A 101,153-nucleotide genomic window follows, 5' to 3' on the forward strand; every position below is an offset into this window, starting at 1 on the left:
GCCGAGCTCCCCGATCCTGTCGGCAGAACGCTCGAATCGTTCGAGCGGCCGAATGGCCTGCGCGTTGAGAAAGTGTCGGTACCGCTAGGCGTCATCGGCATGATCTATGAAGCGCGCCCGAACGTCACTGTCGATGCAGCTGGTCTATGCCTCAAGACTGGCAATGCGGTCGTTCTTCGCGGCGGCTCGGCGGCGCTCGAATCGAATCGCCGGATCGTCGAAGTGATGCGCGAAGCGCTCGCAGCCACTTCCCTCCCGCCTGACGCGCTGCAGCTTGTGGAAGACCCGTCCCGTGCTTCGGTAGACGAGATGCTGAAGCTGAACGGTCTGCTCGACGTTGTTATCCCGCGCGGCGGGGCGTCATTAATTCGCAATGTTGTTGAAAATGCGACCGTCCCTGTCATTGAAACCGGGGCAGGCATTTGTCATACTTATGTCGATGAAAGCGCGCAGCCAGCCATGGCAGCCGACATCGCCTTCAACGCCAAGGTGCAGCGCCCTTCCGTTTGCAACTCTATGGAGACGTTGCTCGTTCATGAAGCTTGGGCGGAACGCCATCTCCGTGAGCTTGCGGAGCGCTTCCTCTCCGCGAATGTTGAGCTCCGCGGGTGCGAACGGACACTAAGCCTGATCCCCGAAGCGAAATCGGCAACAGAAGCCGACTATGCGACAGAATACAACGACTACATCATGAACATTCGAGTTGTCGCTAATGCAGACGAAGCGCTTGCGCATATCCGCACATTCGGCACGATGCACTCGGAATGTATTGTGACGGACAATACGGAGAATGCGGATGCCTTCTTGCAGCAGGTCGATGCAGCAGCGGTATATCACAATGCTTCGACAAGATTTACAGACGGCTTCGAGTTTGGCTACGGCGCGGAAATCGGCATCAGTACACAGAAGCTGCATGCACGCGGACCGATGGGTCTGCCTGCGCTCACATCGGCGAAGTTTCGTGTTTACGGCAACGGACAAATTCGCGGATAAGGACAGGAGGAGCTAGAGCAATGACAACACTTTCGAACACAGATACGACTGCATTACAGCAAATCGGTTCGCTCAAAATGTGTTTTTACGGCGCAGGCTCCATGGCGGAAGCCATGGTTCGAGGCCTTCTGGACCGCGGGTTGACGGAGCCGGAGCAGGTAAGTATGATGAATCGGCAAAATGTCGACCGGCTAGCTGAACTATCTACACGTTATGGCGTTCACACGTCTGCGGAAGACGAAGCAAAGGCAGCAATGCTGCGCGAAGCCGATATTATCTTCCTCGCGATGAAGCCGAAGGACGCAGCAGATGCAATCTCGCAAGTGCGCGAGCTGTTTCACCCTGGACAGCTCATTATCTCGATCATCGCAGGGATGACAATCAAGACGCTCGAGACGCTCATCGGCAAACCGATGCCAATCGTGCGCACAATGCCGAACACTTCCAGCACAATCGGGCTCGGCGCAACGGGCGTCAGCTTCTCTTCATCGGTGTCGGCAGACCAGCGCGCACTTGCAGAGCTGATGTTCCAATCGGTCGGCTTAACGGCCGTCGTCGAAGAACCGAAGCTTGATGTGGTTACTGGACTCTCGGGAAGCGGCCCAGCCTATGTCTATTATCTGATGGAAGCGATGATTGCAGCTGGCGCTGAGCTTGGCTTAACGCAGGAAGCAGCGCGCGAGCTGACGATTCAAACCGTACTAGGAGCTGCCCATATGGTAAAAGCTACTGGTGAGAATCCGGCAGAATTGCGCCGCAAGGTCACCTCTCCGAACGGAACGACCCAAGCGGCGATTGAAAAATTGGATGCGAACAATTTCTCCGGCAGCGTAATTAGCGCGATTGCTCGCGCGACAGAACGTGCTGCTGAGATGGGCGCAGAAATCGAAAGGAAAGCGACATCATGAGTAATGGTGCAGTATGTATAGCAACCTATCGCCTGCATGACGATAAGGCGGATTTTCAGAAAAAAGCGCTCGGCATCGCCGTCGGGCTTACAGTAGGCAGCTGGACAGATCTGCCGGAAGCGCGCAAAGCAGAGATGGAGAAGCATCTTGGCCGCGTCGTTTCGGTAGAAGCGCACGAGCCGGAAAACGCTGCGCCAGGGGAGCGTTATGCGGATATCCGCATCGCCTATCCTGACGTCAACTTCAGCCGTGACCTCCCTGCCCTGCTCGTGACGGTATTCGGCAAGCTGTCGATGGATGGCAAGATCAAGCTGCTTGATCTCGACTTCTCCTCCGACTTCGTGTCGGCATTCCCGGGACCGAAGTTCGGTATTTCGGGCGTTCGCGACTTGCTTGGCGTGTATAATCGCCCGCTGTTAATGAGTATTTTCAAATCGGTCATCGGTCATGACCTGACGAACCTGCGCGACCAGTTCCACAAGCAAGCGCTTGGCGGCGTCGATCTGATTAAGGATGATGAGATTCTATTCGAGAACCCGCTCACACCGCTCGAGAAACGTGTTGAAGCTTGTATGGAAGCGGCTCGTCAAGCAGAAGCAGAAACGGGTCAAAAGCTGCTCTATGCCGTGAACTTGACCGGTCCGACTTCGAAGCTGGCTTCCAATGCGAAGCGCGCGATTGCAACAGGCGCGAATGCGCTTCTCTTCAACGTCCTAGCTTACGGTTACGATGTTCTGCATGAGCTCAGCAGTGATCCGGAAATTTCAGTGCCTATTGCCGCTCATCCCGCGATGGCCGGAGCTCTCTATCCATCGCCGCATTACGGCATTTCTGCACCGCTTCTGCTCGGCAAGCTAATGCGGCTCGCTGGCGCGGATCTCGCCCTCTTCCCTTCACCGTACGGCTCGGTCGTCATGCCAAGAGAAGAGAATCTCGCGGTTCAAGCCGCTCTTATCGATTCGGCGCTGCCTGTGCGCACGAGCTTCCCGGTACCATCCGCAGGCATTCACCCTGGCCTCGTGCCGCTGATCCTGCGCGACTTCGGCTCCGAAGTTGTCGTGAATGCAGGCGGCGGCATCCACGGACATCCGATGGGAACCGCAGTTGGCGGTCATGCATTCCGCCAAGCGATCGTCGCGGCCAGCGCCGGTGTTCCGCTGCCGGATGCGGCAGCACAGCCCGGCAATGAAGCGCTCAAAGCCGCGATTGAATTGTGGGGGTATAAACAGTAATGACAGTGAACAAACAACATGATGCAGGCAGCCTGAAGCGCGTCATTTTTTGTGATTTTGACGGAACGATTACCGAGAACGATAACATAGTCGCGATCATTCGCCACTTCAATCCTGCCGGCTGGGAAGCGATTGTGAACGATATCGTCGCGCAGCGCAAGACGATCCGGGAAGGTGTAGGCGAACTATTCCGCTTGCTTCCTGCTTCGATGAAGCGTGAGGTTGTCGACTACGCGATCTCGAATGCGAAGATTCGCGCAGGCTTTGCCGAGCTGCTTCAATTCTGCCAAGATGCCGGTATCGAGTTCTACGTAACGAGCGGCGGTATTGACTTCTTCGTGTATCCGCTGCTCGCGCCATTCGGCATTCCAGAGGAGCATATATACTGCAACGGCAGCGACTTCTCCGGCGAGCAGATTGAGATCACTTGGCCTCATCCATGCGAAGGCGAATGTAAGACCGATTGCGGCATGTGCAAATCTTCCATCATCCGCCGCTTCCCTGGTGACCGCTATGAGCGAATCATTATCGGCGACAGCGTGACGGATTTTGAAGGTGCGAAGCTCGTCGATACCGTATTCGCCCGCTCTCATCTGATTCTGAAATGTCAGGAGCTCGGACTTCCGTTCCATCCGTTCGAGACCTTCCATGATGTCATACAAGTATTGAAACTGCAGGAGGCTACGACTTAAGCTATGTCGACTTTTAATCAAATTGCTACAGAAGATAAACAGCGCGCGCTTGCAGAGCTTACCGAAGTGAAGAGCCTGTTCGCTTCCCGCGGCTGGTTCCCGGGCACAAGCGGCAATCTGTCCATCCGCGTTGGCGATTACACGCCGGATGAATTCCACTTCGCCATTACGGCGAGCGGCAAAGATAAGTCGTTGTCGACACCGGAGGACTTCCTGTTCGTCGATCAAACAGGCAAGCCGTGCGAGACAACGCGGTTGAAGCCTTCTGCAGAGACGCTGATCCACTGCGAGATTTACCGCCAGACTGGCGCCGGTGCGATCTTTCACATCCATTCCGTGTTCAACAGCATCGTGTCCGAGCTGTTCTGGGAGCGCAAATCGATTCCGGTGGACGGTGTCGAGCTGATCAAGGCGTTCAACATTTGGGATGAAGAAGCGCATATCGATATTCCGATCGTATCGAACTTCGCGCATATTCCGAGCATCGTACCGGAAGTGACAGAGCGACTCGATCCCCGTATTCCGGGCATTATGCTGCGTAAGCACGGCATTTACGCCTGGGGCGCGAACGCGTTCGAGGCGAAGCGCCATCTGGAAGCATTCGAATTCCTGTTTGAGTATGTGTACCGGTGGGAGCTTCTGAAGCGTTAGAGGCTAACATTAGCAAAAAAAAGGCGATAAAAAGGGCTGCACGTGAATGCGTCAGCACGTTTTATCGCCTTTTCTTCTCTCGTGGAATGCCACTTGAAGCCCTTCAGCCGCAAGCACGGCAAGCTCGATTTTGTTAAGCGCGTAATAATGCTCCTCTGTCATATCGAAGACTCCCGGCAATGGTAGTTCTGCGAAATACTGATTTAACCTGTCCTTCTCATTCAATGAAATGAACCAATCCTCTCTATCCGGGGCCTCGAACGGGATGTCCTCCCATGCTGAAGACAGCACTAGGCTGGTCAGCTTTGAAGCACCTGCTCGCAGCTCACAGCCATCCAGCTTCTCGGTATATTTGTCCAAAGAAGCAACTGCATCATGCTCCTTAGTGAACAGCTGCGGCGCATAATCCGCTCTCGAGCCCGTATGAGGCACCGCACGAACGAAAGCATGCACGCCTGCCCTCACCTCGGGTACGCCGAATAAGATTGCATACATGCGTTTGCCGAATTCAATTCGCTCCTGCAGATCGCAGAAATTTTCGATAATGAGACCAGCCAGCTTCTTCTCCACTCTGTCAGGTGTACAGTAAGGCATGAAAACGGCGTTCGTCTGCATCGGCGATTGCAGCTGAAAGGACAGCTGATTGAGTACATGCTCCTTGAAGAATGGACTTTGCACAATCGGCTCCTCGATGACATGCTGCTCATTCACGATCAGCGCTGTCGTAAGCAGTGCCGGGTCTCTACGCTTCCAGAACTGCGACCAGACCGGCTTCATAAACACGGATACTTGGAAGGCCGGCAGCAAATCGAACAGCTCTCTGCCCGCTTTGCAAGAAGCTTCATAGAGCAGCAGCTGCGGGTAGGCATCATGGAAGATTAATGAATTCACACGCTCGAGCAGCAGAAACGTTTCCTCGCGTTGACCATCATCAAGCAGCCTCGGCAGCAGATCGCCTTGCAAGTCCGTCATGTTCCAGCCGCCATTGCGGGAAACGACATGCGCGAGCAGCGCCCAGTGCAGCTCCTGACAGCGAAAATAAATCGATCGATACGCTTCCGTTCGCGTCACATTGTTCCGGTTAGCCTGCTCTGTTTCGTGGTGAATCCGATGGATGAGCGCACATTCCTCTTTGGTATATTCCTGCGCTCGACTATTCTCGCCTTGCCGTCCCTTTAACTGCTTCGCTTGTGCAGTCCAACCTTGCCGCAGCTCCCGGACATACTCCTTGTGCAGCTTCGGAGGCTCTGCATGCTGCAGCAGCTGCTCAGAGCTCATTCTAGCTCGCCGCTTCATCGCGATGTAGCCAATCAGCTTTAACGGCAGCCGCAATAAGAACAGTAACAGCTTGAGCAGTTGGCTCATTACACCTCTTCCTCCTCGTATCAATTGCCTGCAACATCGTATAGTATCGGCTTCACTACCTTCGATTAGCCGCAAGTAGTATACTTAAGCAAGATGACTTTCGTCATGATAAAGGGGGCTGCAGCCGAATGTGCGGACGGTATACGATCACGATTACGATGGAAGAGCTAATGCTACGATATTTCATCTCCCAAACGAATGCGCCTTTTCATAAACCCAAATACAACGTAGCCCCGGGCCAGATGATCATGGCGATTATCAATGACGGAGAGCAGAACCGCCTTGGCGAACTCAAATGGGGGCTTGTCCCTTCATGGTCAGAAAGTCCGAAGGTTGGTCCGAAGATGCTTAATGCGCGTGCGGAGACGGCTTGGGAGAAGCCTGCATTCCGCGAACTCATACGTCGTAAGCGCTGCATTATACCGGCAGACGGGTTCTATGACTGGCGGCAAGACCCGGATGGCAAACAGCCGATGCGAATTGTGAGACAGGACCGTAAAGTGTTCAGCATGGCGGGATTGTACGATACTTGGGTATCTCAAGAAGGCATTAAGCTAAGCACGTGCACCATCCTCACCACATCACCGAACGAGCTGATGGAACCGATTCACGATCGGATGCCGGTTATTCTTCACGAAGAGGACGAGCATCTATGGCTGAACCGGCGCATTCAGAGCCGTGCCGAGCTTGATCAGCTGCTCATCCCGTTTCCGTCGGAACTGATGGATGCCTATCCAGTCGCGAAAACAGTGGGCAGCGTGAGCTATGACGATCCTTCCTGCATAGAGCCTCTTTCGAGCTAAAAAAAAATCCGCCAATCCGAAGATTAGCGGAACATTGCCCATAATTTAATTAAATGCAGCGTATTGTTCGGGTCGATCTTCTGACCAAGCACGAACGAGATCAGCTGCTCTTCTTGGAGCTCCGTTAGCGGCTCTTGCAAAACCCCGGCCGCTGCCCGAACGAGCTTCTTTACCTTCAGTCGATCCTGCAAATCGTATTTAGTCACACCATTGAGCAGCATCTTCACTTTATCCTTGGTGACGGGGTTCTTCATCTTCACTTTCACACGCTCGACCAGATCCGGCCGTATGCCGTATTTCGTGTAGCTCATCTTCGATATAGCACCTCCGTCCGGCTTCTAAAAGCCATACGTTGTACTATATGCCGCGCGTCCGCGTTTAAAAACTAGTCCAGCAGCTCACCCTGAAAAAGTTGCTCACGCCTAAGCACCTCGCGCAGTCTCGCGTATGCGGCTGCAGTCCAGAACTCCGGCTTGGCAGTCAGCTCTGCCGCATCATCCCTGGCATCCTCCAGCACGCCGAAATCAGCTGCCATATCGGCGAGCTTGAAGTCAGGAACCCCGCTCTGCTTCGTGCCGAAGAAGTCGCCTGGCCCGCGCAGTTCAAGGTCCCTCCGTGATACTTCGAAGCCATCGTCGGTCTCGGTCATAATCTTCATCCGCTCGCGGCCGTTCTCGGACTTCGGATCCGCAATGAGCACGCAATACGATTGATGAGCGCCCCGTCCAACTCGTCCGCGCAGCTGATGAAGCTGCGACAACCCGAACCGCACCGCATCCATAATGACCATCAGCGTTGCATTCGGTACGTCCACACCAACCTCAACTACCGTCGTTGCGACAAGAACATGCACTTCGTTCTCGCTAAAAGCACGCATCACTTCGTCTTTCTCCGCGGTCGTCAGGCGTCCGTGCAATAAGCCAATCCGCAGATCCGGAAATGCCTGCTGAATCTGAATATGCAGGTCTATCGCGTTCTGCACATCGAGCTTGTCCGACTCTTCAATAAGCGGACAGATGAAGTAGCATTGACGCCCTGCTCCCACTTCCCGGCGGATAAAGCCAAGGACCCGGTCCAGCATATTGTGCTTGACCCAGTTTGTCTGAATCGGCTTACGTCCTGACGGGCGCTCGCGAAGTGTCGAGACATCCAGATCGCCGAACGCGGTAATGGCGAGCGTACGCGGAATTGGCGTCGCCGTCATCGTCAGCACGTCCGGATTCATTCCTTTGCGTCGCAGAACGCTTCGCTGGTTAACGCCGAACCGATGCTGCTCATCCGTCACGACGAGGCCAAGACTGCGGAAATTAACGCCTTCCTGAATAATCGCCTGCGTACCGACGATAACGTCGATAAGCCCCATTTGCAGCCCCGCAAGCACATCCCGCCGCTTCTTCTCAGTCAGGCTTCCCGTCAGCAAACCTACTTGCAGCCCTACGCCGCCCAGAAGCTTCTGCAGCGAGCGATGATGCTGCTCCGCTAGTATCTCCGTCGGCACCATGAGCGCGCCTTGATGACCGGCTTTTACGGTCGCAAAGAGCGCAATAGCGGCCACGACCGTCTTCCCCGAGCCAACGTCGCCTTGAAGCAGTCTGTTCATGCACGAAGGATATCGCATGTCGATGAGAATCTCGTTGACAACCTTCTTCTGCGAATCCGTCAGCTCGAAAGGCAGCGTCCGCACAAAGACACGAATGGACTCCCCATCAACGACATGCGCCACGCCATCCATCCGTTTGCGATTCATCGAACGGTACGCTTGCAGCTTGAGCTGGAACAAGAACAGCTCCTCGTACACTAGCCGCCGCCTCGCCGTCTGTCCCATCGCGATATCCTCGGGATGATGGATATGCATGACCGCGTCTTTGCGCGGCATCAATCCATGCTTGTCCATAAGCTCGACCGGCAGCACCTCTTCAATCATCGCTCCGTATTGCAGAAGCGCCTGATCGATCGTTTTGCGAATCCATTGCTGCGTAATGCTGCCCCCAACGGAGTAGACCGACTGCAGCGTCCCGGACCGGGCTTTCCCTTTATCGGGGAACTCCGAATCGGACACCGTCATCTGCAGCCGATGCTGCTCCCACTTCCCCGTAATGACAATATCTCTTCCAGGGACTAGCTGCTCCTGTAGAAAATGCCGATTGAACCATACCGCAGTGATGAGCACGTTCTCGATGGCTATCTTGACGGTTAGTCGGGTCTTCGCCTTTCCGTAGCGCTGCAGCACGGGATTGCCCATAATTTTGCCTTCGAACGTCGCTTTCTCTCCGTCCTTCGTTTCCCCAATGTTCCGAATGCGGTAATCCTCATACCGAAACGGAAAATAATCCAGCAAATCAGCGATCGTATGAACGCCAAAGGCGTGAAGCTCCTGTTCCTTCTGAGCACTCACGCCTTTTATTTGCCGGACTGAAAGTTCATCCAGCTTCATCTCCCAAACCTCACACTCGCGTAATGAATAACGCCGCCGCACCAGGGCCAGCATGCGTTCCGATAACGGAGCCGATCTCCGTTTGTCTGATTGTTACGACTTTCAGCTGCGTCTGCGCCAGAGCTGCAAGCTCCTTCGCAAGCTCGCTCTTGTGCGTCCAGCCTACTGTCATCTCAACAGGATCGTCACCGAAGTCCTGCTTGAACAGATCAACGATGCGCTGCATCGCTTTCTTCGTGCCGCGCACCTTATCAACCGCTGTCACGACGCCTTCCTGATCGATCGACAGAATCGGCTTGATGTTCAGAATCGATCCGAACAATGCAGCCGCTTTGCCGATCCGGCCGCCCTTCTGCAAGTAGTCGAGCGTATCGAGCAAGAAATACATTTTACGATCCTGGATGATGTCATTAATCTTCTCGACGATTCGCTCTTTCGGCTCGCCGGCAGCAGCCATCTCAGCCGCTTTCACGACAAGCATACCGCAGCCGTAAGAAGCCGACTTCGAGTCGATCACCGTAATATCGCCAGGTGTCTCAAGCAGATTCGAGCCCAGAACGGCGGACTGATAAGTGCCGCTAAGCGCGGAAGCCAGATGAATAGAAATAATCGATTGATCCGGTTTCTGGGCCAGCTGCCGCTCGTACATCTCCATAAATTCCGTCGGCGACGGCTGGGACGTCTTCGGCAGCATATCGGCTTTCGCCAGACGCTCATAGAACTCGTTGTTCGTGATCGTCACTCCATCGAGAAACGATTGTTCTCCGAACAACACTTTCAAAGGCACCATCTCGATGCCATATTGTTCTCGAACGCGCTTCGGCACATCGGCCGTGCTGTCCGTAATGATTTTGACTGCGCTCACACTACATGCCCCCTATTCCACTGCAAAAAGGTATGGATAAAGCGGTTGACCGCCAGCATGCACTTCGAATTCAGCCTCGTCAAACGTTCCCTGCGCCCATGTGACGAATTCCGTTGTCTCTGCTGCATTTGCCTGTTCACCAGTCAAAATCGTAACGAGTTCGCCCCCGTCCTCGAGCATCCGGCTCAGCAGCGCTTGGCATGTCTCTTGCAAGCTTGCAGACGACGCTACGATCGACTTCTCCATGATGCCGATGTAATCGCCCTCTTGGATTGTAATACCGTCAATTTCCGTATTTCGAACCGCGCTGGTCACTTGTCCGGAACGGACGTTCTTGGAAGCGACGTTCATCGCCTCCGTGTTCTCCTCAGCCGTGCCCTCTTCTTTGAAAGCGAGCACTGCAGCAAGACCCTGTGGAATCGTCTTCGTACCGATAACCGTTACATGGCGTTCTGACAGTTCAGCAGCCTGCTGAGCAGCTAGAATGATGTTGCCATTGTTCGGCAGCAAGAAAATATGTTCAGCAGATAGCGAATCGATCGCGTTGACGAAATCTTCTGTCGACGGGTTCATGGACTGGCCGCCGGAAAGCACTACGTCTACATTGTTATCGAGGAAAATCGAACCGATGCCTTCACCCATCGCTACCGCGATAATGCCGAACGGCGCCCACTCATGCGCTTGCTCTGCGGAGAGCGAAGTTGCCTGTGCGCCTGTCAGCACCTCGGATACTGCCAAGCCTAGCGCGGCTTCCTCTACAATCGCCGTCTCATGAAGCTCTTCGTTGGAAGCTGGTGCAGTCGTGCTGCTCAGTTCTGCCATCTCTTCTTGAAGCAGATCCCGATGCTGCTCACGCATGTTCAAGATATGAATTTGAGTCAGCTCACCATACTGAAGCGCATGGTTGAGCACATCTCCGGGCTTGCGTGTATGAACATGAACTTTAATGATTTCGTCATCGGCAATGATGATAATGGAATCGCCGTCTCTGCTGAGCATGCCTTTGAACAAAGCTTCGTCGAAACGAAGTGCATGGCGATCGCCCAGCTTGCGATTTATAAAGAACTCCATATCGTACAGGAATTCAATGTCTTCTGTTACAAGGCGCGACTGCGCGCTTCCGTTCGCTTGAACCGGACGCTTAGCTGCTGGTGCAGTCGCTGCTGCCGCTGGCGTCCCTGTATTCGCAGCCTTGAACAGCTCAGGGAATGCCGCTTCCGTACCGATCGAAGATGGATCTGTGCTAATGCCCTGCTCTTCTTTCATCGCACGAAGAAACCCTTCATAGATGCATACGAGACCCTGCCCGCCCGAGTCAACTACGCCTACCTGTTTCAATACAGGCAGCAAATCCGGCGTCCGCGCAAGCGATTCGTTCGCCTTCGCAACGACCTCTGACATAAGCTCTGTCAGGTCATTCGTCCGCTTCGCGCAGAATACTGCATGCTTCGCAGCATCTTTGGCTACAGTAAGAATCGTACCTTCGACGGGCTTCACGACCGCCTTGTACGCCATATCAACGCCGCTTTGCAGTGCCGCTGCGAATTGGTTCGGATCAATCTGCTCCAACTGGCTGATGCTCTTAGCGAAGCCGCGGAACAGTTGTGACAGAATAACACCCGAGTTGCCCCGAGCGCCCATCAATAGACCTTTGGAAAGCGCTTCCGCAACTTTGCCCACTGCTGGAGAGGGCTTGCTTTGCAGCTCGCGTTTGCCCGAGGTCATCGTTAGATTCATATTTGTTCCGGTATCGCCGTCAGGTACCGGGAACACGTTTAGCGCGTTAATGCGCTCTTCATTGTTGTGTAAGTTTTCCGCTCCGCTCAGTACCATTCCCATAAAGTCCGAGCCGTTAATAAAGCGTTTAGTCAAACGAAATTACCCCTTCCTACCGAGATACCCGTACGCCTTGGACAAAAATATTGACAACGTCTACCTTGACGCCGACAACCTCATTCATCACATATTTCACTTTCGATTGAATGTTATGTGCGACCTCGGATATTTTTGTGCCGTAGCTCACGATGATGTACAAATCAATGTGTAAGTAATCGTTCTCTCGGTGGACTTCGACACCGCGCGACAAGTTATCTCGACCAAGCAGCTCGGCGATGCCGTCTTTCAGCTGCTTTCTCGAAGCCATACCTACCAGTCCATAACAATCCATTGCCGCTGAACCAGCAAGGACGGAGATGACATGGTCTGTTATATGAACGTTTCCGAATTCCGAATTGATCTGCAGAGGCATGGATACCACTCCTTCACCGTTATTATTATGGACTAAATAGCATTGTACTATAAATAACGACGTTTTTGAAGTCCAGCACCCTATTTTCGACCATATTCTGCATCATAAGCGTTTTCTTAGGGTAGAATTACTATAAGCTAATGCTTGATGAATGCACGGACATGTGATATTATATTGGAGTCTGTTTGTTTGCAGTGAATCTTCAAGGGAGGTGTATTCCATGTCTCGCAAATGTTTCATTACGGGCAAAGGTCCTGGTGTAGGTAACCATGTCTCGCACGCTAACAACAAAACTCGCCGCTCTTGGGGCGTTAACGTACAGAAAGTTAGAATTCTCGTTAACGGCAAGCCGAAACGTGTTTATGTCAGCACACGGGCTCTGAAATCGGGCCTAGTTACTCGTGTATAACGGCATAAAGCCATGGACAAAAAGCACCTGATTTCGATCAGGTGCTTTTTTGCATGTCTAGGCGCAGAATCCAGCCGTCAGCAAGATGCCATAGCTGTGTTCTGCGCGCTAGAATGCCGCTACATCCGATTCTAATCCACGCCTCGCTGAAGATGATGCTCTCGCTGCCGTTGCCATGGCCAGAGCCTCAGTTCTTCTGAAACGTATTCAGAATCGCCTTCACAAAGCCACCCAAAAACTTTGGCAGCTTGATCGTGTAAAATTTCATGCTCCACCCCTCCTAAAAGTTTTGCTGCAAAGCAAAACTTCTGTTCAATCCATCCGTAACAGCTCTCGCCCCTCCCAAATAAAAAAGGTTACAAGAACGTTCGTTCATGTAACCATCCTATGCGATAGATGACTGTCCTATTCCGGGTATGGGACAGTAGTTTAGGTTCAGGCTGCGCCTGGAAGCGACTGCGACCTGGAGTAGAGAACTACTGCCATGACAAAAGTAAAGAAGACAAAGAAGAGCAACGCAAAGACGACAAATACGATACGCGAGCGAAGCGATGAGGACCGTTTGAAATAGAAGATCGCAATCACTAAAGCAAGCAAAGAGAAGATCAGATTAACGCCGCTTTTGATAAATGGGAAAATGGATAGCATTAAACCGCAGCCTGCGCTGTAGAGCGCCATCCATAGCCCCTTCTTTATGTTGCCGCTCATCATTTGCCCCTCCTAGCGCAGAGCCGCGATTGCAGCTGCGCGGTCTTGCTCATTGAACACCGCATTGCCGGCAACGAGCACATTCGCGCCTGCTTCCGTTACGAGAGACGCTGTGTCGGCGTTAATGCCGCCATCGACTTGAACGAGCATGTCGCCTAAGCCGCGAGCCTCCAGCATCGTACGAAGCTGACGAAGCTTCTGAAGCGATTGCGGGATGAACTTCTGTCCGCCGAAGCCCGGATTCACCGTCATAATGAGGACCATATCAATATCGTCCAGCACATGCTCAAGCACGCTCAGTGGCGTAGCTGGGTTAAGTGCAACGCCTGCCGGAAGACCGGCTTCTTTGATCTGATGAATTACGCGGTGCAGATGGACGCAAGCTTCGGCATGAACCGTAATCCGGTCCGCGCCTGCTGCGATGTACGATGGAATATGAAGCTCCGGACGCTCGATCATAAGATGCACATCAAACGTCAGCTTCGTTGCCGGCCGGACCGCATTAATCACTAGTGGGCCAAACGTTAAAGTCGGTACAAAATGACCGTCCATGACATCTATATGAATCCAATCGGCACCGGCATGCTCAACGTCTTTAATCTCTTCTGCGAGTGCGGCGAAATTCGCCGACAGAATCGATGGTGCAATGATAGACATTTCAGTACCTCCGCTTTTTCTCTTTCATTTCTGCCATGAAGATCTCATAGTTGTTGTAGCGGCTTGGCGCGATCTCACCTTGCTCTAACGCTGCGCGCACGGCGCAATCCGGTTCATGCAGGTGGGTGCATCCGCGGAATTTGCAGGAAGCTGATAGCTGCTGCATTTCCCTGAAACAGCTGCCCAGTTCTTCAATCCCTAGCTCGGCAAAATCAAGCTGGCTGAAGCCCGGCGTATCTGCTACGTAGCCGCCGCCAATATCGATGAGCTCCACATGGCGTGTTGTATGTTTGCCCCGGCCAAGCCGGTTGCTAATTTCATTCGTTTCAAGCGTCAATCCCGGAACGAGCGCGTTGAGAAGCGATGACTTGCCTACGCCGGATTGGCCTGCGAACACCGCAAGATGCCCTTTCAGCCGTTCAGACAAGGCGCTTGTCCCTTCCCCTTGCTTGGAGCTTGTCACTAGCACTTCGTAGCCGATCGGCTCGTAAATGCGCAGAACGTCGTTCAAAGCGGTACGCGCTTCTTCCGTTTCTTCGCCTTCCTCCGTCAAATCCTGCTTGCTGAGGCAAAGCACCGCGTCGATGCGAGCATGCTCGATATGAACGAGAAACTTGTCGAGCAGCTGCAAATTAAGCGTCGGCTCGGTCACCGAGAAAACGAGTACAGCTAGATCAATATTCGCGACAGGCGGACGAATGAGCTCGGACGAGCGAGCCGAAATCGAGTTTACAGCGCCTTCGCCGTTCTCCGTCTCCTCGAACTCGACGACGTCGCCGACAAGCGGCGATTCGCCGCGCTTCTTGAAGATGCCCCTCGCTCTGCACTGAATAGGCTGCTCATCCGAAGCTGCATCAAGCGGCCGTACATAATAATAGCCGCTCAATGCTTTGACAATTCGCCCCGTCTGCGATTCATTATTGCTCTGCTGTTTGGTTGGCCGGCTGCTGGTCTTGTGGATCCGCTGGCTGCTCGTTTGTGGTGGTCGTATTGCCATCAGTTGGACTCTCCTCGGTTTGTGCCGGCTGGTCGACCGGCGGCGTTTCAGTTCCAGGCACCGTCTCAGGTGCCCCTTCAGCTCCCGACTTCACATCATCGTATGTCTTGGAGAATGTATCGGTAAACTGTTTATCTCGATAGATCGTAACGCTCGCTTCCGTGTTTGGACTTAAGATGACCTTAACCGGGAACGTCTGCGTATCTTTGATTTTACGCTTGCCCCATTCAATATTCTCGCCGCGGGCATCCGTGTACGTAATGCGAATCTCGCTCGTTTTGCCGGCAACCGCTGGTGAAATCACGATATTGAACGTATACTCGAGCGCTTCATCCGGCAAGCCGGAGCTGACGGTCAGCGTGATTGCTTCCCCTTCAGATACTGAAGCTTCCGGATCGAACGGATACTGCGCGATTACCGTTCCTTCCGGTTTGTAGCTTGGCTCGCGAACGATATCCGCTTCGTTGATCTTGAGCCCTTTCGACTTGATCAGCGCGATCGCTTCTTTCTCGGTCATGTCAATAAGCTTCGGCATCGGGAACGTCTCTTTGCCTTGGCTGACGGTGAAGCTGAACTTCGCCGTCTTCGGATCGAACTGTTCGCCGGAAGCAGGCGTCTGCTCGATAATGGTACCTGGCGTCTCATCGCTGAACACTTCGGTCTTCTCAATGCTGTTCTCGTCAACCCCAAGGCTGACCAGGGTATTGTACGTATCCTCATAGCTCTTGCCCTTATAGTCGCTTACCGTTTCCAGCTTCGGTCCCTTGCTGACGTACAGCTTGATGAAAGAGCCTACCTTCACGCGCTGGTTCGGCTTCGACTGCTCGTACACCACGTCTTTCGGGATGTCCGGCTTCTCCGTATAGACGGTCGGTTCCTCGACCTTCAAGCCTGCTTGCTCAAGCATCGTCCGTGCCTCGGTTTCCGTCTTATTAACGACATAAGGAACGTCAACCTCTTTAATATCGAACCAGCTCAGCACAGTCATCGCGCCCCAATACACAAGGCCGATGACGAGGAACGTAACGAATACGGTGACGACAGGCTTAACCCATTTATTCTTGCGCGGCTCTTCTTCAAGCCCCTTGGAGTTCCAACGGTCCGACTTGTCTTTCTCGTTATCGTCGTCCTCTGCTTTTGCAGAAATCTGCGCTGTATCCACTGGCTCAGTCTTCGATGCGACTGCCGATGCCGCAAACTTATCCGCAATGCTACCGCGAATAGCAGGCATGACGCGCGTCTCGTCGAAATCCGGATGACCGAACGTAATCTTCGGTTCATCCAATCGTTCCGGCTGAAGCGCCGTCTCGAGATCGATCAGCATCTCTGAAGCCGATGCGTAACGCTCGTTCGGATTCTTGCGCATGGAACGAAGAATAATGTTCTCCACACTTTGCGGTATGTATGGGTTAATCGTACGCGGCTCCGCAAAATGCTCCTGCAAATGCTTCAGCGCGACGCTGATCGGGCTCTCGCCAAGGAATGGCAGCTTCCCAGTCACCATCTGATACAGCACAATCCCGAGCGAGTAAATATCGGATTTCTCGCCAGTGACGATTCCTTTGGCATGCTCAGGAGAAAAATAATGCACGGATCCTACTACCGATCCGGTTTGCGTAATCGTCGAGGACGTCACCGCACGCGCGATACCGAAGTCGGTTACTTTCACGCGTCCGTTCTTGCCAATAAGAATATTGTGCGGCTTGATATCGCGATGAATAATTTGGTTATGATGCGCATGATCAAGTGCATCGCAAATTTGAGTCGCAATCCGGACTGCCTCGTCTGACTGAAGCGGCGCCCGTTCTTTAATGATTTCGTTCAAGTTGTTGCCTTCAACATACTCCATGACAATATAATGCGTATCGTCTTCCTGACCAACGTCGTAAATGCTGACGACATTCGGATGCGACAGCGCGGCAGCTGATTGCGCCTCGCGTCTGAAACGACGAATGAATTCTTCATCATGGACAAATTGCTGACGCAGCACCTTCACGGCCACATTGCGGTTCAGCAGAATATCATGGGCTTTGTAAACAAGCGCCATGCCGCCTCCGCCAATACGCGTAATAATCTCGTAACGTCCGCCGAGTTCATGTCCTATCATGTCGATCACTCCTCTTGCTTCGTGTCTTCGGCATGATGCAGCAGAATGACCGTGATATTATCGTCTCCGCCGGCTTGCAAGGCAAGCTGCAGGAGTCTATCCGCCTTCTGATCCAAGCTAAGCTCATTCTGCTCCAAGGTACCTATGATTTCGGAAGGACTGACCATCGTTGTCAACCCATCGCTGCACAGCATGAGCATGTCTTCTTCACGCCAGCCCGTGCAAATAATATCTACTTCAACCTGCTCATCTGTTCCGAGTGCTCTAGTGATGACGTTGCGGCGCGGATGCGTTGCCGCTTCTTCGAGCGTAATCTGACCAGACTTCACAAGCTCATTGACGAGTGTGTGATCGTCTGTCAATTGCGTCAACACTTGGTCCCGCCACTTGTACACGCGGCTGTCGCCGATATGACCTATAACTGCATTATCATCTTGAATAAGTGCAGCAACGATCGTCGTACCCATGTTGTGGTACTGCTCGTTGCCAGAAGCTGCTTCATAAACAGCTTCATTCGCTTGCAATATCGCTTGGCTCATTAATGTTTTACGTTCTTCAAGCGTAAGGGATGCCGAGATGCCTCCCAAAGCTTCACGGAATGTATCGACAGCCAATTGGCTGGCAACCTCGCCAGCCTTATGACCGCCCATGCCGTCGCAAACAACCGCTACAACGAGGCCGGATTCCAATTGCTCCGACCACGCTGAGTCCTCGTTAATTGTTCGAATTCGCCCAACATCACTTCGATAAGCGATTATCACAACTCATCACCCCGCCGTAGACTCCATATGTTTAGCACGAAGCTGTCCGCATGCAGCTGCGATGTCATGGCCTTGTTCTCTGCGGATTGTGGCATTGATTTTGTTTTTCTCTAGAATGCGATGGAACTCGAAAATCTGCTCACGCGGCGTACGCACATAATCCCGCTCCGGCACATGGTTGACCGGAATGAGATTGACGTGGCACAGCATGCCCTTGAGCACTTGCGCAAGCTCTTCCGCATGCTCGTTCTGATCGTTCACGCCGCCAATCAGCGCGTATTCAAACGTAATCCGGCGTCCTGTCTTCGCGATGTAGTTGCGGCAAGCTTCCATCACTTCCTCGAATGGGAAGCGGCGGTTAACCGGCATCAGCTTGGAACGAAGCTTGTCGTTCGGCGCATGGATCGAGATCGCGAGGTTAATTTGCGTATTCTCCTCCGCGAACTTGTACATGCTCGGAACGATACCGCTCGTCGATACCGTGATGTGGCGTTGGCCGATGTTCAGCCCTTTCTCGTGAATCATGAGCCGCAGGAATGTCATCGTTGCGTCATAATTCTCGAATGGCTCGCCGGAGCCCATGATTACGATGCTCGACACGCGCTCGTTCGTTGCGTCAAGCAGCTGCTGTGCGACAACAACCTGAGCGACGATCTCGCCAGCAGTCAGGTTGCGTTTCAAGCCGCCGAGGGTAGAAGCACAGAACGTACAGCCGATCCGGCAGCCGACTTGCGTCGTGACGCAGATGCTGTTGCCGTAGCTATGGCGCATAATAACCGTCTCGATTGCATGGTTATCATGCAAGCCGAACAAAAACTTGACCGTGCCGTCTTTCGATTCAAAGCGTGTAATTTCGGTTAGGGTTACGAATTGGAATTGGTCGTCGAGCTTCTGACGAAGGGACTTCGACAGATTGCTCATGTCTTCGAAACTCTTGACGCGCTTCACGTAGAGCCACTCGAACAGCTGAGTGCCGCGGAATGCGGACTCGCCGTTCTCTTTCATCCAATCTTGAAGCTGCTCTAGCGTATAGTCATAGATGAATGGTTTCATCGGATTGCACCTGTTTCTTTAGAAAATAGGTTCGCCGCCAGCTTAAAGCTATGCCTGCGCCTTCGATCATTTTACCACAAACGCCCATAACAGACCACTTTGAGCTGTCATGGGCGCTATTCACATGTTTACGAGTGACGAGTCAAACGGGCGATGAAAAAGCCATCGCTGCCGAATTGCTGCGGCAGCAGCTGTACCATGCCGCTGAATGGCTCAGCGATAGCATGCGCTTCCTGCAATGGACGAAGCATCTGCTCCGGCCATTCTGCATCGAGCTTGTACGCCGGATGGCGCTCGAGGAACTTCGCCACTTGGCTCTCGTTCTCTTCACGCTCGATCGTACATGTGCTGTACACGAGCGTGCCGCCAAGGCGGACGAGCTTCGCCGCTTCATCCATGAGCTGCTCCTGCAGGGCAGCAATCGCATGGACATCCTCGGCGCTCTTCGTCCATTTGATCTCCGGCTTGCGGCGAATAACGCCAAAGCCGGAGCAAGGGGCATCGAGCAGCACGACATCGAAGCTGCCCGGCTCGAACTGGGATGCCAGCTCAGCCGCATCGCCGGTAACGGCTTGCACCGAAGTTAGACCAAGCCGCGCGGCCTGCTCCTCGATGAGCTGCTTCTTGTGCGGATGCACGTCATTGGCGATGACCTGCCCGCGATCTTCCATCAGCTCCGCGAGATGCGTCGTCTTCCCGCCAGGTGCCGCGCAGCAATCGAGCACCTTCATGCCCGGCTTCGGTGCGCACACTTCGGCTACGAGCATCGAGCTCTCGTCTTGCAGCGACCAGAGCCCTGTGCGGTAGCCATCGGTTCCTGCCACGTTGCCAACGCCGCTCACAATCAGCGCATGTGCAGAAAGCTTCGAAGCTTCCACTATCGCTTCGCCGCCGCTGCCTTCCGTGAGCATCGCAGCTGCCTTGTCACGGGACAATCGCAGCGGATTCACACGGACGCTATTGTGCGGAGGCTCATTGCCCGCTGCGCAGATCTGTTCCGTTACCGCTTCGCCATAAGTACCAATCCAGCGCTTCACGAGCCAGTCCGGGTACGAATACGTGATGCCAATCCGCTTCACAGGATCCGTTATCTCGAGCGGCTTCCGCATTTCTGCCAGATTGCGCTCCATATTACGGAGTACACCGTTAACCATGCCCGAGATCCCGCTATGACCGCGACGCTTCGCGATGACGACAGCCTCGTTCACGGCGGCATGCGCAGGGATGCGGTCCAGCATCAAGAGCTGGTAAGCGCTCATGCGCAGCAGCACAAGCACCCAAGGCGTCAGCTTGTTGAAGCCCTTGGTCACAAGCTCGCTGAGCCTTTCGTCCAGCAGCCTCTGGTGCTGGATCGTGCCATACACCAGCTCAGTAGCGAGCCCAGCATCCGGACGAGACAGCTGTGCATCCTGCAGTGCGCGGTTTAGCTGCAGATTGCTGTATGCGCCAGCTTCCGCAACCTTCAGCAGCGTATCCAATGCAACTTCGCGAGTAGTTTTCCGACGCTGCTGTTGCTGCTGCTGCGGCTTGCCGCCTTTTCCTTTCGCAGAAGGCGCGGAGCCTGCTGAGCGACCGCTTTTCACGCCAACGCGTCCGCCACCGCCGCCACTATTGCCTTGCTTGTCCCGGCCGCTCACGCTTCACCTCCGCCGAAAACAGTGCCCGCCTCAAGACGCGCACCTTTCAGCCACTCCACAGCGTTCATGGCCTTCTTGCCTGCCGGTTGGATGACCGTCAACAAGAGCGCATCCTCGCCAGTCTGCACAACAATGCCCGCGTCCGTCGTTTCGAGTACTGTACCTGGCTCTGCCTTCGAACGGCTCTGCGCCATCGGCTTGCAGCCCCATACTTTGAACGGCTCGCCGTTCCAAATCGTAAATCCGCCCGCCATCGGCGAAAGTCCGCGCACTTGGTTATAGATCGCCCGTGCTGGACGGCTCCAATCGATTCGCTCATCTTCCCGCGTCAAGTTCGGGGAGTACGTCGCTTCTTCATGATTTTGCTGAACAGCTTGTACCGTCCCTGCTTCAATACTTGGCAGCGTCTCACGGAGGAGCTGCGCGCCTGCGATGGTCAGCTTCTCGAACAAAGTGCCCGATGTGTCATCGTCCGTGATCGGCACTTCCACAACGCTGATCATATCACCGGTATCCAAACCTTCCGCCATATACATAATCGTCACGCCTGTCAACGTCTCGCCGTTCATAATCGAACGTTGAATCGGAGCGCCGCCGCGATATTTTGGCAATAGAGAGCCATGCACGTTAATGCAGCCAAGACGAGGAATCTCCAGCACCGCTTTCGGCAAAATCTGTCCGTATGCAGCTGTTACAATGAGATCCGGCTTCAGCGCCGCAATTTGACCGACCGTCTCCGACCCGCGCAAACGTTCAGGTTGTGCAACGGGCAAACCGCGCAGAAGCGCCGCTTCCTTGACCGGAGGCGGCGTCAGCGTTTTTTTGCGGCCTTTGGGCCGATCGGGTTGTGTCACTACGAGGTCAATGGTATGACCCTCTTCCAAGATCGCTTCCAGCGATGGAACCGCGAATTCGGGTGTTCCCATAAATACGATACGCATCTGATCACTCTCCGTCTGGACGCTGGCGTGCCGATGCATCATAGATGGATACGGCAATGTCGGTGAACAGAATGCCGTTCAGATGATCCACTTCATGCTGGAATGCGCGAGCGAGGAAGTCCGTCGCTTCGAATTCGAACGGATTGCCGTCGCGATCCTGTCCTTTAAGCTTAATGGCTTGCGCACGCTTCACATCACCGTTCAGCTTCGCAATACTAAGGCAGCCTTCCGGTCCGAGCTGTTCGCCGGATGCTTCGATAATTTCTGGGTTAACCATTTCGATCAAACCGTTATCATCGCCAACATCAACCACGATAACGCGCTTCGAAATACCAACCTGAGGCGCAGCAAGGCCAACGCCGTCCGCATCATACATCGTTTCTGCCATATCGTTCAGCAATTTATGCAAATTAGAATTAAATTTCGTTACTTCGACGGCCCGCTCGCGCAGAACCGGATCTGGATCTTGAACAATCAGTCTGATCGCCATGAGTAATCCCCCTAATAAACAGTCATGTTATAAAATCATTTGCGGATCGACATCTACGCTAATCTGCACTGGCGGCTGCCCTTGCGGCCCCGAAAGCATGCTGATCGCCTGCTTTAGCAGATCGTTTGCGTTTACATTTCCTCGATATTTTACCATACATTGAAAACGATAGCGATCTTTCATACGCGGGATTGGCGAAGCGACAGGCCCTAATATATCGATAAAACGTGTGCCATCGCTATCGATGGATCCTTTTATGCCTGATTCATATGCGAGCTGGCGCAAGGTAGATGCCAACTTTTCTCCCGTCTGGATGAGAAGGGGCAGCTGTTCATCGGAAAGCGTGACGACAATAAGCCGGCAAAATGGCGGGTAGCCCATGAAGCGCCGATGCTTCAGCTCCTCTTGGACAAACGCAGCATAATCGTGATGTTGTGCAGTGACGATGGCATAGTGCTCAGGGTTGTAGGTTTGTACGATTACTTCGCCCGGCAGCTGATGTCTTCCCGCACGCCCCGCCACCTGCGTCAGCAGCTGGAACGTCTTCTCCGCAGAACGGAAATCAGGCAGATGCAGCGATGTGTCCGCCGCAATTACGCCTACTAGCGTAACATACGGAAAATCAAGCCCTTTGGCTACCATCTGCGTGCCAAGCAGCACATCCGCTTTGCGCTCGCCGAACATCGTCAGCCATTTCTCGTGCGAGCCCTTCTCTGTCGTCGTGTCGACGTCCATCCGGATGACTCGGATGCCTGGGAACAGCTTCGCAAGTTCCTCTTCAACCCGCTGCGTACCGGTGCCGAAGAAGCGAATATGCTCGCTCTCGCAGGATGGGCATTTCTCCGGCGCCTGCTCGGCATGCCCGCAATAGTGGCAGCGCAGGACGCGCGACTTCTGATGATACGTCAGCGATATATCGCAGTGCGGACATTGCGCGGTATACCCGCAGGAACGGCACATGACGAACGTGGAGTAGCCTCTGCGGTTGAGCAGCAGCACGGATTGTTCGCCTCGCTCGAGACGCTCAAGCAGCGCTTCATGCAGCTGCCGGCTGAACATCGAGCGGTTGCCGTTCTTCAGCTCATCGCGCATGTCGATGAGATGCACCTTCGGCATCGGCCGGCCGCCGACCCGGTTCGGCATCGGCAGCAACGCCGCGCCGCTTGCTTTGGCGGACGCGGAAGTTGAGGCCGATGCGCTTGTGCTCGTATTCGCCGCTTCGCTGCCGGAGACGACGCGCGAAGCCGCCGCGAAGCTCTCCAGCGATGGTGTTGCTGATCCAAGCACGACGGCAGCGCTATGCTGCCTTGCTCTTCTCACAGCCACATCGCGTGCGTGATATTTTGGCGTCTCCTCTTGTTTGTAGGAGGATTCATGCTCTTCATCTATGATTATGAGACCAATGCGTTCAAAAGGTGCAAAAATCGCCGATCTCGCGCCAACCGCAACCTGCGCGCGTCCTTCGCGGATCTTGCGCCATTCATCGTAACGTTCACCGCTGGATAGGCGGCTATGAAGCACGGCAACCAAGTCGCCGAAACGGCCTTTGAAGCGCTCGACCATCTGCGGTGTCAGCGAGATCTCCGGCACGAGTACAATGGCTTGCCTTTCATGCTGCAAGCAGCGTTCAATCGTCTGGAGATAAACCTCAGTCTTGCCGCTGCCGGTTACGCCATGCAGCAAGAAGACGCGCGACTGCTCGGCATCAAGCGACTCCGCAATCTCTGCGTACACTGCTTGCTGCCCTTCTGTCAGCGGAAGCGGCTCCGTGCGCTTGAAATCTCTGCCCGCGTAAGGATCGCGGCTCTGCTCCATCTCGCGAATCTCGAGCAGTCCCTTGTCCGCGACAGCTCGTACCGTACTGGAAGTCGTCGATAGTGCTTCGACGAGCACCGTCATCGCGATTGGCTCGCGATGCTCCAGCATATAACGAAGCACTTCCTGCTGCTTCGCCGCTCTAGCTGGATAGTTCTGCAGCGCCTCGAGCGCCAGCGCTTCATTGTCCGGAGGAAACACGGTCAGCACTTTACGTACGGACAGCCTGTCCCGAATCGTCACTTGCTCCGTTAGTGTGCCGCGCTTCACCGCAGCTTTGATATCAGCAGCAGACTCCGGGAATCGCTCCTGTAGTGCAGCCAGGCGCATCGTTCCGCCATTTTGGCGTATGTAACTCAGCCATGCTTCTTCTCCGAGCAGACTATCTTCGCTAGCCTCGTTAACCTCGTCGTCTGCGATGGAAACGACCGAATCAGCTTTCCCTTTCAGCGCCGCGGGGATCATCGCTTGAAGAGAAGCTGTTAGCGTGCAGCAATACTTGTCGCTAATCCAGCTTGCAAGCTCAACGAGATCTGGCGACAGCGGCGGAATATGATCCAGCAGCTCGGCAATTGGCTTCAGCTTCTTCACATCGAAATCCGCATGTTCAGTAATTCCAATGACAAAGCCTTGCAATACGCGTCCACCGAAAGGCACGCCGACTCGGCTGCCGACCTCCACCCAGCCCAGCATCTGCTGCGGGATTTTATAGTCAAAAGGCCGATCCGTCGCCCGGCTCGGCACATCGACAATAACTTTCGCGATCATTCCGCGGCCCCCTTAGCCCCCTGGGCCGCTTTCATCCGTGTCGTGATCAGCGTCATCAGCCGATCCGCCACTTCACGCTTGCTCAGCATCGGAAGTGACTCCACAAGGCCTTCTGAGCCGAAAATCTGCACAATATTCGTATCGACATTGAACCCCGCGCCTTCTTGCGACACATCGTTTCCAACAATGAGGTCGGCATTTTTCCGTGTCAGCTTGTCCATCGCGTATTGTTCCAGCTGCTCGGTCTCCGCTGCGAAGCCTACGAGGAACTGATCCTTCTTCCGTTCGCCGAGTGTCTTCAAAATATCTGTCGTCCGCTCCAGTTCAAGCACTAGCTTTTCCTTGCCCTTCTTGATCTTGGTGCTCGCCTTCGTAACCGGTCTATAATCGGCAACCGCCGCTGCCTTGATAACAAGTTCCGCTGAATCATACCGCTCAAGCACTGCTTGCAGCATATCTTCCGCGGACTCGACATGAATGGTATTCACGCCAGCCACCGGATTCGCTGTCGTTCGAGCAGCAATTAATGTGACATCCGCACCGCGAGTCGCTGCGGCTTCCGCGAGCGCAAAACCCATTTTGCCCGAAGAATCATTAGTCAGGTAACGAACCGGATCAAGCCGCTCCATTGTTCCGCCTGCCGTTACGAGTACCTTCTTGCCTTTAAGCTCCTGACTCTGCGCGAACCACTGCTTAACAGCAAACACGATATCTTCCGGCTCAGCCAGCCGTCCTTTCCCGACATAGCCGCAAGCGAGCAAGCCTGTGCCCGGTTCTACGAAACGAACGCCTCTCTCTGCCAATATGTCCATATTGCGCGCGACGGCAGGATGCGCATACATATGCACATTCATCGCAGGGGCTACCATGACAGGTGCCTCGGTTGCAAGCAGCGTCGTACTGAGCATATCGTCCGCCAGCCCATTCGCCATCTTCGCCAAAATATTCGCCGTCGCGGGGGCAACAACAACCAAATCCGCGCTGTCCGCTACGTTAATATGAGCGACAACCGATGGATCGAACTCATCGAACGTGTCCAAATAAACCTGATGGCGCGACAACGTCTGCAGCGTCAGCGGTGTAATGAACTTGGTCGCCGACTCCGTCATGATGACGCGTACGTTCGCACCTGCCTGGACTAATCTGCTGCAGATCGTCGCCGCCTTATAAGCCGCGATTCCGCCGGAAATTCCAAGCACAATCGTTTTTCCTTGCAGCATGGCAGATCTCTCCTCTTCCTTGCATACGTTTTAGACTAAAAAAATAACAACCGCAAGGGTTGTTATTCGTTCGCCATCATGACTTTCTTAGTCTTTCTTGTTCAGCGTGCTCTCGACAACAAGAATGTCGTGATAAATTTCTTCAAGCGCTACGCCAACGTACTTGTGCGACTTCGGCGAGCGGATATCCGTCTTGCTTCCGTCTCTTAGCATTCTTGCGCGACGGGATGCTGCAACAACAAGGGAATACTTGCTGTCTACCTTCTTCATCATTTCGTCAATGGATGGATATAGCAAATTCCTTCACCTCTCATGCTTTCTCAGAAGCTTCCTTCACTTCTTCAAGCTGTTCGATAAACCGTTCTTTCCGGCAATGCTCTGCCGTAATAATGCTTTGAATGCGATGACAAGCTGCGTCGATCTGATCGTTGACGACAGCGTAATCGTAATAATGAATAAGGCTCATCTCTTCCACCGCAACGTTCATGCGATGGTCAATAATATCGGCATTCTCCGTACCGCGGCCTGTAATGCGCTGCTTGAGCTCGTCCAGAGACGGCGGCACCAAGAAAATAAACACGCCTTGCGGGAATTTCTCTTTAACCTTCAGTGCGCCTTGTACTTCAATTTCAAGAATAATATCTTTGCCCGATGCAAGCGTGCGTTCTACGAAATCACGCGGAGTGCCGTAGTAGTTGCCCACATATTCCGCATGCTCGAGCAATGCATCCTTCGCGATCATGTCTTGAAACTGTTCTTTCGTCTTAAAAAAATAATTGATTCCGTCGATCTCCCCTTGGCGAGGTGACCGTGTTGTCGCAGATACCGAATAAACGAGATCGCTCTGCTTATGCCGCAGCTCTGCGCAAACCGTTCCTTTGCCTACGCCCGAAGGGCCCGAAAGTACAATTAACAATCCTCTTCTCATATAACTCCCCGTCATCACTATTCGTCGTGATCGTCATCCTTGGTCGAAAGTCTGTGCGCAACAGTTTCCGGCTGCACAGCCGATAGAATAACGTGATCGCTGTCCGTAATAATAACAGCGCGCGTGCGGCGTCCGTATGTAGCGTCAATCAGCATATGACGGTCGCGAGCCTCTTGAATAATACGTTTAATCGGCGCCGATTCAGGACTTACAATCGAAATGATCCGATTGGCGGAAACGATGTTTCCGAAACCGATGTTAATGAGCTTAATGGCCATTTAAGTTCCCCTCCGGTATCTCTCGTGCATAGGTATGCAATAAGATCAACGATGTATAAATAAGCGCAAGAATGATGGAGTCGAATCCTCTGCAAAATCCGAAAGAAATGGCAGAATATTGCACTATTCTTGACGAAAAAAGTCCGGAGCATACGTTACGCCAGCCGATTAAACCCGTTAAACAAGACACTTGGTCAGGTCCCCTATTCTAACGCATTCGAGGCGGCATGGCAAGTGCATCCAAGGTCTATTCTAATTCATTTTGGACAGACGAACAAGTGTTAAAGCGCAATCGGGAGAATTTACGAGCTTACCTCGTTATTTTGCTCGTTTTTCGCCAAACATAATCCGTCAACTTGACCGTCATATCATAGAACATGAATGGCGTGATGAGATAGATTCCTTTAAAGTGTTCGATTGCTGTATCTAACAGCTCTTCTGCGATTCGAACGCCTTCTGCGCGTCCCTCTTCGCCTTCAAGTCCTGCCATCCGTTTACGAACTTCGTCCGACAGCTGAATGCCTGGCACCTCATTATGAAGATACTCCGCATTTCGGCCGCTCGCCAGCGGCATGATGCCGATGAATACGGGAACGGACAGTTGCTTCGTCGCTTCTGCTACACGAATGATCAGCTCTTTGTCATAGACAGGCTGTGTCATGATGTAATCCGCGCCGGACTCGATTTTCTTCTCCAGACGCTGAATCGCTTTGTCCAGATATTTGACGTTCGGGTTGAACGCGGCGCCTGTAACGAACTTCGCTTTCTGCTTCAGCGGTTTGCCTGAGAAAGCAACGCCTTCATTCAGCTGTTTGATCATCCGAATCATCTCGAAGGAAGTGAGATCATAGACCGAGCTGGAATCTGGCAAATCACCGAAACGTGCAGGGTCGCCGGTTACAGCAAGTACGTGGTCAATGCCGAGCGCATCGAGTCCCATCATATGCGACTGCGTGCCGATCAGGTTACGGTCACGGCAAGCAATGTGGACGAGCGGCCTGATGCCCGCTTGCTGCCCAACGAGCGCAGCAAGTGCAATGTTGCTCATGCGTGTAACAGCCAGAGAGTTGTCCGCCATCGTGACGGCGTCTGCCTTCACTTCTGCGAGCGCTTTGGCGCCAGCCATAAACTTCTGAATATCGAGATCACGAGGAGGGTCCAACTCGACGATGACGGTGTGGCGCTCTTTCACCACATCGACGATGTTCGGCTCCAATTGTGCCGGAGGTGTGAAAGCTTCTTTTATTTGAATGGTTTCTGCTTGCGTCGTTGGCGCAGTCTCGCGAATGGCATCCGGCTGCTGTGGCTCATAGCCGTTCAGCGCAGCTGCGATGGCCGCGATATGCTCCGGTGTCGTCCCGCAGCAGCCGCCGATAATGCGCGCACCGCGATCTGCGAACTTACGCGCTGACTCCGCAAAATATTCCGGCGATGCCGTGAACGTATATTTACCGTCTACGTAATCCGGGATACCTGCGTTCGGGAACACCGACAGCGGCAGCGGAATCTCGCCTACGATGCAATCGATCGCGCGAAGAATGCCGTTCGGGCCGCTACGGCAGTTAAATCCTACCACATCGGCTCCAGCTTGCTTCAGCTGTTCGAATGCCGCTGTGAGTGGTACGCCGTCTTGCGTGACCGCGTCTTTCTCCACTGCAAATTGAGTGATGACCGGCACGTCCGATAATGAGCGAGCGATACGTAGAGCAAGCAGCGCCTCTTCCAGATCATAAAACGTCTCAAGCAGCAGTCCGTCGGCACCTTCCTGTAATAAGGCGTCCATTTGCTGACGGAACAGCTGCTCAAGCTGTGCTTCGGCTATATTTTTACGTTTGCCTGCCCGAATGGAACCGACCGCACCAACAACATAAGCATCACTGCCGACTGCTGCACGTGCAATCCGAACCCCTGCCCGGTTGATGGCTTCGACTTCGTTGTCTAAGCCATAGTGAGTCAGACTTGCGAGGTTAGCGGAAAAGGTATTGGTCTCAATAATGCGAGCCCCTGCTTCATAATAACGGCGGTGCACATCTTCAATGACATGGGGACGAATCAAATTGAATTCTTCGTATGAAACGCCGACAGGGAACCCCATCCCATACAGGTAGGTTCCCATCGCGCCGTCCCCGGTCAAGATGCACTTCGTGAGCACCTCTCGAAAATCCGGTTTCATATGTTAAAACTCCTTCTTGTTGTATCGATTGCTTACACTGTACCGCGGAACACTTCTGCTGCCGGGCCGCTCATGTATACGTGGTTGTTCTCTTCATTCCATTCGATCAGCAAGTCGCCGCCTTTGAGAGAAACGGTTGCTGTACGGTCTGTGTAGCCGTTCAGTACAGAGGCAACGACAGTTGCACAAGCGCCGGTTCCGCAAGCCAGCGTCGGGCCAGCACCGCGCTCCCATACACGCATGTCTGTGTAGTCTTTCGAACGAACCGTTACGAACTCTACGTTGATTTTGCGCGGGAACAATGGGTGTACTTCAAGCTTCGGTCCCCATGTTGCAAGGTCGAAGTTCACTGCATCGTCGACATAGATAACGCAGTGCGGGTTGCCCATCGATACGGCTGTAAACTTGAACTCGCGTCCGTCCACTTCGATGGATTGGTTGATGACCGGATTGGCATCAATTGTCGTCGGCACTTTCAAGCCTTCGAGAATCGGCTGGCCCATGTTAACGCGCACGAGTTCAACTTTGCCGTTGTCGACCGTCAGCTGAACTTCTTGTACGCCTGCGCCGAGTGTTTCGATCGTCAGTGCTTCTTTATCTGTAAGGCCATTATCGTAGACGTACTTCGCTACGCAGCGAATTGCGTTGCCGCATTGCTCCGCTTCCGAGCCGTCAGAGTTGATTATGCGCATCCGAAAATCTGCTTTCTCCGAAGGCAAAATATAAACGAGACCGTCTGCACCGATGCCGAAGAAACGGTTGCAGAGCTGCTCTGCGAGTTCTGCTACATTGTCTGGTAATTGCGTTTCCCCTGCTACGACGATGAAGTCGTTTCCTAGTCCATGCATTTTCGTAAAGTTCATCTAACTCGCTCTCCCTTAAAAACATTTGTTGCACTCATTATAATTTATTTAGTTTACAATAATCTTTATACTTTTGGAATAAAACCTTGCATAATCATGCGAATCCCCCTCAATCCCCCTTCCCCAAGGGGGACTCCAAGGGTTTCACCCTCTGGACACCCGAATGGTGGAACGTTTGTGCTGCAGAGAAGCGCTGTTGAGTGCATACGTGCTAGGCCTCGTTTACGTCCCTCGCGGGACCCACTTTGACGTTGGGCGCTCGCGAGTTACCTGTCGCCCCGCTTCGCGGGACCACGGGAACGAGTGGCGCCGCAGAGGTGCCGATGAGTGAGTACGTGCAGGTGATCGTTTTCGTCCCTGGCGGGACACACTTTACGTTTGGCGCATGAGTGCAGTGATTACCAGAGGAGCGGCTTTGCCACTCCTGGTAATCTATTGGCCGCCTAGCCTTCCTGGCGGATAAGTTAGTTGGAAGGACAGAAGTGATTACCTCAGAGTCGCTGCGCTCCTCTTGGTAATCTTGTTGCCTCATCTTTCATGAGGCAAACTACAGCACATCCTCGAGCTACAATGGATATATCCACTCATTTCAAGTGAAAACAGCCAAAATTGAGAGCTATAATGGATTTTTCCGTTATAGGAATGCGAAATTAGCCCATTTCTGGCGATTTGCACACAAATGAGTGGAAATATCCAACATAGACCTAGAAAATTCCGGATTTCAGGGCTACTACAATGGAATTTTCCACTATAGCCACACGAAGCAGCTTAACGCCCGATACGCGCTGCCCCTGCCCACTCCACCACCAACCTAATACCTTCTCCACCATACCCCCGTCCATTCCGGGACGGTTGGGTTGCCGCTTGCTGCAACTGCGTTGCTAATTTCTTCGCCGAAAAAGAAGCTTGTTAGCGCAACTGCTTCATCGACCGACTCAAACTTATAATCCGTCCGAATCGCCACATGCTCAAACCCATAGTCTTGTTCCAATGCCGCATAATAGCTTGTTAAGAAATCGGGTGGATTCTGCAGTTCAGTTCCAGTGCCGAAATTTTCAAAGATTATAACCGTGCCGCCTGGACGAAGCACCCTACGAATTTCGATAATGATGCGCTCCAATTGATCGCGCCAGTCCGCGTTATTAGAGCTTGTAGAGTAACAGATCGTCCAGCCTGCTGTTAGAAGCTCAATCGAGTGATCGGACAAAGGCATGCTATCGTGATAGCCCACTTTCGCAAGGAAATTTTCTACACCCATTCCACGCAGTTTGGTCGTTGCGACTCCCAACATTGGCTCTGCTGCGTCGATCGCCACAATCGAACGGACAAGAGGAGCCAGCATCGTCGTTAGTCTGCCAGTGCCCGCTCCTAGATCCGCTGCATGATGGTCAGATAAGTCCGGGCAAATTTTGCGGATCGTCCCCAGTAGGTTGTTCGAGACATCCTCACGCGAGATAAGCAATTCATAGCGCTCGGCTTCATTTTGATAAATTTGATCATGATTCGGCATTGCTGACACGCTCCAATTTGTTAGATTAGGTCCTTCCTCTCCACCTTAGAAGCTGACGCAAGGTTAAGGTCAACCTAATGTTTGCGCACCGCATAAACGACGTGAATCCAGTCATTCACCGCATGCTGAACTGTAATATAGTCACGCGAATAGAACCAATTGAGCAGCTTCGGTCGGTCTGTAGGATACTTGTTGCCCGAAGCTTTCTTATCGGCTACAACCTCCACGTCCACGCCTTCGAACATAAGACCAGCTAGGCAGACTCGACCGTTAGGCATCAGCACCCGATCCATCTCCTCCAGCGCAAGCTCCTGCTGTTTCGCATCCAAGTGATGCAGCGCGAACGCGGATACGACGAACGAGAACTGCCTGTCCAGAAAAGGCAGAGCCAGCGCATTGCCCAGCTTCGCAGCTATATCAGGGAACTTTTCTCGGCACCTCGCCAGCATCTCCCTCGACTGGTCAATCGCAGACATCCGCGCACCGCTCAGCTGCAGCTTCCCTGCCAAATTCCCCGTACCTGTACCGATATCCAGTCCTTCTTCCCCCTGCTTCGGCGCGACCCATTGCACAATAAAATCAAGTACCGTCTCGTACTCTCCCTGTGATAATGACGGTCCGCTCGACAGCAACGCTGGCGCACCGTCAAACCCGGCAGCAATTCGATCGAACTCCCATGTATCTTTCCACGTCGACACACTCTCATGAACCTGCTGCAAATCGCCTGACAGCTGGAACAGATCATCGAGAGCTAGCGTCTGCTTCATCTCGAATCGTTGGATAAGCTCGTCAATCGTCCCAATGACATGCTTCCACTTCGTCCATTTCTCATAGAGCGCCATTCGCTGCAGCTCCAAATAATGATGAACAGACTCAGCATCGCCTTGATCCTGCTTCTCGATCAATGCTTTGATTTGGTCCAGGCTTAGCCCCATCTCACGCAAAGAGCCGATCGTCTGCAGACGCCATGCATCATTATCCGAATAATAGCGATATCCGTTATCTTCACCGCGAACCGGCTGCAGCAATCCTTTCGATTCGTACAGCCTGATCGCACGCCGCGTCATATGCAGCTTCTGAGCTAATTCGTTGATTTTCATATCCCGCACCACCTTCCATAAAGCCAGTATAAACTATAACGCAGGGTGAACGTTAAGCGCCGTCTTCGAAGGTCAGGGCACGCCCAAATAAAAAAGCCGGCGACCAGCGCCGGCTTCCACTTTATCTTGTAATTGTGTTCGGCCCTTTGATCGGCCATTTCTTCTTCTTTTTCTTCTCCGTCGTGCCGAGTACGCTGCCGATGCCCATGAGGAACGTCGGGATGCCTGCCGCAACGATGACGAGACACCAGTCGCGGAAGCCAAGCGGCACCGTCTTGAAGATCGGCTGCAGCGCATCGATGTAGAGCACGCCGAGCATGAGCAGTACCGATGAGAGCACCGCGAAGAGCAAATATTTATTTTGCAGCATGTTGCGGTGGAAGATCGAGCGCGAGCTGCGGCAGTCGAAGACGTGAATGAGCTGAGCCATAACGAGTGTGGCAAAAGCAACCGTCTGCGCATGGACGAGATTCGCCGGACTCTTCGGTGCGATTTGCAGCGTAATCCAGAACGCTCCGAGCGTACAGACGCCGATCAGAATGCCACGGCTAATGATTTTCCAGCCAAGCCGCCTTGCGAAAATATTTTCCTTCGCCGAGCGCGGCTTCTGCTGCATCAAGTCTTTCTCGGACTGGTCAACGCCAAGCGCCATCGCTGGCAAACCGTCTGTGACGAGGTTGACCCACAGGATCTGAATCGGCACGAGCGGAAGCGGCAGACCTGCCATCATCGCAAGGAACATCGTCAGGATCTCGCCAACGTTCGAAGCGAGCAAATACCGGATGAATTTGCGAATGTTCTCGTAGATGCCGCGGCCTTCTTCAATCGCAGCAACGATGCTGGAGAAGTTATCGTCACTGAGTACGAGCGACGATGCTTCTTTCGATACGTCAGTGCCTGTGATGCCCATCGAGATGCCGATATCCGCTGCTTTGATCGCCGGTGCGTCATTCACGCCGTCGCCTGTCATCGCAACGACATGGCCTTTGCGCTGCAGCGCTTTGACGATCCGAAGCTTATGCTCCGGCGATACGCGGGCGTACACATAGATATTGTCGATCAGCCGATCCAGCTGTTCCTCATTCATGCCATTAAGCTGCTGACCGCTTACTGCCAATCCGCCGCGCGGCATAATTCCGAGCTGCCCAGCGATAGCTTCCGCTGTCAATTGGTGATCGCCTGTAATCATAATCGTCTTAATGCCGGCACGGCGGCAGTTCGCGATCGATTCCTTGACTTCGCGGCGAGGAGGATCGATCATGCCCGAGAGACCGACGAAGATGAGTTGATTCTCAACATCCGTCTCCGCTTCCGTAGCATCATGCGGTCTCAGCTCGCGGTAGGCGAAGCCTAGCACGCGAAGTGCATTTTGCGCCATCGACTCTGCCGAATCCGTCACTTTCTGCTTGATGCTTGGCGTGAACGGAACGACTTTGCCATCCCACAGAATATACGAGCACTGCTCCATCAACATATCCGGAGCGCCTTTCGTGCAGATCAACCGTCCGCCCTGATGCGATACGAGCACGGACATGCGCTTGCGCTCGGAGTCGAATGGATACTCCTTCATACGCTGGTAGATGCCTTCCATTGACTTTGCCGACACGCCAAGCTTGGAAGCGAGGACTGTCAGCGCGCCTTCCGTCGGATCGCCCTTCAGCACCCATTCATCCTGCACAAAAGTCTTGCCTTTCTTGCGCTTCGCCGCGTCGCTCTCGTCGTCCACTCTTGTTACCACCGCATTATTACAAAGCGCTGCGACCTGCAGCAATCTGCGCAGCGACTGGTCATGCTTCACATCGACGACTTTGCCTTGTTCGAAGCAGCCGCCTGCCGCCTCATAGCCTTCACCCGTGATATCCATGCTGCGTCCACCGATCCACAGCTTCGTCACGGTCATTTTATTCTGCGTGAGTGTGCCCGTCTTGTCGGAACAGATGACCGATGCGCAGCCGAGCGTCTCAACGGAAGGCAGCTTGCGGACGATGGCTCGCCGCTTAATCATGCGCTGTACCCCGAGTGCGAGCGCAATCGTAACGATTGCCGGAAGTCCTTCAGGTATCGCTGCTACCGCAAGGCTGACGCCTGCGAGGAACATTTCATAGGCCGGCTGACCGTGCAAAATACCTGCAAGAACAACCATGACAGTGAGTGCCAGAGCCACGATAATAAGGATTTTGCCAAGCTGCTCCAGACGATGCTGGAGTGGCGTCTCCATCGATTCGGTCTGCTGAATAAGATTCGCGATCTTGCCCATCTCGGTCGACATCCCTGTACGAATAACAACACCTTTGGCTGTACCGCGCGTAACCATTGTGCCCATGAATCCGATATTGCGCATGTCGCCGAGCGGCAGCTCTTCTGTATGAATCGGATTGCAATGCTTGCCAACCGGAACAGACTCGCCGGTTAACGCCGATTCTTCCGCATAGCAGCTGTTCGCTTCGATAAACCGAATGTCCGCCGGAATCCGGTCACCGCTTTCAAGCTCAACAATATCGCCAGGAACGAGCTCGCTTGCCGGTACTAGCACGATTTCTCCGCCGCGGATCGCCTTAGCTATCGGCGCCGATAACGCTTTTAGCGCGCGTAACGACTTTTCCGCACGGAATTCTTGCACGAATCCTAGAACCGCGTTAATCACAATAATGGCAATGATCGTAATTGCGTCGAGATACTCGCCAAGCAAGCCTGAAATCAGCGTTGCCCCCATAAGCACAAGCACCATAAAGTCTTTAAACTGGCCAAGAAACAGCATAATCGGGGAAACCTTCTCCCCCTCTGTCAGCTCATTGCGTCCAGTCTGAGCGAGCCGCTCCGCAGCCGCACTTGGCGTAAGGCCGGTGTTTAGATTCGCTCCAAGTGTGTGCGCCAGCTCGTCAGTTTCCATTTGATGCCAATTCCCTTGTTCCATGCCCCGTCTCCCTCCCGTTAACATGCCGCCTGACGGACAGCCTCTATGGGCTATTTGTATTCGGACAAACTGCAAAATATCCCAGCTTGGACTTAAGTTTTTGTACAAGTTATGGCATGATAGGGAGTGATACAAACAAAAAGGAGATAATCAGCATGGCCTTAGATGGAATTGTTACCCGTGCCATAACGCATGAGCTGGAAGCTTGTGTCGGCGCACGCATTTATAAAATACATCAACCCGGACCTCACGATCTTGTGATCCAGATCCGCGGAGGCGGCGTTCAAGGGAAGCTGCTGATCTCGGCCAATCCGACGTATCCGCGCATGCATCTCACGGAGCAATCTTTCATTAATCCGCTGGAAGCGCCGATGTTCTGCATGCTGCTTCGCAAGCACTGCGAAGGTGCCGTCATCGAAGCCGTGCGGCAAGTCGGCAATGAGCGGATTATTCATCTGGATGTGAGGCAGCGCGATGAACTCGGCGATATGTCCTTCAAGCGGATTATTATCGAGCTGATGGGCAAGCACAGCAACATTATTCTTGTGGATGCTGCAACGGAAATGATTCATGATGGCATCCATCATGTCACGCCGATGATCAGCAGCTACCGTGTTATCATGCCAGGCACAACGTATGTTGCACCGCCTGAGCAAGGCAAAGATGATCCGCTTGCAATTGAGGATGAAGCGACTTTCACCGTAGCGCTCAAGCAAACTGCGGACGCGCTCATCAATCCGCCGATTCCGGATGAGGACAGCATTCATTTCGGCACGGTGCCGAGAGCGGCGGACCCTGCTTCAATTGCGCCTGGGCAGCTGCTAGTCGCTGCTTTCAGCGGCCTTAGCCCGCTTCTGGCGAAAGAGATTGCACACCGCAGCGCGGCATCCGCAGCTTCAGGTGCGGACGATTCGCAGCTTCTGAACGGCGCTGATCACATCGAGTCAAACGCTGCGCGGATGTGGCCAGCTTTTCGCGACATGATGGAGCAGTTCCGCTCGAACCGTTATGAGCCGCAGCTTGTTACGACTTCGCCAAGCGGCAAAGCTTCCTTCTCCGTAACTGCGCTCACGCATCTCGCCGGCGATGTCACCACATTCGAGACGGTGAGCCAGTGCTTGGAAGCCTTCTATGGCGATAAGGCAGAGCGTGATATCGTCAAGCAGCGCGTCTCTGACCTGATAAAGTTTCTGCAAAATGAACGGAACAAAAATGCGAAGAAGCTCGATAAGCTGGAGGAAACGCTGCAGGAAGCGGAAGGTGCCGACAAGTTACGCAGTCTCGGCGAGCTGGTGACGATGAATCTTCATGCGATCCAGCGCGGGGATGACGTTGTCGAGACGATCGACTATTATGACGATGAGCAGCCGATCATTCAGATCCCCCTTGATCCGCAGCTGACGCCGTCTCAGAACGCACAGCGGTATTTCAAGAAGTACACGAAGTTCCGCAACAGCTTGACGATCGTGGCTGAGCAGATGGAACGCACGACGGAAGAAATGACCTATCTGGAATCGCTGCTGCAGCAGCTTGAGAGCGCCTCGTTATCCGATATCGATGAGATTCGTGACGAGCTTGTCGAGCAAGGCTACATGCGTTCCCGCGAGAAGCGCGGCGCGAAGAAGCGCAAGCCGAAGCAGCCGGCGCTGCTTTGCTACACGTCATCGGAAGGCATCCCGATCTTCGTTGGGAAGAACAATACGCAGAATGATTTTCTGACGAACAAAGCTTCCGCTCCGAACGATACGTGGCTCCATACGAAGGACATTCCCGGCTCTCACGTCGTCATTCGGGGGACAACCTTCGGCGATGAGACGCTGGAGGAAGCGGCGATGCTCGCCGCGCACTACAGCCAGGCGAAGTCTTCCAGTCTCGTGCCGGTGGATTACACGTTGATCCGCCATGTGAAAAAGCCAAGCGGCGCGAAGCCGGGCTATGTCATTTACGACAACCAGAAAACACTGTTCATCACACCAGATGAGCAGCGCATAAAGGGACTTCCATCCGTAATCAAGCAATAAGCAATTGTGCAATAACCGAAAAGAAAAGACACGAGTTCATGCAGCAGAGCACTCTCCGCTGTAACGTAACTCGTGTCTTTTTTATCTAGTCTTGTTTCAATTGATCCAACACTTCGATGCCGACTGACCTCGAACCAAGCTCGCCGTGAAAAACAATCCCTTGCCGCTCGCCGTGATAATCGGAGCCGCCGGTCACAATCAAGCCGTAACGCTTCGCAAGCTCCATATACCGCGCTTCATCCGCCTCAGAATGATCGGAGTGGTACACTTCGATCCCTTGAGCGCCAGCTGCAATAATCTGTTCGACAAGCGCGTCGCTGCCATATAAACCCGGATGCGCGATAACGCAGGTCCCGCCCGCTTCCTTGATCCAAGCAATCGCTTCGAACGGATGCAGCCGCGGGGGATTCATATAAGCTGCTCCTTCACTCCCGAGGTAGCGGTCGAACGCTTCCTGCATGGAGCTGACGTACCCTTTGGAGAGCAATACTGCCGCGATATGCGGTCGCCCGATTGAACCGCCGTCCTTCCCTTGTGCACGCGCTTCTGCGATCACTTCGTCCATAGTTATGGAGCAGCCAAGCTCGCACAGTTTCCGGGCGATCATATCGTTGCGGCGATCGCGTACGGAGACGAGTGTACCCAGCTTTGCACGCCATTCTTCGCTCTGCCAATCGATATAGTAACCGAGCATATGAATGTCGCGGCCTTCCGCCACCGTACTGATCTCCACACCGGGAACGACAGTTATGCCAAGCCGTTCGCCAGCCTCCAGTGCCTCAGCGATACCATCCACCGTATCATGATCGGTAATCGCGACAGCCCCAAGTCCTCGCTCCTTCGCTAACGCTACGACCTCTGCTGGCCGCATCGTACCGTCAGACGCGGTTGTATGTGAGTGCAAATCAGCCTGTCCATCCCTATTTACAGCCATTGGTGCAAATCCCTCTCTCTCAAAAAGGTTAGGAACGTCACCGCCGAAATCGGCAGCAGTGCCGACTTCAAGAAGATCGAGTAAAATTGCCGCTTGAACTGCACATCCCGAATCGGAATCGTCTGAATGAGGCCAAGGGCAAGCTCATGTTTCACCGAAGAGCTCGATACGAAGGAAATGCCGAGTCCCGCTTCTACAGCCGACTTCACCGCCCCCGTGCTGCCAAGCTCCATCACAATCTTCATCGTGGTCAAATCGATATTCTTCGTTCGCAGCACATCCTCCATAACAAGACGCGTGCCCGATCCTTGCTCACGCAGGACGAACGGATAATTCATGACTTCCTCAAGCTCAACTTCCGTCGAACCGGCGAGCGGATGCGATTTGCCCACGATCAGTTTCAGTTCATCGCTCATGACCGCTTCCATATGCATGTCGGGATGATTGACAGGCGCCTCGACGAGGCCGAAGTTCAGCTGATGGTTGATGATATCTTCCATGATCTGCGCCGTGTTCATCACTTTCATGCTGATCGCGATGTGCGGATACTCCGAACCGAACGGACCTAGCAGCCGCGGCAAAATATATTCGCCAATCGTCAAGCTGGCCCCAAGCTGCAGCCGTCCTTTAAGCTGCTTGGTGAATTTCGACATTTGCACGTCCGTATCCCGGATAAGTTCAATGCTTCGTCTGGCATAAGGCATAAGAGCTCGTCCTGCCTCCGTCAGCTCGATCCGCTTCGTGGACCGCTGCAGCAGCTTCGTGCCAAAATAATCTTCAAGCGACTGGACCTGCATCGTCACAGCCGGCTGGGTCATGTGAAGCGCTTGCGCAGCTGCCGAGAAGCTCCCCCGCTCCGCAACCGTGTAGAAAATATGGAGCTGATGAAAATTAAGCGCCATGAAGGGCATCCCTTCCTTTCTCTTTGGAACCATTATACAACATTACAGGATAACGGGAATACGGAAGCTTTCACCTCAGTTATTATATGGAAAATGCAAAAAGCATGAGCTATCAAGGAGCCCATGCTTTACGTTACCCAGTTAATGTAAGTTATTATTTCCGCTTCCTACTATTTTTAATTAATGTCATTCTTCTGGAATGTCGGAGCCACGAGTAATACGACTTCAGATCTCGTAGTTCTATAGTCTCAGACATTCTTCCGAGAAACGTGACGACAATCATCTTGTGGAGCGGCCCGCCTGCGAGATCGGTCTCATTCTCGATCACGGTAAACTCTGCGACGAATACAAGATCGTCATCAATTAAGTACACATCCTGCTCATTGCGATAATAAGGCTCTACACGCCTTTGCTTCAACGTTTGCCACATAAAATCTGCGATATCCTCGAAGCCTGTTTTCTCGCTTTCGACTCGATCAACCCATCGGCTCCTGGCGTGGTTCGTGATGACGATATCCGCAACTTTCTTGTCACCAAGTGCGATGTGAAATGTCTCGTAGGTGCTCCATCTTTCAGTCATCTTGTCTTTCACCGCAATCCACCCCTCCCCGGAAGTAGGACTTATTATCTATATGTACTTTCCATTTTATTGTAGCATGCCTGTCCGATATTTCAACATTAAAATAAACAGGCTCCATTTATGGGACTAACTGGGTTTCGAAAGTTGTAAAAAAAAGCCTCGCCGTTCAATGATTGGCGAGACTTTCTTGTTGACTTTATAAGCTGTAAAATCGAGTTTTGTCTGGAACACCTTGCGTATATTCCGTTTTGATCTCATTTCGGTACGAACGCTCAATCCGCTTCACGAATGGAAGCCGGCCCATGTTCCGAACAACCTCTTCCGCACGGTCTGCGTTCATGTACATGACGACATAATGCATTTTGCGTGACATGTAATGAACGGTGCCGTATTTCTCTAAATTGCGGGCTGCTTTCAGATCGCTCACCCACACGATATAACCAACACGTTCCGAAAACATGGTAGTCCCCCGTTTCCCCTCTGGTAAAAACTAACCGCAGCCGCCGCTTCCGCAGCTGCACGAACCGCCGCTTCCGCAGCCGCCGCCCTTAGGCAGCGGATCATTGCTCGGCACCTTGATCGTCTCGGAGACCGAGTACGCGATCTCCTTCGCAATGTCGTGAAGCATGTCATCTACCGCCTGCTCCGCCGCTTTAAACTTGCTTACGCATTCGATTTCCCCGAGCTGCTGCTCGATTGCGACGACTTTATCCTTCGCCGAGTTGTAGTCGGGATGAAAGCGTCCGAAGCGCTCGCATTCCGTGAACAGCTCCTTCGCTTTATCGAACTGCTTCACAAGCTGATGCACCTGTGCGTCCCGGTCGACAACTTGTTTCCAATATGCGTATTCGGCTACTTCTGCCGACTGGTTTATCATATCGCCAATTTCATAGGCGTTTAACAGCAGTTGCCCCATATCCAGCGATGAAATTTCACTCCCGCCATAAGCATCGAATGCTTCGTAGGTCGGCAAGTTCATTTCCACGCTATCAGGGTCTGATAATGATATCGTTCTCAATTTTATCCGCCCCTTTATGAACTTCAGGCTAGCGCCTAGTTCCCATCATATCATATCGATAGATAAGAAGAAACGGGAGAAGAGAACTTAATAATAGAGTGTCCCCTCCGGCAGCAAGAGCATCATCTCCTGCCACATGTCGGGCTGAAGCAACACCTTCAAGCAGTTCTCGCCTTCCTGCAAATGGCCGACTACCGCCCATCTGCCTCCCTCTTCGACAATGCGTTCAGGAATAAACGGCTTGATTTCGCCTTCACAGCTTAGTTTAACCGCTGACCGCCAGCTTAACGCCTGTTCCATCAGTTCCCTCCGCGTGGAATGATGATACGTTCGGAAATGCTTCAGCCACATCGCGGGTACGGACTCAATGCCTGCGAAGAGTGTACGGACAGCTTTTCGTTCGAAAATAAGCTCATAGGTTTGACCGCTGTTGCTGCTGTTGATGCTGTTGATGCTGCCCAGCAGGTATGGTTCGTTATCGTTCGGGTTTGAAGCATGCAGCGTCACAGATACGGTCGAAGCAGGATCGGTGGAATCGATGGAATCGGTGGAATTGGCAGCAGGCTTCAATGCCGATCCATGAGCGCTCATCCCGATGGTGATCGCAGCTCGCATCGTTTCTGGAAGCGGCTCATCCGCAGCCGATGCCGATTCCAACACACGAATGACCATCGCGCTATCCATCCCCTGTTCAGCAGCGCGCTTATAGCTGCGTTCCGTCATCCGGTAGACGGTTATCCGGTCGGTTCTACGCCGCTCAGCAATTAACTCGAGCTGCCATCTGACCGCATAAGGACTGTCTTCTTGCACATAAATATCGCCGTCCGGCGTGAATTGCAGCGCTGCACAGCTTATCATAAAGCGCTGCTCAGCTTCAACGTGAGTTCCATTGTCAGCGTCGTCAAGCTCTTCAAGTACGTTCGGCTGAATCAGCCATCTAAACACAGCCGCACCGGATTCGTCCTCCGCTGCTTCCATCCAGCCTAATGTCCGAAGCAGCTGAGACCATGCCGCAATGGTTGATTGCAGCGGCTTCGCCAGGACATTGCTGCTCATATGTTGCAGCTGTTCTTCCACATCGGCAGCCCGGTACCACGTGTATGCTGTGGATTGCGCGCATAGCTGTGCAGCACTTACTGACGCTGCAGCGCTGTTGTTGCAGAGCAGCTCCAGTACACGTTGAAGCAGCTTTGCTTCTCGAACCTGGGCTGGCTGTGCTTGCCACGCCTGCCACACCGCCTCATCCAAGAGATACGCGGACTTGTGTTCGATAAGCCAGCCCTCCTGTAGAGCCAGCAGAAGCATAATGGCAAGCGGCAGCGGATACAGCTGAGCGACACCCGATTGGGTCAGCTCAGTAACGCATAGCAGCTGTTCACTGTCATAGAACAGCTGCGCGCCAACAGCGTCGATCGAACGCTTCGTAAGCACGCCTTTGGCTGTCCGCTTCATGCCCGCATTCTGCAGCGCTGCCATTGCATGAAGCAGCTGCCCGCTTAATGGAGGCACATAGCCCTCGCAGCCGTCGATGGGCACAATGTCGTATGCATCGATCTCCGGCAGTGCAGGAAGCCGCTTCTCTTCTAGCATCTCGCGATACCAGACCGAGTACATGTCGCTCGGGAAGACGTACAGCCTCTCGCCCCATCCTCTTCGTACCGCGAACACGATGCCCGCTTCCTGCAGCTGCAGAAGGCCGATTCGCAGCTCAGAGCCGGCCAGCCGCGGCTTGGCAGCCTGAAGCAGCTGCTCTTCACTGAACAATGCTCGTCCGAATCCGAGCATAATGACCTCAAGCACGTAGCGTGCGGGCTGTTCTAACCTCCGCCATGCCTCTCTCGCGCAGGCTCTCGCAAGCAGCGAATCCGGCCAAGCCATCCCGCGCCAAACCGCATGTTCAGCGATCTGAAGCCTCTGCTCTTCGCTCAGTTTCCCTGCAATTTCAACAAGCTTCACTGTGCTGCCTCCTGGCTCACTTCGTCTTCATCATAAGCTGCGATCTCGCCTTTCATCTCCGACCATTCGCGCAGCGAGTACCGGTAGCCCTGCTCCAGTAAGAACAGCTGTCGTCTGCTTGCATAATCCGTCTCCTTCGTATGCTGGGAGACGACCGTGTAGAACCACGCCTGATTCTGACCAGCCTTCGGCCGTAGAATACGCCCTATGCGCTGCGCCTCTTCTTGCCTTGAGCCGTAGCTGCCCGACACTTGCACCGCTACTGCCGCATCAGGCAGATCCACGGCGAAATTCGCCACCTTCGAGACAACGAGGACGGGTATTTCCCCTGCCTTGAACTGCTCGTACAGCTTCGCCCGCTCCTCATGCGGCAGCTCGCCGGTCAAGATCGGCGCCTGCAGCTCCTCAGCGAGCCGGTGCAGCTGCGTCAGATACTGCCCGATCACAAGCGCAGGCTTCCCTGCATGATAGCGCAGCAATTCGCGCACGACCTCGATCTTCGCAGGATTCTCGCCCGCGATCCGTATCTTCGATTTCTCTTCTGCGGCAACATATCCTTCAACCTCGTCATGCGCAAGCGGGAGGCGGATCTCCGTACAGGTAAGCGAAGCAATGTAATTTCGCTGCTCCAACGTCTTCCACGGCAGGTCGAACCGCTTCGGACCAATTAACGAGAACACGTCCTCCTCGTGTCCGTCCTCGCGGACAAGTGTCGCAGTAAGACCAAGCCGTCTTGTCGCCTGCAAATCAGCAGTCATACGGAACACTGGCGCTGGCAGCAAATGAACCTCGTCATAGATAATGAGCCCCCAATTCCGCTCCTGAAACAGCCGCATATGGCTGTACTCATCGCTCTTCTGCCTCCGGCTCGTTAGGATCTGGTACGTCGCGATCGTGACCGGCTTAACGCCTTTTGACGCCGCCGCGTAGGTTCCGATCTCATCCTCCCTCAGCGTCGTCTTATCGAGCAGCTCCGATTTCCACTGCTGCACAGAGGTCACATTCGATGTCAGAATGAGCGTGTCGCAGCGCAGCCGCGCCAATGCGGCAATGCCGATAACCGTCTTGCCAGCGCCGCATGGCAGAACGAGCACGCCGCTGCCGCCATCCGCTTGCCCTTCCAGATAAAATAAATTTACCGCCCGCAGCTGATAATCTCTTAGCTCGAACGCTCTTCCAGCCGCCGTCCGATCTTTAAGCGATAATTCCAATGCTTCACCATGCCGGTAACCAGCCAGGTCAAGCACCGGATAACCGAGCCGAGTCAACTCTTGCTTCAGCAGCCCTCGCGCCTCAGGACGGACGACAAGCCTGCCATCTGCTGCTTCCGGTAAGCGCAAATATCCAGTGATTGTCTGATTGGCACGCAGTGTGTTCAGCAGTTCTTCTTCGCCAAGCAGCAGCAGCTGTCCCTCCGCGGTCAGCTGAAGCATCAGCTTGCCATAGCGATCCGCAAGTTTCCGAATGCCGCTCGTCACCTTCAGCGGCACCTCATAGCAGCTGTAGTCGCCTAGCGCACATATCATATCTTTCGGCGTCATGCCTGCCGAAGCGGCATTCCAAATCGACATCGGCGTAATCCGGTAGGTGTGGATATGCCCGGGCCGCTTCGTTAAATCGGCAAAGCGGCTTAGCTGCTCTCGGGCAGCCTCCGCGTCCGTATGCCGGTCATCCAGCAGCACAGTAAAGTCTGCCTGTACGCATAAAGGCTTGTCTTCACGCTTCATCACCTGCATCATCCCCCTGAATCGTGGCATTTTGCCCATAGTTGTCCTAATGTGTCTACAGGCTAGTATCCATTCAATCAGGCAAAATTATGCAAAAAAACGCGATCCAGCCGTTTCGGCTAAATCGCGTTTTACTTAATGTACCGTATGCTGCTGGATATCTCCGCCCTGCTGCGAGATACTGCTCAGCGCATCCCCCGCTTCGTTCACGAAGATTTCGCGAACCGCCAAATCCCCAATGGACACGATGCCGACCAGGTTACCGTTCTCGACAACCGGCAGCCGCCTGATCTGATGCTCTGCCATGATCCGTGCCGCCTCATCGACAGATGTGCCCGAATCGATTGTTCGAATATCGGTCGTTATGACTTCCGATACCGCCGTCGATCCGGAATGCTTCTCCGCATAGCCTCGAACGACCAGATCCCGGTCCGTCACAATGCCAATCAGCTTCTGGCCGTCCACAATCGGAACGAATCCAATGTCATGGTCCTTCATGAGAACCGCAAGCTCATACACGTTATCCAGCAATGTCGCCGTCACACAGTTCGTGGACATCAATTCTTTTACAAGTCTCGTCACTGACTATTGCTCCCTTCTTGATGAGAACGCTGCAAGCCAATGCAGCAAAATGTTTCATCCGTTAGGTTAGCCTTGACGTGACTCCCTCATGCATCATTAAGCGCGAACTGCCGCCTCTGTCGCGAAATCCTCCGCCATCGCAATCATCAGCTTGGCAGCACGCAGCATCGCCCGCTCATCGATATCAAAGCGCGGATGGTGATGCGGATAAGTCGCTCCGCATGCTTCCCCGCCAGCGCCGACGAACATGAAGCAGCCGGGCACCTCGCGAAGGTAGTAGGTGAAATCCTCTCCCGCCATAATAAGCGGAGATTCCGATACGCCTTCCTCGCCGAATTCGGATGGTGCGACCTTGAAGAAACGAGCCGCTTCCTTCGCGTCATTCACTACAGGCGGATATCCATCCCGATATTCGAATGTTGCCGTAGCACCGTACATCGCCGCTGTTTGGCTGACGATGACCGACAACCGCTCCTTAATGAAGGCGCGCGCTTCTTCCGTGAACGTTCTGACCGTTCCCGTCATCTTGCATCGCTCAGCGATGACATTCGCTGTCGAGCCGGCATGAATGGAACCGATCGAGACAACGGCGGGATCCAGCGGATTGACATTGCGGCTGACGATTGTCTGGAAGGCCTGTACCATCGCCGAGCCGATCAACACCGCGTCGACCGTCTCATGCGGCAGTCCGCCATGTCCGCCTTTGCCGACGATATCGATATAGATCTCATCCGGCGCAGCCATGAACGGCCCTGGTTTTGTCGCCGCTGTCCCGTAAGGCATCGGCGTCCACAGATGCACGCCATAGATCGCATCGACGCCATCCAGCGCGCCTGCTTCAACCATCCCTTTAGCGCCGCCTGGCGATACTTCCTCAGCCGGCTGGAAGATCAGTCTGCGCTCGCCTGTAATGGCTGCTCTATTCGCATTATAGTAGCTCGCAATCGCGAGCATCGTCGATGTATGCGCATCATGTCCGCATGCATGCATGACGCCGGGAACGGTCGAGATATAGTCCGTCTTCTTCTCATCCTGTATTGGCAAGGCGTCGATATCGCAGCGCAGCGCTACGACAGGACCAGGCTTGCCTCCTTTAATCGTCGCGATCAGCCCGTAGCCGCCCCCGACACCTTCCTGCACATCAACACCCATTTCCCTGAGCCGCTCGGCAATCCAGCGCGAGGTTTCCTTTTCGTGAAAAGAGACCTCCGGATGCTGGTGCAAATAACGGCGCCACTGCACCATTTGAGGGTAGACAGTTTGCAGCTGTGCTTCTGTTGTTGCTGTAATCTCCACGCTTACAAACCTCCTTGCTTCGAATGACTTTATCTCCCTATTGTAGCAGAATGAGAGAAGGTACTGAAAGAGACGTTTTGGTTAAATAATGGCAACATTTTTCGATAATATGTCACTTTTGGCGCTTGGTTGCTGCGCGGGAGAGGCTTGCACTGGCAAGTGAAAAATACTATCATGAATAAGAAGAAAACCTGTTTTGAAGCTTGAAGGAGGACGCACCCCACATGATTATTGAGAATACAGGCCTGAACGGCATGACTAGTGACCTTGCGCATCTTGATGAGTCCGCGGAGAAGCTCGGCTTCGTTCGCTGGCAATGGGAATATTATCGCGCTACTTATGATTTGAAGCTGGAAGACCGCACTAACCGCGAAGATTACTTCCTGCGCTTCAATGTCCGCGCAATTGAGGGCAAGCTGGAATCATCGCATGCTGTGCTTCAAGTGGAATCCGTCTATATCGGACGCGCTACATTCCCGCACGGCTTGGATTATGAGTCGCCAGTACCACAAGCGATTCTTAACTCCGCTAATCAACGTTTGCAAGAATTGAAGAAATTGCTTGCTTAATGGGCTATGAGTCCACAACCTATTAAACAGAAGACAAACGGCCTGCGCGGCAGGCCGGATTTCTTATTGCTTGTGCTCACGCTGCTGCTCGTCGGCTTCGGCCTCGTTATGGTATTCAGCGCCAGCTCGAACACAGCGGTTATTTCCAAAAGCTCCAATTTTGATGCCTTGTATTTCACGAAGCGCCAGTTGATGTGGGCCGTTATGGGCATCGTCTCCATGTTCGTCGTGATGAACATTCCCTATACGGTTTTTAAAAAAGGGTTCATCCTCTACTTTATCCCCGTTCTGATTATGCTCATTCTCGTTCCTATCATCGGGAAAGAATTAAATGGCGCACGCAGCTGGTTTGGCATCGGACCTCTTGGCATTCAACCGACAGAGTTTGCAAAGTTAGGACTTATCTTATATCTAGGCAATTTGATCTCCAAGAAAGGCGAGAAGTTCCGGGATTTCAAAAAAGGGCTTGTTCCTGTTTTTGTCATCATCGGCTTCATTTGCTTTCTCATCATGCTTCAGCCCGACCTTGGCGCTTGTATCGTTATTGCCGCTTACTCTTTAATCATCATCGTGGCAGGCGGCGCCAATCTGAAGCAGTTGATTATCGCCGGATTTTTCATTACGGTGCTCGTTTCGTTGGTAGCTAGCTTCTCGTATATGAAAGATCCATCGGGCTGGGAATACCGGGTTCACAGGTTTACCGCATTTATGGATCCGACATCGGACGAGCAGAACACGACCTATCAGCTGTCCCGCTCCTTGCAAGCGCTTGGACACGGCAGCATTACCGGCGCAGGCTTCGGCCATAGCGTTCAGAAGCTGCACTACTTGCCTTACGCGTACAGCGACTTTATCTTCTCCGTCATCGCTGAGGAGTTCGGATTTATCGGAAGCTTCATGTTCCTGCTCTTCTATCTGTTCTTCCTATGGCGAGGTTTGCTCGTTGCGCTGCGATGTCCAGACACATACGGCACGATCGTTGGCGTCGGGATTGTCGGAATGTTCGCCGTACAAGCACTCGTTAATATTGGCGGAGTAACCGGGGCTATGCCGCTGACAGGTGTCACGCTCCCGTTCATCAGCCACGGCGGTTCATCTCTGATTGTCTCTCTGCTTGGCATGGGCGTCCTGCTCAGCATCTCTCGCGAATACAATCGGCCGGACAAGCCTCAGCAGCAGCAGACCCGAACAACAACGAATAACCAAACCCAAACCTTACGGCCGCAGCACACTGCCCGTAAATAATTACAAAAGGCATGCTCCTCGCGGAGCATGCCTTTTGTCTTATCTTCCTTTGCGTTTGAATCGATTATTTCAAACGCGGTGTTTCTTCCGGTACTTCATCTTCCTTGAAGGCAACGCCTTCAACCTTGATGTTCACTTCAACCACATGCAGGCCTGTCATATTCGCTACCGTCTCGCGAACATTCTCCTGCAATTGACGGCAAACCTCTTGAATCGGAATTCCATATTTCACGATAATGCGCAGATCGATTGCCGCTTCCAGCTGGCCAACCTCAACAGATACGCCTTTTTGTACGTTTTTTCCGCTCAGTCGTTTTGCTAGTCCTTCCGAAATCCCTCCGGACATTGCAGCAATACCTGGAGTTTCAAGTGCAGCTAATCCCGCGATCGTGGCAACTACGTCGTCGGAAATACGAATAATGCCTGTTTGAAGTTCTTCTGTCATGCCACTCACTCCTTGTTCACCTTATGTTTCCATTGTAATTGAACGCTACTTTTGAATCAAGGTAATCGTAACATGGAGACAACAAGTTTACACAACTTCCTTTTTCGGCTATAGTGTTATCAGATTTCCAATTTTCATCAAAAAGTCATGAGAGGTGCTGCTTCGTTGAACCAGAAATTGTTTTTCACACTGCTTCTTTCTTTATTTGTACTCAGCGGTATAGCCCATTACGCCCACTTCGGTACAATTCTTGAGTTTATTATTTCCGCGGCAGCCATTCTGTTCGTCGCCGGATTTCTAGGAAAAGCGACAGAAAGCGTGGCGCACTATGCAGGCCAGCGTCTCGGCGGATTCTTGAACGCCACTTTCGGCAACGCAGCCGAGCTGATTATCGCGATTTTCCTCGTGCGCGAAGGATTGTTCGATATGGTTAAAGCGAGTATCACCGGTTCGATTATCGGTAACCTGCTGCTCGTGCTTGGCGCCAGCGTCCTGCTGGGCGGACTGAAATTCAAGGAGCAGCGCTTTAACGTGCAGCTAGCCAGCCATAACGCGTCCTTGATGATTCTAGCCGTGATCGCGCTCGGCATTCCGGCAATCTTCATCTCCACGCAGCATTTCTCGACACATAAGGCGAATACGCTCAGTTTAACGATTGCTGGTATTCTCATAATTGCTTACGTCCTGTGGCTCATCTTCTCGATGGTGACACATAAAGATATTTTGGCTGACGATGAGGAAACAACGCCTGATCATGGCGAAGAACCGGCCTGGTCCAAAGGCAAATCGATTATGTACCTCGTTCTGGCGACAGTTATGACTGCATTCGTCTCGGAATGGCTTGTCAGCACGCTCCACTCGTTCACAGCGAAGTTCGGTCTCTCGGAAGTGTTCGTCGGTGCTTTCCTCATCGCCATTGTCGGTAACGCCGCAGAGCACAGCGCAGCGGTTATGCTTGCGATGAAGAACAAGATCGGTGCCGCTGTGGAGATCGCAGTAGGCAGCAGCCTTCAAATCGCACTCTTCGTTGCTCCGGTTCTTATTCTCGTAAGTGCGCTGTTCGGCAAAACAATGGACATCGTCTTCAGCCCGATTGAGCTTGCGGCCATCGCGGTCTCCGTTTTTATCGCCAAGTCGATTTCGAAGGACGGCACGACGAACTGGTATGAAGGCGCGCTGCTCATTATCGTCTACATCATACTCGGCATCTCGTTCTATCTCGTATAGCTTATAGCTGATAGCTTGAAGGCAATTCCGAAATGAATCCAAAAAGACGCTCCCTCATCGTGAGGGAGCGTCTTCTTCATATCCGCATATTCATGCGGCATTAATTACCCAGCGCTTCATAAAGCTGTGCCAAATTACGTTCGAGCTTACTAATCATCTCTTTGCCCGCCGCTTCAGAAACAAGTCCTGCACGAACTGCAAAATCGATTTCTCTGGAAAAACCGTATATTTGAGTGTCCAACACTTCTTCATACAGCGGACATTTTCTCGTTGTCAAATTTTCCATTTGCACTTCGATTAACTTCTCGATTTTATTGGCATCCTCGCGAAGGAGATTGATCGCTTTTTGATGCAGGTGAATAAGAACATCGGATGAAGACATCGTACTCCTCCTTCTCGCGCTACTTACGAAACATTTTATAATCTTATATTAGTCGAAATGAACGGAATGTACAAGGTCAAACAAAAAAAGCGCTCCGCTGATTCATCAGCGAGAGCGCTTCTTGACTATACAGAAGCTTATTATTCAATGACTTTAACGTTCAAGTTATGTTTCGCGAACACTTCAGAGAGAGCTGCTTTCGCTTCTTCTGCATCTGATCCGTGGACGTGAAGCTCGTAGGAATGTCCGCCGACCAATGTAGTGAATAGACCGAGTATGCTCTTAACGTCAATGTATTTATTCTCGGCTTGGAGTACGATAGAAGATGTGAATTTATTTGCCGTTTGGGAAATATCTACGATTGCCGCGTTATTGGACATGGGAATCCCTCCATAATTTAGTTAGAAGTACTAACTTCATCATCATAACCCGATTTTATGTCACATACAAGACTTATTTACTTTAAATTGTCAGGGTTTAGCCCTTCCAATTCAGGAATGACGAACAAGCCGTCTTTGCGGATCAGACGATCATCGAAGTACACTTCGCCGCCGCCGTATTCTGGTCTCTGGATGAGAACTAGATCCCAGTGAACCGCGGAACGGTTGCCGTTGTCTGTTTCTTCGTATGCTTGGCCTGGCGTAAAGTGCAAGCTGCCGGCAATTTTCTCATCGAACAAAATATCGTTCATCGGGTTCAAGATGTACGGGTTGAAGCCCAAAGCGAATTCGCCGATATAACGGGAGCCTTCGTCCGTGTCGAGAATTTCGTGCAGCTTCTCGGTGTTGTTGCTTGTCGCTTCTACGATTTTGCCGTCTTTGAACGTAAACTTAATGTTCTCAAACGTAATGCCGGAGTATACCGACGGCGCATTGTATGTAATTGTGCCTTGTACGGAATCTTTGACTGGGCAGCTGAACACTTCGCCGTCTGGAATGTTGCGTTCGCCGGAGCATTTGCTTGCGCCGATGCCTTTGATCGAGAACGTCAAATCTGTGCCTGGCGACACGATACGGACTTTGTCCGTCTTCGACATCAGTTCAGCCAGCGGATCCTGAGCTTTGTCCATCTTCGCGTAGTCGAGGTTACATACATCGAAGTAGAAGTCTTCGAACGCTTCTGTGCTCATGTTCGCCAGCTGCGCCATCGAATCGTTCGGGTAACGCAATACGACCCACTTCGTGTGCTTTACACGCTGCTCGGAGTGGATTGGGTGACGGTAGTACTTCTCATAAAGACGCATTTTGTCGCTAGGCACGTCAGCAAGTGAGTTTACGTTCTCGCCGGAACGGATCGCGATATAACCTTGCATCGCCTTCATACGCTCCAAATCAAACGAAGCCCACAGCTTGATTTGCTCTTCTGTCGCATTCATCAGCATCGAGCGAAGCACGGAACGGTCGCTTGTTTCAACGAACGGACGTCCGCCAGCTTTTGCTACTTCCTCAACGAGACATTTTGCAAGTTCACGCTCTGAGCCGATCATATCGATGAGGACGTTCTCTCCTGGCTGTACATTGATGGAGTATCCTACTAAGTTTTGAGCAAGCTTCTGCATACGGGGATCACGCATGGTTATAAACCTCCAAAGTTTAAGAATTTCAACTTCTATCCTACCATTTTTTTGAGCTGGATGCACGAAGCTATAGATTGCCCCCGCCTAGGCGCATAAACTTGACTGTGGTTCTTCGCGATTCTTGCTGTGGCGTGCCTTCCGCTTTGTAGCGAAGTATGGTCTGTTCCTCCAACTGGAGCGGCAGCAGCTTTTTCCGATCGATGATCAGTCGGTAGTCTGACTGTACCTGCAGCGTGGACAGCATGTCCTCGAGCTGACGCTTCGATTTCGTAAGCTCCTCATGCCAAGCCTTATCCAGCGCTGTTTCCTTGCCTGCTGCCTTCACTTGCTTGCTCTTCATCTTGGCGCTAAGAGCTGCAGGCACCTTTTGCTCCAATGCACTGAACTGCGTTCGCAGTTTGTTGCGCCAGCTCTCGACCGCAAGCTTGTCATTCGCTTTAATATGCAGAACAGCAGTCCGGTTGCCGGATTCACTTTCGACCAACTCTGTCGACTGTGCAGACTTCTGCACTTCCGTAAGCAGATCAAGCGGATGAACGTTCGTATTGAACATGTCGTTCTCGCTCGCCCTCACCTGCACCTGATTGTGATTCTCTACTGTACCCTCGAATGAAGTCGCTTTGCTCACAAGCTTGCTGTCGCCGAAACCAATTCCGGTCTTCCCTGAAAAAGCATAGCGATCGACGCCGGACAAGCCGGATACGGAGAGGGAAAGCAGCTCCTTCGGTGATCTATTGTCAGCTGCATTGCCGCAGCCAGGCAGTATGAGCAGGATACAGCCAAACGTTACAATTTGCAGCTTTCTCATCTAAATCATTCCTCCACACAACAAATCTGCTTCATGTAGCGTCTGTAGCATGTTAGAAATTCATACAAAAAGACACAACAAAAAAACGAAAGCACCTGAAGTGCTCCCGTTCTCTGTTCACGATTGTTATCCAATGACGATGCAGTTGCGCCCCTTCTTCTTCGCTTCATATAAAGCCATATCCGCTTTGTTGAAAAGGGATTCTACGCTAATTTTCTCGTCCTCGAACGTCCATTCCGATATGCCGCAGGAAACAGTGACGACCGGATTCGTGTGAAGCTCCACCATGCTGCGGATTCGCTCTGCAATGCGATAAGCCTGCGCGGTGCGAATCTTCGGCAAGTAGATGGCAAGCTCTTCACCGCCCCATCTTGCTGCTATATCGCTCTCACGAATACAGGTTCTAATTACGTCGCTCACCGTCACCAGGATGCTGTCGCCAAGCAAATGGCCGTACGTATCGTTCACTTTCTTAAAGTGATCAATATCGACAAGCACGAGCGAGCCGCAGCGGTCTTTGCGCTGTCTCGTCTGGATGTTCTCATTCAAATAATGCCGTGCATGCAAGCCAGTCAAGTTGTCCGTGATGACCATTCGGCGAACCTCCGCGTGCAAGGAAGCATTGGAGATCGCAAGGCCAATATGGGTCGACAGCACTTGCAGCAGCTTATAATTCTCGTACGAGAAATAATTCGGATTTGGGTGCGAGACGAGTATGACGCCAACAACGTCTAGACCCGCCATCAATGGTGCAGCAATTAATGACCGCGAGCCTGTGGTGTCCATCAACTTCGAGTCCACGATACGTGTCGACGAGTAGTCGGCAATAATAAGCGGCTCCTTCGTACTGTACACCATTCCGCAAAAACCGTAGCGCGTCGAATACGACTCATTCGCTTCGGTCGGCACGTTGCTCGCCACGATTTGAAACTTCCCGTCATTATTCAGCTGCAAAATATTACAGTACTCTGCTTTGAATATCGCCAGCAGCTCACTGACAGCAAAATCAAACACTTCACTTAGCCGAAGCGATCGATTGAGCCGCTTAGCCAACTCATTAATGAGCTGCAGCTCGCCAATGAGTATATTCGATTGCTCGAACAGCTTCGCATTCTCGAATGCGGAGCCCGCTGTATCTGCAAGCATAATCAATGCGTGCAGCTCAGACTCGTCCCACAGTTCACGCTGAACCGTGATGCTTAGGACACCGTATACGGCTTGCTTGCCGCTCATCGGTATCGCTAGCTGAATCCCACCCTGTTCGTCCTCGCGCAAACTCGGCTGGCCGGTCAAAAATGCCTTCGCATTCAGATCCTCCATCGCGTGCCGCAGAAAAAGCGGCTTTACTCTTGGATCCACGCTCACATGGTCCTGGGATAGATATAACTGAAATTCCGTATGCGGATATAGCTGTGCAAAGTCTTCCAGAAGCACTTGAAGTACGCTGGAAACGTCATTCTGATCATGAAGCCGCTTCGCGATTAGAAACAAAGTATCGCGGCTGCTCACTTCGATTTCGCGTTTCTGATGCTCCTCAAGCAGCTGTGAAGCTTGCTCCATATCATACCGGTAATAGAAGATTTGTTTCATTAGAAGTGCGGCAGCATGAACAAGCGCAATGATTTCGTCGTTCATATCCTGCTTCTTGAATCGCAGCAAGCCGAGCACTTGACTATCGTCTGTACGCTTCGTGATTGGAACTTCAATAAACGTATGTGACGGTGCCAAATTTGCTTGTCCCGCTTGCATGATCTGCTGGCCGTCTGCCTTGCACAACTCCAAACTATATTGGAGGAGCGGTGAACGCGTCTGCTGCGCATCATGCAGCCATTGCTCAAAGCTATCTTTCAGCAACTCCATTACTTCATACTCGTCCCGCTCATGTAAATCTCCCTGAAAGGGCATTCGATCATGCTGCTTTGTGCTGCTCGTCTCGTTATTGAATGCGTTCTTCCACTGTGAGTTACTGATTGTTGACATCAGCAGCCACCTCTTTGTTGTCAGTCATGACCATTCTATTACTATACCTGATAAATAGAGTAATTGCACTATTGCCACAAATAGATTAATAGGTCTGTTTACCTAATTAGCCAGTGATAAAATGTCCTGCAATTTAATAACACAAATCGCTTGACTTTAATCACTGAATTTATATAATATTTATAGTTGAGTACATGGGAACGGTTTTGTGTCACCCTCAAGAGACTGTCGCTATTGTGCCTGCGGCTGAACATGCACATTAGGACTTCACTGTTTACGAAGTGAAGCATCGACAGCACTCGGCGAAACACCCATTTCAAACATCCCATTTGAAGAAGGAGTTTTACGACACATGTCAAGATATACAGGCCCTAAATTTAAACTTAGCCGTCGCCTCGGCATTTCCCTTAGCGGTACAGGCAAAGAATTGAAGCGTGCATTCCCTCCAGGCCAACACGGTCCTGGCCAACGCAAGAAAATGAGCGGTTACGGTATTCAATTGCAAGAGAAGCAAAAACTTCGTCACATGTACGGAATGAACGAAAAGCAATTCCGTAACCTGTACGACAAAGCTTCCAACATGAAAGGTATTGCCGGTGAAAACTTCATGGCCCTTCTTGAGAGCCGTTTGGACAACCTGGTATACCGTCTTGGTTTCGCAAACTCCCGTGCAGGTGCTCGTCAATTGGTATCCCACGGTCACGTTACAGTAAACGGCAAGAAAGTCGACATCGCTTCTTACACAGTAGCAATCGGCGATGTAATCGGTCTTCGTGAGCGCAGCCGCGCTTTGAAATCGATCAAAGAAGCTTTGGCTGGCCGCAACTTCCTGCCAAACTACCTTGAGTTCAACGATGCAGCTGTTGAAGGTAAGTACGTTCGTCTTCCAGAGCGCGCTGAGCTTCCACAAGAGATCGACGAGAAACAAATCGTCGAGTTCTACAGCCGTTAATAAATCAAGCGATCCAGAGCTTATGCTCCGGATCGCTTTTTTTGTTCCATCCTATGGGATCACGATCTCTTTCTTCAGCCACACCGACATATCCCCTGCTTCCCGGTTTGCCCAAGCAAAGTAAGGAATCGCGGTGAAACTAACCTTCGTGAATTTTGAACTGCCAGAACGATACAGGTCATCCGCCCAACCGTCAGTCGATCGCACCGCTGCCTCTCCTTGTACGAACATCATCGGCATGCCATTTATATCGCCAAGCTTCTGCTCATACTGCGGATTACGTACAACCGTCATATCAAAAATATGAAGATCCGCATTATCCTCGGCTTCCACGCAATACATAATCGGACCGCGCATAATAGCAATTTTGCCACAATCCTCTGCTACGAGCGGATTAGCCTCGCAGTATAACTGCATTCGCAGCTTTCGTCGAAATGGCAAATCGGGCAAAAAAATGATCCGAAGCTTCTGCTTCGGATCATTTGGTGAAACGTTACACTGCTTTTAGCTCGTTTGATCAGGCTTAGCGGCATTCGCTGCAGGTGCTGCATTAGAAAGCATGCTCTCTGGCAGCATTGCTGCAGCCGCTGCAACGGCAGCTGTTCCCGCGGCCGACTTCGAGGTCAACCCTCGCACGAACGCGTTCAAATCAATACCCGACACGCTCTTCAGCATCTCTGGCGCTGTCGCCATCAGCGACGTCACATAGTTGCTTATACGAGCGGCACCTTCGCCATGACCGGTATCGACAACGGTCAGCTTATCAATTGCGCTGATCGGTTCTGCCACTTTACCGGCAAGCTCCGGCAGCATCTTCACGACGATGTCGAGTACAGCCGCCTCGCCGAACAGCTCGAACGCTCTCGCGAGCTTCTCCTTCGCTTCCGCTTCCGCGAGACCGCGCAGCCGGATAACGTCGGCCTCTGCCGTACCTTTCGCCCGCTCCGCATCCGCGATTGCGAGACCTTCGAGGCGTTTCTGCTCCGCATTCGCCTTCGCTTCTGCCTCGATCTTGTACTGCGCTGCATCCGCCTCGCGCATGCGCTTCGCTTTGTCGGCTTCCGCCGCCTGCTCAACCGCATAGCGGTCTGCGTCCGCCTTCTTCTTCACTTCCGCGTCGTACTGTTTCTCGCGGCGGAGAATCTCTTTGCCCTCAAGATCGATCTCACGCTCTTTCCGCACAAGTTCAACTTGCATCTGCTCTTCGACAACCTGCTGCTTCGCACGCGCCTCTTGAATCGCATACGCCTGGTCGGCTTCCGCTTTCGCCGAATCCTGATCCTTCTTGAAGGACGCCACCTTCAGCTCCTTCTCCTTGGAGGCTTCTGCAATGTTCGTATCACGAAGCAGCTCGGCCTTGAGCCCTTCTTCCTCCGCTCTTGCCTTCTGAATCCGCGAATCCCGAACCGCTTCTGCTTCCGCGATATCGGCGTCACGCTTTACCGCTGCAATACGCGGCTTACCAAGCGCATCCAAGTATCCGTGCTTGTCGCGCAAATCCTTAATCGTGAACGAAACGATTTGCAGTCCCATCTTCTTCAAGTCGCGTGCGGCGACGCCTTGCACTTCTTGCGCGAATTTATCCCGGTTACGGTACACTTCCTCAACCGTCATAGAGCCGAGAATCGCACGCAGATGGCCTTCCAGCACTTCCTGCGCTTCGCCTTTGAGCGATTCCGTCGGCTTACCAAGGAACTGCTCTGCTGCAGTTGCAACGTCCTCAACCGCACCGCCGATCTTGATGATCGCTACGCCATCGCAGATGACTGGAACACCTTGCTCCGTGTATACTTCAGGCGTTGTCACATCCAGCTTGTGCGAGAGCAGAGACAAGAAGTCGGACTTCTGGAACACAGGCAGGATGAAAGCGCCGCCGCCTCTTACGATTTTGATTTTGCGACCTGTCTCATCTACAGTCGCATTTCTACTGCCTAGGAAAGAGCCGGTAACGATCATTGCTTTGTCTGGCCCAACAGTACGGTATCTCGCCCAGAAAGCGAGGCCGAGTACGATCAGCACACCTACTACAATGGCTGGAATTACTAGGTAATCTGGAAACACATGAAAACCCCTCTCTTGTCAGTAGTTACAGCTCTAGCTTGGATACATGCAGCGTGTGTCCTTCAACGTTAACGACCACGATTCGTTCCCCTGCGGGGATTTGGTCGCCGTCAACGCTTGAGGCAATGTGATTCGTCAGTCCCGCGCCGACTTTAATCAACACTTCGCCGTAGCCTTTCCCCGGGATCGTAACGCTTACTTCGCCAATTGCGCCGGTCAATTCCTTCATCGAATAGCTGGTTGAATTCTCGCTTCGAGCCATCGGCCTTACATAGAAGAAGAACATAGCGACAGCTGCGGCAAGCCCAATAACGATTGCTGTGAAAATGATGAGCAAGCTGCCGAGCGAAGTGTGATGCGATAGCAGAAGTCCCGCGCCGCCGAAAACAGTGATCCCGCTCACAATCGCCGTCGGCTGCAGCACCGGGTAGCCATCAAAGGATAAGAAATCGAGCATCCCGTCCAGGGAAGCGCTCAGCCAATCACCGAGTACGACGCTAACGAGCGCAAACAAAACGCCGCCAACCAAACAGCCAATAAATACGCCTTCCAGCGTCCTTCCTCCCTTCAATTCTCATGAAATCCAATTATTAGCATTCATGCGCACGCTATGTATTACGCTACATATGTGAAGAAGTTTCGCCCCCACGTACGACTCTTCGGCGATAGCAAAAAAAGCTTACCAATGCAGAACTCTGCACAGTAAGCTTTTCTTCACATTATTGAAGCACGAGCTTCGCAAATTTACGCTTGCCGACTTGAATGATATCGCCGTCAGCCGGTGTAACCACGGATGCCGGATCATCAATCTTCTCTTCGTTAATCCGAACAGCGCCCTGCTGCACGCTCCGTTTCGCCTCACTCACGGAAGCTTGCATGCCAAGCGTCGTGAGCAGCTTCGTGATCAAGATCGAGCCGTTATCCAGATCGGCTGCGGATAGAACTGCTTCCGCAATATCGTCTGGAAGCGCGCGTTTCTGGAACACCGTGATAAAATGCTGCTCCGCTGCTGCTGCTTCATCTTCGCCATGGTACATCCGTACGAATGTGCGGGCAAGCGCCATTTTGGCATCACGAGGATGCTTCGTGCCGTCTGCAAGACCGCTGCGCAGCGCAGCCAGCTCTTCATTGCTCATATCTGTCGCAAGCTCGTAGTACTTGAGCATCAACTCATCCGGAATGGACATCGACTTGCCGTAAATTTGGTTCGGCTCTTCGTCGATACCGATGTAGTTGCCGAGACTCTTACTCATCTTGTTCGCGCCGTCCAGGCCTTCGATGAGTGGAGTCATAATCGCCGCTTGCGTCGCTTTGCCATATTCCTTCTGCAGCGTACGGCCCATGAGCAGGTTGAACTTCTGGTCTGTACCGCCAAGCTCCACATCGCTCTCCAGCGCTACCGAATCGTAGCCTTGCATAAGCGGGTAGAAGAACTCATGGATACTGATCGGTTGGCCAGTCGTGTAACGCTTCGTGAAATCATCGCGCTCCAGCATACGTGCTACCGTTACTTTGGCCGAAAGCGTAACGACATCTGCAAAATTCATCGGTCCCAGCCACTCCGAGTTATAGTAAACCGTCGTCTTTTCCGGATCAAGCAGCTTGTAAATTTGCTTTTTGTATGTCTCCGCATTGCGCTTAACATCTTCTTCGCTCAGCTGTTTACGCGTCTCGGATTTGCCAGTCGGGTCGCCGATCCGACCTGTGAAATTACCGATAATGAGCTGTACCGAGTGTCCCAGCTGTTGGAACTGTCTCAGCTTGTGAAGGACGACCGTATGTCCGATGTGAATGTCCGGTGCAGACGGATCAAGACCAAGCTTCACCTTAAGAGGCTTGCCTGTTACAACCGAGTTGGCAACCTTTGCCATCAATTCATCCTCAGGCACAATCTCCACAACGCCGCGGCGGATGACATCCATTTGGCGTTCTACTTCTTGCTGCTGCGCAGCTGTAAGCTCTTCCCATTTAACCATTTTACCGTCCACTCCTGCCCTAGAAAATAGAAAAATCCTTCTGTCCTCAAGGGACGAGAAGGATTTGCTCGCGGTACCACCCTCGTTAGAGTCGCCAACTGCGCACCAGATACAACTGTATCGGCACGAGCCTTCATCAATAAGGCGGCTCTCACTTCATTTCATAACGGATTCTATCCGGAAACAGACTACTGGCACGGCACAAGTTATCGTTGTACGTCGTTCGTCCGATCAGCTCGAGGCGGTAATTCAAGTCTGCAGCGCGTACCGGTTTGCACCATCCACCGGCTCTCTGAAACGTTCCATCTGCAGCTCTACTGAAGCCTGTCAACACGTTGGAATATGAACTTTTTTGACTGTTCTTCTTATACCATACGCTGTTTACAAAAGTCAATGGGATCCCGATCCTAGCGGCCATTTTCTTGCCAAATTAGTGAATTCTTAGACAAAATAGTCTCCCCGAAGTGCAATAAGGTTGGCGATATATGCTATAATAGCGATGTTAATCAGAGGAGGCTTATCATTATATGGAACAAGAACGTGAGCAGAAGTCAAAAGGATACAGCAAATGGCGGACTTTTGGAATCGTGACGCTCATCACCTTGAAATGGTTATTCATCTTCGGTTTATTAATCGGGTTGTTTGCCGGAGCAACCGTCGCTGGATATGTCGCTTCCTTCGTCAAGGACGAGCCTGTACGTCCCCGCACTGATATCGAGAATAAAATAAATGAGAACGCCATCACTGGATTCGTTTACTTCAATGATGGAGTAACGCCTGTCGGCCAACTTCGAACAGAAGAAGACCGGCGGCTCATCAAGCGGAGCGATATTCCGCCGCAAGTCATCAATGCCGTGCTTGCTACAGAAGATAACAACTTCTATAAGCATATCGGCGTCGATTTCAACGGACTCGCACGCGCAGTGAAGCAGAAAGTGTTAAATGAAGATACGCAGACCGGCGGCAGTACGCTGACCCAGCAGCTCGCTCGGCAAGTGTTCCTGACGCTGGACAAGACCGACAGCCGTAAGGTCAAAGAGATTTTCCTCGCGCTTCGTCTCGAGCGGTTTATGACCAAGGATGAGATACTGACTGCTTATCTGAACAAAGTACAATTCGGTACAGGTAACAGCGGTTACAACTTGTACGGAATCAAAGCTGCTGCCAAAGGTATTTTTAACATTACGGATTTGACCCAGCTGAATATTGCCCAGTCTGCTTATCTGGCAGGCTTGCCGCAACGCCCTTCCGCTTATACGGCTTTCACGAGCAAAGGGAAGTTCAATGAATCAGGCTTCAAGCTGGCCGTAGATCGTCAACATATCGTTCTCATGCGCATGCTTCAAACAGGACGCATCAGCAACGAACAGTATCAAGAAGCATTGAATTTCGATATCCGCGCCTCTCTCGCGAAGCCGACAGAGAAAGCGTACTCGACATTCCCTTATCTGATGCTGGAGTCCGAGCGCCAGGCTGCCGAGATCTTGCTCATGCAAGAAAACCCGAACCTGACCATTGCGGACGTACGTAAGAAAGAGAACGCGCCGCTCGTTGAAGAAGCTCGTGAACACCTGCTTCGCGGCGGATATCACATCTACACGACGATTGACAAACGAATCTACAACTCGATGCATAAAGTCGGCTCTGATCCGTCCAACTTCGATCCGGACAGCAAGACCAAAGGGATGGAACAAACGGCTGCAATCATGCTCGACCATAAGTCAGGCGCGATTCTCGGCATGCTCGAAGGACGCGACTTCTACACCGAGCAAATGAACCATGCGACGCAGATGACGCGTCAGCCGGGTTCGACGATGAAGCCGATCGCTGCGTACTTGCCTGCGATTGAGTCCGGACTTATTCAACCAGGCAGCGTCATAGACGATGCGCCGATCGTGCTCAAGGATGGCCAGAAGGGTTATCACATTCCGATGAACGTGACGAAGAAGTTCTACGGCCTTGTCACTGCCCGTGAAGCGCTCAATCGCTCGTTGAACTTGCCTGCGCTTAAGATCTTCAACAATGTCGTTACGATTCCGGAAGCATGGAAGTTCGCGAAGAAGCTCGGTATTACGACGATTAAGCCGGAAGACGACTATGCGCAGACCGGTGTAATCGGCGGACTTAGCGTCGGCGTATCGGTTGAAGAGATGACGAATGCATACGGCGCTATTGCGGATAACGGTGTTTTCAATGACGCATATATGATTAGTCGAATTACAGACGCGAACGGCGAAGTCGTGTACGAGCACGAGAAGAAGCCGCTTCGAGTCTTCTCCGATCAGACTGCATTCTTGATGACGGATATGCTCAGAACGGTTATTTCGGAACCAAACGGTTCAGGTCATATGATTACGACGTTATTCAAGAAATACGGCAAAATCCCGGTTGTCGGCAAAACGGGTTCGACACAGAGCTATGGCGATGTTTGGTTCATGGGCTTCACCCCTGACATCACGCTTGGTGTATGGGTCGGTTATGAGAAGCAAATCTACACGCTATCCAAGGATGGCCGCAACCACGCCAAACAGATCTGGTCGAAAATTATGAATGAAGTGACGGATGAGCGGCCTGAGTTGTTCCCGACCAAGCAGTTCTCGATGCCTTCGGGCATTGTGAAGTCGACGGTATCCAGCGTAAGCGGCAAGCTGCCGACAGAGCTGACTCGTGCGAACGGCAAGCTCGTCACAGACTGGTTCAACAGCAAGTTCTTGCCGAAGGAAACGGATGATGCGCTCGTGAAGATGGCTGTCATCCCATGGAATGGCGTCAACTACATTCCGCAGCCAACGACTCCGACTGACATGGTCAAAGAGATGACGCTCGTGAAACGCGAGAAGCCGCTCGATGTACTCATGCAGGAGATCCAAGCCGCGCAAGAGAAACTGCCTGAGGACAGCCGCAGACCGATGTCCGTCTATCTGCCGCAGGATGCGTCGCAAAGCGCGCCTTCCATCACCGATCCTCGTGTAGATGATGGTGCAGCTCCTTCGGCGCCAACTAATATTCGGATTACGCCGGTTGAAGGATCAAGTGCTTACCGGATCTCATTCGCAGCTTCCCCGCAGAAGGATGTTGTCGGATACCGGTTGTACCGCAAAGCCAATGACGGTCCTTTCGTGAATACGAACAAGCCTGTTCTCTCTGGCGAAGAAACAAGATTCGTCAATTATGTTGGGGCTGGCGCATACAGCTACTATGTAACAGCGGTTGACGTCGCAGGCAAAGAATCAGCGCCAAGCTTGGCTGTTACAAACGGCAACGGACCTCCTCCTGTAGTGATCGGTTCGGATACGTCAGGAGGTACCGGATCAAACGCTCAAGATTTGGGTGACGATACAGGTATCGTGCTCCCTAGCGATGGCGGTGGCTCGAACTCCGGCGGAAGCCAAGGTTCATCGAACGGAGCAGGTCTTACTGCCCCATCTGCGCCAATAAATGTTCAGATCGAACGTACCGATATCGGCGTCAAGCTAACTTGGCCAGATAACGCAACCTCTGAGCAAGTGACCGAGTATGATGTGTATTACAGCACAACGGAGAACGGCAGATTCAAGAAGATCGGATCGACGAATGAATCCAGGTTCGAGTATGTATCACCGATGACGAGCGGATTCTTCCGCGTCACTGCAGTCAATGAGGCTGGCGAGTCCGCCGCCTCTGCGACGGCAGGTGTACAATAAAAGAATGGTTTAAGAACAGAAAGAGGGCTGCATCGTTGAGATGCAGCCCTCTTCTGTTCTTAATAACCTACGCTGATTAGTCTTCTATAGTCGACAAATCGCCTGTCGGCAAGTTCAGCTCCCATGCCTTGAGCACACGGCGCATAATCTTACCACTGCGCGTCTTCGGAAGCTTATCCTTGAACTCGATCTCACGCGGTGCAGCGTGCGCAGAGAGTCCTTCCTTCACGAACTTCGCAATATCCGCCTTGAGCTCCTCGGATGGCGTGAAGCCCTCACGAAGCGCTACAAACGCTTTAATGATCTCACCGCGCATTGGGTCAGGCTTACCGATAACGCCCGCCTCAGCGACAGCTGGATGCTCTACAAGCTTGCTCTCAACCTCAAACGGACCTACGCGCTCGCCCGCCGTGTTAATAACGTCATCGATCCGGCCCTGGAACCAGAAGTAGCCGTCCTCATCGCGGTAAGCGGAGTCGCCGGAGATATACCAGCCCGGAATGCGGAAGTACTCTTCATACTTCGCCGGATTATTCCATACTTTGCGCATCATCGATGGCCAAGGCGTCTGAATCGCCAGGTTACCCATGCGGTATGGCGGCAGCTCGTTGCCGCTGTCATCGATAATCGCTGCTTTCACGCCTGGAATCGGCTTCCCCATCGAGCCTGGTTTAACATCCATGCTCGGATAGTTACAGATGAGCTGTGCGCCGGTCTCCGTCATCCACCATGTATCGTGAATGCGCTGGTTGTACACTTTAAGACCCCAACGTACAACCTCTGGGTTCAGCGGCTCGCCGACGCTGAGCACGTGACGAAGGCTCGAGAGGTCGAACTGCTTCACGACGTCGTCGCCAGCGCCCATCAGCATGCGGAATGCTGTTGGCGCACTGTACCATACCGTTACACCGTAGCGTGCAATTGTAGAATACCAATCCTGCGGGCTGAAACGGCCGCCGCGGATGACATTCGTCGCACCGTTAAGCCATGGTGCGAAGATGCCGTACGACGTGCCTGTAACCCAGCCTGGATCGGCTGTACACCAATAAATATCGTCAGGCTGCAGATCGAGCACGACTCGGCCTGTGAAATAATGTTGAATCATTGCATTTTGAACATGCAAAATACCCTTCGGCTTCCCTGTTGATCCGGAGGTGTAGTGAATCAGCAAGCCGTCTTCGCGGCCCAGCCATTCAATTTCCGCTTCATCCGAGGCATTAGTCATCTCTGCTTTGAAATCAACGATACCTTCGCCCGCTTCTACATTGTCACCGAATACGATAACATGCCTCAGCTCAGGAAGCTCGCTGCGCGGAATTCGCGAGAGAAGTGCCGGCGTCGTAATGATCGCAGTTGCGCCGCTGTCCAGCAAACGGTCACGAACCGCTGTCTCCATGAACGCTTCGAAGAGCGGACCAACGATGGCGCCGACTTTGAGCGAGCCCAGCAAGCTGAAATACAGCTCTGGCGTACGCGGCATGAAGATGAAGACGCGCTCGCCCTTCCCGATTCCGAGTCCGCGAAGCACATTCGCGAAACGGTTCGATTGTTTGGATAGTTCCTGATACGTATAAGACTCGTCCCTGCTGCTATCGCTATAGTAGAGGGCAACTTTGTCGCCTCGGCCTTCTGCCACGTGGCGGTCGATCGCTTCATAGGCCATATTGACTTTGCCCGTTTCGTGCCAGGAGAATTGCTGTTCAAGCTGATCAAAACTAAAATTACTATAGGTTTCTTCATAGCTTGTCATGTTGGAGCCAGTTGCCGTTGCCGGAATCCGTTCTTGATGCATGTTTGACATTTCCATCATCCTCCTACCCAATATACAACAACCGATTCTAGCGGGAGCAGCCCCCGTAATGACGCTCGTAACTAGGAATACGCTTTCATATTATATCATAGCTTGCTTAAGTTGAACCATTCTTTTCAGCAGTTGTTTTTTTTGCTATAAGTAGTTTAGAACGGGAAAGGAGCCATCAACTGTTGGAACATCGCAAAAGGATTCATCAGCAGATTGTCCCGAACGGAGAAAGCAATATCATCATCGAAGGTCCGCTCCCCGCAGAAGTGCTGAAAGAGCTTACCCTTCACCCGCAGCTCGATGCATTTCGTAGACCTGCCGAGCAGCACAAAGCGCTCATCGAGATTGCAGAACTGCCGGAAGGCCGCATTATTGCGGCAAGAGACGGTGAGGTCATCGTGGGCTATGTCACCTTTCACTATCCCGATGAGCTGGAGACCTGGTCTGAAGGCGGCATGGCGGATCTAGTTGAACTTGGTGCCGTTGAGGTTGCAGATGATTATCGCTCGCTTGGCCTTGGCAAGAAAATGATTCAGAACGCATTTGACTACGATCAGCTTGAAAATGTCATTGTGTACACAACCGAGTATTATTGGCACTGGGACCTGGAAGGAACCGGCCTCAACGTATGGGAATACCGCGCTATGATGGAGCGGCTGATGAAGTCCGTCGGTATGGAGTGGGTAGCGACCGACGACCCTGAAATTTGCGCGCATCCGGCGAACTGCCTGATGGTTCGAATCGGGCGTGAAGTACCGCTCAGCTCCATCGAACAATTCGACCGCGTCCGCTTTAGACAACGGTTTATGTATTAGGCAAGGCGCAGCAGATGTAGAAAGGAAGCGAAAGACGCATTATGACGGACAACGCCGTATATATCCATCATCAAGATGCAAGCCGGTACAAGTTTAATAAGGACCATCCTTTCGACCCGATGCGTTTAACGCTCACGCACAGTCTCCTTCAAGCAGCAGGCGCGCTCACGGATTCATCGTGCAGACAGCCTTCGCCCGCCGATGTCGAGCTGCTGAAGCTGGTACATCGCGCTGATTATATTGATGCCGTGCGCAGCTTGAGTTCAGACAAGCCTGATGAAGAAGCCATCAAGCGCGCTTCACATTATGGATTGAATACGGAGGATACCCCGTACTTCCCTGGTATGCATGAAGCTACCGCCGCGATCGTTGGCGGCTCGGTGCTCGCGGCAGATCTCGTGATGAGCGGACAAGCTAAACACGCCTATCATATGGCTGGCGGACTCCATCATGCTTTTCCCGACCGCGGTGCTGGCTTCTGTGTGTATAATGATGCCGCGATCGCGATCGCTCACATTCAGAAGCAGTACGGCGCGCGCGTCCTCTATATTGATACTGACGTGCATCATGGCGACGGCGTACAATGGACGTTCTATGCTGATCCTGACGTGTGTACATACTCCATCCACGAGACGGGCAAATATTTATTCCCAGGCACCGGCTTCGTCGCCGAGCGTGGAATTGACGCTGGCTACGGGACAACGATCAACGTGCCCGTCGAACCATACACAGAAGATGAATCTTGGCTGGAGAGCTTCGTCTCGTCGATTGAGAAGGTTATCGAAGTATTCAAACCGGATGTCATCGTCAGCCAGCACGGCTGTGATGCACATGCCTATGATCCGCTCTCGCACATTCATTGCAGTATGCGCATTTATCAAGCGATGCCCGCTCTTATTCATCAGCTTGCTCACCGATACACCGAAGGACGCTGGATCGCCGTTGGCGGCGGAGGCTATGACATCTGGCGCGTCGTTCCTCGCGCCTGGGCGCTCGTCTGGCTTGAGATGACCGATCATCCGATTGCCGCACAGCTGCAAGAGCAGACAGGCAACGAGCCGCTGCCCCAAGCATGGCTGGACAGCTGGTCCGCAGCAAGCCCTGCTCCATTGCCGTCTCATTGGCTCGATGATGTACAGCAGTGGCAGCCGATTCCCCGCAGAAGCGAAATTGAAAAGCGCAACCGGGAGATCACCGCACTCGCCATCCAGCAGCTATAGGCGAAACGCAAAAAAGGCAGCTTCCCATCCGCTCCGGCATGGAGTGAAAGATGGGAAGCTGCCTTATTGTTGTTACATATGCTGAATCATTTCATCGATAATTTGATGCGAGTTCACGGAAGCTTGTACCGTAAATTCCGCGAAGTTTACATGTGCGGAGCCGTCTGCCTTATCCGACATCGAACGGATGACGACGAACGGAACCTCGTTCATGACGCACACTTGCGCAAGCGCAGCGCCTTCCATCTCCGTACAAGCACCGCTAAGCTCATCGTGAAGAGCTTTAACGGTCCCGCGCGAGGATACGAATTGGTCGCCGGAAAGCACTTTCCCCTTCGCACAGCGGCCTGGGAACAGCTTCTCTGCTGCATTCGCTGCCAGCTCCACCAAATCCGGTGCCGCCACGAATTCCCAAACATCCTGGAACGGGATTTGACCCCGAGCGAAGCCAAGTGCTGTTACGTCCATATCATGCTGCAAGCAAGTCGTCGACACGACGATATCTCCGATGTTGAACTTCGGATCTACCGCGCCCGCTACCCCTGTAAACAATACACAATCAACACCGGCATTGATCAGAAGCTGCGTGCATACAGCGGCATTGACCTTTCCAACGCCGGATTTGCAGAACACAACTTGACGACCATGCAGCGTGCCTTCTACATATTCAATACCCGCTTTCACGAAAGAGCTTGTCTTCTCGACATGCTTGTGAAGCAGTTCAATTTCTTCGACCATGGCACCGATAATGCCAATCTTGTGATACGATGTTGTCATTTTCGCTTATTTGCTCCCTACCGACTGACGGTTCACAATTTCATGCGGCAGGATAACGCGTGCGTTGTCAACCGCTTCCTTCTTCATAAGCTTCGTGAGCAGACGCATCGATACCGCACCGATATCGTACATCGGCTGTGCCACGGCAGTCAGCTGCGGACGCACCATGGACGCCATACGGCTGTTGTCTACGCTAATAACCGAGATGTTGTCCGGCACTTTAAGACCTGCATCCTGGATGCAGTGAATCGCGCCAATCGCCATCTCGTCCGTTGCGGAGAATACAGCTGTCGGACGCTCGCTCAGATCAAGGAAATACTTCATCGCATCTACGCCGGATTCATACCGGTAGTTACCGATACGAACGAGCGACTCATCGTAAGGCAAGCCTGCCGCTTCAAGCGCACGCTTGTAGCCTTGGAAACGCGCATAGCCGTTCGCTGGATCCTGCAGCGTTCCGCAGATCATTGCAATGCGTGTGTGGCCGCTCCGAATAAGAGCTTGTACCGCATCGAAAGCTGCGCCTTCGTGATCGATATCAACCGAAGGAATCGTTCCCTGCTCATCTGTCGTCGCGCAAAGCACGATCGGCACATTCGCCGTTCTGAACGCTTGCAGATGCTCTTCCGTAACAGCGCCGCCCATGAACAAGAGTCCGTCCACTTGCTTCTCGAGCAACGTGTTGATGACGCGAATCTCTTTATCTTTCTTCTTATCGGCATTACAAAGAATGATATTGTAATGATACATGTTAGCAATGTCTTCGATACCGCGTGCAACTTCTGCGAAGATCGCGTTCGAAATATCTGGAATAACGACACCAACTGTCGTAGTCTTCTTGCTTGCAAGTCCACGCGCTACTGCGTTAGGACGGTAGCCAAGTCGTTCGATGGCTTCAAATACTTTCTTGCGTGTCTGTGGCTTAACGTTTGGATTGTTATTCACAACCCGGGAAACAGTCGCCATCGATACGCCCGCTTCTCTTGCTACATCATAAATGGTTACTGTCACGGTCCTTCTCTCCATTAACTCAAATTTGTTCTCGCGCCGCACTACTTTACCGTAATGATACGACAAAATATTACTTTTCGCAATGTGTCCCGAGATGCTCGTCTAATGATGAGTAGGTAATCCGCCAGTGTGAAGCATGCCATGACACGCTGCCATTCTGTACAAAAAGAAGCTGAGGCGACTCGTGCTTCATGCCGAGCTGCTCTGAAATCGCATTCGATACCGGCCGACTTTCCGGCACGAGCACCATAATCACCTTGAAACTAAGCTTCGTCGCATCCTCCAGCCAGTTCGACAGCTCTTCATGAGCGCCGCTGCTGATGGAGCACTGTGTGCTATGTTTAAATATTAATAGCGGTTCTGTGGCAGCAGCCGAATAAGCCGCTTCCCACTGCTCGATTGTGGATATTGGTGAGGGCAGCTCCATGCGCTTGACCCGCTCCCTTCATCTACGACTACCATATTGAAGCAGACTCCGGCTTAGCTGGGCTAGCCGCTTATGTATATCTGCTGTCCACTCTGTATCGCCTGCAGCTTGTGCAATCTGGAACAAATCAAGCAGCATATCGATGCGCTCTTCCGTCATGCGCCGCATGATGACCGGATCGGACACTTTCTTATCATGGTAAGCCTCTACCAACAAATTTGCCCATTCGTTCCATTCGTTAAACAGGAACGTCTGCTTCACAGGATGAGCGCCTAGTTGGCCAATTAAACCTGTGAGGTCTGGCTTCACTTCCGGGAACACTTCGCTGCGGTTGCAGGAACGACATGAGAAAATCGGCACATTATCGATTTCCACTTTATTCGAATATATAACAGTACGCAGCTTCATTGGCATTTCGTCGCCGCAAGAACAGCGTTTTAGCAAAATCGTCCACTCCTTCTCCTAAATAAGCAGAACACCTAAGCGAAATCAGAAAGGCGTTTCTCGACGATTAAGATATTCGACCTATTGCAAAAAAAGTCCTGCTTTGCGGCGAGTTGTAATTTTTGCATCATTCGGATGTTACAACCATTGTTGTTTGCTTCATGAAAGCACGGGAGGGTACAATAGGGACGAGCTTCGTACATAGATGAAGGAGGAGAAGAGAGTGTCCTTACAAGGAAAAACAGTCATATGCTTGCTGGATGATGAATTCGAGGATTTGGAGCTGTGGTATCCGGTGTACCGCGTTCGCGAGGAAGGCGCTACAGTATTATACGCAGGACCGGAGAAGAACCGGACTCATATTGGAAAATACGGCGTTCCCGCTACAGCTGATCTTAGCTTCGACGATGTTGACGGCAGCCAAATCGACGGCCTGCTCGTTCCGGGCGGTTGGGCGCCGGACAAGCTTCGCCGTTATCCGAAGGTTCTGCAGCTTGTGAAGGAAATGGATGAGGCAGGCAAGCCGATCGGCCAAATCTGCCACGCGGGCTGGGTACTGATCTCGGCTAAAATCCTGCAAGGCCGCAAAGTCACTTCGACACCGGGCATTCGCGACGATATGGAGAACGCAGGTGCGACTTGGATCGATGAGCCGGTTGTTGTGGACGGACATATTATCTCGGCACGTCGTCCGCCGGACCTTCCGCCATATGCGAAGGCGTTCGTGGATGCGCTGAAGAACGGATAAGATGCATGATAAAAGGCGGCACCCTTGAAACTTGTTTCAAGGAGTGCCGCCTTCTTTTATTTCGTCATTTTCTCAGCTTGCTGCTGTTGTTGTTTTTCAATAGCCGGTGCTTCCTTCTTGCTTTCGCTTTCAATCCGAACAGCCATCGGTGACAGAATTTCGTGAACTTGCTTGCTTGTTCTGCACGCCATAATTTGCTCGAACAGATCTAGGCTTGCTTTCTGCGTTAGCGTGAGCAGCTTCTCCTTCACCGGCAAAATCGCTTGCGCCGACATGCTCAGCTCGTCAACGTCAAGCGCCAGCCAGATCGGGAGCGCCTTCAGATCGCCGGCCATTTCGCCGCAGACGCCGATGTGAATGCCTGCGCGCTTGGCCGCTTCGATCGTCAGCTTCAGCATCCGCAATACGGCAGGGTGGAATGGCTCATACATATACGAGATTTGCTCGTTCATCCGGTCTACTGCGAGCGTGAACTGAATGAGATCGTTCGTGCCGATGCTGAAGAAGTCCACTTCATCCGCCAGCATATCCGCGATAACGACGGCTGCTGGAAGCTCGATCATAATGCCGACTTCGATCTTCTCCGAGAAGCCGATCCCTTCCTCGCGCAGCTCCTGCTTGCACTGCTCGAGCAGATTGTTCGCCGTACGAACCTCTTCCACCGATGAAATCAGCGGATACATGATTTTCACATTCCCATAATAGCTCGCTCGCAATATCGCTCGAAGCTGCGTTTTGAACAAGGATGTCTTATCGAGGCAGATTCGGATCGCCCGGTAGCCTAGGAACGGATTCTCTTCCTCCGGCAGCTCGAAGTAATCCAGTTGTTTATCTCCGCCGATATCGAGCGTACGAATAATCAGCGGCTTATTATCGAGCTTCTCGGCAGCGCCGCGATAGACCTCATACTGCTCGTCTTCCCTCGGAAGCCTGCTGCGGTCCATATAGAGAAACTCGGTGCGGAACAGGCCGACGCCGCTCGTACCGCTCGCCAGCGCGACCTCCAGCTCCTTCAGCGAGCTAATGTTCGCGCTGAGCTCCAGCTCCTTGCCGTCCTTCGTCACTGGCTTCAAGCCGACGATGCCGCGCAGCTGCTGCTTCTTCTCCTGGTGGAGATGCTGCTTCGCGGTATACTGCTCCACGACTTGCTGCTCCGGTTCCATGATGACGATGCCGAGCTCGCCGTCAATAACGAGCATATCGCCTGTCTGAATCGGCTCTTCCAGCTTCGACTCAATGCCGACCACGAGCGGAACGCCGAGCGCTCTCGCCATGATTGACGAATGCGAAGTCGTGCTTCCAGCCAGCGTTGCGATGCCGAGCACGTGATTCGGATTCAAATGCGCGAGCTGTGATGGAGACAATTCCTTCGCAATAAGGATGAACGGCTGCGTATCCGAGGGCAGCGTAATTTCCGGCGCTCCCAGCAGATGCTTGAGCAGCCGGTTGCCAACGTCCTTGATATCCAGCGCGCGTTCCTTCATATATTCATCATCAAGCAGGTCGAACATGGTGACGAAGTGATCAATTGCTTCTTTTACCGCCACCTCTGCCGCCTTATATTGCCGCTGGATAATGCCTTGAATTTCATTCATGAAGACGGGATCATCCAGAATGGCAATATGCGCGTCAAAGATACTGCTTTCCTCCGGGCCGACAACCTCGCGCAGCTCATCCTTCAAATGCTCGATTTCGACCTTGGAGGTGCGAATGCCTTCATATAAACGTTCAAATTCACGGGCCAAGTCGCCTACGTCGATCTTTTGCTCCGGTAGATCCCATTCCCAATTCGGCAGAACGAACGCCTTTCCGATTGCGATGCCTGGTGATGCCCCAATTCCTTGAATCACGCTGTTTCCCCTCCACCGCTTCTCTCTTTTAGAACGACTGACATGACGGAAGCTTGACCCTTCTTAACCCCTTTGAACGGGGCGAAGCTCCAGGAGCTGACAAGATCCGAATTGGTAATAACCATAGGAGTCGCAAGCGACTTGCTTCCTTTGCGGACTTTCTGCATATCAAACGTAATGAGCAGCTGGCCCGGCTTCACCTGATCGCCTTCCTGCACGACCGCTTCAAAGCCCTGCCCCTTCAGCTGCGATGTATCGATACCAATGTGCAGCAGTACTTCAAGCCCTTCGGCCGTCCGAATGCCGATCGCATGCTTGGTCGGGTAAATATGAATGATTTTGCCCGTTACCGGGGATACGAGCTCTCCCTTATCCGGCATGAAAGCTACGCCGTCACCGACGAGCTTGCCGGAGAAGATCGGGTCAGGCACTTCCGAGATCGGCATCATTCGACCCTGCATCGGCGCGCTGAATAGTACCCTAGATATATCTCTTCGGATCGCCTTGTCCATTTCCTCCCGTATGAGCTCGGAATAGGTGCCGAAAACGATCTGAACGTTGCCGCCGCCCAGCCGGATAACGCCAGCCGCGCCCAGGTGGCGAAGCGCATTAATGTCAATGAGCTTGTCGCTGGACACCTTCAGACGAAGCCTCGTAATACAAGCTTCCATCTGCACGATGTTCTCTTTGCCGCCAATTGCTTGCAGGATAAGCGGCGCGCGATATGGAATATCGCCTGCCCATTCATCGAGCGGCGAGCCTTCCTCGCGGCCTGGCGTCGGAATTTGGAACCGATGGATCGCCCATCGGAACATTACATAATAGAGCAGTCCGAATAAGAGGCCGATCGGGATAAGCAGCCAGCCTCGGGTAGCGAGATGCTCATTAATTAAGAAATCGATCGCTCCTGCCGAGAACGAGAAGCCATGCCGGATGCCTAGCTCGTAGGTAACCCACATCATCGCACCGGAGAGAAGCGCATGGATAACGAACAGATAAGGCGCTACAAATAGAAACGCAAATTCGATCGGTTCGGTCACGCCAGTAAGAAAAGAAGACAACGCGGCGATCATAAACGTCTTGCGGATCTTCGGCTTCAAGTCTTCACGTGCCTCATGAATAATGGCAAATGCAATCGCAGGCAGCGCGAACATCATCGTCGGGTACAAGCCTGCCATATAGCCGCCCGCTGTCGGATCTCCTGCGAAGAACCGAGGCAAATCGCCGAACACGACTGAGCCATCTCCAGACGTATAACCTCCAACTTGGAACCAGAATACATGGCTGACGAGATGGTGCAAACCGAAAACAACGAGGATACGCAATACGAAGCCGAACAGGAAGACGCCGAAGCCTCCGCCTGATTCGATGACGTCGCCCAGCTCCATCAGACCGTTATGTATGTATGGCGCGATCTGGACCATCACGATTGCCAGCAGCGTGGAGAACACGCTTACCGCAAGCGGGATAAACCTCGGCCCGCCGAAAAATTGTATATATTCCGGGAACTTGATCGACTTAAACCGTTCATTAAATATACTGGTGACAATCCCGATAAGTACGCCGGTCAGCACCGTTGGTTCGAGCTCATAGTGGCTCGCGTTAATGACGCTTGTATAAATAAACATGCCTGCTATTGCGGCGAGGCCTGCGGTTAGCGCGTTACTGGTCATGCCCATCGCGATGCCAAATGCAAACAAATACGGCAAGTACGCGAACAGCGCGTGGCCTGCTATTTGCAGATGGGTCTGCATATCGGGCAATCCTATCGATGCCCATGGCAGCGCGCTAAGGCTAAGGAAAATAGCGGCGCCGGGCAGCACGATCGTCGGCAGCATCAATGATCGGCCAAGCTGCTGCAGGTGACCCATTATGTTCATAAGCTGCCTCCTTAGTTTCATTGCGAAGTTTTATACTCTTGATCGTAAGCGTTCCCATCGTCTTTGTCAAAATAAAAGACGGACCGCGATGGTCCGCCTTTTTCGTTTTGAATAGGCTAAACGAAAGGCCCTTATTGCTTCGATTTCCCATTCGGCAGCAGGATGGAATCCTCTACTTTAATACAGCGATCCATGATGAGCTGCATGCCTGCACGCTCTGCAATGGCAGCGACCTCGTCATTGTGGATGCCGAGCTGCAGCCAGAGCGTCTTGGCGCCGATCTCGGCTGCTTCTTCAGCAACAGGAGGCGTATGCTCGCTGCGGCGGAAGACATTCACGATATCAACCGGGAACGGGATATCTTTGAGCGAGGCGTAACTCTTCTCGCCAAGAATCTCCGTCGCGTTCGGATTGACCGGAATGATCCGGTAGCCCTTCGCTTTCATCGCTTCGGACACCATATAGGAGGTGCGATCCGGCTTGTCGGATAAACCGACGACAGCTACGGTTGTCGTCTCTTCGAGAATGCGTTTGATTTCATCGCGTGAAGGATTAGTAAAAGCCATGTGAATACCATCCCTTCTTCTATTGATTACCCGTATAGCCTGCTTAGTCAGCCTGTTTCCTATTCAATCCATTCCACATTCGCGCCGAGCGCCTTCAGATGGTCGAAGAAGATCGGATACGACTTCGCCACATGATGCGCGTCGCGGATACGAAGCGGCTGCTTCGCGCGAAGACCAACGACCGTGAGCGCCATAATGACGCGGTGGTCATAATGCGCGTTGATCTCAACGCCGCCTTCAACGCCTTCCGGACGGCCGTGAACGATAATTTCGCTTTGGCGCTCTTCTACGTTCGCGCCCGCTTTGCGAAGCTCGTTCAAGTAGTCCGTAATTCGATCGCACTCCTTGTAACGGAGGTTCTCGACGTCATAGAAACGGGAGGTGCCATCTGCGAATACAGCAGCCGCAACCATTGCGAGAACGGCATCCGTTGCCTTGTCGCCGTCGAATTCGACTGCTTTCAGCTTGCCGTTTCCCTTCACGTGCACAATGCCGTCTTTATGCGTGAGCGGTACTTCCATCATACGAAGCACGTCGACGATTGCGCGTTCGCCTTGCTTACTGTTCTCTTCCAGGCGGTGAAGGATCACATCGGACTCCGTTACTGCAGCAGCTGCGAGCACAGCCGCAGAGCCTGGGTAGTCGCCTTGAACAACATATTTCTTCGCGAGGTACTTCTGGCCGCCTTTTACCTTATAATACATAAGGTCTTCGGTCGCTTCGATGACGATCCCGGCTTGCTCCAGCACTTCGAGCGTTTGACCGACAACCACTTTGGATTTGAGATCATGAAGCACTTCGATCTCGCTGTCTTCTTCAAGTAGCGGGGTCAAGAACAGCAGTGCGCTCAGGAACTGCGAGCTGACATTGCCGCTCACCTGAATTTTACCACCTTTGGCTTGTCCGCCGCGAATCGTAATCGGCAGTCTGCCGTTGTTGTGCTGTACGTCAACGCCGATCTGGCCAAGAGCATCAATCAGATCATCATGCGGACGTTTGCCGAGCGAGTCCGGATAGCGGTTAATGAACGTTACATCCGGAGCAAGCGCCGCGATGGCCATCAAGAAACGAAGCACCGCGCCTGCATTGCCAACATCAAGCTCTTTCACGTCTTTCGGATTACGGCCAAAGCCGGTAATCGTGATCTTCTCTTCATCTTCTTCAATGACAGCACCGAGATCGCTGATACAGCGGCGCATCGCATCACTGTCTTCACTGTGAGCCGGGTAGTAAATCGTGCTCGTGCCTTCCGCCAGTGCAGCTACAAGCAGGTAACGTGTCGTATAGTTCTTGGAAGATAGAGCTTGCAGCTCGCCATGCAGTCTTGGTGTTGGGGTTACGCGTACATCCATCGTAAAAGTCGTCTCCTTTATGTAGGTGTAAGTGTTAAAATCGCTGTTTCAAGCCTTGCTCGATTAGATCGACTACTTCTTGCACCGTGAGATGCGTGGTATCAATGGCCAGATGGGCAAAATCATACGCGTGCTTCCGGTCCTCAAGCAGCTTGTACACCCGGCCAGCAACATCGCCTTGCAGCAGCGGACGGTCCGGGTCTTGACTGACACGTGCGATAATCTGCTCCGGGTCTGCTTTCAGCGCGACCACGAAGCTGCCTTCGAGCATCAGCTTCCGATTGCGCTCAGCCAGTACGGCACCTCCGCCAGTTGCGATGACGAGCGGTTCTGTACGTTCAATGACGTCAGCAAGCGCTGCGGTTTCAGCTGCGCGGAACTCCGACTCGCCACGTGATGCGAAGATATCGGGAATCGAGGCGCATTCTCGCCGGACGATCTCGGCATCAACATCGATGGCGCTGCAGTTCAGACGCGCCGCAAGCTCCCTGCTGACCGTCGATTTGCCTGTGCCCATAAACCCGATCAGGGCTACATGCCCGCTCGGCTTTTCCTTGCTCACTTGAAACACCTTCCCCTGCCTTTTGAAAGCGTAATCCTGCATTCAAAAACATTTCCCACGATTATACCATTATTCAAGAATATCGGGTATAAAAAAGTTCATTTTACCGTAGAGTTGATAGTACTAAGTAGCTCACATTTTTATATGAGGAGTGACATGAGTGATGGCTGCATTCCCCGAACCCTTCTCCGTGCAGTATCGAGTGAATCGCATCTTTAATCCGGATTATCCGCTCTCATCCGACGACGTTATATGGACACTTGAGTTTATGAAAAAGAAAGTGGCTGATGAAGCGCCTGAATTGCTCAGTCTCCCCCAGCCACTTCTATTAAAGAAATTTCAAAGCTTCGCCGAAGCATCATTGCTCCTGCTTAAGCAGCGCAGCGGCTGCGGCGGCGTTGAAGCCGACCGGATGCGCCGCTGTCTGCAAGAAGTCATAACAGGTCTTAAGATTGAATCCAATTGAAGTGGAAAGTGCCTTCTTTGTCCACACGTTTGAACGTGTGAGCACCGAAGTAGTCGCGCTGCGCTTGCAGCAGGTTCGCAGGCAGACGCTCCGTACGGTAGCTGTCATAGTAGGACAGCGCGCTTGCGAATGCCGGTACCGGAATACCTTGCGTAACCGCAGTTGCGACTACTTCACGCCATGCGCCTTGGTACGATTCCACGATTTCTTGGAAGTAGCTGTCAAGCAGCAGGTTTGTCAGGCCGGCGTTGCGATCGTATGCGTCTTTGATGTTTTGCAGGAAGCCTGCACGGATGATGCAGCCGCCGCGGAAGATCATCGCGATGTCGCCGTAACGCAGGTTCCAGCCGTACTCGTCGCTTGCTGCGCGCATTTGAGCGAAGCCTTGTGCGTACGAGCAAATTTTGCTTGCGAACAATGCTTTGCGAACAGCCTCGATGAATGCCGCTTTATCGCCTTGGTAAGGAGCCGATTGCGGTCCTTTCAGAAGCTTGCTAGCTGCAACGCGCTCATCCTTCAAAGCGGACAAGAAACGGGAGAATACCGATTCCGTAATGATCGACAGCGGTACGCCAAGATCGAGCGAGCTTTGGCTTGTCCATTTGCCTGTACCCTTCTGGCCAGCGGAGTCGAGGATTACGTCAACCATTGGCTTGCCAGTTTCTTGATCGTATTTCGAGAAGATGTCAGCCGTAATTTCAATCAGGTAGCTGTCAAGCTCGCCTTTGTTCCACTCCGTGAAGATGGAGTGCAGCTCCTCTGTGCTTACGCCGAGAACACGGTTCAACAGGTCGTACGCTTCGCAGATCAGCTGCATGTCGCCGTACTCAATACCGTTGTGAACCATTTTCACGTAGTGGCCTGCACCGTCTGGACCGATATATGTGCAGCAAGCATCGTCGCCGACTTTAGCGGAGATTGCTGTCAGAATTGGCTCAACCAATTTATAGGCAGACTCTTGACCGCCAGGCATGATGGACGGTCCTTTCAGCGCGCCTTCTTCACCGCCGGAAACGCCAGTGCCGATGAAGCGGAAGCCTTTCTCTTCAAGCGCTTTGCTGCGGCGAACCGTATCAGGGAAGTACGCGTTGCCGCCGTCAATGATGATGTCGCCTTCGGAAAGGTGAGGTACGAGCGCGTCGATCGTTGCATCAGTACCTGCGCCTGCTTGTACCATGATTAGAATTTTGCGCGGAACTTCAAGGGAAGCCACGAACTCTTCGATTGTGTATGTACCGAAGAGGTTTTTGCCAGCCGATTCTTTGAGCAGATCGTCTGTTTTCTCACGGGAACGGTTGTAAACCGATACTGTAAATCCTCTGCTTTCGATGTTCAATGCAAGGTTCTTGCCCATGACCGCAAGGCCGATAACGCCGATTTGCTGTTTAGACATATGGGAGCTCCACACCTTTTCTCTTTAATAGTAATAACAGTTGCACTGCACTGCTTTAATGCAGTTCACGCATACAATACTCCTATTTTACTCTTTTTAACCGGGAATGAAAACCATGTCACCTATAAAAATTGTCGATGACCGTACGAAAGTATCGACATAATCAAAATAAACCCCCGGGTCGCTTGCGCTCCGGAGGTTTATTCGCGTGCATGAATCTTGGCTATATCAAAGCTCAAGCTGGATCATCTCAGTTCTAAGGGATTGTAGTCGCTCCTTGGACTGCGCCATATCGGCTTCGCGCCCTTCCGAAATCGCTTCGTGGAGGACGGATAGCTCATAATCAAGCTCGAAACGCAGAACGGAAGCCCGCTCCTCTGCCCTTTTCGACTGAAACGCCTGAATCACTTCTTCGACGGTAACAAAAGGTTTCTTCTGATAAATGATACGATGTTCCATGCCGGACACCTCCACAAGACGAATTATCTCGCCAAACATAATGCTTTCGATTACGATTTGCCGGTCTTTAAACCGTTTGACGACTGCATGCCCGCGTGAATCATTGATTAATTTCTCGAGCAAATCCGACAGCTTCTCATCCTTGATCAAATAATCGCCGACAATTTTGTAACGGCCCCGAACTCGCTGAAACCGAAGCTTGACAAGCTTTCGGCCGCTCCGGACCGATATGAGAAAATAAACATCCGTTTCGCTCCAATACAGCGAATACCCCTCCTGGATCAAATCCCGAATAAGATTTTGGATTTGCCGTCGGTCGAATCGCAGTTCTAAATTGCAATATTCTACTTCGTAACTTTTGTTCATCGGCAAGCCCTCCCTTCAGATGGGAAATAGTTGACGAAATGTTCTGAATATTCTCTCATATAATCATCTTATACTTCATCTTATGTTCTGGCAACTTGGATTATTGACTATTTTTAGCCTTTTCGAGCCCATTTGGACAACAAAGTTTTATAAGAAAAAAGCTGCCCAAGGACTGCATGACTGCAGTCGCCTGGACAGCTTATTTTGGAAGCAAAATTGCTGGAAGTCTGCCTAGACAAACCATCGTTCAAGTATAATGCCGAATGTCACTCCGCTTACAACTGCGCCTACGAAGCTGTAAATGCCTGCACGGAAACGCTGCTGGAACATCTTGAGAATACCGAGGCTGAGAAGCGAGAAGAAGAGCATAATGAACACAGCGCCTACGATGAACAGCGCAGCGGAAATTTGGCTAACGTCAACCAGTGTCAAATGAAACACTCCCTATGCATGTCTATACTCGCATTATACGCCAAGATTGGCGAGTATCGCCAGCGCCAGGAAGCGGCAAGATCAGACAAATTGGTGAATTTTCTTCTATAATATGCGGGAATATGCGGGCGTATTTACAACCCTTGAATCGAAGCGATATGGGATCGTTTGCTCGGCGGCCGTTTCTTCAGCTTAATCTTGAGCACGGCACCGTCGTACTCAGCGATACATGAACGCGGCAGCACGAGCTTCGGCAGCCGGATTACTTCGTTCTCACTGCCGCTTATTCCGCTCAGCTTGACGCGATCCTCTTTCACCAGCAGCTTGAGCGCCCCCAGATCTGCTGACTCTCCAAGCGGATATGTGACGATGACATGCCGCTTCGTCTCCAATATATTCGCATTCGACTGCCGGAGCGTGGATGAGGCCGCCGGCAGCGCTTTATTCATCATTTTGCGTACATAATTCTCGATCCAATCCGATTGCTTGAAAATGTCGAATCCTTTCGGCAGCTGCTGCGTCTCCATCCATTGCTCGAGCTCCTCCCAATCCCCTGCCATACCCCGCACCTCCAGCACCTGAAACCTTGTCGCCATCATCATATGCAAATTTGCCCGAGATGGGCACAAACCGTGCCACACTTGCACAACTGGGCGTTTGCCGCATAAGATGTCATATCCCGTGCTGAAAGATCAAGTAAGGAGTGACCGTGCAATGCCCGCAATCGTTGGCTTCGTTAAAGTGATTAGCGTCGGCTCGAGCGCCGTCGTTCAATTTGGCGATTCCGTCCAAATTTCTCCTTCGAGCTCTTCCAAGACCTATGCCGGCGCAGGCTCCTTCCTGACCGGCGGCCTTACGAACTCGAACAATGCTGTTAGCGCAACGAATACAAACGACCCAGACTTCCAAGACAACACGAACAATGAAGTTGCTACCGGAGTGAACGTGTAATGGCCATTACCGTTCATCAGACCATTACGATTCATCAGCTAAGGGTAGACAGTGTGGCGAACTCCTCCGTCCTGCAGGTCGGGACGGCGGGGTCCATCTCTTCCTTGTCGCAGTTGTACAATTCAGGCGGCTTTACCGGTGCGGCGCCTCAGGTCGAGGAGAATCCGCTAAATTTCGTTCCGCTGCCGAATCCACGTTAACGACGGAGGTGCCTATTGCCCATGCAGCCAAGCGATCAACAGCCGAACACGCCGTGGCAGATGTGGAATCTGCTCAGCCAAAATATGCATAAGCTGCATTGCCAGTTGAATGAGCAGCAGGCCGTCATAGTTAAGCTTAACAAGCAAATTGAAATGCTGAACGCCCGCATTGAAATGGCTGAGAAGAAACCGATGTATCATGTCGATACGATACAGTATCATTTTGACCAATTGAAGGTCGAAAAGCTGGACGGCACGCTCAATATCGGGATGACGCCGCCAAGCGAAGAGTTCGTCAAGGAAGTCGGACAGCTGGTGCTGCCGGGCAAAGGCAACGTTAGCGAGGTCGTTGTGAACGATCCGGGCATGCTCGGGAAGACGCCGCAGCAGATTGCAGCACAGAATGCGCAGAATAGCAAGGTCAATCATTTCCCTACTCAAGGCGGCCTGGTCGGCGGACCGCAAGACACGATGCCTTCCGCCCCATTCCCGGAAGTTAGGCGGCAGGTCGACCTGTTCCTTGACCACACAGCGCCTGAACGGCTCAAGGCGATTGAGACGGAGATGAATCTGCCGCTTGACCCGTATCACCGCAGACTCGTTATTGAGGATATTCGGAAGCAAATGAGCGCGCGGATACAGTACTACATCCAGCTGGCGTCCAAAGAACAGGGTGGAACGCAGGCTGAAGGTCAAAGCGGCTCAGGAAGCACTAGCGGAGGCAGTGGTGCTGGTGCTGTCTCAGGTACGGTTGAGAAACCGAGCATTCCGCAAATCGTCATCTCCAAAACAACTCGCGATATCGAGATGGCGCTGCGTAATTATATGACCAAGCTGCAGAACGGATAGTTTGTACAGGTAGAAAGGGGCTTTCATCACCTATGCAATTAAATGTCGTCAACCATGTGCTCGCCGTCGGAAGTATTCAATTAACCGGTGTCGCGAGTGCTTCCATGCTTCAAATCGGAGATACGGAGCAGATTTCGCTCGTCTCCATGTTCGATACGCCGCCGGAATCCGTTATCGTCGGACCGATGGCACCGCTTGAAGAACCGGAAGACTTCATCCGCGCTGAAGGCGAGGCGGATGTGTTCAAGAAGGAAACGCTGGAAGGGCTGGAGACGCTGCTGCATGGCGATGGGGGGCCAAAGAATGAATCCTAAGGATCAGCCGGAAGACTTCCCCGTCCGAACGTCTGAGGTTGGCGGCATATACGTAAACACAGTGGGCACCGCCTCTGTCGTGCAGATCGGCGACCGGGCAGAAGTGAATGCGTCGCTGCGCGCACTTGCTGTTCAACGTGCCTCCGACCATCTCATCTCCGGAAATGTGTATTTCGAATCGTACGATATTTTTGATCGGGACACGCCAACATTGAAGACCTTGATCAATGAGCAAGATCCAGAGCCGGATTATGTGCGGACAACCAATTGCTTGCCTACAATAAGCGTCGGCTGCATCGAAATCATCGCCATCAGCAGCGCGGCGCTGCTGCTTATCGGCAATGGTCTGAAGATGAAGGGCGAAGCTCGTGTAAAGCATGTTCGGCAATTCGCTTCACCGTCGCCCGTACCGACCATTTATGACGATGCAGGAAGGATGAAGAAATTGGAAGGTTAATTTAGTCGCTTGCCCCGCAAGGCTGATTGCCCCGCATAGATCCTGCAATCCCTCCTAGGCGAATGTGCAAATACAAGGCTACCCGGTACAAACGTCCAATCGAATCATGCGCTAAGGCATATATTACAAATGTGATATGAAACATCACAAATTAACCACTCGGGAGGTATGTACAGTGGGATACGGCGGTGTAGGTGGCGCAGGATTAGGTTGCGGACCAGGCCTTCTTTGGACTAGTGCGGGCATTATTCTTGTACTCTATATTTTGTTAGTAATCGTTCTTCGTGGCGGTTTTATCTAACATCCTATTGCTCATAACAAAAACCGGTCCTGCCGTGATGGCAGGACCGGTTTTTGTATTACCGCTTCGCTTCCGCTTCCTCCGTCAGCATCTGAATGAAAGCAGCGATCGGCATCTTGCCGATGTCGCCTTTGCCCCGGCGCCTCACGGCTACGTCGTTCGAGCCGCGTTCCGCTTCGCCTATCACGAGCATATACGGCGCTTTCTCAAGCTGCCCCTCGCGGATCTTATAGCCCAGCTTCTCATTACGCCCATCAACCATGACGCGCAGCCCTGCCTCCTCGAGCCTCCGCTTCACGGAGAACGCGTGGTCGTGATCCTTCTCTGACACGGGAATGATCTTCACCTGCACCGGTGACAGCCAAAGCGGGAAAGCACCAGCGTAATGCTCAGTAAGGATGCCGACGAATCGGTCGATCGAGCCATAGACTGCACGGTGAATAACGACCGGACGGTGCTTCGCGCCATCCTCGCCAATATAGGACAAGTCGAACTTCTCCGGCATCTGGAAGTCCAGCTGAATTGTTGCACATTGCCAGCTTCGCTTCAGCGCATCGAGGATGTGGAAGTCGATCTTCGGCCCGTAGAACGCGCCGTCGCCTTCATTGATCCGATAAGCGATGCCCCGTTTGCCGAGCACGCTCTGCAGCGAGGATTCAGCCTGGTCCCACAGCTCCTGCGAGCCCATCGAATCTTCAGGGCGAGTCGACAGCTCAATCCGGTAGGAGAATCCGAACACCGCGTAGATATCGTCGATGAGCGCGATCACCCTCCCGATCTCCTCCTCGATCTGATCCGGGCGAACGAACAGATGCGCATCATCCTGGCAAAATGTCCGCACCCGCATCATGCCGTTCAGCGCACCGGAAAATTCGTGGCGGTGCACTTGGCCATACTCCGCGATTCGAATCGGCAGCTCTCGGTACGAGTGCAGGCTGTTCTTGTAGATCAGCATGTGTCCAGGGCAGTTCATCGGCTTCAGCGCAAAATCGGATTCATCCACTTTAGTAAAATACATATCGTCCTTGTAATGATCCCAATGGCCGGATTGTTCCCACATCCGCCGGTTCATCATGAACGGCGTACGCACCTCGTCGTACCCGCGTTTGTTCTGCATGTCGCGCGAGAACTGCTCCAGCTGTGACCGCAGCTTCATCCCTTTCGGCAGATAGAACGGCATGCCCGGCGCTTCCTCCGAGAACATGAACAGCTCAAGCTCCTTGCCGAGCTTGCGGTGATCCCGCTTCTTCGCCTCTTCAAGCAGCTGCAGATGCTCATCCAGCTGCGCCTTCTTCGGGAACGCTGTGCCATAGATGCGCTGCAGCACGGCGTTCTCTGAGTTGCCCCGCCAGTAAGCGCCGGCAACGGACTGCAGCTTGAACGCCTTAATCCGGCCAGTCGACGGAAGATGCGGTCCGCGGCACAGATCGGCAAATTCACCCTGCTCGTAAATCGAGATCTCCTCCGTTTCCGGCAAGTCGCGGATGAGCTCCAGCTTCAGCTGCTCCCCTCGCCCCTCGAAGAACGCCAGTGCTTCCTCCCGGCTTACGACACGGCGGACAAAAAGTACATTTTGCTGCACGATCCGCTCCATCTCTTTCTCAATCGCCAGCAAGTCAGTTGGAGTGAGCGGCTGATCAATGGCGACGTCATAATAAAATCCGTCCTCGATGACAGGTCCAACGCCGAGCTGAACCGCCTCATCGCCATAAATTCGCTTAATCGCCTGCGCCATCAAGTGCGCTGTGCTGTGGCGAAGAATTCGGAGCCCTTCCTCATGCTCGAGCTCGATGATCTCCAGCTCGCAGTCTTCTTCGACGAGACGGCTGAGATCGACCAGCTTCCCACTAAACTTAGCAGCTACGGCTTGCTTCGCTAAGGAAGCGCTAATTGATTTGGCCACATCCTCCGCCGATATGCCTGTTTCGTAGCTTCTGACCATTCCGCTTGGCAGCTTTACATTTACGATGTTTCCCACGAGACTTCCTCCAATTCGATTATGATTGAACGCAAAAAAACGCACATGTCCGTAAGGGACGAGTGCGTTCAGCTCGTGGTTCCACCCTAATTCGACCCTCGTTCATGAAGCGAGCGCTTCAACCTAACAAGAGGTCCTTCTTAGCATCCGATAACGCGGATTAGACGGCGCCATATACTTCCTGGGGCACATAGTCCCACGGTTCAATGACGCAGCTGCAAAGGGGTAACTCCGCGTCTCAGGCAGAAGGAGCTTGCAGCGATCGCTCCTCTCTCTGTGCAGCCTGACGTACGGGAATCATGTCTTTGGTTATCGCCGGATATACTGCTGTGTTCCATATTATAGGCGGGACCTCTAGAAAGTTCAAGAGGGAATTCACCTAATTTTCAGAAAAAACAATTTCCAAGTCATGTGCTTCATAAAAAAACAGCAGCCAACGCATGAATGCTTGGCTGCTGTACTCTAACTTAAACTACTATTCAACGCTTACCGTTAATTGCGCCTCCGCTAAGAGCGCCTTGTATTTCTCCGCATACCGCGATACCGACTGCACGTAGGTCGCATGCGACCATGTGAGCGGCGCAACGGACATCGGGCTGCCGTCAAGCGGATGCAGCTGCTCAGGCAGAACTCCGCTCTCGAGCGCCGTTCTCACAACCCACTGCAGCGTCTCGCGCGGCTTTGCAAGATCAGCCAGACAAGTCGCCGATTCAATCTCGAAGTTCGCAACCCACAGTGTACATATAATCCACGGATTGCCTGGCACATTATCAATGTCGCCGGACTGCTGGAAGTAGTAATCGTTCGTATAACGCGCCGCTCCGCCGACGTGTGTACGAACCGTTAGCCCTTCCTTAATCGCATCCATCGTCTTGATGACCCGCTCGTCATCAACCGGAAGAACACCGAACTCCCAAATGCCGAACAGGCTGCTCTCCAGCGTCATATCCTTCACCCAGCGATTATCCTTCTGGATGAGACCGCGCGCGAACCGCCCTGTCTCTTCATCCCACAGGTGCGTGAGCATCGCCGACTTGATCGAGTGTGCGGTCGAACGGAAATGATCGCTCCGTTCATAGTCGCCGAACAGCTCCGTGAAGAAGGCAGCCGCGATTAAGCCGCCGTATACAGACGCAACCGTATACGTCCAAATACCGTACCGTTCCTCCCATAGATCGTAGCTTGGCTTCGGAAGCGACAAGCTGTAATCCATGTACTGGCTGAGGAAGGCAGCGCTCTTGCGGATCAAGTTGTTGTACAGGGACTGCGGCAGCTCGATCACCTGATGTCGCGTGTAATCCTTACATAACGCGAACAGTACGAGAGCTGTCTCGTCCTCTTGTATCGGCAGCCTCCGGCTTCCTTGTACGATGTAAGGGTGCCAGCTGGAGCCAACCGTACCATCCGGATTGTACTTGTGGAATAAGTACCCTTCCGGCGACAGCGCCTGCGCGCAGAACTGGAAGAACGGCGCTATGACGCTCTGGAAACCCGCTGCCGACATCGCATCAGCGATCAGCGCGCCGTCACGCGGCCACATATAGCTGTAATGATCTCGGTTGTATTGCAAAATATCGGTGTCATTCGCCGCAATGATCGCACCGCGTTCGTCCGTCTGCGTCCGTACGAGCAGCAGGCTGAGCCGGAACAAGCGCGCTACCTCCAGCGGCAAGTCGCCGAGATTATGCTCCGCACGCTGCAGCCAGTGATTCCAATAAATAACGATCCGGCTGAGCAGCTTCTCCGGATGGCTGTCTTGGACATACTGGTCCAGCTTCTTGACCGCTTCCAAGTCCTTGCCGATGGACATCCAGTAGTAGATGGTCTGTTCGCTGCCAGGCTGAACGACAGTCCGGAAGCTGATTGTGCTGTCGACCGAGCCTTGGGCAATCGAGTTGCCCATCAGGTTGCCATCCTCTGCGTCGCGCCAAGTGCCTTCGGCGGAGTGGAACCGCTTGATGCCCGTCGTATACTGCATCATGCCGCCTTCATCCGAGAAGCCATTGAACATGAAATAGGAGGACCGCTTGTAATGATACAGCGTATGATTATCCGGATAATACGCCGCTGTATCACCGACCTCCGAGCCGTCGATCATCAAATCCTGATGAAAGAACAGCCGGACTTCGCGCGTATCGCCCGCAAGATTGCGAACGACAACACGCTTAATGTAAATACATTCTCGCTGATGAATACCGTCATTCATATGCAGCTCAATCGCAAGCCTCTCATTGCGTGCGATGACATTCGTGACAAGTGAATCATCGATATAACCAAGCTCGAACTTCCAATCCGGATCCTCAAGCCAAGAGAATTGTCCGGCTACCCAAACTCCGAGCCTGCAATATTGTCCGCCGACATGATTCAGCTGTCCAACGAATGGATAGTAAATATCCCGAATATAACTGTTGCGATCTAGGTTGATCAGAATTTTACCGTTGCCGATTACGAGGTGACGGGCCATGGCTGGCGCTCCTTTCTAAGTGGCGAAATCGTGTTGTAAAGCGACATGTAAGCTTTCGCGGAGCGGGTCCAGCTGTAGTCTTCTTTGGCGCTGTTAGAGACAATTTGCTGCCATGCCGCTTCATCCTTATAGAAGCCTACAGCTCTTCTAATTGTGTGAAGCATATCGTGCGCGTTATAATTCGCGAAGGTAAAGCCGTTGCCTTCCCCAGTATATTCGTTATAGGCAAGTACAGTGTCTCGCAATCCGCCAGTTTCCCTCACAATCGGCACGGAACGGTAGCGAAGCGCAAGCAATTGGCTTAGTCCACATGGTTCGAATTGCGATGGCATCAAGTACATATCGCTGCCGGCGTAGATGCGGCGAGCAAGTCCATCATTAAAGCCGAACCAGGTCGCAACTCGCTCCGGCCGCTGCAGCTGCGCGTTACGGAACATCGCTTCGTACTGCGGATCGCCGGATCCGAGCACAACAAGCTGGACATCCTCCTGCATAATCTCATCGAGCACGGCCGCGATCAGATCGAGACCTTTCTGATCGACAAGCCTTGAGACGATACCGAGCAGCGGCGTGTCCTCCGACTCCCGCAGTCCGAGCTCGCGCTGCAAGGCCAGCTTGTTCTTCCGTTTGCGCGGAAGCGAGCCCCGGTACGGGGATTCGATGGCAGGATCGTTCATCGGGTCGAACAGGTCCGTATCAATGCCGTTGACGATGCCGACGAGGTCAGCGCTGCGGTGGCGCAGCAGTCCATCCAGCCGTTCACCGTAGTACTCGGTTTGAATCTCTTGCGCATAAGTAGGGCTAACCGTCGTCAGCTTGTCCGCATAACGGAGACCACCGAGCATACAGTTGCCTGCCCCGTAGAACTCAATGCCCTCGGAGAAGAACAGATCTTCGCCAGCATTCATCAGATCCTTGAACAGCTCGCGTCCGAAGACGCCTTGATACTTCAAGTTGTGAATGGTGTACACGGTCGCGATATCCGCGCAAGCCGGATCGAAGCGATACCGCGTCTTATGCAGGAACGGGATGAGTCCGGTCTGCCAGTCATGACAGTGAATAATTTCCGGTCGGAAATCCATATGGTACAGCGACTCCATAACGGCATAACAGAAGAAGATGAATCGCTCTGCATCGTCGCCATAGCCATAAAGACCACCCCGTTTAAAATAAAACTCGTTGTCGAGCAAGTAATAGACAACGCCATCCAGCTCAGCTTTCAACAAGCCGCAATACTGGTCTCTCCAGCCGATTCGGACAGAGAATGTGGCGATCGTCTCGAACTCGTCTACTAACGCCGCCGGAATAGTGTCATACTTCGGAAGAATGACGCGGACGTCAGCCCCTCTGGCATTCAATGCTTTGGGCAACGCACCTGCGACGTCGGCGAGACCGCCCGTTTTCACGAGCGGCACCGCCTCTGATGCTGCAAACAGTATTTTCATCGTATGGTTCACCTCTTATTCTATCCTTCTTCTATCTCTCTAACATCGTGGCTGAGCGGTAGAGCATAAAGGACTTAGATAACCTTTCTTTTAGTCGCAAGAAAGGGTGACACCTCGGCGCCGCGCAGCTCACGGCTGCGTTCCACTGTTACATCCTTATCAAGGATGACGTGATCTACGATGCTGTGCTCGCCGACAATTCCGTTTTGCATAATAATGCTATTGCGTACGACCGCGCCTTTGCGGACATGTACGCCCCTAAACAAAATACTGTTAATCACCGTCCCCTCGATGATGCAGCCGTTCGCAACGAGAGAATTGCTCGTCTTGGCACCTTCTGCGTAGCGCGCCGGCGGTTCATCCTTGACCTTTGTATAAATCGGACCTGGCTCGAAGAACAGGCTCTTCCAGACATCAGGACGCAATAGCTGCATGCTGTTCTGATAGTAGCTGGTGAGCGTGTTCACGACGCCAAGATAACCTTCGTAGATGTAGCTCTGCACATGCAGCCGGTCGAGACGCGACATAATGGCATGGCGCACGAGATGGTCCTGGCCCTGTGCGAGCGAGCTGTCGACAATTTCAAGAAGAAGATCCTTTTTCATCAAGTACATTTCCATCGAGATGAGATCGGTGTTCAGACGTCCATAATGGTCCTGCATCGAGGTGATGCGGCCCTTGTCGTCGACTTGCACCTTGCGCGCTTTCCCGCCAAGCAGTTCGTTTTGCCTTTTGCAAATCACGGTAATGCTCGCGCCGCTTGCCTTATGTGAAACTAACATTTCTTCGAAATCAATGTTGCAGATCATATGGCTGCGCGTTACAAGCACATATTCTTGCGAGCTGCGTGTAAAGTAATCGCGGTGCTGATAGAAATGATACAGGTCGCCGCGGCGCACCTCATTCACATCGTCCGTTACGGGCGGCAGGATAAACAGGCCGCTCTGGCGATGATGCAGATCCCAGTGCTTGCCGGAGCCCAAATGGTCAATGAGGGAGCGATACTTCGTCTGCGCGAAGACGGCTACCTTCGAAATGCCGGAATTCACCATACTCGAGAGCATGAAATCAATTAAGCGGTACCTTGCACCGAACGGCACAGTAGCCAAACAACGACTCGCAGTTAACGTCTCCATTTCGTCCGCTTCATGAATGAGATTGATGACACCTAGTATATTGGAGTTCATATCTACTCTACCTCCTGCAACGATTGGTTAGCCGCAACGAATTCATCACTGCCGATTACTGTAACGGTTTCCTTGCTTGGATCACCGATGACCACGCCGTCTGCGATGATGGCGTTCTCGCCGATAATGGCTTTATAGATTCGCGCTCCCTTCCCGATCTTCACGTTCGGCATAATGACCGATTCATAGACTTCACTTTCTACGCCCGCCTGCACGCCGTAGAATAACACCGATCGGTGCACAAGCCCTTCCACGATGCAGCCTTCGGTAATTAGGGAATCGTACACTTCTGCCGTCGCCGCTGTATAATGTGCCGGGCGATTCGGATTGACGGAATAAATACGCCAGTTTTTATCGTTCAAATCGAGCACCGGCTTCTCGGACAGCAGATCCATGTTCGCTTCCCAGAGGCTCTCAAGCGTGCCGACGTCCTTCCAATAGCCTTTGAACGTATACGAATTCAGCCTAACACCATCTTGCAGCATGGCAGGGATGATATCTTTGCCGAAATCGTTGCTCGAACTGCGGTTCGCTTCATCGCGAATGAGATACTGCTGCAGCACCGGCCAGGAGAAAATATAGATCCCCATCGATGCCAGGTTGCTCGTCGGTACTTTCGGCTTCTCTTCAAATGCCGTAATCATGCCTTCATCATCGACATGCATAATGCCGAAGCGGCTCGCTTCCTTCAAGCTAACCTCAATGCAGGCAATTGTCACATCCGCGCCGCGTTCCTCATGCTCCTGGAGCATAAGCTCGTAGTCCATTGTGTAAATGTGGTCTCCAGAAATCACAAGCACATAATCCGGGTCATACCGGTCGATAAAGCCCATGTTCTGATAGATGGCATTCGCCGTGCCTTTGTACCACATTCCGCCCTTCTGCTTTACATACGGCGGAAGTATCGCCATGCCGCCGTCACGTCTGTCCAATCCCCATGGACTGCCGATCCCAAGATAGGTATTCAGGACGAGAGGCTGATACTGCGTCAGTACACCGATTGTGTCAATTCCCGAATGAGTACAGTTGCTGAGAGTAAAATCGATAATTCGGTACTTCCCGCCAAAATGGACTGCCGGCTTAGCCAAATCTTTCGTCAGCACACCGAGTCTCTTACCTTCCCCACCGGCTAGAAGCATGGCCACCATCCGTTTTCTGCCCATGTACAATCTCTCCTTCTTCCTGCAACGATTGCTGCAGTTGTTGTAATGATCTCTTACATCGATTAGTGCAATACTGCTTCCTCATGGATGCGGCGGGGTTCCCCTCTTGCAAAAACAAGCAATTGAAACGAAAGCGGCGGAAGATCGAGCGTGACGCTGCAAGGTCTTCCATGCCAAGGTGTCTTGCTGCTATGATAAACTTTCGTGGAACCGGCAGTAGATACACTGCCGCCGAAAGCTGCCGCCTCACTGTGCAAAGCAGTCCGGTAGCGACCCGGTTTGGGAACACCGATACGGTATTCGGGATGGTGGTGGTACGAGAAATTGCAAATAACAATCGAGAATTCATCAGCTGCATGGCCGCGGCGCATGAAGACGACGACGCTCTGTGCTGCGTTATGTACATCAATCCATTCAAAGCCGCCGGGATCGCAGTCGCGCTCCCATAGCGATGGCGTCTTGCCATATCTATCATTCAAGGACGTTACATAGTTATGCATCGCCCCGTGAAGCTCGTAATCTAGCAGCATCCAATCTAGCGATTCGGCATCTTTCCATTCGTCAAATTGCCCCCACTCGCCGCCCATGAAGAGCAGCTTCTTGCCGGGATGCGACATCCAGTAGCCGTAAAATAGCCGGAGCTGCGCGAATTTCTGTTCATATGTACCAGACATTTTGTTTAGGAGAGAACGCTTGCCGTGGACGACTTCGTCGTGCGAAAGCGGCAATACGTAATTTTCGGAAAAGGCGTACATCAACGAAAACGTGACGAGGTTGTGGTGGCGCATCCGCTCGTTAGGATCAAGCGCCATATAACGAAGCATGTCGTTCATCCAACCCATGTTCCATTTGAAGTTAAAGCCAAGACCGCCCATGTATGTAGGTGAAGTTACTGCAGGCCAAGCGGAAGAATCTTCGGCAATCATCAATGCGTTAGGATAGTATTGAAACACGACTTCGTTCAATCGTTTGAGGAATCGTAAGGCGTCGGTATTCTCCGTGCCGCCAAAAACGTTGTAGGTATATAGCTCAGGTGGTTTGTCAAAATGAAGATCAATCATGCTCGCGACCGCATCGACGCGAAGTCCGTCAACGTGGAAGACTTCCATCCAATAGATGGCGTTGGAGATAAGAAAGCTCTGTACTTCCGTACAGCCAAAATCGAAAGCAAGCGTCCCCCATAACGGCTTCTCCGCACGCTTCCAGTCTTTCCCTTCGTAAATCGGCGTCCCGTCGAACTCCCTTAGGCCGTGGTCGTCCTTGCAGAAATGACCAGGTACCCAATCGAGGATAACGCCTATGCCTTTCTGATGGCAGCGATCGACGAGCATTTTCAACTGCTTCGGAGTGCCGTACCTGCTTGTAGCGGCGTAATAGCCGGTTGCCTGATAGCCCCACGACTGATCGAGCGGGTGCTCGGTAATCGGAAGCAGCTCAATGTGGGTATATTTCATACGCACCACATAATCCACAAGCTCATCAGCCATCTGCTCGTACGTCCAGAACAGCTCCTTGCCATCGTTGCGCCATGATCCCAGATGAACTTCATAAATTAGCATCGGCTCATGATAGGGGCTGTCTTCTAGCTTACGCTGATGCCAGTCTCCATCATTCCAGTTATAATCGAATAGTTCTGTAACAATTGAAGCCGTGCTTGGCCTTAGTTCAGCTGCGAATGCGTACGGATCAGACTTTAACAACCGTTTGTCGTCTGTGGTGATGATCTCATACTTATATACGGCGCCTGGACCGATGTCGGGTATAACTAAGCTCCAAACGCCCGTCTCACCGATTCGCTCCATACGATGCCCTGAGCTGTTCCACTCATTGAAAGAACCTGCGACACACACTTGCTTCGCGTTCGGTGCCCATACCGTAAACCGAACGCCTGCTTTGCCGCCCTGCTGGACGGGATGCGCGCCTAAAGTCCGATAACTATGGAAATAATTACCTTTGTTAAACAGATATAAATCGCGCGCGGATAGTCCAATTGCAGCAGCATTCGCCATATACGGCAAGCACCTCCCAAAATACAGCTTTTTGTGAACAAAATGTCGTCTTTATTAGCACTAGCGCGATTTTATTCCATTATACACGGCATTTTCATAATCCGCACTATATTTTCAGAAAATTTTGATTCTTCTTTAAATATTTGTAAAGGCGCTGTAGAATCGGGCTGAACACCCCTTCGCCTTGACTTCTGGAGCGCAAAATCGATAAGATAATCTCGGTGTAAAAATTGACCAGGAGGTACTCCTCATGAATTCTTTTTCATTTCAAAACCCGACCAAAATCGTTTTCGGACAAGGCACGGTAGGCCAGCTTGCTAATCTGGTTGCGCCATTCGGCAAAACGGTTCTGGTCGTTTACGGAGGCGGCAGCATCAAGCGCAGCGGCCTTTACGATCAAGTGATTGCACAGCTGAATTCCATCGGGGCAAAAGTAGTCGAGCTGTCCGGTATCGAGCCGAATCCGCGGCTGACATCCGTTAATAAAGGCATCGAGCTGTGCCGCAGCGAGAAAGTCGATCTGATTCTTGCGGTAGGCGGCGGCAGCGTCATTGATGCCGCTAAGGCGATCGCTGCAGGCACGAAGTATGAAGGCGACGTGTGGGATTTCATGATGCACAAGGCAGAAATTAAGGACGCGCTTCCGATCGGCACAATTCTGACACTGTCGGCAACGGGCTCCGAGATGAACGGCAACGCCGTTATCTCGAACTGGGAGACGAAGCAGAAGCGCGCATTCGGCAGCCTGCATGTGTACCCGCGTTTCTCGATTCTCGATCCGACTCTCACGTATACGGTGCCGCGCGACCAAACGGTTAACGGCGTCGTGGACATTATGTCGCACGTGTTCGAGCAGTACTTCACACTGACGGAGAATGCGCCGCTTCAAGAGCGCCTCTGCGAGTCCGTACTTCTGACCGTAATCGAAAATGCGGAGAAAGCGCTCGAGAATCCGAACGATTACGAAGCTCGCGCGAATTTGATGCTGTGTGGAACAATGGCGCTGAACGGCGGCTTGATCAGTGTCGGCACGCAGAATGACTGGGCTTCGCACGGCATTGAGCACGAGATCAGCGCAATCTATGACATTCCGCACGGTGCGGGGCTATCGATTGTATTCCCCAACTGGATGAAACATGTGTACAAAGAGCGGATCGACCGCTTCACGCAATATGCGGAGCGTGTCTGGGGCATCGAACGCGGAACGAAGTCGGATGAGGAGCTGGCGCTTGCCGGCATCGAAGCGACACGCGAGTTCTTCACTCGCATCGGAGCACCTTCGACACTCGCGTACTACGACATCGACAGCGAGCATCTGGATGTCATGTCGAGAGAAGCGGTACTATTCGGACCGCTTGGCAACTTCAAGAAGCTGCATCAAGAGGATGTAAGACAGATTCTTGAGAACGCACTGTAATTGAAAGAAGATCGTTCTCTGTGAAGGGAACGACCTTCTCTTTGTAAGTAGAGTAACTTACTAAAGACGACGTTTGCGCTAGTCGAAGTTCTAGCGGTTGTCACGGCGCCTATTGTGCTATAAATGCTCACTTTTAATTGTTGTCAGCGAGGCAATTCGGTGAGTTTTCGCTAAATATCGCCTACTTTGCAGCAAATAGCCTCTCTCGTCAGAACCAAAAAAGGTCGTTCCCCGAAGGAACGACCTTTTTGACATTTTATCAAAGAAATGACGGCATCATTAGTACTTATCCTCGCGCAAATCTGACAGCCTGCTCCCCGAGCTCCCTGTAAACCGCTTCCGATAGGACAGCGGCGTGATGCCGACATGCTCCGCGAATGAGCGCGAGAAATGCGGCGTCTGCTTGAACCCGGTCTCATCGGCAATTCGCGAGATTGGCCAGTTGGTCTTCATGAGCATCAGCTTCGCTTGATCCATCCGATATGCCAGCAGATATTGCTGCGGGGTACAGTCGAACACCTCGCTCATGCAGCGAGCGATATAATTCGGATGCAGGCCTAGCACCTCGCCAAGCTTGCCGTTCGTCACCGTAGTCCGGAAATGCATTTTCAAATACGCAGCCGCTTCTTCCGCTACCGCAATCGGCGCCTTGGCCGCATCGCTGCGCCAGCCCTCATCGAACAGCTGGAGCAAATGCAGGAACCATTGCTGGCGCTGCCAGAAGGCAGCATGAGAAGTGCCTTGCGCAGCTTCATGCAGCTTGCCGAACAAGGTGATCACTTCTTCCGGCAACGAGAACGTCATCGTCTTCGGCAGCCGGATCGCGTATGAATAGTAGTCGCCGCGAAGCGTACCGCAGTTCAGATCGTCTAGTTCTTCCCACGGCCCCGCTGTCTGAAAATGAACCCAATCGAATACCGTTTCTTCGGTACACGGCTTCGTCGGATAGTGCCATTTGTCCGGTCTCAGAATGAGCATCTGGCCCGGTCCGACTTCCCACGTTTGCGATTCCTCGCCAATATACAGCTTCCCGCTATGAACGAATAACAGATCGAACACGCCTATATTCCGACGGTTCGGATGCTCGCCGCCAGCCCGATATGTAGTACGGTTAGACTCGATAAAATAAGGCAGAGGCGGAGATAGAAATGTAAGCAGCGGTTCCGACGACACGAGAGAGAAGCCTCCTACAAAAATAGTAACGTCCGTATATTTTAGCAGACAACGGGCAATAGAGATATAGCCAATTGATACTATTCAGCTTCCGTTACGGATATACGTCCTATTTCGCCGGAATCACTCATTATTGCTGCTGTTCTTGAAGCTTGGACGCTGCCTGTTCCCCTTTTCCGCGGATACCGGACAGCTGTGTAGCCAAGAAAAGAATGAACATGAGCAGCACAAGGCCAATTCCGATAACGGAGCCATTCACGGACACATTCATCTGGCTAAGTGTCAAATAAATGAACAAGCCGCTGACCGTCAGAATGTTCTCGCTGAAGTTTTGGACGGCAATCGTTTTGCCAGAGCCAATGAGCTCCTTGCCTTCCTCCTGCAGCATCGTATTAAGCGGAATGACGAAGATGCCGCCGAACACGCCAATGAGAAAGAGCAGGATAATCGTCAGCCAGAGCACATACGTCATCGATGCAACGATAACGGAAGCAACCATGAATAAGCCGAAATAGAACGCGCGGTGCAGCTTGCCCGCCGGCACGAAGCGCGGCGTTAAGAAGGCGCTGAAGACGACGCCGATCGCTGTGATTCCGATCATCATCGATTGCTGGTCCGTGTCTTCGATGCCGAGATTGAGCGGCAGCCATGCAATCAGCGCGATACGCAGCACTGCGGCTGTTAGCCAAAATGAGCCGGTGCCAATCAAGGAGAAGCGTGCCCGCGGGTTGCGGAACAACAACGCGAAGTCGCGTAGAAACTGCATCGCTTCCGGACCATAACGAAGTGAATTGTTGCCTTGCTTCGCTGGTATAATGAACGTCATAAACAGCGATAAGAGATAGACGCCTAGACATGTAAGAATCGCCGGCATATCGGAGTTTTCAGCTAGGAAGCCTCCAGCCACTGTGCCGAGCAGAATCGCAAGGATCGTAGAGCCTTCCACTTTGGCGTTCGCTCGCAGCAGCTCGTCTTCCGTTGTCGTAAGCTCGGTTAAAATTCCGTACTTGCCTGGCGAGTAGACGACTGCGCCGATGCCGACGAATACGTAGCAGAGTGCGGGAGGCAAGCCAAACAGCAGCATCGCAATACCAATCGCCTTAAGAATATTGCCGAGCAGCAGCACATGCGATTTCGCTTTTTTATCCGCGAATGCGCCGACGATCGGAGCTAGCACGACGTACGCGCACAGAAATGCGATCTGGATGTAATTGATTGCAATATCGGGATCCGCAGCCCCTTGGCGCTTCACCATTCCGACAATGAGAAAGAAGTTCAAATTGTCCGCGAAGGCACTTAAAAACTGCGTGAGCACCACTGTGTTCAGCGGTGACAATAACCGTTTCATCCCCTATTCGTTCCCCTTCCTGTTTGGAGCAATATGCTAAACATCATTATTTCATCATAACTCAATTCACACCCATACTGAAAGAGCCCGTTCGTAAATTGATTACACAAAAAAGAACGGCAGCACGGGCTTTACCTCAAGCCTGCACATACCGTCCTAACTCGAATCTATACGATTACCTTCGCCTTGAAACCCGCCCGAACCCGACTCTTGTCTTCGGCTTCGACTTCTTCGGCGGCGTGAACCAGCTCGACTTCTTGCCGCTGTCCGAGCCCCGCGTAATTTTGCCGGAGGATTTGGGGGGCGCTTTATTGAATAGGCCGCCTTCGCCAACTCTGCTCGTATCCGCATTTTTCGACCGTTTGAAGATCGACCCCGTCCGGTTAACCGTCATTGGCGGGATGGCTTTCTTCTCCTGAGCCGAAGGTGCATGATAGTTGCCCGTATTCGGCTTATACTTGTCACGGTCATAATAGCCGCGGTAAGACCCTTGACCATAACGACCGTTATCGAACAGATCGCTCAGCAGGCTGGCAAGCAGATACCCTTGCAAGAAGCTTGAGCTGTAGTTGTTACGCACATATTCCTTCGTATCGACTTCAACTAGCGTATCCTCGGGCTTCTTCGCATCCTGCTGGAGGTGGATGATTTTGTCCGAGTAGACCAGGAACATATGGTCCGTCTTCTCAGCCGATTGCTGCTGCGGCTTCGACTCATCGATGAGCGCCTTTGCGACTTCCGGTACGCTAACCCCAGCAGCCCTGTACACATAGGACGTTTGAGACCCGCTTCCATTCACCGATTCAAGCGGATACTTCTCTTGAATCGTCTCTTCGATGCCGCAAGCGGCAAGCAGAGGGAAGATCAGCGAGATGACGAGCAATATTTTGATCAAATAAGAACGATTGATTCGCACTTTAGCTCATCCACCCCTAACTGCCGCGGAGTACGCGAACATCGGCTGGCAGCACATCTTCACCTTCGTACAGCATGAATCGGCCATCCTGCCATTCAATGCGCAGCAGCTTCATATCATCGGACTGGAACTGCCACACATACTGCTCGCCGCCCTGCACGAAAGGAGTCCGGCCTGTCGTCACAACAAAGCCGGAGTACTGCTCCTCGAGATAATACATCCGGTCATCGAGTTCAAGCTCGGTCGGCACTTCCTCAATCGAATCGAGTCTGCCGTCGATTTCCCCATACAAGGCGAACTCGGTCCGTTCCCGCTCCTCAATCGTCAAGTAACGGATTGCGGAGCCGTCCTGCAGCGTAAGCACGACAATATTGCGCTGGCGGTTATGCAGCCGACCGACCACTTGATACGTTACGAGCGACACTTCACAGACGTCGCCAGGACCGATTGTCGGCATGCTCTTCTCCGCTCGCGGCGGTTCCGGCTTCGCCATAATATTTTTAATTCGTTTAAATAAACTCATCTGCTATAACTCCCTAATGTTCAAGTTTATAGGCACGAACCGATTACGAGCGCTCCCGCGATATGCAATGAGCCTGCCAGCAGCGCATGTGACATCTTGCCGTCCTTCGTGCCTTCGCCCAGATCAAGGGAGACGGTCGACCGAAGCACGATTTCGACCAAGCTCTCGATTACGAGCAAGATGACGAAAGAAACGACCGACGCCAACAGCGCATCACCAAGATGGCTAGAGCTTGCGATCGATTGGGACAGAATGTACGCTTGGGCGAGCAGTTTCATGATGAATCGGCTCGTTACCGCCACATTGCCCTTCTTGATTTCCTCCAAATCTTTGTACCGCGTAAACATGGAATCGACCGCCATCAGCACGATGAGCAGCACCGCACCTGCGCCTGTCCAAACCAGAATAGCTACCATATCATGCAATGTCATCGGAAATGTCCTCCATCATCAATATGCGTTCATGCACCTTTCAAAGAAAAAACGCCGCCAGGCGCCTGGATCGACCAGCCTTCCTAAGCAGACGTTCTTTCTTCTTTCGGGCGTCAAGCGCGATAGCTTACTTGTTTACTCTTTGTTCTCGTATTTCTTCATCAGCGCGGCAAGCTCATCTTCAACCGCTTTGTCCTTGCCTAGCGCTTCGAATTCATCGTCAAGCGACTTCGCCTTGCTGTTCATTTCGTTGCTCGCTTCCGCATGCGCTTCAGCTTGGAGCATCTTCTCTTCCATACGTTTCAGGCCAGCCATTGCCGTATCGGAGCTGAATCCTGCCATCGACTTGTTAATCTCCGCTTGCGCCTTCGCTGCCTGGTAACGAGCGACAAGCGTCTCACGCTTGTTCTTCATCTCCGTCAGCTGATTGCGCATTTCTGTCAGCTTCGCACGCAGATTGTCGGCAGCAGCCTTGTTCTGATCGAAGCTTGCTTTGTACTCATCGCGCTTCTGCTGTGCCGTTTTCTTCTCTTCCAGCGCACGGCGGGCAAGATCGATATTCTGCATCGAAGCGGCTGTGTGAGCTTGCTCTTCACGTCGTTGTACGAGCGCCTCTTGCTCTTCATACAGCTGCTTGAATTTCTTCTCGATTGCGATTTGCGATGCAACGGCTTTCTCCGCATCCTCGAGATCTTCCTGCATATCGCGGATGTACTGGTCAGTCAGTTTAATCGGATCTTCCGCTTTCTCAATTAATGCATATACGTTAGACATCGTCAGGTCTCTCAATCGTTTAAATACAGACATGGTTCTTAGTTCCTCCTCGAAAATGTTGTTCGTTATTGTTCATGCTCTCTAATACGGCACATCCGGGACAGATGTTTCAAAATTATTTTATGGATTTATCATACCCGTTTTCTGCAACAAAATGGAAGCCGTTAGCTGTCGTTTACACGCCCCACTTCGCCCGCGCTTCTTCCATGCTGACCATCGGACCTGCGTGCCAGCCATAATGCCCTTTCGGCTTGGCGCCGATCCAGCGTTCATCGACAGGCTCACTTTGGAGCTGATACCTGGTGTCCGCACTGAACCGGTAACGGTTCGTCTGATTCGTCAGCGAGCCATGCATGGTGTACATACCGAAGATGAGCGCATCGCCTGCTCTGAATTCCGCCGTTGCCCATTTGCCGCCGAATTTCTCGACGAGCTCGAGCGGATCATCGGTGAACCAGCCATCCACACGGTCACGGTCGACATCCATCTGTCCATAGGTTTCGCGAACGCGGTCAAAATGCTGCGAGCCGAGCAGTATCGCAAGTCCGCCAAGCTCGTAGGAGATATCGTCAAGCGGCGTCCAGAGCGTGTACAAATTCTTGGTGCCTCGCCCCATGTACACAATATCATAATGCGCCCCAGTGAAGTCACCTGTGCCGACGGCCCGTATCCACTTGTAATCGTATGTAAGCGATGGTCCGCCTAGAAATCGATCGAAGAATCGCATCGTTGACTCGCTATTCACCACATCAAGCAGTTCCTGAGGCTGATTCTCACTGCCCAGAAAGGCAGCGCCTTTATTTTGTCCATTAATGACGCCATCTTCAATCGGTGTTCCCGCCATGAGTTTACCTTGATCAGCAATACGCCGCAAATAAGCGAGTCTTGCCTGCTGTACCATCGTGCGGTCATGAAAGCTGCGAATGAATAAGTAACCGTCTTCCTTCAGCCTCTCTCGGAGTGCCGCCTCATCATCCAGAATATCATTCGACTCCCGCAGCTCCGTCATGTACGGTCCGTTCATGACCAATTCACGCGTGCCCATCTTAACCACTTGTTCCCTACTCATTCGATACGCCTCCCAATATTTTGAAGCTACATCTAGTCCAAGTATAAGCCGCGGCGGCAGGTTTGTCTTTGCGCTAACTGATAAAATCGAGTAGGCCCATGCGCAATTGCATGGGCCTCTCACAGATCCGGACGTGCGGGTCATCGCATCCGGCTCCTCCATGATTATCCCCGTT

96 protein-coding genes and 1 other annotated feature (1 of these 97 cut by a window edge) are annotated in these 101,153 nt (G+C 52.5%); of the genes, 24 read left to right on the forward strand and 72 right to left on the reverse strand.

The window, feature by feature from the left end:
* The 5 genes in view from A8990_RS09135 to mtnB are tightly spaced (at most 20 nt apart) and all read left to right on the forward strand, a layout consistent with a single transcriptional unit that may run on beyond the window.
* Positions 1-993: the 3' portion of a glutamate-5-semialdehyde dehydrogenase gene (locus A8990_RS09135; RefSeq protein WP_116188708.1), read on the forward strand. Its footprint begins 255 nt before the window's first position; the window shows 993 of its 1,248 coding nt (coding positions 256-1,248); the start codon falls outside the window, past its left edge; the stop codon is at positions 991-993.
* Between the two features lie 20 nt (positions 994-1,013).
* A complete protein-coding gene (gene proC, locus A8990_RS09140; RefSeq protein WP_116188709.1) occupies positions 1,014-1,901 on the forward strand; it encodes a pyrroline-5-carboxylate reductase in 888 nt (295 codons plus the stop codon).
* Positions 1,898-3,133 (forward strand): 2,3-diketo-5-methylthiopentyl-1-phosphate enolase, encoded by a 1,236-nt coding sequence (locus A8990_RS09145; protein WP_116188710.1) that lies wholly within the window; start codon positions 1,898-1,900, stop codon positions 3,131-3,133. The genes proC and A8990_RS09145 overlap by 4 nt, the downstream gene beginning before the upstream one ends.
* A complete protein-coding gene (locus tag A8990_RS09150) occupies positions 3,133-3,825 on the forward strand; it encodes a 2-hydroxy-3-keto-5-methylthiopentenyl-1-phosphate phosphatase (protein ID WP_116188711.1) in 693 nt (230 codons plus the stop codon). Before A8990_RS09145 ends, A8990_RS09150 begins: the two co-directional genes overlap by 1 nt.
* Before the next feature lie 3 nt (positions 3,826-3,828).
* The gene (gene mtnB, locus A8990_RS09155) at positions 3,829-4,476 is read left to right on the forward strand and encodes a methylthioribulose 1-phosphate dehydratase (RefSeq protein WP_116188712.1); all 648 of its coding nucleotides are present in this window, start codon (positions 3,829-3,831) and stop codon (positions 4,474-4,476) included.
* Positions 4,477-4,527: 51 nt separating this feature from the next.
* Here mtnB and A8990_RS09160 read toward each other — a convergent pair whose 3' ends face one another.
* Positions 4,528-5,841 (reverse strand): DUF2515 family protein, encoded by a 1,314-nt coding sequence (locus A8990_RS09160; RefSeq protein ID WP_116188713.1) that lies wholly within the window; start codon positions 5,839-5,841, stop codon positions 4,528-4,530.
* Between the two features lie 128 nt (positions 5,842-5,969).
* Here A8990_RS09160 and A8990_RS09165 point away from each other — a divergent pair, with 128 nt between their 5' ends.
* Positions 5,970-6,644: an SOS response-associated peptidase gene (locus A8990_RS09165; protein ID WP_116188714.1), complete on the forward strand. Its 675-nt coding sequence runs from the start codon at positions 5,970-5,972 to the stop codon at positions 6,642-6,644.
* Between the two features lie 23 nt (positions 6,645-6,667).
* On the opposite strand, the gene A8990_RS09170 is transcribed toward A8990_RS09165, so the two are convergent.
* From A8990_RS09170 to A8990_RS09190, 5 genes are all read right to left on the reverse strand, one after another.
* Positions 6,668-6,955: a stage VI sporulation protein F gene (locus A8990_RS09170; RefSeq protein WP_116188715.1), complete on the reverse strand. Its 288-nt coding sequence runs from the start codon at positions 6,953-6,955 to the stop codon at positions 6,668-6,670.
* A gap of 74 nt (positions 6,956-7,029) precedes the next feature.
* Positions 7,030-9,078: an ATP-dependent DNA helicase RecG gene (gene recG, locus A8990_RS09175; protein ID WP_116188716.1), complete on the reverse strand. Its 2,049-nt coding sequence runs from the start codon at positions 9,076-9,078 to the stop codon at positions 7,030-7,032.
* A gap of 10 nt (positions 9,079-9,088) precedes the next feature.
* Positions 9,089-9,943, reverse strand: coding sequence for a DegV family protein (locus A8990_RS09180; RefSeq protein WP_116188717.1), 855 nt, complete (start codon positions 9,941-9,943; stop codon positions 9,089-9,091).
* A gap of 12 nt (positions 9,944-9,955) precedes the next feature.
* Positions 9,956-11,815: a DAK2 domain-containing protein gene (locus tag A8990_RS09185; protein ID WP_116188718.1), complete on the reverse strand. Its 1,860-nt coding sequence runs from the start codon at positions 11,813-11,815 to the stop codon at positions 9,956-9,958.
* Between the two features lie 16 nt (positions 11,816-11,831).
* Positions 11,832-12,191, reverse strand: a complete 360-nt coding sequence (locus A8990_RS09190) for an Asp23/Gls24 family envelope stress response protein (protein ID WP_116188719.1) — start codon at positions 12,189-12,191, stop codon at positions 11,832-11,834.
* Positions 12,192-12,411: 220 nt separating this feature from the next.
* Here A8990_RS09190 and rpmB point away from each other — a divergent pair, with 220 nt between their 5' ends.
* Positions 12,412-12,600: a 50S ribosomal protein L28 gene (gene rpmB / locus A8990_RS09195; protein ID WP_116188720.1), complete on the forward strand. Its 189-nt coding sequence runs from the start codon at positions 12,412-12,414 to the stop codon at positions 12,598-12,600.
* A gap of 187 nt (positions 12,601-12,787) precedes the next feature.
* Here the strand turns inward: rpmB and spoVM are convergent, their stop codons facing one another.
* From spoVM to A8990_RS09295, 20 genes are all read right to left on the reverse strand, one after another.
* Positions 12,788-12,868 carry a stage V sporulation protein SpoVM gene (spoVM, locus tag A8990_RS09200; RefSeq protein WP_010345573.1) on the reverse strand — a complete coding sequence of 27 codons (81 nt, stop codon included), beginning with the start codon at positions 12,866-12,868 and terminating at the stop codon, positions 12,788-12,790.
* 167 nt (positions 12,869-13,035) lie between these two features.
* Positions 13,036-13,308: a hypothetical protein gene (locus A8990_RS09205; RefSeq protein WP_116188721.1), complete on the reverse strand. Its 273-nt coding sequence runs from the start codon at positions 13,306-13,308 to the stop codon at positions 13,036-13,038.
* Positions 13,309-13,320: 12 nt separating this feature from the next.
* On the reverse strand, positions 13,321-13,965 hold the full coding sequence (gene rpe, locus A8990_RS09210; protein WP_116188722.1) for a ribulose-phosphate 3-epimerase: 645 nt from the start codon (positions 13,963-13,965) through the stop codon (positions 13,321-13,323).
* 1 nt (position 13,966) lies between these two features.
* Positions 13,967-14,962: a ribosome small subunit-dependent GTPase A gene (gene rsgA, locus A8990_RS09215; RefSeq protein WP_116188723.1), complete on the reverse strand. Its 996-nt coding sequence runs from the start codon at positions 14,960-14,962 to the stop codon at positions 13,967-13,969.
* The gene (gene pknB / locus A8990_RS09220) at positions 14,883-17,069 is read right to left on the reverse strand and encodes a Stk1 family PASTA domain-containing Ser/Thr kinase (RefSeq protein WP_116188724.1); all 2,187 of its coding nucleotides are present in this window, start codon (positions 17,067-17,069) and stop codon (positions 14,883-14,885) included. The genes rsgA and pknB overlap by 80 nt, the downstream gene beginning before the upstream one ends.
* 5 nt (positions 17,070-17,074) lie before the next feature.
* Entirely contained in the window at positions 17,075-17,830 is a 756-nt protein-coding gene (locus A8990_RS09225) for a Stp1/IreP family PP2C-type Ser/Thr phosphatase (RefSeq protein WP_116188725.1), read from the reverse strand.
* A gap of 6 nt (positions 17,831-17,836) precedes the next feature.
* A complete protein-coding gene (gene rlmN, locus A8990_RS09230; protein ID WP_116188726.1) occupies positions 17,837-18,883 on the reverse strand; it encodes a dual-specificity RNA methyltransferase RlmN in 1,047 nt (348 codons plus the stop codon).
* A 128-nt stretch (positions 18,884-19,011) separates the two neighbouring features.
* On the reverse strand, positions 19,012-20,520 hold the full coding sequence (rsmB, locus tag A8990_RS09235) for a 16S rRNA (cytosine(967)-C(5))-methyltransferase RsmB (protein WP_116188727.1): 1,509 nt from the start codon (positions 20,518-20,520) through the stop codon (positions 19,012-19,014).
* Positions 20,517-21,461 (reverse strand): methionyl-tRNA formyltransferase, encoded by a 945-nt coding sequence (gene fmt / locus A8990_RS09240; RefSeq protein WP_116188728.1) that lies wholly within the window; start codon positions 21,459-21,461, stop codon positions 20,517-20,519. Before fmt ends, rsmB begins: the two co-directional genes overlap by 4 nt.
* A gap of 4 nt (positions 21,462-21,465) precedes the next feature.
* A complete protein-coding gene (gene def, locus A8990_RS09245) occupies positions 21,466-21,951 on the reverse strand; it encodes a peptide deformylase (protein ID WP_116188729.1) in 486 nt (161 codons plus the stop codon).
* A gap of 27 nt (positions 21,952-21,978) precedes the next feature.
* A complete protein-coding gene (gene priA, locus A8990_RS09250; RefSeq protein ID WP_116188730.1) occupies positions 21,979-24,534 on the reverse strand; it encodes a primosomal protein N' in 2,556 nt (851 codons plus the stop codon).
* The gene (gene coaBC, locus A8990_RS09255) at positions 24,531-25,754 is read right to left on the reverse strand and encodes a bifunctional phosphopantothenoylcysteine decarboxylase/phosphopantothenate--cysteine ligase CoaBC (RefSeq protein ID WP_116188731.1); all 1,224 of its coding nucleotides are present in this window, start codon (positions 25,752-25,754) and stop codon (positions 24,531-24,533) included. Before coaBC ends, priA begins: the two co-directional genes overlap by 4 nt.
* Before the next feature lie 87 nt (positions 25,755-25,841).
* A complete protein-coding gene (gene rpoZ / locus A8990_RS09260; RefSeq protein WP_116188732.1) occupies positions 25,842-26,051 on the reverse strand; it encodes a DNA-directed RNA polymerase subunit omega in 210 nt (69 codons plus the stop codon).
* A gap of 13 nt (positions 26,052-26,064) precedes the next feature.
* On the reverse strand, positions 26,065-26,682 hold the full coding sequence (gene gmk, locus A8990_RS09265; protein ID WP_116188733.1) for a guanylate kinase: 618 nt from the start codon (positions 26,680-26,682) through the stop codon (positions 26,065-26,067).
* 17 nt (positions 26,683-26,699) lie between these two features.
* A complete protein-coding gene (gene remA / locus A8990_RS09270; RefSeq protein ID WP_020615370.1) occupies positions 26,700-26,960 on the reverse strand; it encodes an extracellular matrix/biofilm regulator RemA in 261 nt (86 codons plus the stop codon).
* A 310-nt stretch (positions 26,961-27,270) separates the two neighbouring features.
* A complete protein-coding gene (locus A8990_RS09275; RefSeq protein WP_116188734.1) occupies positions 27,271-29,133 on the reverse strand; it encodes a bifunctional homocysteine S-methyltransferase/methylenetetrahydrofolate reductase in 1,863 nt (620 codons plus the stop codon).
* 32 nt (positions 29,134-29,165) lie between these two features.
* Positions 29,166-29,996, reverse strand: a complete 831-nt coding sequence (gene dapF / locus A8990_RS09280) for a diaminopimelate epimerase (protein ID WP_116188735.1) — start codon at positions 29,994-29,996, stop codon at positions 29,166-29,168.
* An 811-nt stretch (positions 29,997-30,807) separates the two neighbouring features.
* Entirely contained in the window at positions 30,808-31,506 is a 699-nt protein-coding gene (locus tag A8990_RS09285) for a class I SAM-dependent methyltransferase (protein WP_116188736.1), read from the reverse strand.
* A 74-nt stretch (positions 31,507-31,580) separates the two neighbouring features.
* Complete coding sequence (locus A8990_RS09290) at positions 31,581-32,606, reverse strand: MerR family transcriptional regulator (RefSeq protein ID WP_116188737.1); 1,026 nt, start codon at positions 32,604-32,606, stop codon at positions 31,581-31,583.
* A 121-nt stretch (positions 32,607-32,727) separates the two neighbouring features.
* Positions 32,728-35,520: a calcium-translocating P-type ATPase, SERCA-type gene (locus A8990_RS09295; RefSeq protein ID WP_116188738.1), complete on the reverse strand. Its 2,793-nt coding sequence runs from the start codon at positions 35,518-35,520 to the stop codon at positions 32,728-32,730.
* Between the two features lie 155 nt (positions 35,521-35,675).
* On the opposite strand from A8990_RS09295, the gene A8990_RS09300 reads away from it, so the two are divergent.
* Positions 35,676-37,541 carry an Rqc2 family fibronectin-binding protein gene (locus A8990_RS09300; protein ID WP_116188739.1) on the forward strand — a complete coding sequence of 622 codons (1,866 nt, stop codon included), beginning with the start codon at positions 35,676-35,678 and terminating at the stop codon, positions 37,539-37,541.
* A gap of 85 nt (positions 37,542-37,626) precedes the next feature.
* On the opposite strand, the gene A8990_RS09305 is transcribed toward A8990_RS09300, so the two are convergent.
* The 9 genes from A8990_RS09305 to A8990_RS09345 form a co-directional block, all read right to left on the reverse strand.
* The gene (locus A8990_RS09305; RefSeq protein ID WP_116188740.1) at positions 37,627-38,475 is read right to left on the reverse strand and encodes a PHP domain-containing protein; all 849 of its coding nucleotides are present in this window, start codon (positions 38,473-38,475) and stop codon (positions 37,627-37,629) included.
* Entirely contained in the window at positions 38,466-39,377 is a 912-nt protein-coding gene (locus A8990_RS09310) for a selenium metabolism-associated LysR family transcriptional regulator (RefSeq protein WP_116188741.1), read from the reverse strand. Before A8990_RS09310 ends, A8990_RS09305 begins: the two co-directional genes overlap by 10 nt.
* A gap of 154 nt (positions 39,378-39,531) precedes the next feature.
* On the reverse strand, positions 39,532-39,969 hold the full coding sequence (locus A8990_RS09315) for a hypothetical protein (RefSeq protein WP_116188742.1): 438 nt from the start codon (positions 39,967-39,969) through the stop codon (positions 39,532-39,534).
* Positions 39,970-40,153: 184 nt separating this feature from the next.
* Positions 40,154-40,417, reverse strand: coding sequence for a YlbG family protein (locus A8990_RS09320; RefSeq protein ID WP_116188743.1), 264 nt, complete (start codon positions 40,415-40,417; stop codon positions 40,154-40,156).
* Between the two features lie 30 nt (positions 40,418-40,447).
* Entirely contained in the window at positions 40,448-40,936 is a 489-nt protein-coding gene (locus tag A8990_RS09325) for a YlbF/YmcA family competence regulator (protein ID WP_116188807.1), read from the reverse strand.
* 126 nt (positions 40,937-41,062) lie between these two features.
* Positions 41,063-42,931 carry a helicase-associated domain-containing protein gene (locus A8990_RS09330; RefSeq protein ID WP_116188744.1) on the reverse strand — a complete coding sequence of 623 codons (1,869 nt, stop codon included), beginning with the start codon at positions 42,929-42,931 and terminating at the stop codon, positions 41,063-41,065.
* Entirely contained in the window at positions 42,928-44,670 is a 1,743-nt protein-coding gene (locus A8990_RS09335) for a DNA repair helicase XPB (RefSeq protein WP_425463896.1), read from the reverse strand. The genes A8990_RS09330 and A8990_RS09335 overlap by 4 nt, the downstream gene beginning before the upstream one ends.
* Positions 44,671-44,793: 123 nt before the next feature.
* Positions 44,794-45,240 (reverse strand): CBS domain-containing protein, encoded by a 447-nt coding sequence (locus A8990_RS09340; RefSeq protein WP_181909482.1) that lies wholly within the window; start codon positions 45,238-45,240, stop codon positions 44,794-44,796.
* 96 nt (positions 45,241-45,336) lie between these two features.
* Positions 45,337-46,485 carry an amidohydrolase gene (locus tag A8990_RS09345; protein WP_116188810.1) on the reverse strand — a complete coding sequence of 383 codons (1,149 nt, stop codon included), beginning with the start codon at positions 46,483-46,485 and terminating at the stop codon, positions 45,337-45,339.
* 275 nt (positions 46,486-46,760) lie between these two features.
* On the opposite strand from A8990_RS09345, the gene A8990_RS09350 reads away from it, so the two are divergent.
* Positions 46,761-47,105, forward strand: a complete 345-nt coding sequence (locus A8990_RS09350; protein WP_116188745.1) for a YugN family protein — start codon at positions 46,761-46,763, stop codon at positions 47,103-47,105.
* Between the two features lie 6 nt (positions 47,106-47,111).
* On the forward strand, positions 47,112-48,350 hold the full coding sequence (gene ftsW, locus A8990_RS09355; protein ID WP_116188746.1) for a putative lipid II flippase FtsW: 1,239 nt from the start codon (positions 47,112-47,114) through the stop codon (positions 48,348-48,350).
* Positions 48,351-48,414: 64 nt separating this feature from the next.
* Here ftsW and A8990_RS09360 read toward each other — a convergent pair whose 3' ends face one another.
* Positions 48,415-48,795 (reverse strand): Asp23/Gls24 family envelope stress response protein, encoded by a 381-nt coding sequence (locus tag A8990_RS09360; RefSeq protein WP_116188747.1) that lies wholly within the window; start codon positions 48,793-48,795, stop codon positions 48,415-48,417.
* A gap of 165 nt (positions 48,796-48,960) precedes the next feature.
* Between A8990_RS09360 and cax the strand changes: the two genes are divergently transcribed.
* On the forward strand, positions 48,961-50,022 hold the full coding sequence (gene cax, locus A8990_RS09365) for a calcium/proton exchanger (protein ID WP_116188748.1): 1,062 nt from the start codon (positions 48,961-48,963) through the stop codon (positions 50,020-50,022).
* A gap of 100 nt (positions 50,023-50,122) precedes the next feature.
* On the opposite strand, the gene A8990_RS09370 is transcribed toward cax, so the two are convergent.
* The 5 genes from A8990_RS09370 to A8990_RS09390 all read right to left on the reverse strand — a co-directional run bounded on the left by A8990_RS09370 (position 50,123) and on the right by A8990_RS09390 (position 54,768).
* Positions 50,123-50,404 (reverse strand): Fpa/YlaN family protein, encoded by a 282-nt coding sequence (locus A8990_RS09370; protein WP_116188749.1) that lies wholly within the window; start codon positions 50,402-50,404, stop codon positions 50,123-50,125.
* A 140-nt stretch (positions 50,405-50,544) separates the two neighbouring features.
* Entirely contained in the window at positions 50,545-50,784 is a 240-nt protein-coding gene (locus tag A8990_RS09375) for an HPr family phosphocarrier protein (protein ID WP_116188750.1), read from the reverse strand.
* Between the two features lie 77 nt (positions 50,785-50,861).
* Positions 50,862-51,977, reverse strand: a complete 1,116-nt coding sequence (locus tag A8990_RS09380) for an aminopeptidase (RefSeq protein ID WP_116188751.1) — start codon at positions 51,975-51,977, stop codon at positions 50,862-50,864.
* A 70-nt stretch (positions 51,978-52,047) separates the two neighbouring features.
* Positions 52,048-52,788, reverse strand: a complete 741-nt coding sequence (locus tag A8990_RS09385) for a hypothetical protein (RefSeq protein WP_116188752.1) — start codon at positions 52,786-52,788, stop codon at positions 52,048-52,050.
* 126 nt (positions 52,789-52,914) lie between these two features.
* Positions 52,915-54,768, reverse strand: a complete 1,854-nt coding sequence (locus A8990_RS09390; protein ID WP_116188753.1) for a sensor domain-containing diguanylate cyclase — start codon at positions 54,766-54,768, stop codon at positions 52,915-52,917.
* 352 nt (positions 54,769-55,120) lie between these two features.
* Here A8990_RS09390 and rpsD point away from each other — a divergent pair, with 352 nt between their 5' ends.
* Positions 55,121-55,720 (forward strand): 30S ribosomal protein S4, encoded by a 600-nt coding sequence (gene rpsD / locus A8990_RS09395; protein WP_116188754.1) that lies wholly within the window; start codon positions 55,121-55,123, stop codon positions 55,718-55,720.
* Between the two features lie 51 nt (positions 55,721-55,771).
* Here the strand turns inward: rpsD and A8990_RS09400 are convergent, their stop codons facing one another.
* The 4 genes from A8990_RS09400 to tyrS form a co-directional block, all read right to left on the reverse strand.
* Positions 55,772-56,137 carry a hypothetical protein gene (locus A8990_RS09400; protein WP_116188755.1) on the reverse strand — a complete coding sequence of 122 codons (366 nt, stop codon included), beginning with the start codon at positions 56,135-56,137 and terminating at the stop codon, positions 55,772-55,774.
* Positions 56,138-56,224: 87 nt separating this feature from the next.
* Complete coding sequence (locus A8990_RS09405) at positions 56,225-57,781, reverse strand: flotillin lipid rafts scaffold protein FloT (protein ID WP_116188756.1); 1,557 nt, start codon at positions 57,779-57,781, stop codon at positions 56,225-56,227.
* A gap of 25 nt (positions 57,782-57,806) precedes the next feature.
* Complete coding sequence (locus A8990_RS09410) at positions 57,807-58,352, reverse strand: NfeD family protein (RefSeq protein WP_245995916.1); 546 nt, start codon at positions 58,350-58,352, stop codon at positions 57,807-57,809.
* Positions 58,353-58,500: 148 nt separating this feature from the next.
* Complete coding sequence (gene tyrS, locus A8990_RS09415) at positions 58,501-59,757, reverse strand: tyrosine--tRNA ligase (protein ID WP_116188757.1); 1,257 nt, start codon at positions 59,755-59,757, stop codon at positions 58,501-58,503.
* 46 nt (positions 59,758-59,803) lie between these two features.
* Positions 59,804-60,097 (reverse strand) — a binding site (T-box leader).
* A 187-nt stretch (positions 60,098-60,284) separates the two neighbouring features.
* On the opposite strand from tyrS, the gene A8990_RS09420 reads away from it, so the two are divergent.
* Complete coding sequence (locus A8990_RS09420; protein ID WP_116188758.1) at positions 60,285-63,440, forward strand: transglycosylase domain-containing protein; 3,156 nt, start codon at positions 60,285-60,287, stop codon at positions 63,438-63,440.
* Between the two features lie 76 nt (positions 63,441-63,516).
* Here the strand turns inward: A8990_RS09420 and acsA are convergent, their stop codons facing one another.
* Positions 63,517-65,241 (reverse strand): acetate--CoA ligase, encoded by a 1,725-nt coding sequence (acsA, locus tag A8990_RS09425; RefSeq protein WP_116188759.1) that lies wholly within the window; start codon positions 65,239-65,241, stop codon positions 63,517-63,519.
* A 182-nt stretch (positions 65,242-65,423) separates the two neighbouring features.
* On the opposite strand from acsA, the gene A8990_RS09430 reads away from it, so the two are divergent.
* Both A8990_RS09430 and A8990_RS09435 read left to right on the forward strand, forming a co-directional pair.
* Positions 65,424-66,056, forward strand: coding sequence for a GNAT family N-acetyltransferase (locus A8990_RS09430; RefSeq protein WP_116188760.1), 633 nt, complete (start codon positions 65,424-65,426; stop codon positions 66,054-66,056).
* A gap of 41 nt (positions 66,057-66,097) precedes the next feature.
* A complete protein-coding gene (locus A8990_RS09435) occupies positions 66,098-67,276 on the forward strand; it encodes an acetoin utilization protein AcuC (protein ID WP_116188761.1) in 1,179 nt (392 codons plus the stop codon).
* Positions 67,277-67,348: 72 nt separating this feature from the next.
* Here the strand turns inward: A8990_RS09435 and A8990_RS09440 are convergent, their stop codons facing one another.
* The 4 genes from A8990_RS09440 to A8990_RS09455 all read right to left on the reverse strand — a co-directional run bounded on the left by A8990_RS09440 (position 67,349) and on the right by A8990_RS09455 (position 69,935).
* Positions 67,349-68,053 (reverse strand): 5'-methylthioadenosine/adenosylhomocysteine nucleosidase, encoded by a 705-nt coding sequence (locus A8990_RS09440; protein WP_116188762.1) that lies wholly within the window; start codon positions 68,051-68,053, stop codon positions 67,349-67,351.
* Positions 68,054-68,059: 6 nt separating this feature from the next.
* On the reverse strand, positions 68,060-69,064 hold the full coding sequence (ccpA, locus tag A8990_RS09445) for a catabolite control protein A (protein WP_116188763.1): 1,005 nt from the start codon (positions 69,062-69,064) through the stop codon (positions 68,060-68,062).
* Between the two features lie 70 nt (positions 69,065-69,134).
* Complete coding sequence (gene ytxJ, locus A8990_RS09450; RefSeq protein WP_116188764.1) at positions 69,135-69,491, reverse strand: bacillithiol system redox-active protein YtxJ; 357 nt, start codon at positions 69,489-69,491, stop codon at positions 69,135-69,137.
* Between the two features lie 18 nt (positions 69,492-69,509).
* Positions 69,510-69,935 (reverse strand): hypothetical protein, encoded by a 426-nt coding sequence (locus A8990_RS09455; RefSeq protein ID WP_116188765.1) that lies wholly within the window; start codon positions 69,933-69,935, stop codon positions 69,510-69,512.
* A gap of 223 nt (positions 69,936-70,158) precedes the next feature.
* Between A8990_RS09455 and A8990_RS09460 the strand changes: the two genes are divergently transcribed.
* The gene (locus A8990_RS09460) at positions 70,159-70,683 is read left to right on the forward strand and encodes a type 1 glutamine amidotransferase domain-containing protein (RefSeq protein WP_116188766.1); all 525 of its coding nucleotides are present in this window, start codon (positions 70,159-70,161) and stop codon (positions 70,681-70,683) included.
* Between the two features lie 56 nt (positions 70,684-70,739).
* Here the strand turns inward: A8990_RS09460 and ptsP are convergent, their stop codons facing one another.
* The 5 genes from ptsP to A8990_RS09485 all read right to left on the reverse strand — a co-directional run bounded on the left by ptsP (position 70,740) and on the right by A8990_RS09485 (position 76,893).
* Positions 70,740-72,533 carry a phosphoenolpyruvate--protein phosphotransferase gene (gene ptsP, locus A8990_RS09465; protein ID WP_116188767.1) on the reverse strand — a complete coding sequence of 598 codons (1,794 nt, stop codon included), beginning with the start codon at positions 72,531-72,533 and terminating at the stop codon, positions 70,740-70,742.
* Positions 72,530-74,413: a glucose PTS transporter subunit IIA gene (locus A8990_RS09470; RefSeq protein WP_116188768.1), complete on the reverse strand. Its 1,884-nt coding sequence runs from the start codon at positions 74,411-74,413 to the stop codon at positions 72,530-72,532. Before A8990_RS09470 ends, ptsP begins: the two co-directional genes overlap by 4 nt.
* Positions 74,414-74,544: 131 nt before the next feature.
* On the reverse strand, positions 74,545-74,979 hold the full coding sequence (locus A8990_RS09475) for a CoA-binding protein (protein ID WP_116188769.1): 435 nt from the start codon (positions 74,977-74,979) through the stop codon (positions 74,545-74,547).
* A 59-nt stretch (positions 74,980-75,038) separates the two neighbouring features.
* A complete protein-coding gene (aroA, locus tag A8990_RS09480) occupies positions 75,039-76,331 on the reverse strand; it encodes a 3-phosphoshikimate 1-carboxyvinyltransferase (RefSeq protein WP_116188770.1) in 1,293 nt (430 codons plus the stop codon).
* A gap of 34 nt (positions 76,332-76,365) precedes the next feature.
* Positions 76,366-76,893 carry a shikimate kinase gene (locus A8990_RS09485; protein WP_245995917.1) on the reverse strand — a complete coding sequence of 176 codons (528 nt, stop codon included), beginning with the start codon at positions 76,891-76,893 and terminating at the stop codon, positions 76,366-76,368.
* Positions 76,894-77,053: 160 nt separating this feature from the next.
* Here A8990_RS09485 and A8990_RS09490 point away from each other — a divergent pair, with 160 nt between their 5' ends.
* On the forward strand, positions 77,054-77,359 hold the full coding sequence (locus tag A8990_RS09490; protein WP_425463893.1) for a hypothetical protein: 306 nt from the start codon (positions 77,054-77,056) through the stop codon (positions 77,357-77,359).
* Here the strand turns inward: A8990_RS09490 and gndA are convergent.
* The 4 genes from gndA to A8990_RS09510 form a co-directional block, all read right to left on the reverse strand.
* On the reverse strand, positions 77,340-78,752 hold the full coding sequence (gene gndA / locus A8990_RS09495; RefSeq protein WP_116188773.1) for an NADP-dependent phosphogluconate dehydrogenase: 1,413 nt from the start codon (positions 78,750-78,752) through the stop codon (positions 77,340-77,342). The genes A8990_RS09490 and gndA overlap by 20 nt on opposite strands.
* A 228-nt stretch (positions 78,753-78,980) precedes the next feature.
* Entirely contained in the window at positions 78,981-79,577 is a 597-nt protein-coding gene (locus A8990_RS09500) for a hypothetical protein (RefSeq protein ID WP_116188774.1), read from the reverse strand.
* Between the two features lie 231 nt (positions 79,578-79,808).
* Complete coding sequence (locus A8990_RS09505; protein WP_116188775.1) at positions 79,809-80,009, reverse strand: hypothetical protein; 201 nt, start codon at positions 80,007-80,009, stop codon at positions 79,809-79,811.
* Between the two features lie 134 nt (positions 80,010-80,143).
* The gene (locus A8990_RS09510) at positions 80,144-80,569 is read right to left on the reverse strand and encodes an Hsp20/alpha crystallin family protein (RefSeq protein WP_116188776.1); all 426 of its coding nucleotides are present in this window, start codon (positions 80,567-80,569) and stop codon (positions 80,144-80,146) included.
* Positions 80,570-80,723: 154 nt separating this feature from the next.
* On the opposite strand from A8990_RS09510, the gene A8990_RS09515 reads away from it, so the two are divergent.
* The 6 genes from A8990_RS09515 to A8990_RS32060 all read left to right on the forward strand — a co-directional run bounded on the left by A8990_RS09515 (position 80,724) and on the right by A8990_RS32060 (position 83,081).
* Positions 80,724-80,960 carry a spore germination protein gene (locus A8990_RS09515; protein WP_116188777.1) on the forward strand — a complete coding sequence of 79 codons (237 nt, stop codon included), beginning with the start codon at positions 80,724-80,726 and terminating at the stop codon, positions 80,958-80,960.
* Positions 80,960-81,160, forward strand: coding sequence for a spore germination protein GerPB (locus A8990_RS09520; protein ID WP_116188778.1), 201 nt, complete (start codon positions 80,960-80,962; stop codon positions 81,158-81,160). The genes A8990_RS09515 and A8990_RS09520 overlap by 1 nt, the downstream gene beginning before the upstream one ends.
* Before the next feature lie 21 nt (positions 81,161-81,181).
* The gene (gerPC, locus tag A8990_RS09525; RefSeq protein WP_116188779.1) at positions 81,182-82,009 is read left to right on the forward strand and encodes a spore germination protein GerPC; all 828 of its coding nucleotides are present in this window, start codon (positions 81,182-81,184) and stop codon (positions 82,007-82,009) included.
* Positions 82,010-82,041: 32 nt separating this feature from the next.
* Complete coding sequence (locus A8990_RS32470) at positions 82,042-82,323, forward strand: hypothetical protein (protein ID WP_281272493.1); 282 nt, start codon at positions 82,042-82,044, stop codon at positions 82,321-82,323.
* Positions 82,313-82,780, forward strand: coding sequence for a spore germination protein GerPE (locus A8990_RS09535; protein WP_181909483.1), 468 nt, complete (start codon positions 82,313-82,315; stop codon positions 82,778-82,780). The genes A8990_RS32470 and A8990_RS09535 overlap by 11 nt, the downstream gene beginning before the upstream one ends.
* A gap of 175 nt (positions 82,781-82,955) precedes the next feature.
* Entirely contained in the window at positions 82,956-83,081 is a 126-nt protein-coding gene (locus tag A8990_RS32060) for a sporulation protein YjcZ (RefSeq protein WP_245995918.1), read from the forward strand.
* Positions 83,082-83,139: 58 nt separating this feature from the next.
* On the opposite strand, the gene thrS is transcribed toward A8990_RS32060, so the two are convergent.
* From thrS to glgB, 6 genes are all read right to left on the reverse strand, one after another.
* The gene (thrS, locus tag A8990_RS09540; protein WP_281272494.1) at positions 83,140-85,059 is read right to left on the reverse strand and encodes a threonine--tRNA ligase; all 1,920 of its coding nucleotides are present in this window, start codon (positions 85,057-85,059) and stop codon (positions 83,140-83,142) included.
* 475 nt (positions 85,060-85,534) lie between these two features.
* A complete protein-coding gene (locus tag A8990_RS09545; protein ID WP_116188781.1) occupies positions 85,535-87,523 on the reverse strand; it encodes a glycoside hydrolase family 15 protein in 1,989 nt (662 codons plus the stop codon).
* Positions 87,505-88,968, reverse strand: coding sequence for a glycogen synthase GlgA (glgA, locus tag A8990_RS09550; RefSeq protein ID WP_116188782.1), 1,464 nt, complete (start codon positions 88,966-88,968; stop codon positions 87,505-87,507). Before glgA ends, A8990_RS09545 begins: the two co-directional genes overlap by 19 nt.
* 74 nt (positions 88,969-89,042) lie before the next feature.
* Positions 89,043-90,155, reverse strand: coding sequence for a glucose-1-phosphate adenylyltransferase subunit GlgD (gene glgD / locus A8990_RS09555; protein ID WP_181909484.1), 1,113 nt, complete (start codon positions 90,153-90,155; stop codon positions 89,043-89,045).
* 2 nt (positions 90,156-90,157) lie between these two features.
* The gene (locus tag A8990_RS09560) at positions 90,158-91,318 is read right to left on the reverse strand and encodes a glucose-1-phosphate adenylyltransferase (protein WP_116188783.1); all 1,161 of its coding nucleotides are present in this window, start codon (positions 91,316-91,318) and stop codon (positions 90,158-90,160) included.
* A gap of 62 nt (positions 91,319-91,380) precedes the next feature.
* Positions 91,381-93,327, reverse strand: coding sequence for a 1,4-alpha-glucan branching protein GlgB (gene glgB, locus A8990_RS09565; RefSeq protein WP_116188784.1), 1,947 nt, complete (start codon positions 93,325-93,327; stop codon positions 91,381-91,383).
* A 250-nt stretch (positions 93,328-93,577) separates the two neighbouring features.
* Here glgB and A8990_RS09570 point away from each other — a divergent pair, with 250 nt between their 5' ends.
* Positions 93,578-94,744, forward strand: coding sequence for an iron-containing alcohol dehydrogenase (locus tag A8990_RS09570; RefSeq protein ID WP_116188785.1), 1,167 nt, complete (start codon positions 93,578-93,580; stop codon positions 94,742-94,744).
* A gap of 279 nt (positions 94,745-95,023) precedes the next feature.
* Here the strand turns inward: A8990_RS09570 and A8990_RS09575 are convergent, their stop codons facing one another.
* The 7 genes from A8990_RS09575 to A8990_RS09605 all read right to left on the reverse strand — a co-directional run bounded on the left by A8990_RS09575 (position 95,024) and on the right by A8990_RS09605 (position 100,978).
* Complete coding sequence (locus tag A8990_RS09575) at positions 95,024-95,917, reverse strand: helix-turn-helix domain-containing protein (RefSeq protein WP_116188786.1); 894 nt, start codon at positions 95,915-95,917, stop codon at positions 95,024-95,026.
* 130 nt (positions 95,918-96,047) lie between these two features.
* Complete coding sequence (gene lplT / locus A8990_RS09580) at positions 96,048-97,265, reverse strand: lysophospholipid transporter LplT (RefSeq protein ID WP_116188787.1); 1,218 nt, start codon at positions 97,263-97,265, stop codon at positions 96,048-96,050.
* Between the two features lie 175 nt (positions 97,266-97,440).
* A complete protein-coding gene (locus A8990_RS09585) occupies positions 97,441-98,181 on the reverse strand; it encodes a DUF4247 domain-containing protein (protein WP_425463894.1) in 741 nt (246 codons plus the stop codon).
* A 16-nt stretch (positions 98,182-98,197) separates the two neighbouring features.
* On the reverse strand, positions 98,198-98,704 hold the full coding sequence (locus tag A8990_RS09590; RefSeq protein WP_116188788.1) for a DUF4178 domain-containing protein: 507 nt from the start codon (positions 98,702-98,704) through the stop codon (positions 98,198-98,200).
* Positions 98,705-98,730: 26 nt separating this feature from the next.
* Positions 98,731-99,135: a DUF350 domain-containing protein gene (locus tag A8990_RS09595; protein WP_116188789.1), complete on the reverse strand. Its 405-nt coding sequence runs from the start codon at positions 99,133-99,135 to the stop codon at positions 98,731-98,733.
* Between the two features lie 135 nt (positions 99,136-99,270).
* The gene (locus A8990_RS09600; protein ID WP_116188790.1) at positions 99,271-99,942 is read right to left on the reverse strand and encodes a PspA/IM30 family protein; all 672 of its coding nucleotides are present in this window, start codon (positions 99,940-99,942) and stop codon (positions 99,271-99,273) included.
* 142 nt (positions 99,943-100,084) lie between these two features.
* Positions 100,085-100,978, reverse strand: coding sequence for a phytanoyl-CoA dioxygenase family protein (locus tag A8990_RS09605; protein ID WP_116188791.1), 894 nt, complete (start codon positions 100,976-100,978; stop codon positions 100,085-100,087).
* Between the last annotated feature and the right edge of the window lie 175 nt (positions 100,979-101,153).

It is taken from the genome of Paenibacillus taihuensis (genome assembly GCF_003386535.1).
GTDB lineage: Bacteria > Bacillota > Bacilli > Paenibacillales > Paenibacillaceae > Paenibacillus_Z > Paenibacillus_Z taihuensis.

Excerpts from the sequence above, each read along its gene's own strand:
- A8990_RS09595 (WP_116188789.1), bottom strand. The coding sequence starts at position 99,135 with ATGACATTGCATGATATGGTAGCTATTCTGGTTTGGACAGGCGCAGGT.
- A8990_RS09145 (WP_116188710.1), top strand. The coding sequence starts at position 1,898 with ATGAGTAATGGTGCAGTATGTATAGCAACCTATCGCCTGCATGACGAT.
- gerPC (WP_116188779.1), top strand. The coding sequence starts at position 81,182 with ATGCAGCCAAGCGATCAACAGCCGAACACGCCGTGGCAGATGTGGAAT.
- glgB (WP_116188784.1), bottom strand. The coding sequence starts at position 93,327 with ATGGCGAATGCTGCTGCAATTGGACTATCCGCGCGCGATTTATATCTG.
- A8990_RS09435 (WP_116188761.1), top strand. The coding sequence starts at position 66,098 with ATGACGGACAACGCCGTATATATCCATCATCAAGATGCAAGCCGGTAC.
- A8990_RS09510 (WP_116188776.1), bottom strand. The coding sequence starts at position 80,569 with ATGGCAGGGGATTGGGAGGAGCTCGAGCAATGGATGGAGACGCAGCAG.
- A8990_RS09205 (WP_116188721.1), bottom strand. The coding sequence starts at position 13,308 with ATGAGCGGCAACATAAAGAAGGGGCTATGGATGGCGCTCTACAGCGCA.
- rpe (WP_116188722.1), bottom strand. The coding sequence starts at position 13,965 with ATGTCTATCATTGCACCATCGATTCTGTCGGCGAATTTCGCCGCACTC.
- A8990_RS09325 (WP_116188807.1), bottom strand. The coding sequence starts at position 40,936 with ATGAACTTGCCGACCTACGAAGCATTCGATGCTTATGGCGGGAGTGAA.
- priA (WP_116188730.1), bottom strand. The coding sequence starts at position 24,534 with ATGATCGCGAAAGTTATTGTCGATGTGCCGAGCCGGGCGACGGATCGG.
- fmt (WP_116188728.1), bottom strand. The coding sequence starts at position 21,461 with ATGCGTATCGTATTTATGGGAACACCCGAATTCGCGGTTCCATCGCTG.
- glgD (WP_181909484.1), bottom strand. The coding sequence starts at position 90,155 with ATGAACTCCAATATACTAGGTGTCATCAATCTCATTCATGAAGCGGAC.
- A8990_RS09390 (WP_116188753.1), bottom strand. The coding sequence starts at position 54,768 with ATGTCAACAATCAGTAACTCACAGTGGAAGAACGCATTCAATAACGAG.
- A8990_RS09375 (WP_116188750.1), bottom strand. The coding sequence starts at position 50,784 with ATGTCCAATAACGCGGCAATCGTAGATATTTCCCAAACGGCAAATAAA.
- A8990_RS09515 (WP_116188777.1), top strand. The coding sequence starts at position 80,724 with ATGCCCGCAATCGTTGGCTTCGTTAAAGTGATTAGCGTCGGCTCGAGC.
- def (WP_116188729.1), bottom strand. The coding sequence starts at position 21,951 with ATGGCGATCAGACTGATTGTTCAAGATCCAGATCCGGTTCTGCGCGAG.
- ytxJ (WP_116188764.1), bottom strand. The coding sequence starts at position 69,491 with ATGGAGCTGCCCTCACCAATATCCACAATCGAGCAGTGGGAAGCGGCT.
- pknB (WP_116188724.1), bottom strand. The coding sequence starts at position 17,069 with ATGATAGGACATGAACTCGGCGGACGTTACGAGATTATTACGCGTATT.
- A8990_RS09300 (WP_116188739.1), top strand. The coding sequence starts at position 35,676 with ATGGCCTTAGATGGAATTGTTACCCGTGCCATAACGCATGAGCTGGAA.
- A8990_RS09305 (WP_116188740.1), bottom strand. The coding sequence starts at position 38,475 with ATGGCTGTAAATAGGGATGGACAGGCTGATTTGCACTCACATACAACC.
- A8990_RS09440 (WP_116188762.1), bottom strand. The coding sequence starts at position 68,053 with ATGACAACATCGTATCACAAGATTGGCATTATCGGTGCCATGGTCGAA.
- A8990_RS09310 (WP_116188741.1), bottom strand. The coding sequence starts at position 39,377 with ATGGCGCTTAATTTTCATCAGCTCCATATTTTCTACACGGTTGCGGAG.
- A8990_RS09600 (WP_116188790.1), bottom strand. The coding sequence starts at position 99,942 with ATGTCTGTATTTAAACGATTGAGAGACCTGACGATGTCTAACGTATAT.
- A8990_RS09360 (WP_116188747.1), bottom strand. The coding sequence starts at position 48,795 with ATGACAGAAGAACTTCAAACAGGCATTATTCGTATTTCCGACGACGTA.
- A8990_RS09275 (WP_116188734.1), bottom strand. The coding sequence starts at position 29,133 with ATGAAACCGGATTTTCGAGAGGTGCTCACGAAGTGCATCTTGACCGGG.
- A8990_RS32470 (WP_281272493.1), top strand. The coding sequence starts at position 82,042 with ATGCAATTAAATGTCGTCAACCATGTGCTCGCCGTCGGAAGTATTCAA.
- recG (WP_116188716.1), bottom strand. The coding sequence starts at position 9,078 with ATGAAGCTGGATGAACTTTCAGTCCGGCAAATAAAAGGCGTGAGTGCT.
- A8990_RS09165 (WP_116188714.1), top strand. The coding sequence starts at position 5,970 with ATGTGCGGACGGTATACGATCACGATTACGATGGAAGAGCTAATGCTA.
- A8990_RS09570 (WP_116188785.1), top strand. The coding sequence starts at position 93,578 with ATGAATTCTTTTTCATTTCAAAACCCGACCAAAATCGTTTTCGGACAA.
- A8990_RS09290 (WP_116188737.1), bottom strand. The coding sequence starts at position 32,606 with ATGAAAATCAACGAATTAGCTCAGAAGCTGCATATGACGCGGCGTGCG.
- A8990_RS09420 (WP_116188758.1), top strand. The coding sequence starts at position 60,285 with ATGGAACAAGAACGTGAGCAGAAGTCAAAAGGATACAGCAAATGGCGG.
- A8990_RS09170 (WP_116188715.1), bottom strand. The coding sequence starts at position 6,955 with ATGAGCTACACGAAATACGGCATACGGCCGGATCTGGTCGAGCGTGTG.
- A8990_RS09545 (WP_116188781.1), bottom strand. The coding sequence starts at position 87,523 with ATGGCCCGTCACCTCGTAATCGGCAACGGTAAAATTCTGATCAACCTA.
- remA (WP_020615370.1), bottom strand. The coding sequence starts at position 26,960 with ATGGCCATTAAGCTCATTAACATCGGTTTCGGAAACATCGTTTCCGCC.
- A8990_RS09160 (WP_116188713.1), bottom strand. The coding sequence starts at position 5,841 with ATGAGCCAACTGCTCAAGCTGTTACTGTTCTTATTGCGGCTGCCGTTA.
- A8990_RS09285 (WP_116188736.1), bottom strand. The coding sequence starts at position 31,506 with ATGCCGAATCATGATCAAATTTATCAAAATGAAGCCGAGCGCTATGAA.
- A8990_RS09470 (WP_116188768.1), bottom strand. The coding sequence starts at position 74,413 with ATGAACATAATGGGTCACCTGCAGCAGCTTGGCCGATCATTGATGCTG.
- A8990_RS09320 (WP_116188743.1), bottom strand. The coding sequence starts at position 40,417 with ATGTTTTCGGAACGTGTTGGTTATATCGTGTGGGTGAGCGATCTGAAA.
- glgA (WP_116188782.1), bottom strand. The coding sequence starts at position 88,968 with ATGAAAATACTGTTTGCAGCATCAGAGGCGGTGCCGCTCGTGAAAACG.
- A8990_RS09380 (WP_116188751.1), bottom strand. The coding sequence starts at position 51,977 with ATGCGTGATCCCCGTATGCAGAAGCTTGCTCAAAACTTAGTAGGATAC.
- A8990_RS09605 (WP_116188791.1), bottom strand. The coding sequence starts at position 100,978 with ATGAGTAGGGAACAAGTGGTTAAGATGGGCACGCGTGAATTGGTCATG.
- A8990_RS09190 (WP_116188719.1), bottom strand. The coding sequence starts at position 12,191 with ATGCCTCTGCAGATCAATTCGGAATTCGGAAACGTTCATATAACAGAC.
- rpsD (WP_116188754.1), top strand. The coding sequence starts at position 55,121 with ATGTCAAGATATACAGGCCCTAAATTTAAACTTAGCCGTCGCCTCGGC.
- A8990_RS09350 (WP_116188745.1), top strand. The coding sequence starts at position 46,761 with ATGATTATTGAGAATACAGGCCTGAACGGCATGACTAGTGACCTTGCG.
- A8990_RS09345 (WP_116188810.1), bottom strand. The coding sequence starts at position 46,485 with ATGGTGCAGTGGCGCCGTTATTTGCACCAGCATCCGGAGGTCTCTTTT.
- tyrS (WP_116188757.1), bottom strand. The coding sequence starts at position 59,757 with ATGGTTAAATGGGAAGAGCTTACAGCTGCGCAGCAGCAAGAAGTAGAA.
- gndA (WP_116188773.1), bottom strand. The coding sequence starts at position 78,752 with ATGTCTAAACAGCAAATCGGCGTTATCGGCCTTGCGGTCATGGGCAAG.
- A8990_RS09385 (WP_116188752.1), bottom strand. The coding sequence starts at position 52,788 with ATGAGAAAGCTGCAAATTGTAACGTTTGGCTGTATCCTGCTCATACTG.
- acsA (WP_116188759.1), bottom strand. The coding sequence starts at position 65,241 with ATGTCAAACATGCATCAAGAACGGATTCCGGCAACGGCAACTGGCTCC.
- A8990_RS09400 (WP_116188755.1), bottom strand. The coding sequence starts at position 56,137 with ATGCAGTTATACTGCGAGGCTAATCCGCTCGTAGCAGAGGATTGTGGC.
- A8990_RS09535 (WP_181909483.1), top strand. The coding sequence starts at position 82,313 with ATGAATCCTAAGGATCAGCCGGAAGACTTCCCCGTCCGAACGTCTGAG.
- coaBC (WP_116188731.1), bottom strand. The coding sequence starts at position 25,754 with ATGCTGCAAGGAAAAACGATTGTGCTTGGAATTTCCGGCGGAATCGCG.
- dapF (WP_116188735.1), bottom strand. The coding sequence starts at position 29,996 with ATGAACTTTACGAAAATGCATGGACTAGGAAACGACTTCATCGTCGTA.
- A8990_RS09335 (WP_425463896.1), bottom strand. The coding sequence starts at position 44,670 with ATGATGCAGGTGATGAAGCGTGAAGACAAGCCTTTATGCGTACAGGCA.
- mtnB (WP_116188712.1), top strand. The coding sequence starts at position 3,829 with ATGTCGACTTTTAATCAAATTGCTACAGAAGATAAACAGCGCGCGCTT.
- A8990_RS09295 (WP_116188738.1), bottom strand. The coding sequence starts at position 35,520 with ATGGAACAAGGGAATTGGCATCAAATGGAAACTGACGAGCTGGCGCAC.
- A8990_RS09520 (WP_116188778.1), top strand. The coding sequence starts at position 80,960 with ATGGCCATTACCGTTCATCAGACCATTACGATTCATCAGCTAAGGGTA.
- A8990_RS09500 (WP_116188774.1), bottom strand. The coding sequence starts at position 79,577 with ATGAACAAAAGTTACGAAGTAGAATATTGCAATTTAGAACTGCGATTC.
- gmk (WP_116188733.1), bottom strand. The coding sequence starts at position 26,682 with ATGAGAAGAGGATTGTTAATTGTACTTTCGGGCCCTTCGGGCGTAGGC.
- lplT (WP_116188787.1), bottom strand. The coding sequence starts at position 97,265 with ATGAAACGGTTATTGTCACCGCTGAACACAGTGGTGCTCACGCAGTTT.
- A8990_RS09475 (WP_116188769.1), bottom strand. The coding sequence starts at position 74,979 with ATGGCTTTTACTAATCCTTCACGCGATGAAATCAAACGCATTCTCGAA.
- rlmN (WP_116188726.1), bottom strand. The coding sequence starts at position 18,883 with ATGAAACCATTCATCTATGACTATACGCTAGAGCAGCTTCAAGATTGG.
- A8990_RS09590 (WP_116188788.1), bottom strand. The coding sequence starts at position 98,704 with ATGAGTTTATTTAAACGAATTAAAAATATTATGGCGAAGCCGGAACCG.
- A8990_RS09150 (WP_116188711.1), top strand. The coding sequence starts at position 3,133 with ATGACAGTGAACAAACAACATGATGCAGGCAGCCTGAAGCGCGTCATT.
- rpmB (WP_116188720.1), top strand. The coding sequence starts at position 12,412 with ATGTCTCGCAAATGTTTCATTACGGGCAAAGGTCCTGGTGTAGGTAAC.
- proC (WP_116188709.1), top strand. The coding sequence starts at position 1,014 with ATGACAACACTTTCGAACACAGATACGACTGCATTACAGCAAATCGGT.
- A8990_RS09560 (WP_116188783.1), bottom strand. The coding sequence starts at position 91,318 with ATGGGCAGAAAACGGATGGTGGCCATGCTTCTAGCCGGTGGGGAAGGT.
- A8990_RS09370 (WP_116188749.1), bottom strand. The coding sequence starts at position 50,404 with ATGTCTTCATCCGATGTTCTTATTCACCTGCATCAAAAAGCGATCAAT.
- spoVM (WP_010345573.1), bottom strand. The coding sequence starts at position 12,868 with ATGAAATTTTACACGATCAAGCTGCCAAAGTTTTTGGGTGGCTTTGTG.
- ftsW (WP_116188746.1), top strand. The coding sequence starts at position 47,112 with ATGAGTCCACAACCTATTAAACAGAAGACAAACGGCCTGCGCGGCAGG.
- rsgA (WP_116188723.1), bottom strand. The coding sequence starts at position 14,962 with ATGGCAATACGACCACCACAAACGAGCAGCCAGCGGATCCACAAGACC.
- aroA (WP_116188770.1), bottom strand. The coding sequence starts at position 76,331 with ATGGATGTACGCGTAACCCCAACACCAAGACTGCATGGCGAGCTGCAA.